The sequence below is a fragment of the Streptomyces manipurensis genome, assembly GCF_049570255.1.
In the GTDB taxonomy this organism is placed as follows: domain Bacteria; phylum Actinomycetota; class Actinomycetes; order Streptomycetales; family Streptomycetaceae; genus Streptomyces; species Streptomyces manipurensis.
Genome location: NZ_CP186950.1, coordinates 1 through 112,621 on the forward strand (window position 1 = coordinate 1; position 112,621 = coordinate 112,621).

A 112,621-nucleotide genomic window follows, 5' to 3' on the forward strand; every position below is an offset into this window, starting at 1 on the left:
TCGCCGGTCTTGGCGGCGGCGTCCTGGAGGAGTCCGAAGGCCATGGGGACGGCCTGGATGACGTCGACGTCGTGGCGCAGGACCAGGTCGCGCAGGTGGCGGCCGTGGGCGGCGAGGGCGGGGTCGACGAGGACGACGCGGGCGCCGCGGGCGAGGGAGGTCCACACGTCCAGGAGGCAGAGGTCGAAGTTGAGGGGTGCGTAGTTCAGGACGGTGCGGCCGGGTCCGATGGTGAAGGCGCCGGCGGCCCAGCGGGTGAAGCGGTCGACGGCGTCCAGGCCCAGGGGGACGATCTTGGGGAGGCTGGTGGACCCGGAGGTGGTGAGCATCAGGGCCGTGCGGGCCGCTTCGGCGGGCGGGAGGGGGCGGGCGGGGGTGTCGGGGTTGGGGGTGACGCGGGCCGCCTGGCCGCCGGGGGCCAGGACGTGGGTGCAGCCGGCCTGGGCGAAGAGGTCGGCCAGGAGGGTGTCGGCGAGGGCGGGTGAGGGCAGCAGCAGCGGCCGGTGGGACAGCAGGCAGGCCAGGACGAGGGCGACGGCGGCCGGGGACTTGTCGGCGAGGACGCCGACGGGGGTCGTGGGGTCGAGGTCGAGGCGGGCGAGGCGGTCGCGTTCGCGGCCGGCCTGCTCGTACAGCTCGCGGTAGGTGGTCTCCTGGCCGTTGAAGAGCAGGGCGGTGGCGTGGGGGCGGTCGCGGACCTGGGTGAGGAATCCGCCCAGGAGGCCGAGTTCGACGGTGGGGGCCGGGGTGTGGGGTGTGCTCATCGCGGGCCTGCCTCGCGGGGTCGGCGAGCTCGATCCAGCCGGACTTCACGGCGGTGCCGGCGGGGGTCTTGGCGGTGAAGCGGACGACGCGGGCGGTGGTGTCGGGCTGCAGGGCGATCTCGAGGGGGACGCCGGGGGGCACGGGGGCGGAGGACGGGCAGCCCAGGCCGCGGACGCGGGCGGAGTCGCCGGCGGCGAACCGGTCGACGCTCTCCTCCACGGCGAGGGCGACGACGCTCATGCCGTGGGCGATGACGGTGTCGAAGCCGGCGGCGCGGGCGGCGTCCTCGTCGAGGTGGATGGGGTTGAGGTCGCCGGAGGCGTGGGCGTAGGAGCTGATCCAGTCGGTGGTCAGGTGGTGTACGGCGCTCTGGGGGGTGCCGGCTCCCTGCGGGGCGGGGGCGGGCGGGGCGGCGGTGACGTCGCCGAAGGGTTCCAGGGTGCTCGCGCCGACCAGGAGGGCGGAGATGACCAGTTCGGCGAAGGGTGCCGGGCCGTCCTCGCCGGTGAGGCGGACGTGCAGGGCGATGCGGGCGCCGCGGGGCTCCTTGCGGATGCCGGCGACTTCGAGGGCGACGGTGACCTGTTCGCCGGGGCGGACCGGGCGCAGGGTGCGGATGTCCTGGCCGAGGTGGACGACGGAGACGGGTCCGGGTTCGGCGGCGGTCAGGGCGGCGACGGTCTGTTCGGCGACGGTGTGGGCGAGGACGAAGGTGTGGACGGGGGACGCCTGGCCGGGGCGGGCGGTGGGCAGGCCGGGGCGGGCGGCGCCTCGGTAGTCGGTGATCTCGGGTTCGGTGACGGTCAGGGTGCGGACCGGGCTGGGCAGCGACAGGAGGGTCATACCGGCGTCACCACCAGGGAGGAGTTGTGGCCGCCGAACCCGAAGGAGTTGGTGAGGGCGGGTCCCGGGCGTACGGGGCGGGGTGTGCCGTGGACGACGTCGATGTCCATTCCTGGCTCCTGCTGTTCGTGGTTGGCGGTGGGCGGGACCTCGCAGTGGCGCATGGCCTGCACGGTGGCGACGAGTTCGACGGCTCCGGCGGCGCCGATGAGGTGGCCGATGACCGACTTGGGTGCGGTGACGGGGGGTTGGGCGGTGCCGAAGACCTTGGTGAGGGCGGCGGCTTCGGAGCGGTCGTTGTAGGGGGTGGAGGTGCCGTGCGCGTTGACGTGGACGATGTCGGCGGGGGTGAGTCCGGCGTCGGCGATGGCGCCGGCCATGGCGGCGGCGGCTCCGGCGCCGTCGGGCAGCGGCATCGCGAGGTGGTGGGCGTCGGCGGTGGCGGCGTATCCGGCGACCAGGCCGTAGGTGGTGGCGCCGCGGGCGCGGGCGTCTTCGAGGCGTTCCAGGACGACGAATCCGGCTCCTTCGCCCATGACGAATCCGTCGCGGTCCTTGTCGAAGGGGCGTGAGGCGTGTTCGGGGTCGTCGTTGCGGAAGGAGACCGCGCTGAGGTTGCCGAATACGGCCAGGGTGACGGGGGTGAGGGTGTGTTCGGTGCCGCCGGCGATGACCAGGTCGGCGCGGCCGGTCTGCAGGAGCATCAGGGCGTGGCCGATGGCGTCGGCGCCGCTGGCGCAGGTGTGGGCGACGGTCAGGGCGGGTCCGCTCCAGCCGAGCCGGATGGCGATCTGGGCGGCGGCGGCGTTGGGCATGGTCATCAGCGGCATGAGCGGGTTGACGCGGGCCGGGCCGCCTTCGGTGAAGTGGGCGGACTCCAGGTCGCTGGTGGCGCGTCCGCCGACGGCGTTGCCGACGACGATCGCGGTGCGGCCGGGTTCGGCGGTGGGTGATCCGGCGTCGGCGTGGGCGGCGAGGGCGGCGGCGGTGCCGTAGTGGGCGAAGGGGTCCATCCGGCGGGCGTCCTTGGCCGGGACGAGTGCGGTGAGGGTCTCCAGGCCGCGGACGCGGCAGCCGATGCGGACCCGGTGGCGGCTGAGGTCGATGTGGGTGAGGGCGGCGGCGGTGGACCGGCCGGCCCGCAGCGTGTGCCACAGCTCGTCCGGGGTGCACCCGCCGGGGGTGACCACGCCCATGCCGGTGATGGCGACGGGCGGTTGGGTCGAGCTGCCCCTGGACGGTCCAGGCATGTCTGCTCCCTTGGGCGGACTGGGTGGTGCGGGGTCTGGGGGTGGTACGGCGTGCCGGGGGTGCGGGGTGCCGGGCGGGGGTCAGATGATGCGGCACTCGCGGGCGGAGTCGATGAGGGCCTCGGCGGCGAAGGTGATGTCGGAGGCGGTGTCGGCGGCGGTGGTGGCGATGCGCAGCCGGGCCAGGTCGTTGGGGACGGCCGGGGTGACCACGGGCAGTCCGATCGCACCGTTCTTGCGGTAGGTGGTGGCCAGGTCGTAGGCGGACTCGTCGGAGCCGGCGATGACGGGGACCACGGCGGTCTCGCTGTCGACGGTGCTGATGCCGGCGTCGTTGAGCAGGCCGCGGAAGCGGGCCGACTCGCGCTGGATGAAGTCCACGCGCTGGGGTTCGCGCTGCATGATGCGCAGGGACTCCAGGGCGGCGCCGGTCTGTGCTCCACCGAGGGCGGCGGAGAAGAGGAAGGGGCGGGCGGCGTAGCGCAGGTGGTGGATGAGTTCGGCGGATCCGGCGACCCAGCCGCCCATGGAGGGGATGGCCTTGGAGAAGGGTGCCGAGCTTGATGTCGACCTTGACCTCGTGGTGGAAGTGCTCCTCGATGCCCTTGCCGGTGGCGCCGATGACGCCGAGGGCGTGGGCCTCGTCGACCATGAGGAGGGCGTTGTGGGCGTCGCAGACCTTGCGCAGGTCGACCAGGGGGGCGATGTCGCCGTCCATGGAGTAGACGCTGTCGACGATGACGAGGCGGACGCCGGTGTCGGGGGCGGCGGCCAGGCGGCGCTCGAGGTGGGCGACGTCGTTGTGGCGGAAGCGGGTGACGGTGGCGCCGGAGAGCTTGCAGCCGTCGACGATGCTGGCGTGGTCGTACTTGTCGATGAAGACGGTGTCGCCGGGGCCGACGATGGCGCCGACGGTGCCGACGTTGGCGGCGTAGCCGGAGCCGAAGACCAGGGCGCGTTCGCGGCCGGCGACCTTGGCGACCTCGGCCTCCAGCTCCTCGTGCAGGGGGGTGGTGCCGGCCAGGGCGCGCACCCCGTGGTTGCCGGTGCCGTAGCGGTCGACGGCGGCCTTGGCGGCGGAGACGACCCGCTCGTCGCCGGCGAGGCCGAGGTAGGAGTAGCCGGACATCATCAGCAGGCGGCGGCCGTCCTGGTCGGCGTAGGCGGAGTCCCGCTCGGCGGTGTAGGCCACGAAGCTGTTCTTGCGGTTGGGCTCGTACTCCAGGGACCGGACGCGGTCGCGGAAGTAGGCCAGCTTCGGCTGGAGCCGCTCCCATGCTTCGGATGCGTTCACGTGTTTCTCCTCGTCGCGATCGTCCGGCGGAGACAGAACTTGCCGTCGGCGCCCCGTCGTTTCTCCGGCCGGGCTCTAGTGGAATTCCATTAAGGCTCGGGGGGCGCAATAGCGGCGCAAGAGCGCGGCCACAGGCGGGCTGGAGCGTGGCCGGAGCCGTCCTCGAATTGCGAAGGGGAATGCGTCGACCTGGGGTTTTGTGGGGTGGTGACGGTTCGTCGGCTGCTGTTGACATGCCGAGAAGTCCCGCCGGTATCCTTCGAATCGCACAAACTTCTGGGGGACACGGCCGGAAGCCGACCGTTTCGGAGAGTGCATAGTGCTGATCAGACTCATAGGTCTTGTCACGATCGAGCCGGACGGAGCACCGCCTCAACACCTCTCGAGCGCACAGGCGCAGGTCGCGTTCGCCCGGCTGCTCCTGGAGCGGGCCGGCGGTACCGACCGTGACCAGCTGGCCGAAACCGTCTGGCCCGAGGGCCTGCCGGACACCTGGGCGTCGGCGTTGCGGAGCCTGGTGAGCCGGGTGCGTACGTTCGTGACGACGCCTCAGGACCGGCCGGGGGTCACTCCCCTGGTCGCGCAGGGCGGCCGGTACATCCTGCGGGTGCCGCAGGACGCCGCGGTGGACGTGGAGGTCGCCGAGACCGCGGTGAGCGAGGCCGCGGAGGCGTACGCGGAGGGTGCCTTCGCGGTGGCGCAGCAGCTCGCGGCGGGTGCGGTGTCGAACCTGCGGGGTTCGTTCCTGCCCTCGCACGAGGGCGAGTGGGTCGACGCGGTGCGCGAGCAGCTGGAGGAGCTGCGTCTGAAGGCTCTGGAGACGGCGAGTCTTTCGTCGTCGGCGCTGGGTGACGAGCACCATGCGCTGCGGTACGCGGAGGAGGCGGTGCGCCGGGCTCCGTTCCGTGAGAGCGCTTACCGGTGCCGGATGGCCGCGCACACCAGGGCGGGCAACCGGGCGGAGGCGCTGCGCAGTTACCAGCAGTTGCGGGAGGTGCTGGCGGAGGAGCTGGGAATCGATCCGGCGCCGGAGACGGAGGCGGCGTCTCTGGAGTTGCTGCGCACTCCGGAGCCGCGGCCGGCGTCGCGTGCGGTGACGTGTCTGGATCCGGTGCTGATGGGGGTGTTCGAGATGGACCACCGGGTGCCGGTGCCGCGGCCGTGTTCGCTGACCGAGCACGGGTGTGTGACGCACCGGGTGGGCTCCTCCCCCGCTGCCTGATCCCGGTCCGGGAGGCGGGAAGCCGCCGTCGCGCTGGTGCGCGGCGGCGGCTGGTGTGCCCGGGCGCCCTGCCCCACCGCGGCCCTGTGCAGGCTTGCGGCCGGCGGGCCGTCAGGGGCGCCTGCGGGCGGGGCGGGCAGGTGTGCGGGGCGGGTACGGGTCGGCCCCGGCCTCCCTCGTGGGGGTGGGGGGCCGGGGCCGGGGAGGGTGCGGTGGGGCTCAGGTGATGGAGACTCCGCTGTCGATGGAGAGGACCTGGCCGGTCATGCAGTCCTGGTCGAGGAAGAGGCCGATGCTGCGGGCGACCTCTTCGACGGTGACGAAGCGCGGGATCGGCGCCTTGTCCTCCATGCCCTCGATCACCCGGTCGGGCAGGGTGTTGGTCATGCCGGTGATCATGAATCCGGGGGACAGTGCGTTGACGGTCACGCCGCGCCGGCCGCATTCGGCGGCGAGGGTGCGGGTGAAGCCGATCAGGCCCGCCTTGGACGCGGAGTAGGCGGTCTGGCCGGCGGTGGCGATGATCCCGGACGGCGAGACGACGTTGACCACCCTGCCCCACCTCCGGCGCAGCATGTGGGGCACGCTGGCGCGGGCGGTGTGGAAGGAGCCGATGAGGTTGGTCTGGATGACCTGTGCCCAGTCGGCGGGGTTCTGCATGGCCATGAGGCTGTCCTTGCGGATGGCCCCGTTGTTGACCAGGACGTCGACGGGTCCGAGTTCGGCGGTGATCTGCGCGTGGATGGCCTGGGTGGCCTCCCACGAGCCGACGTCGCCGGTGACCAGGACGGAGGGGTTGGTGAGTTTGTCCCGGACGGTTTCGGCGCCTTCGCGGGAGCTGTTGTAGTGCACCGCGACCCGGCAGCCGAGCGCGTCGAGTTCCAGCGCCAGGGCCTGGCCGAGGCCGCCGGAGGCGCCGGTGACCAGGGCGACCGGGGAGTCGGGCCGTACGCCCGCACCGTTCTTGCTCATGCCGCAGCACCCCACTCCATCAGGATGGAACCCCAGGTCATTCCGGCGCCGAAGCCTGCGAGCAGGACCTTGTCGCCGGTTTTGATGCGGCCCTCCTGGAGGGTTCGCGGGCGATCGGGATCGACGCCGAGGCGGTGTTGCCGTCCTTGTGGAGGTTGGTGATCAGTGCCTCCTGGCGCAGGCCGGTGTGCGAGAGGATCGAGTTGATGATCCGGATGTTGGCCTGGTGCGGGACGACGTGGTCGATGTCGGCGGCGTCGACCTTGGCGCTCTCGAGGGTCTCGCGGACGGTGCGCACGGTGTAGCGGACGGCGTTGAGGTAGATCTCGTTGCCGTTGATCTGTGCGTAGTGCAGGCCCGCGTCCAGGGTTTCCTGGGTGGTGGGCATGCGGCTGCCGCCGGCGAGGACCTTCAGGGAGCCGGTGCGGGAGCCGTCGGCGCCCAGGTTCCAGGCCTTGACCCGGTTCTCGGGGCCGGGCTGGATGACGATGGCTCCGGCGCCGTCCCCGACGAGGATGGACAGGTCCCGGTCGGCCGGGTTGGCCGTCAGGGTGTGGGTGTCGGAGCCGATGAGCAGGATCGGGCGCGGGTCGAGGGCGATCAGCGCCATGGCGGAGACGAGCCCGTAGACGAAGCCCGCGCACTCGGAGTTGACGTCGTGCGCGCTGCCGGCGATGCCGAGTTCGTGGTGGACGAACGCGGACGTCGCCGGGGAGGGCTGCTCGGGCGTGGCGGTCGCGACGATGAGGTGGGCGATGTCCGCGCCGGTCAGGCCCGCCTTGTCGAGCGCGCGCCGGCCGGCCTCGACGGCCAGGGAGGCGGTGGTCTGCCCCGGGTCGACCGCCCGCCGCTCGCGGATGCCGCAGCGGCTGACGACCCAGTGCTCGTCGACGCCGAAGCGTTCCGCGAGTTCGGAGCTGGTGACGATGCGTTCGGGTACGGACATGCCCCACCCGGTGATGTCGAAGCCGGTCACGTCACCCCCCGCTACGCCTGGGCCGGGACGAGGTCCACGATCTTCGCGTAGACGTCGCGGAGCGTGGTGGTGTCGTCGAGGTCGGCGAAGAGGGACTCGTCGGCCGGAATGTGCGGGTACTGGTTCTGGAATCCGTACAGCCACTCCATCAGGTCCAGCGAGTCGACGTCCGCGATGTGCTGGAGCGGGGCGTCGGGGCTGACCTCCGCGGCACCCGAGACGGCCTCGAGCTGGCTCGCCAGTTCTTCGATGGTGGGCAGCGACATGGGGTCGGTCCTCTCTCGGCAATGCAACTCGGCAGTGCGTGTCTGGTTTTCGAGAGTGATGAAATCCCCGGGGCCGCAAGGAACGCGCAACACGGGCGGGGCGGGTGTCCGGGGGGCGTCTTGCGCGGGCTTTGCGGGCGATCGGGTTTCCTCATCGCGAATTCGGAAAACGACGGCCCGCCGGACACGCAGGAAATGAGGATCAGGATGACAACGGTCGCGCCCAAGTCGGTGGACCCCGAGGTCGATGCGATCAGGCACCACTACGAGGTCAGCAACGATTTCTACCGGCTCCTGCTGGGCCCCACGATGATGTACTCCGGCGGTTACTGGGAGGACGGCGAGGATCTGGTCGCCACCCTGGACGAGGCGCAGGAGCGCAAGCTCGACAAGTTCGCCGAGCTCGCGGGTGTGGCCGCCGGCCGGACGCGCGGCGGGTGCTGGACATCGGCTGCGGGTGGGGGACGATGCTCAACCGTCTGACCACCGTGCACGGTGCGGAGCAGGCGGTGGGTCTGACCCTGTCGCGTACCCAGGAGGCGTTCATCGCCGGCCTGGACAACCCGCGGATCACGACGCTGGTGCAGAGCTGGGCGGACTACAAGGTCGCCGATGACAGCGAGAAGTACGATGCGGCGTTCTGCATCAACGCGCTGGAGCACTTCGTGTCCTCCAACCTGCCGCCGAAGGAGCGCACCAAGCGCTACCGGTACTTCTTCCAGCAGGTCGCGGGCGCGCTGAACCCGGGTGCGAAGTTCGTGCTGCACACGATGACGGCCGAGGCGCTGCCGATGAACCGGGGGCTGCTGGACGACCTGAAGTTCCTGCAGCGTTCGGAGTTCGAGGGCTGCCACATCCCGCACCTGAGCGAGCTGAGTGCGGCGGCGGAGGGTCTCTTCGAGATCGACGAGATCGTCAACGAGCGCGAGTCGTTCGCGATGGCCTGCCGGGCGTGGCTGGTGCTGCTGGCGGAGCGCCGGGACGAGGCGGTGGCGATGGAGGGCGAGGAGGTCGTCTCCCGTTTCGAGCGCTACCTGGACATCTTCGCGTACACGCTCGAGGACAAGTTCTTCAACAACTTCCGCGTCACCATCACGCGCCGCTAGGGAGGCCGACGTGACGAGCATTCTCGAGCCGGCCAAGGACGGCGGGGCACGTACGGGCGCCGAGGCGCGTTCCGGTGGTCAGGGCCCGACCCGGCATCTGCGGGTCGCGGTCATCGGCACCGGGTTCTCGGGGCTGGGGACCGCCGTGCGGCTGCTGCAGTCGGGCATCGACGACTTCCTGGTGTTCGAGCGGGCCGACGAGGTCGGCGGCACCTGGCGCGACAACAGCTATCCGGGTTGTGCGTGCGACGTCATGTCCCACCTGTACTCGTTCTCCTTCGCCCGGAACCCGAACTGGAAGTCGACGTTCGCCTCGCGGGACGAGCTGTATGCGTATCTGCGGGACACCGCGGACCGTTTCGGGGTGCGTCCGCACATCCGGTTCGGGCACGAGCTGGTGGCCGCGCGCTGGGACGAGGGCGAGCGGCACTGGAGGATCGAGACCTCCCAGGGTGAGTACACCGCGCAGTTCCTGGTGACGGGTACGGGCTACCTCAGTGAGGCGGCGGTGCCGGACGTCAAGGGGCTGGCGGACTTCGAGGGGAAGGTGTTCCACTCCTCGAACTGGGATCACGATCACGATCTGGCGGGCCGGCGGGTCGCGGTGATCGGTACGGGCGCCTCGGCGATCCAGTTCGTTCCCGCGATCCAGCCGGAGGTCGGGCATCTGGACCTCTACCAGCGCACTCCCCCGTGGGTGGGTCCCAAGCCGGACAAGGTCAACAGTGCGCTGCACACGTCGCTGTTGCGGTCGCTGCCGGGTTACCAGCAGTTCCAGCAGGGCTTCGACGTGTGGGGCCGGGAGATCCTGGCGTTCTTCTGGAAGCGGCCCAAGCTGGCCGAGAAGGTCCAGAAGATGGCCAGTGACCATCTGGAGAAGTCGGTCGCGGACGAGGCGCTGCGGGTTGCCGACGCCCGACTACCTGGTGGCGTGCAAGCGGCTGTTGTTCTCCAACACCTGGTACCCGGCGATCCAGCAGCCGAACGTGGAGATCGTCAGCGAGGGCATCGCCGAGGTGCGGGCGAAGTCGATCGTGGGTGCGGACGGGGTCGAGCGCGAGGTCGACACCATCATCCTGGGCACCGGTTTCCAGGCCACCGACCGTCCGGTGGCGCGGCGGATCTGGGGCCGTGGCGGTGTGCAGCTGCGGGGAGCATGAGAAGGCGGTCCACACACCGCGGACGACCGTCGCCGGGTTCCCGAACCTGTTCATGCTGCTGGGCCCGAACACCGCGCTGGGGCATTCCTCGCAGACGGTGATGATCGAGGCGCAGGTCCGCTATGTGGTGGACGCGCTGCGGCAGGCCGAGAAGCGGGGGCTGGCGAGCATCGAGGTGCGGCGTGAGGCGCAGGACGCCTACAACGACCGGCTCGACAAGCACCTGGAGGGCACGGTCTGGCTGTCGGGCGGCTGCCGCAGCTGGTACCTGGACGCCAACGGCCGCAACACCTCGGTGTTCCCGACGTACACCTGGCGCTTCCGCCGGGGCACCAAGCGCCTCGATCTGAGCGAGTACCAGCTCGCTTCCCAGGTGCGCAGCACCAAGCCGGTACCTCACCAGTAGGAGACGCAGTCAGATGAGCAACACCCACAGAACCGAGGCGGGCACTGCCGCCGAGCCGTCCCGTCGCCGGGTCCTGGGCGGGATGGCGGCCACGGCCGTCGCGGTCGTCGGCTGGAACACCGTGAGCCAGAGCTGGGCGACGGCCGCGGAGGCCGCCGGCAGCGCGAACGTCGTGCCGGTGCCGGGGCTGATCGGCACGCTGGAGACGACCCCGGGCGTGGTGGATTCGTTCGCCAACGACTTCGGGCATCTCTTCGACGGTGCTGCGAGCGAGCCCGTGGGCCGTGCTGCGGCCGGGCGGTGTCGAGGACATCGTCACGATCGTCAACTACGCCCGTGCCAACGGCATCAAGGTCGCGGTGAACGGGCAGGGCGGTACCGGCCAGGACATCGAGTCGCACTCGGTGTACGGGCAGGCGCGGGTGCCGGGCGGTATCTCCATCGATGCCAAGGGCATGTCGAGGATCCTGTCGATCGGTGGCGACCACGCGGTGGTCGAGGCCGGTGTGACCTGGGGTCAGCTGACGGACGAGGCGCTGAAGTCGGGCAAGACGCCGCCGGCGTTGCCGGACTACCTGTACATCTCGGTGGGCGGGACGATCAGCATCGGTGGTATCGGCGGGACCGTGCAGAAGTACGGTCTGCTGTGCGACACGGTGCAGTCGATCGACATCGTCACCGGGGACGGCAAGCTGGTCACGGCGAGTGCGCAGGTGCGTCCGGAGCTGTTCAACGCGGCGCTGTCGGGCGGCGGGCAGGTCGGGATCATCGTGCGGGTGAAGGTGCGGCTGGTGCCGGCGCCGAAGCGTTCGGTGATCTTCAGCCTGTTCTACTCCACGGTCGAGGCGTATCTGGCGGACTCGGAGAAGGTGCTGGCCGAGGGCCGGTTCCAGGTCCATGCCGGGGAGATGATGCAGAAGCCGGACGGGTCGGGCTGGCGGTACAAGCTGGAGGTCGGTGCGACGTACAACACGACGCCGCCGGACCGGGAGAAGCTGCTGTGCGGTCTGCAGGACGTGCGGGCGGACGCGGTCATCGAGGACGTGTCCTACCGGGACTACATGTTCCGTCTGGACGCCTACGAGGCGGTGCTGAAGGAGGGCGGTCACTGGTACACGCCCAAGCCGTGGCTGAGCATGTTCCTTCCGGCGTCGAAGACCAAGCAGTTCATGAAGCTGGTGGAGCGGGAGCTGGACGCGAGTTCGCTCGGTGGCGGGTTCCTGCTCTTCTACCCGTTCTTCTCCTCGAAGATCAAGCGGCCGCTGGCGGTGATGCCGAACGAGTCGGTGGTCTACCTCTTCGACCTGCTGCGTTTCCCCAACCCGGGTGAGCCCAACATCCAGGGGATGATCGACCAGAACCGGCGGCTGTACGACATCGCGGTGGAGCTGGGTGCCAAGCGGTACCTGGTGGGTTCGATCCCGATGTCGCCGGCGGGACTGGAAGAGGCACTTCGGGAACCGGTGGAGCGGGTTCTGAACGCGAAGAAGAAGTTCGACCCCCAGAACCTCTTCACTCCCCGGGCAGGGCTTCTTCGCCTGACGGCGGGGTGTGGGCGGTCGTGAAGTGCCGGCGGCGGGGGTGGGGGTCGGTGCCCCCTCCCCCCGCCGCTTGTCCCTTTTTCCAGTGACGAAAGGGGTTTTCCCGATGACCACGTACGACCTGATCGACGAGGCGGTGATCGACGCTCCGGCGGACGCCGTGTGGGAGGCGCTCGTCGCGGAGTTCCGCGGTGCCGGCCAGTGGTGGGTGCCGCACAACACCTTCACGGCCGTGTCCGGGGCGCCGGACACGGTGGGTGCCCGGGTGGGGGTGACGGTGCACACCAAGGGGGTGGACAAGGGCGGTCTGAAGCTGCGTTTCACCTCGCGGACGGTGGCGGTCGAGCCGGGCCGCCGGCTGGACATCGAGTACGTGGACGGGGTGTTCCGTGGTCCGTCGGCGTCGTTCCTGCTGGAGCCGTTGGAGGGGGGACGTACGCGGATCTCGATGCATTTCACGGGGCGGCCGCACGGCTGGCTGAAGGTGCTGGCGAAGGTGGCCGATCTGGGGGCGGAGCACTCCCGGGGCACTCTGGCGGCGTTCGAGTCGCTGAACCGGCAGCTGTCGGCGGTGGGGCGGTGACGACGGCCGGGGAGGTCACCCACGAGCTGAGGGTCCTGACCGACGACGGTGCGGAGCTGGCGGTGAGCGTGCTGGCTCCGCTGGCGGGCACGGCGGCGGCCGGGGACGTGGTCCTGGTGCACGGCTGGGCGCATTCGCGGCGGGCGTGGGGGACGGTCGCGGACCGGCTGATCCGGGCCGGGCACCGGGTGGTGCTCTACAACCAGCGCGGTCACGGCGCGTCCACGCTGGGGCGTGCTCCAGTGTCGGTGGAGCCGCTGGGTGCGGACCTGGCGGCGGTGCTGGGCGAGACCGGTGCGCGGGAGGCGGTGGTCGGTGGGGCATTCGGGCGGCGGGTTCGCCGCGTTGTCCTACGCCTCGACGTCGCCGTCGGCGGGCCGGCTGCGGGGTCTGGTGCTGCTGGGTACGGCGGCGCACGGGCAGGACACCCCGGACGGGGAGGTGAAGATGATGGGCAGTGCGGTGTTCTCGCGGGCGTTGCGGGTGCCGTGGCTGGGGCGCCGGCTGCTGGGGTCGACGACGGGTGCCGCGGTGGATGCGGTGGTGCGGGACGTGAACCGGCAGATGTTCGCCGCGGCGGCGCCCCGGGTGCGGGCGGAGTTCTTCCGCTGTACGCGGGGCTGGGACGTGCGCGGTGCGCTGGCGTCGGTCGTGGTGCCGGCGGTGGTGCTGCACGGTGAGGCCGACAAGGTGATCGATGTCGCGTTGGCGCGGGTGATGGCCGAGGCGTTGCCGCAGGCGCGTCTGGAGACGGTGCCGGGGGCGGGTCACATGCTGCCGCTGGAGCGTCCGCTGCTGGCGGTGGGTGCGGTGGCCGAACTCGCCGCGCGATGATCGAGGAGCTTCTCCCGCCGGGCGTCGCGTCGTCGGAGGCATTCGACGACGAGGCGCCCGCTGTGCTGTTCACGGCGGAGGCGGCGTTGATGGAGGGCCGCCGGGAGCACGCAGGCGGGCGCAGTTCGCGACGGCGCGGGCGTGTGCGCGGCGGGCGCTGGCGGGGCTGGGGCGGGAGCCGGTGGCGTTGCTTCCGGGGCCGGGGGGTGCGCCGCAGTGGCCGTCGGGGGTGGTGGGCAGCATCACGCACTGCGAGGGCTACCGTGCGGCGGTGGCGGCGCCGGCGGGGGTGGTGGCGGCGCTGGGCATCGACGCGGAGCCGGCCGGGGCCGTTGCCGCGGGGGGTGCTGGGGCTGATCGCCTCGGCGGGTGAGCGGGCCGCTCTGGCGTCCCTGGCCGCGGCGGACGGCTCGGTGCCGTGGGAGCGGATCTTCTTCTCCGCGAAGGAGGCGGTGTACAAGGCGTGGTATCCGGCGACGGGGATCTGGCTGGGGTTCCGGGACGCGGAGGTGGTGCTGTCGCCCGCGGGGACGTTCCGGGCGGTGCTGCGTCCGCCGGTGCCGGTGCCGGTGGATCCGGTGTACGAGGGGCGGTGGCTGGCGGGCGGTGGTCTGGTGCTGACCGCGGTGGCACGGACGGTGGCGGGCCGGGCCGCGGGCCCGGCCGCGGCGGAGGCCACGGCGGGGGCCACGGCGGGGTCCGCGGCGGGGTCCGCGGCCTGGTAACGGCCGGGTCCCTGCCGTGGCCTGCGCGGCGGGCGGGTGCGGCCGTGGCCCCCGTGACGACTGCGGCCCTGTAGCGGCCGTGGCCCCGTGACGGGCGGGTGTCCGGGGTCAGGCGGGCAGGACGACGGTGCAGGGGCCGGCGGGGGCCCTGGGGGGCGGTGGCGGGGGTGGTTCCGGTGCGGAATTCCTGGGGGCTGATGCCGCGGACCCGTTTGAAGGCGGTGGACAGGGCGAAGCCGGAGCTGTAGCCGACGCGGCGGGCGACGCCGGCGATGGTGGCGTCGGGTTCGCGCAGGAGGTCGGCGGCCAGGGCCAGGCGCCAGCCGGTGAGGTAGGCGACGGGGGGTTCGCCGACGACGTCGTTGAAGCGGCGGGCGAGGCAGGCGCGGGAGACGCCGACTTTGAGGGCGAGTTCCTCGATGGTCCAGCCGTGGGCGGGGTTTTCGTGCAGGAGGCGCAGTGCGGGGCCTGCGACGGCGTCGGACTGGGCGCGGTACCAGGCGGGGGCGCCGCTGGAGGGGGCGGCGAGCCAGGTGCGCAGGACGCCGATGAGGAGGAGGTCCAGGAGGCGGTCGAGGACGATTTCCTGGCCGGGTTCGTCTTTGGAGATCTCCGTGGTCAGGAGGGTGACCAGGGTGTTGTCGGCGGCTTCGGCGGGGCGGACCAGGAGGGTGGGCAGGGCGCCCAGGAGGCGGCGGCCGATTTCGCTGGGGGCCTGGTAGGTGCCGCTGAGCATGACGGCGGTGCCGGCGTCCTGGAAGGTGTCGCCCCAGGTGCGTACGCCCAGGGACATGGTGTCGGTGACGTCTTCGCCTTCGCGGGTGCTGCAGCGCTGTTCGGGGCCGACGGTGATCTGGACGGGGGTGTCGGGGGTGTCGGCGACGGTGTAGGGGTCGGGGCCGCGGACGACGGCGACGTCTCCGGGGCGGATGCGGACGGGGTCGGCGTGGTCGGGCAGGAGCCAGGCGTCGCCGTGGACCATGGTGACGACGGAGAGCGGGGCGCGGTCCTCGACGCGCAGGGACCAGGGTGGGTTGAAGACGGATTTGAGGAGGAACGCTCCGCGGGCTTTGGGGCCTTCGAGGAGGCCGGTGAGGGTGTCCATGGGGTGATCCTGTCGGACGGGCGGGGGTGGGCGCGGCGAAGCGCCCGCTCTCCCGCGGGGGACGGATGGAGAGCGGGCGCGGTTCGCGGGTGTGGGGGGGTGGGGGCGGGGTCAGGGGTGCTGGGGGCGGCCGTGGAGGGTGAGGGCGCGGCCGAGGGCGGCGAGGGCGGCGGTGCAGGCGGCGGTGCGGATGATGTTGCCGGTGGTCCAGCGGCCGGCGAAGCGGGTGCGGGCGGCGGTGGCGTCGGCTCCGGCGCGGGCGAGCTGGTTGTTGAGGGGGATGTTGACGATCGCGGTGACGGCGAGGGAGAGGCCGTAGAGGGCGAAGGCGAGCCAGCCCCAGCGTGCGGTGTCGCGGTGGCCGCCGCGTTGTGCCTGGCCGGCGGCGATGCCGGTGGCGAGGAACGCGCCGAGGAAGAGCAGTCCGAACAGGCCGTTGTCGATGGCGTCGTTGATGTTGCGCATGGCGGTGACGTAGGTGTGGTCGTCGCCGCGGCCGAGTCCGGGCATGACGGAGATGTCGAAGGCGAAGTAGAGGCCGGCCATGAGGCCGGTGCCCACGGTCGCGGCCACCAGGGTCACCGATTGTGTGGTCGTGGTGGTCACGTGAGGATTCCCTTCAGGGTGCGGGTGTAGCGGCGTTGCAGGACGGTGGCGCCCAGGAGGCGGACCGGTGGCGGGATGGTGGCGCGGACGTGGTGGAGGTCCTGGCGGGTGGCGCCGTCGAACATCCACGGTTGCAGGCGGGTCATCACGTGCATCGGTGCGCTGGCGACGACTTTGCGTTCCTCGGCGAGGTAGGCGCGTTCGCCGAGCCGGTCGAAGACGGGGAAGACGATGGTTTCCTCGTCGCGCAGGTGGTCGCGCAGGATGTCTTCGAAGGCGGCCGCGGCTTTGACGAGGCCTTCGCCGTGGTGGGTGATGGCGGTGGTGACGGCGTGCATGGCGGCGTCGAGTTCTTCGTGGTCGTCGTGGAGTTCGCGTGCCTGGGCGTCGAAGTCGCGGTCGCGGTGGCGCAGGGCGGGCCACAGGACGTCGTCCTCGCTGGTGTGGTGCCATTCGATGGTTTCGCGCAGGTGGTGCCACCACGGGGTTCCGGCGCCGTTCCAGCGGGGTGCGGCGGCGCGCAGGCGGGCTGCGTCGCGGCGCATCGCGATGTGCATCAGGGCGAATCCGTGGAAGTGCGGGGGCAGTGAGCGCAGTCCGTTTTCGCTGGAGTACGTCCTGTTCGCGGGCATGGGGTCCCTCCGGTGGCCCCGTGTACCGGGCGGCGGCCGTACCAGAGTCGCCGCCCGGTCAGGGGGTGTTGGGGTGGGTGCCGGTGTGGGTGCCGGTGGTGGGGTGTGCGGTGGTGGTCAGACGTTCCAGACGCCGGTGGCGGCGGCTTCGCGGGCGAAGTCGGCGAAGTCCTTGGGCTTGCGGCCCAGGGCTTCTTCGACGCCGTGCACGAGGTGGGCGTTGCGGCCGTCGAGGATCATGGTGAAGAGGTCGGCGAAGTCCTCGGGGAGGTTGTTCTCGCGCAGGACGGCGCGGTACTCCTCGTTGGTGACGGAGATGTACTTGATGTCGCGTCCGGTGGCCTTGGACAGTTCGGCGGCGACGTCGCTGTAGCTGAGCAGGCGGGGGCCGGAGAGTTCGTAGGTCTTGCCGATGTGCTTGTCGTCGGTGAGGGCGGCGACGACGACGTCGGCGATGTCGTCGGCGTCGACGAAGGCCTCGACGGCGTCGCCGGTGGGCAGGGCGATCTCGCCGGCCAGGACGGGCTCGAGGAAGAAGCTCTCGGAGAAGTTCTGGTTGAACCAGCTGGAGCGGACGATGGTCCAGTCGGCTCCGGAGGCCTTGAGGTTGTTCTCGCTGACCTCGGCGGCTTCCTCGCCGCGGCCGGAGAGCAGCACCAGGCGGCGGGCGCCGGCGGCGACGGCGGTCTTGGAGAATTCGGCGACCTGTTCGGCGGCGCCGGGGAAGGCGAGGTCGGGGTAGTAGGTGACGTATACGCGGTCGACGCCTTCGAGGGCGCTCTGCCAGGTGGCGGGCTCGTTCCAGTCGAAGGGGGGCTCGCCGGTGCGGGAGCCGATGCGGACCTGGCGTCCCTGGGCGGTGAGCTTCTCGGCGACGCGGCGGCCGGTCTTGCCGTTGCCGCCGATGACGAGGGTGATCTGGGTGTTCTGCGCGTTCTGAGTCATGAGTACAGTCAAGTCCAGTCTCGCGAGACGGGCCATAGCCACAAGGCTCACTTGTGTGTGCGTGCGTCTACGAGTGGTGGCTCGGAGCGCGGCGTGGAGCCGGGTGGCGTCGGCGTGAGTGCGGGAATCGTAGGCATGGGCCCGGGGGGCGGGCCAGGGCGTATGGAGCGGTCCTGGAGTGGTTGTGGACGGCTCTTCGAGCGTGTCTCGAGCGGGCGGGTGCGGGCGCCGGGTGTGCGGGGGCGGGACGCGCGGGGCGGGGTGCGGGGTGCAGGTGTGCGGGGTGGGCGGGGCGGGGTGTGCGGGGGCGGGGTGTGCGGGGGCGGGGTCGGGGTGCGGTGGGACTTGAGCGGTTCTCGTGCCGGGGGCGGGAGCATCGGCGGGACCCAGTTGGTGTCACGTCGCCGGGAGGCCGTATGAACGCCGTGCCGGATCGTCCGGAGCTCGATCAGTTGTCCGCCGACCTGGCGGGGCTGCTTTCGCGGATGGGGATCGACCCGTCCGGGGGGTGGCCGGTGCGTGGTGACCGGGTCGATGTCCGCTTCGCCGCCGCGGCCGCCCGGGGTGCGGGGCGGGTCGCGGCGAGGGACGCGGAGGGGGAGGTGACGTATCTGGAGCTGGAGTGGCTGGCGGACGACATCGCGCGGCGGTTGTCGGGGCGGGCCGGTGCGGGTGAGGCGGTCGCGGTGCGGGCGCGTCGGTCGGCCGCGGTGGCGGGTGCGGTGGTGGGGGTGCTGCGGGCGGGTGCGGCGGTGCTTCCGCTGGAGGAGGGCCACGAGGCGGGGCTGCAGGAGTTCTTGATGCGGGAGGCCGGCTGCGCGGTGGTGGTCTCCGACTGCGGGCTGCTGGCCGAGGAGATCCCGGTGGCGAAGGTGGGCCGGTTCGTGGTGGCGGTGCGGCCGGTGCCGCGGCGGGGCTGCGAGGTCCCGGAGGGCACGGCGTTCCTGGCGCTGCCGCGGGGCGGGGATCCGGGGCGGGCGCTGGGGGTGCGGCCGGTGGGTCACGCGGAGGTCCTGGGGTGGGTCGACGGCTGTGTGGGCTCCCTGGGGGCGGGCGTGGGTGATGTGTGGTCGTTCTTCCATTCGCTGAGCCTGGACGTGGGGATGCGGGAGTTGTGGGCTCCGCTGCTGTCGGGGGGCCGTGCGGTGGTGGTGGACCGGGAGACGGCCCGCGATGCGGGGGCCTTCGCGGGCCTGCTGGCGCGGGAGGGGGTGACGGTGGCCACGCAGCTGCCGTCGGCGTTCGCCCGCTGGTGCGCGGTGGGCGGTGGCGGGCGGCTGCCGGGGCTGCGGCACGTGCTGCTGTGGGGCGAGCCGGTCCGGGAGGCGCTCGCGGAGCGGTGGCGCGGTGCGGGCACGGGCGGCCGGGCGCTGGTGTGGCAGGTGTCGCAGGAGGGTTCGCTGTCGCTGGTGTGACCGCGTGACCGCCTGGCCGTGTGGCCGTGTGCGGGTCGTGCGGGTTGTGCGGGTGTGGCGAGGGTGGCCGAGGGCCCCGGACGGTGATCCGTCCGGGGCCCTCTTCGGTGTGGTGGGTCAGGAGTTGCCCAGTCCGCCGCAGACGTTGAGGGCCTGGGCGGTGATGGAGGCGGCGAGGTCGGTGGTGAGGTAGCCGACGAGGCCGGCGACTTCCTGGGGGGTGGAGTAGCGGCCGAGGGGGATCTTGGATTCGAGTTGTTCGCGGACGTAGTCCTCGGTGGTGTCCCACACCTGGGCGTAGCCGCTGCGGACGCGGGCGGCCATGGGGGTTTCGACGTAGCCGGGGCAGACGGCGTTGACGGTGGTGCCGGTGGGGGCGAGTTCTTTGCCGAGGGCTTTGGTGAAGCCGATGACGGCGTGTTTGGAGGCGGTGTAGGGGGCGCCGAGGAGGACGCCCTGTTTCCCGGCGGTGGAGGCGATGTTGATGATGCGGCCCCAGGGCTGGGTGGACAGGCCTCCGCTGGTGAGGACTTCGCGGGTGAGGAGGAAGACGCTGTTGAGGTTGGTGTCGATGACGTCGTGCCAGAGTTCGTCGGTGAGGGAGGCGGTGGCGCCGCCTCCGCTGCGGCCGGCGTTGTTGACCAGGATGCTGACGGGGTCGGTGTAGGTGGCGACGGCGGCGGCGACGAGGTCGTGCACGGCGGTGCGGTCGCGGACGTCGGCGGCGGTGCCTTCGACGGTGAGGCCTTCGGCCTGGAGGTCGGCGACGGTCTGCTTGACCTTGGTCTCGGTGCGGGCGCACAGGAACACGCGGTGGCCGCGGGCGCCCAGGTCGCGGGCTATGGCCAGTCCGATGCCGCTGGTGGCTCCGGTGACCAGGGCCACGGGCCGCTCGGGGGCCTTGTCCATCGCCTTCACCGTCATCGTCGTCCCTTCCGTCGCCCGTCGTGTGGTCCCCAGGGTGGGGCAGGCAACTCGTGGCGTGGCGGAAAGGTGATGGAGGCGGGCCCCCGGTGCGGGCGGGGTGGGGTGGGTTGGGGTCAGTGGGGGCGCCAGCTGCCGGGGCGGGGGCCCCGGGCGGGCGGGGTCCGGTCCCAGGTGGCCGGTGGTGGGGGCGGGGTGGCCGGTGGTGGGGCGGGGGCGGATTGCAGGAGGGCGGTCAGGACGGCGAGGACGGCTGCGGTCTCCTCCGCCTCCAGGCGGGGCCCGCGGATCCGGAAGGCCGCCGGCACGGGAGGTGTGGGGGGTGTGGGGGGCGTCGGGTGCGCCTGGGGGCTGCTCATACGGGCGGGTTGCCGTGCTTGCGGGACGGCAGGTCGGCGTATTTGGGGCGGAGCATGGCGAGGGCTGCCACGAGGGCCTCGCGGGTGCGGGCGGGGTCGATGACGTCGTCGACGAGGCCGCGTTCGGCCGCGTAGTAGGGGTGCATGAGTTCGGCGGTGTATTCCTTGATCTTCTGTGCGCGCATGGCGTCGGGGTCGGCGGCGGCGGCGATCTCGCGGCGGAAGACGACGTTCGCGGCGCCTTCGGCGCCCATGACGGCGATCTCGTTGGTGGGCCAGGCCAGTGCGAGGTCGGCGCCGATGGAGCGGGAGTCCATGACGATGTAGGCGCCGCCGTAGGCCTTGCGCAGGACCAGGGAGATCCGCGGGACGGTGGCGTTGCAGTAGGCGTAGAGGAGTTTGGCGCCGTGGCGGATGATGCCGCCGTGTTCCTGGTCGACGCCGGGCAGGAAGCCGGGGACGTCGACGAGGGTGACCAGGGGGATGTTGAAGGCGTCGCAGAACTGCACGAAGCGGGCGGCTTTTTCGCTGGCGTGGATGTCGAGGACGCCGGCGAGGTGGGCGGGCTGGTTGGCGACGAAGCCGGTGACGTGGCCGTCCATGCGGGCGAGTGTGCACACGACGTTGGCGGCCCAGGCGGGCTGGACCTCGAAGTGGTCGCCGTCGTCGACGATTTCCTCGATGACGTGGCGGATGTCGTAGGACTGCTGGGGGTTGGCGGGGACGATCGCGGACAGGGCGGGGGTGGGCCGGTCGGCGGGGTCGTCGGCCTGCTCGTGCGGGGGTGTCTGGCGGTTGTTGGCGGGGAGCAGGGACAGCAGGTGGCGTACGTCTTCCAGGCAGCCGGGTTCGTCCTCGTAGGCGAAGGCGGCGACTCCGGAGACGGTGGCGTGGACGTCGGCGCCGCCGAGGCCGTTGTGGGTGATCTCCTCGCCGGTGACGGCGCGGACGACGTCGGGTCCGGTGATGAACATCTGGGAGGTGTCGCGGACCATGAAGACGAAGTCGGTGAGGGCGGGTGAGTAGGCGGCGCCGCCGGCGCAGGGGCCGAGCATGACGGAGATCTGCGGGATGACGCCGGAGGCCTTGGTGTTGCGCTGGAAGATGCCGCCGTAGCCGGCGAGGGCGGAGACGCCTTCCTGGATGCGGGCGCCGGCGCCGTCGTTGAGGGAGACCAGCGGGGCTCCGGCGGCGAGGGCCATGTCCATCACCTTGTGGATCTTCTCGGCGTGGGCTTCGCCGAGGGCGCCGCCGAAGATGCGGAAGTCGTGGGCGAAGACGAACACGGTGCGGCCCTCGACGGTGCCCCAGCCGGTGACGACGCCGTCGGTGTAGGGCTTCTTGGTCTCCAGGCCGAAGCCGGTGGCGCGGTGGCGGCGCAGTGCTTCGATCTCCTGGAAGGATCCGGCGTCCAGGAGCAGGCCGATGCGTTCGCGGGCGGTGAGTTTGCCTCTGGCGTGCTGGCGTTCGGTGGCGCGTTCGTCGGGGCCGGCGATCGCGTGGGCCTTGAGGGCGGCCAGTTCCGCGGTGCGGTCCAGGGCGCGTACGGGTGGGGCGTCGCTGATGGTCATCGCTGTCCTCCTGGTGGTGGGTGGGGGGTGGTGTCGTGGTCGGCCCGGTGCAGGGTGAGGTGGCCGCGCCGTCCCGCGGTGCGGGTGCGGCGGGGGGCGGGTGCCGGGGTGCGGGGGCGGTGCCCGCCGCCGGAGGCCGTGGGGGTGGCCGGGGTGGGGGTGGCGAGGGCGGGGACCGCGGCGAGGGAGGGGGCGGTGCGGGTGCCGGGACCGGCGGAGCCGGGGTCGGCAGGGAAGGCGGGGAGGGCGGGGAGGGCGGGGAGGGCGGGGAGGGCTGCTGCGGGGGCGGGGACGCTGCGGAGCGCGGGGGTGCTGCGGAGCGCGGGGGTGGCGGTGGTGCGGGGGGTGGGGAGGGTGCGTACGGGGGCCGGGGTGGGGGTGGCGGGGCGGGCGGGTGGGGTGCGGGGGGTGGGGAGGGCGGGGGCGGTGGGTGGGGTGCGGGGGTGGGGGGTGGGGTGGGTGTGTGCGTGGAGTACCTCGGTCAGGGTGTGTGCCAGGCGGTCGATGTCGTGTGCGGTGGTGGCGGGGTGGAGGCTGGCGTGGAGGGCGGGTGCTCCGGTGCGGGAGGCCGGGTGCAGGGGGTGCTCGTGGGCGACGGTCTTGGACAGGAGCACCGCGCGGCGTGCCAGGGCGTGGCGCAGGGTGCCGGCGTCGAGGTGGTCGTGGCGGAAGGCGAGGATGCCGGCCTGGCGGGTTCCGGTGGGGAGCAGGGTGATGCCGGGGATGCGGGCGAGGGCGGCGCGCAGGCGGGGCAGGTGGTCGGTGTGGGGGTGGGTGGCGGCGGGGGTGTGGTGGGTGAGGGTGTCGGCCAGGGCGGTGACGGCGGTGGGGTGGGGTGCGGGGGGCGGGGTGCTGCCGGCGGGGGCGCCCGGTTGGGGGGTGGTGTAGGCGATTCCGGTGTCCGGGGGGCCGTTGAGGAAGCGGAAGGCGTCGGCGGTGAGGAGGTGGCAGCCGGTGGCGGCGGCGTCCAGGGGCAGCAGGCCGGCGGAGTGGGAGGCGTCGAGGGCGTAGCGGGCGCGGTGGGGGGCCAGGAGGCGGCCGATGGCGGTGACGGGGTTGACGGTTCCGCAGGCCGGTGAGAGGTGGGCGACGGAGACGAGGGCGACGTCGTCGTCGAGGTGGTGGCGCATCCAGTCCAGGTCGAGGTCGCCGTCGGGGCGCAGGGGGACGACTTCCAGGCGGCAGCGGGTGCGGTCGCGCAGGGTGTGCAGGGTGTGCAGGCGGGCGACGCTTTCGTGGGGTGTGGTCCAGATGCGGTCGCGGGGGGTGAGGGGGGTGTCGCGGACGAGGGTGTCGAAGGTGTCGTCCGCGCCGGTGGTGAGGTGGGTGTGGGTGGCGGGGACGCCCCAGAGGCGGCCGAGGTGGGTGCGGGCGCGGGTGTGCGGGTCCTCGTCTGCGGTGGGGTGGTGGGGTGTTGCGGTGCCGTGGTGGTGGTCGTGTGCGGTGGTGTGGTGGGCGGGCTCGGCTGCCGTGTGCGGTGTGGGGGCGGTGCGGGCGGTGTCGAGGCGGACCGTGGGTGGTGCGGTGCGGGCCGGTGCGGTGCGGGTGGGTGCGTCCATGGGTGGGGCCTCCCTCCGGGGGATGTCGGGGCGTGGGGTCCACGGCCGTTGGATTACCAGTGGTTGCCAATCGGCTTGGCAATACATTGCCGAGCATTTCCCGGTGTTGGCAATATCGGTGGGTGTCGGCTCAGGCGAGACTCGAGTTCCGTTCTCGTTGGCAACTCCCGGCAATGCCGTTTCGGGTTTCGTTCCGGTGGGATGCGGTGCAGGTCGGGGGTGTTGTCGCGGGTTTCTCCAGGCGTTTTCGAGTGGTTGACGAGCGGATCGCGAGCGGTCGGCGTCAGTCTTCTTGGCAGAGGACTTGCCAAGAACGAATCACAGGGTTGCCACGGAGGAGTCGTCATGAAGAACGTCGTTCGCGTTGTTGCCACTGCTGCTCTGGCCTGCGCTGCCGTGCTGGCCGCTGGGGGTGGCGCGCAGGCCGGTGAGCCCATCGACTGGCCTGTCGTGCCGCGGGCCGCGGCGGGGCCGGCCGTGGCCGACGGTGGGGCGGGCGGGGCGCAGGGAGCGCGGATCGACTGGCCGTGACCGAAGACGGCTCGAAATCCGGTAGAGGAAAGAGATGGAATACCTCCACCCCGGCTAGCGTGCGCGGCACGGGGGCATTTCCTTCGCCACCGGTGGCAGAAAATGCCGGGTGACCGGGTGAATCGACGAGTGCGGAGGGGAGACCGTGAGGATTCAGGTTCTGGGTCCGTTGAGTGCCGAGGTCAACGGGGGATCCATCGTTCCGACCGCGGGAAAGCCGAGACAGGTGCTGTCGCTGCTCTCGCTGTATCCCGGACGTGTCATACCCGTCCCCACCCTCATGGAGGAGATCTGGGGGACGCAGCCGCCGCAGAGCGCGCTGACCACGTTGCAGACCTACATCCTGCAGTTGCGGCGGCGGCTGGGCACCGCGATGGGGCCGGGCTCCCCCGGCGGTGCCAAGGAGGTGCTGGCCACCCGGCACGGCGGCTATCTGCTGCAGGTGCCCGAGGACAGTGTCGACGTGCACGACTACGAGCGTCTGGTGCGCGAGGGGCAGGCGGCTTTCGAGTCCGGTGACGACCAGGTGTGCGCGGGCCGGCTGCGGCAGGCGCTGGAGCTGTGGCGGGGGCCCGCGCTGGTCGACGTACGGGTGGGGCCGATCCTCGACATCGAGGTGATGCGGCTGGAGGAGAGCCGGCTGATGACGGTCGAGCGGCGCATCGACGCCGATCTGCGGCTGGGCCGGCACAGTGAGCTGATCGCGGAACTCACGGATCTGACCGCCCGTCATCCGCAGCACGAGGGGCTGCACTCCCAGGTGATGGTGGCTCTGTACCGTTCGGGGCGGCAGGCCACCGCGCTGGATGTGTACCGCAGGCTGCGGGCCCGTCTCATCGAGGACCTGGGGGTGGAGCCCTCGCCGCAGCTGCAGCGGCTGCATCAGGCGATGCTGGCGGTCGATCCGGCGCTGGACGTGCTCGCCGGGCCGCGGCACACCTCGACGTTCGACCTGTTCGCGGCCTGAGAGCGCTCCCGGCCGACACGGCCGGACGCCCCGGCCGCCCGCCCCCGCGCAGATGCGCGGGGTGAGGCGGCCGGGGCGTTCGCGTGTCCGGGGCGGGGTGGTGGTGGGGCGGCCTGCGTGGGGCTCCGCGGCAACGGCGCGGGGCGGGGCGGGCGTTCGCCGTCTGTGGTACGGGTGCCTGCCGGGGGCGGGGGCGGCGCGGGCGGGGCGGCGTCCGTACGGCGCACGGCCCCGGGCGCGACGCGGGCGCGGCCCGGCCCGGGAACGGGCGCTGCGGGGCGGGGCCGTGGGCCCGTCCGGCCGTCGGCTGCGGGAGGTCCCGTGCCGCCCGGGTGGTGTCTCCTGCGGGCGTGCGCGCCCGGGGCGGTCGCGGCGGGTGGGGAGCCAGGGTTGTACGGGGCCGTGGGAAGCCGGGGTTGTACGGGGCGGGCCGGGGGTGCGCGGGGGGTGAGGCCGTACGGGTTCGTCCGGGCGTGGGGTGGTGGGGGCGTGGGGCGTTGGGCGGGGCCCGTCGCGGGGTGGCGGGAGTGGTGGGGGTGGTGGGGGTGGTGACGGGGGGCTGTCGTCGGGGTCGGGCCGGATCCGGGGGTGGCGGGTGCGGTCGCGGGGCGGAGGAGGGTGTCGGCGGGCGGTGTCGGCGGGGGCCGGTGTGGTGGGGATGTGTGCCGGGCGGGTCTGGCCGGGGTGAGGGGGTGTCAGTGCAGGCGGCGTACGGCGGTGCGGGCTCGCCAGGTGGCCAGGCGCAGGGTGTCGGTGGTGGTGCGGCCGAGGCGGGTGCGCAGGTGGTGGCGGGTGCGGGCGAGTTCGGCGGTGGTGGCGGGGGTGTGCGGGTGGGTGGGGGTGGGGTGGTGGAGCAGGATCTGCTGGGCGCAGGTGACGGTGGTGCCGGTGGCGTGGGGGGTCAGGGACCATTCGCCGGTGTGTGCGGCGATGGGGGCGGGGGTGGTGAGTTCCTTGAAGACGATGCGGGTGGCGGCGGGGAAGCACAGCCGGACGGTGCGGGTGGTGGTGGGCAGGCCGTCGGGGCCGGTGGTCTCCAGGGTGGCGAGCTGGATGCCGGGGGTGTCCTCGGTGACGTCGGCGAGGTCGATGTGGGGGGTGCGGTCGGGCCAGTGCCGGATGTGGTGGAGGAAGTCGTAGACGACTTCTGCGGGGCCGTCGAGGTGGACGGTGTCGTGGAAGGAGAGCAGGAGTTCGTCGAGGTGGGGGTGGTGTTCGGCGAGCCGGGTGAGGCGGGCCAGGAGGCTGTCGGTGCCGGCGTCGGGGCCGGTTTCGGGGCCGGTTTCGGGGTGGGGTTCGGTGGGGTGTTGCTGGTGGAGGGTGAGGCGGGTGCGGCTGTCGCCGTCGGGGTGGACGGTCCAGGTGCCGGTGGTGGGTGTGCCGGGGCGGGTGGTGTCCTGGCGGGTGTGGGTGATGGTGCGGGTGCGGGGGTCCAGGGTGCGCTGGAGGCGGTGGGAGCGGATGTGTCCGCCGGGGGTGAGGTCCCAGGTGCGCAGGCGTTCGCGGGTGCCGTCGAAGTCGATGCGTTCGACGTGGACGGGGTCGGGCAGCAGCAGGGGCCAGCGTTCGGCGTCGGCGAGGAGGCGGTAGACCGTGTCGGCGGGGGCGGCGATGGACACGGTCCGCGTGCTGCTGCTGGTGCGGGTGCGCTGCGGGGGCACGGCGGGCACCTTCCCCTGGGTGTGTGGGTGGTGGCCCAGCCTGCACCAGGGGACTTGAGGCTGCCTCAACCCCCCAGGGCGGGGGCGGCGGGGGTGCGGGTGTGGCCGTTGCGGGCCGGGGCGGGGGTGGTGTGGGTGGCGGGGTCGGGGGCGGCCGGGAGGGCTGCCGGGTGGGCCGGGAGGGGTGCCGGGTGGGCCGGGTGGGGTGCCGGGTGGGCCGGGAGGGGTGCCGGGTGGGCCGGGTGGGGTGTGGGGTGGGGGTGGCCGGCTTCGGTGAGGGCGTCGGCCAGGACGCGCCAGATCTCGGCGGCGAGGTCGATGTTGGCGTCGGCGTGGGCTTGTTGGGCCAGGGTGCGCAGTCCCTGGATGCCGCTGGGGTCGCCGGCGAGGATGAGCAGCCGGTGGCGCAGGATCTCCAGGCGGACCTGGCCGCGGTAGGTCATGCGGGGCTGGTCGGCGGCGAGTTGGCCCAGGAGGGTGCGGGCGTCGTCGTAGCGGCCGGTGGCGTAGGCGAGGTCGGCTTTGAGGGCGGTGAGGTCCTGGCGCAGGGCGGGGGTGCCGGCGAAGGCGAGGGCGGCTTCGGCTTCTTCCGCGCGGTGCTGTGCCTGTGGGGGGTCGGCGGGGGTCTTTTGCAGGTGCAGGCGTCCGGCGGCCAGGCGCAGCCGGATCCACAGGGTGAGGTCTTCCTGGCTGCTGAAGCGGTCGAGGGCGTCGTCGAGGCAGGTCTGGGCTCCGTGGTGGTCGCCCTGGTGCATGCGGATGGCGGCGGCGGTCCACATGGCTTCGGCCCACAGGGCGTCGTGGCGGCCCTGGACGAGGGTGGTGAGTGCGTCGGCGTGGGTGCGGGCTTCGGCGGTGCGGCCGGCTTCGGCCTGTACGGATACCAGGGCGAGCAGGGCGGTGGCCCGGTCCTCGGTGCCGAGGTGGTCGTGGAGGGCGATGCGGTGGGCTTCGACGGCGGCGTCGAGGGCGGGGGTGATCTCGCCGACGGAGCGCAGGCAGCGGGCGAGGCGGGTGAGGCCGCGGACGCGGAGTTCGGGGACGCCGACTTCTTCGCCGAGGGCGACCAGGCGGGTGAGGTGGTCGCGTTCGAGGGTGTGGTCGCCCTGGGTGCGGGCGGCGCGGGCCAGGAGCCAGAGGGCCTGCCAGCGCAGGACGGGGCTTTCGTGGCCTTCGGCGGCCAGGGCCTGACCGAGGGCGTGGGCGGCGTCGGGTGATCCGGTGGAGGCGGCGAGGGTGAGGGCGTGGGCGAGGGAGCCGGTGGCGGGTTCGGCGAAGTCTGCGGGGGTGAGGCCGAGCCGGCCGGCGAGGTAGTCGACGGCGCGGTCGGTGGGCTGGCGGGCGCCGGATTCCAGGCGGGAGAGGTAGCCGGTGGACATGCCCTGGCCGGCCAGGGCCGTCTGGGACAGGTTCCGGGCCAGCCGGAGCTTTCTCAGGCGCTGTCCGAAGGCGGGCTGTCGCAGCATGAGGTTCCCCGGGGGTCGGCGGGCAAGGAATCTGTCGGGAGCGGGCACCGAGCGTAGGGTCGGGGGCAAGGGGCGGGCAAACCTTTGCCATGGTTTCCGGGGTGTCTCTCGTGCGTTCCTGGTGTGTTCCTCGTGCGGGGCTGAGGCGTGTCTCGTGCGGGTGTGGTGGGTTCTTCGAGTGGTTCTCGACCGTGGCGAGGCAGACTCTCCACCGTCCGTGGCCGGTGCCCGGCCGCGGGGTCCTGGCTCGTGACGTGTTCCCGGCGCCCCTTGGAGTCGACGATGAGGCCATCGGTGTGTGCATCCGGCGTGGTGAGCGCGGTGGGCGCGGCGGCGGCGGTTGCGCCGGGCAGGGCCCGGGGCGGGTGTCCGGCGGTGTGGCCGGGCGGGTTCCCGGGTGCGGTGACGGCGGCGCGGTCGGCGGTGCGGGGCGGGTGCGGGGTCGGGGTTGCGGCGGTGCTCCCGGACGACGACATCGGCTGGCCCTGACGCTCCGTCGCCCGGGGCCGGGAACCCGCGGCGTGCCCCCTGCGCCCTGTGTCCCGTGCCCTGCGGCGTGCGTCCTGCGTCCTGCGTCGGCAGTGACCGGGGCGGGGTGTGTCGGGCGGGCGAGCGCGGGCCGACGGCGGCGCGGCACTGGAGGCGCGGACGACGCCCGGGGTGCCCGGGCGGGAGCGCTGTGATCAGCCGGGGTACCGGGGCCGGGCCGCCCGGGATCGGGGGCGGGGCTGTGGCCCGGCCGCAGCATCGGGCTCCTCCCCCAGGGTGACGGTACGGCTGCTGCCCCGCTCAGCCGTGTCCCGGCGCCCGGGGCTGCCCTGCCGGAAGGCACGCGACCGCATCCGGGGGGGGTACGGGCCGAACACCACCGGCGTACGGGGAGCCGGTACTGGTCGGTCGCCCGCGGCGGCCACGGCGACTCCCCCGGCCGGGGCTCCGGCATGACCGGGCCTCAGGAAGAGCTGGTGGCCGGCGGCAGCCGCCGGCGCAGGCAGCCGGGAGCGGGTCTGTGAAAGGTGCGGGAGCCGGTCGGCGAGACAAGGGCGCGGTACGGGCGGGAGCGGGCCGGCGCGGCCGCGGGGAGCGGGGCGCGGTGACCGGCCATCGGGAGGGGAGGTGTCGGTGCGGGCGTCAGGACCGGCCGGGGACGGAAGCAGGGGGGGCTGGGGGTGTGGCAGGCCGGATCGTTCGTGAAGTACGGGCTGCACGGCCGGCAGGCACCCATCTCCGCATCCGCCGGGCCAGATCCGTCGAACACGGCAGCCCCCTCGACACTCCACCGGCCCCTCCCCCACCGGGCACGAGCCGGAGCCGCCCATGGGCGGGTGACCGGCCGACAGGCAAGGCGGGCAGGAGGCTCCGTCAGGTCCGGGGACGGGAGCAGGCCCGGCAGGGGCAGGGCGCAGTACGGGCTGGTGCGGACGGGGGCCGCAGGGCCCGGGTCGTACCGGTGGGGGGCTGCGCGCCAGGGCGTGGGGAGGCCCGGGCCGCGCGGTCGGGGAACCTGCGGCATGCCTCGTACGGATCCGTTGCGCCGGCGGGACGGGACCGGCTGCGGGCAGGCGGCCCGTTCCCGAGCGGGCGCAGGAGCCGAAAGGCGGCCGCGGGCGGGCGGCAGCGGGCGGCGGGGAGCGAGCCTGTGGCGGCCGGCCCGGCCTGGGCCGGGGCGGAGCGGGCCGGGGCGGAGCAGGGTGGGCCGGGGCGGGCCCGGAGCGGAGCGGAGCGGGCCGGGCCAGCCCGGGCGGAGCGGGGTGGCGTGCGTGCCGGGGGCTGGGTGAGTCCGGGGTGGCACGGTGGGAGTGCGTCCGGGTACGGGGGTCCGGGCAGCACGCGTGGGCACCGTGCCAGGGACGGCGGCAGGCGGCAGGCGGCAGGGGCCGGACGGCAGGCGAAGGGCCGCGGGCTGTCGGCCGTGGGCTGCCGGGCAACCCGGGTGCGGGCGGCGGCGGGGTGGCCCGGGCAAGTGGAGGGAATGCTTCGGGGCTGGTTGCCGGGCCGCCGAAGGCGGGCCGGGTCCGCAGGGGCGGCCGGGGCGGGGGTGGTGCCCCTCCCCGTGCGGCCCGGGGGCTCGTCCGGCCGGACGGGGAGGGAGTCGATGGCGGCGGCGGTGTCGGTGGCGGTGAGGGTGGTGCGGGTGTGTGGTGTGTGTCCGGGGGTTACCAGCCGATGCGTGCGGCTTCCGCCTCGATGAGTTCGGCGCCGGTGCGGTAGTGGTGTTCGCGTCCGGCGGGTACGAGGCCGGGCAGCAGCAGGGTCCACAGTGCCGCGACTTTCCTGCGCAGTTCGCCGTAGGACATGCCGGTTCCCGCCATGGTCTCGATGCCGCAGGCCGCTGCCTGGACCAGGGCCTGGGCGCTTTCCCAGGTGCGGCCGGAGGCGGGCAGTTCCCCGGCGTCGCGGGCCAGGCGCAGCAGGGTGCAGACGGCGGAGAGCCAGGCGGCGTGGAAGTCGACGACGACCGGCCGGGTGCCGGCGCAGGCGCGGGGCGGGGTGCCGGCGCCGGTGCCGCATTCCTTGGTGATGCGGAAGCTGGCGGGGATGGCCGGTTCCTCGTGGAGGTTCCAGGCGAGCCAGTGGGTGATGTCGATCAGGGCCTGCAGCGGGGAGAGTCCGTCCTCGCGCAGGGCGCGCACGGCGTCGTCCAGGAGGGCGCTGCCGCGTTGCTGGACGGCTTCGGCGAGTTCTTCCTTGGACGCGAAGTGGAAGTACAGCGCGCCTTTTGTCACTCCGGCCGCGGCGGCGATCTCGCCGAGGGTGGCGTGGGCGTATCCGTTGCGGTGGAACATTTCCGCTCCGGCCCACACCAGTCGCCTCCGGGTACGTTCGGACCTTTCCTGCACCGCGCCCTCTCCTCTCGCCACCGACTGGCTCCCCCGGATCGTCCCCCGGTTCGTCTCCCCCGGTTCGTCTCCCCGGGTTCGTCTCCTCCCGGCTGCCCGCCCGGGAGGCAACCGGGTGTTGGGCCCGGGGAGTTGGACGTGCCGTCGCGTTCTTCAGACGCGGACGAGGCGTTCGCCGCCGGGCTCGGCGTGGGTCTCGGCCGGGTTCTCGGGGCCGGCCATCAGGATGGAGCGCTGCAGGCGCCTGAGGGCCACGGAGGGTTCCAGGCCCAGTTCGCGCACGAGGGTGGCGCGCAGCCGCTGGTAGACGTCGAGTGCTTCGCCGCGGCGGCCGGAGCGGTGCAGGGCGAGCATGAACTGTCCGTGGAGGTTTTCGTGGGTGCGGTAGCGGGTGACCAGCACGGTGAGTTCGGCGAGGAGTTCGCGGTGGCGGCCCAGGCGCAGGTCGGCTTCGATGCGCTGGTCCAGGGCGCACAGCCGGGTTTCTTCCAGGCGGCGGGTTTCCATGTCGAGCTGGACGCCGCCGGGGACGTCGGCGAAGGCGGGGCCGGACCACAGGGCGAGGGCTTCGCGCAGCAGGCGGGCCGCGCCGGGGAAGTCGCCTGCGTCCATGGCGCGGTAGCCGGTCCCGGCGAGGCGGTCGAACTCGCGGACGTCGAGGGTTCCCCCGCCGCTGTTGAGGAGGTATCCGCCGGGGAGGGTGACCAGGATGTCCTTGGCCGTCCGCTGCCCCCCACCCCCGCTGCCCCCACTGCCGCTGCCGGTGTTGCCGCCGGCTCTGCGGTGGGCGGGGTGGCCGTAGCCCCCGGCAGCCGCGCGCAGGCCGTCGGTACGCATCACGTCCGTGCGGCCGGCGGCGGTGAGGGCGGTGACGCCGTCGCCCGTGAGGCCGTCGCCGTCCTCGACGGTGGGGCCGGCGGGGGTGCGGGCGGCCGCGGTCTCCAGGGCGGTCGCGATCAGTGCCCGTAACTGCAGGACGTAGGTCTGCAGGGTGGTACGGGCACTGCGCGGCGGTTCCCCCGCCCACAGCTCCTCTATCAGCGCCGACACGGGCACCACCTGGTCGGCGTGCAGCGCCAGGAGCGCCAGGACCTGCCGGGGCTTGGGGGCGGTCGGCGTGATGGAGACTCCGTTCTCCCGCACGGCCAACGCGCCCAGTACATCGATGTCCACGTTGTACTCCCCTGTCCTTGGATGAGTCGCACAGCCAGTAGAAAACAGGACCGACGGTTTGTCAATATCAAACCGGTCGCGCTGTTTTGGCGGTCGAAAGTGTCCGACAGGTCGTCACAATGCGGCTGTGAGCTGGGAGTTGTGGGCGCAGGTGAGGCAGCCCGGGGGCGCTGCGGGGGCTCGAGCGGGGCTTGACGCGGGCCGGAGCGGGGTGCGGAAGCCGGGTTTTCCCGCCGGAAAGAGACCGTTCAGTCTTCTCTGTGGGGGGTGCGGGGGATGCCGGCGGGGGGCGGGGTGCCGCCGGGCAGCAGGGCGTCCAGGACGGCGGGGGCGGCCAGGCGCGGCAGCAGCAGGGCCCAGATCCGGGTGAGGGTGCGGGGGTGGACCCATTCCGCGTCACCGGCGCCGAGGACCTCCAGCCCCACGGTGGCGGCCACCACCACCCGGGCGGCGTCCCGCGGCAGCAGGCCCTCGGCCAGACAGCCCTCACGGGCCGCGGCCGCCATGGTCTCCTCCACCCAGCGGCGCCACTGCCGGCGCAGGTCCACCCCGCCGCCGAACGCCGGGTCCGCGCACAGCCCGAAACCGGCCCGCACCACCACATCACCCGCCAGCAGGGCCGTCAGCGCATGCGTGGAATCCACCAGCACCTGCAGGGAGTTCACCCCCGCCGCGGCCGCCGCCCCTCCCGCGACCGCCGTCACCTGCCGCAGCACCTGCGCGGCCCGGTCCTGAACCGCCCCCGCCAGAACGGGCTTGCTCGCGAAATGGAAATGCAGCCCCCCGGCACTGATGCCCGCATGCCGGCTGACCGCCGCGATCGACGCGGTGACATACCCCTGCTCGGCGAACACCTCCGCCGCGGCACGCACCAGGGCTTCCCGCGTACGCTCACCGCGTTCCTGCTTGACCATGGACACTCCACAAACCGCCAACGCGGTTTGCACACAAGGGACTGAAGATCTTCGCGGTCCACGGTCGGCCGGTTCACCGGAGCCGCACTCGCGTCCCGCTGGAGCCACACCGGAAACCACCCCACACCACCCACCCCCTACCCGAACCCGACCCAGCCCCACCCCGACACCCCACCCCCCTGGCCCGGGAAGGCCTGGACTGGCGAGGCGAGGCAGAGCGCCTCCGCGCCCAGGACTGGACCGGGCAGGAAGAACGCCTCCCTGGCCGGGACGGGACCAGGCAGGCAGGCAGACGCACAGGCGCAGGCGCAGGCGCAGGCAGGGGTGCAGCCCCGGGCAGGCACGGCCTCGATCCTCCGGCACGGGCTGTCCCCGGCCCCCGGGCCCCGGGAGCGGGCCCCGGGCGCGGGCCGAAGGCCCCGCCGGACCTGGCCGCGCTCCGTGCCTTCCGGCGCGGGGCGGGGAGCTGCCCTGCACGGCATCTCGGCGCAGGCCTGCGCCGGTACGGACCGCCGTACGCGAGCGGCCACCCCACCGGGGCGCAGCCGGACCGAGCCGCGTACCGGCTCTCGCCACAGCCCGGGCACGGCTTCGGACACGGTCTCCACCAGCGCGAACTGCCGTACCGTGAGCCGCCCGTCCCACCGGGACCGCAGCCGGACCGGGCCCCGTACCGGGCCGTCCGCACATGCAGGGCGCGCAGCTCGGCCAGGTCCTCGGGACCGGCACCACCAGCACGGACTGCCGTACGGCCGTACTGCGGGCCGCACACCACACCCGGAGCACCGGCCGCCCGCCTCTCCCCCGCCCCCCTGTCGCCGTGGCGCGAAGCCCACGGCCCCCGCAGGCCCGGCGGCACGCCGCAAGCACCCTCCGCAGGCCACAGGCCCAGTGGCGGCAGGCACAGCGACCGCAGGCCCACCACCAGCCCGACGGCCACAACCCCGAGGCTCCGCCGGCTCGTTGACCTGTGTGAGAACCCGCTGCGGGCACGGGCGGCGGTGGCACGCGGCGCAGGGGGCAGGGGGCAGCGATTCGCAGCGCAGCGGTTCCGGGAGCCCGCACGGCGCCCGGAACCGCGCGGCCGCACAGGGAGCGGGGGATCCACACCCCTGCGGCCGCAGGACCGCACCGAACCGCGACGCACCGCACCGAACCGCGATGGACCGGGCCGCGCCGCGCCGGACCGCGCCGCGCCGGACCGGGGCGGGCCGGGCCGGGCCGGGCCGGATGCCACTGGGCCGGTCGGCCTTCCGGCCGAGAGGCCCGTCGGGCCGGCGCTGTGCGGCTGCTGCGCAGGTGAGCGGCCGGCAGACCCTCAGCGGTACGGGCGCCCGCCCCCGCACGCAACCCCCGTGCAGGAAGGCCTCGTCCGGGCGGCGGTCCCGGGGCTTCCGGGCCCGAAGACCCCGCGCGGGAACGAGGGCTTCCTGCAGGGGGGTTGACGGGCACCGGCCGGGGGCGGGGGAAGGCGGGCCAGGGGGTCAGGAGAGGGCGGGCTGGGGCTGCGGGGGCAGGGCGGCGCTGCCGGGCGTGAGGCCCATCTCGGCGCCGACCCGCTCACCGCGGTCGGCGGCCATGTCCAGGCGGGCCAGAACGGCCGGGGTGGCGATGCTGGGGCAGATGTGCTGGTAGACGGCGGAGACCCGCTCCTCGATGTCGGCCCGGTCGCTGAGGGTCTGGGAGTAGATCTGGGCGCCGGTCCAGCACGCGGACAGGATCCAGGCCGTCTCGGCCGGATCCACGTGCGGCAGGAGCTCGCCCTGCTCCTTGGCCTGCAGCAGCAGCGTCCGGGTGAACTCGATCCACCCCGGCACCGACCCCCCGCCGAAGATGTCACGCATCCCCGGCCCCAGCGAGAGCCGCGCCCCCGCACTCAGCATCGGATCGCGTTTCATCCGGAACGCCAGAACCATCGCCACATCGATGAGTTCCTGCAGCTTGCTCTCCCGGTGCGGGACCCCGCCCTCGGCGAACTGCTCGTCCAGCACACCCTGCGCCAGCTCCTGCTTGGAGGAGAAGTGAAAGTACAGGGCACCCTTGGTGACGCCCGCCCGGGAGAGGATGTCCGCGATCGTCGCAGCGTCATAGCCACGCTCGTCGAAAACCGCCGCCGCCGCTTCCAAGATCGCGCGTCGCGTACGTACCGCACGCTCCTGCCGTGCCACGGGTGCCTCCGTTGTCCATGGGCCGTTGCCTGCGGACCGGTTGCCGCCGATCCACACCCCCATTAAAACCAACCAGAAGGTCCGATTGTTTTCAAGCACGCCCGACACCACCCACACCCCACCCACACCCGACCCCCACCCGAGCCGTCAGCGACCACCACCGCCGGCCGGCACCCCGAGCACCACCGGCAGCCGCGCCAGCCCGTTGGAAATGAACGACTCCACCCGCGGCAACCCACCCACCACACCCTCCCCGGCCACACCGTCCGGGGGCGTCTCCTGGGCCAGGACCGCATCGGGGAACCGCTCGAAGAAACGCCGCAACGCGATCGCGCACTCCGCACGCGCCAGCGCCGCCCCCAGACAGTGATGCGTACCGAACCCGAACGACAGATGCTGCCCCCGCGTGGGACGCAGCACATCGAACCGGTCCGCATCCGCACCGTGCACCGCCGGATCCCGGCCCGCCGCACCGAAGGACACGATGATCGGATCACCCCGCCCGATCACCACCCCCTCCCCCATGTCGATGTCCTCCACCGCGAACCGCAGCAACCCGTAGAACGCCGGCGCATCCACCCGCAACGCCTCCTCCACCGCGTCCTCCCACGACGCATCCCCCCGCCGCACCGCCGCCAACTGCCCCGGATCCGCCAGCAACCGGTGCAACGCCGTACAGATCAAATTCGCCGACGTCTCATAACCCGCCGTGAACAACAAGATCAAATTGTCCAGCAACTCCTTCTCACTCATCCCCCGCCCCACACCGCCACCACCAGCAGCCACACCGCCACCACCACCGCCGCCGCCGACAGGACAGCCCCCCTGCCCCACCCCACCCCACCCCGCCGCCCCGCCACGGCCACCACCAGGACCCACCCCGCCACCCACACCCACGCCACTGCCGTCCCCGCCGAAGCCCCCGACGCCGCCCGGGCCCTGACCGCCCGCACCCGAACCCGAACCGCCGGCGGCGGTGGCGGTGGCGGTGGCGGCCCGACCGTCCCTGCCGGGGCCTTCCCCACCGCAACCGCCGTCCCCACCGGAGGCGTCGCCACCGGGGCCTTCCCCACCGCAACCGTCTCCGCCGGGGCCGTGTCCGCCGGGGCGGCCGTCCCCGTGGCCGTCGCGGGCCGCGATCAGCGCGCTGGTCAGGTCGTCCCCCGGATGCGCACGCCGGTAGGCCACCAGATCCGCCATCGTCACATCCAGGTCCGCGGCATTGCGCTGCGCGTCCTCGGCACTGATACCCGTGTCGAAGAACCCCTTGATGATCTTGTGGAGCGGGGCCCAGGACCGCTCCGGTATCCCGAACAGCTCGAACACCACCCGCGTCGGCAACTCGTGCGCCAGCCGCCCCCGCAGATCCACCACCTCACCCGGCCGAGCCGCCGCCAACGACTCCAGCAGCTCCCCGGTGATCTCCTCGATCCGCGGTCTCATCGACGCCACCCGACGCGTGGTGAACGCCCCCGCCACCGGCCTGCGCAACCGGGCATGCTCCGCACCGTACGCAGTGATCATGTTCTGCACCGACACCCAGATCGCCAGCGGCCACCGCTCACCGACCTCACCGTCGATCCACGCCGGCCAGTGACGGTAGGCATCCTTCGACACCCGCGGATCCGCAAGCAGCCTGCGGATCTCCGCATGACCGTTCACCGCCCACGCACCCACCCCACCCGGCAGCACCACCCGCACCGCAGGCCCCCGCCCACGGATCAAAGCAGCCTCGGCATGCACATCCGACCCCGCCGCATCGATCTCGACCGGGCACTGACGACGGTTCATCACAACAACACTCCACAAGGGCGGCGGACTCGGCAACAGGGCGCGACAACCCGTCCACACCCCGCATTTCAAAACCGCCCATCCGGTTCTTGATTCACCGGCGGCGGCCCCGAGTCTGGCACGACCCGCCCCGCATGCCAATGGTTTCCGGGACACCGGGCCCGCCACCCGCCCCCGACACCGCCCCCACACACCCCCACCCCGCCCGCCCACCTGAACACCAGACGGCAACGCCCTTGCGGACCAGGGCATTCAACCCGAAGAACCACCCACGAACACCAGCCACGAGCCGCCCGTCACACCGGCCACAACCCCGCCCGAATTCCCTGGTCCACGCCACGCACCCCCACCCCCGGCCCCCCGCCACCCCCGGGCAGGCCCGCCGGCACCCCACATCCCCACCCACCGAATCCCTTGCAAAAGAAACCGGAGAGTACGTATCTTGCGTCTCGCGAACGCAACCCGACCCATCCGTCGAACGGCTCTGCGGGAGAAGGTCCCATGACCATGCTGACGATTCGCCACAACACACCCGCCCCGCCCCTCACCCCCGCGGGCGAACCCTGGACACGGCACACCACCCCCCGCACCCTGACCACCACCGTCCCCAGGGAATACGTCCACCGACGCTCCCACGCCGAGGTCTTCCTCACCGGCTGCCACCGCACCGGCCCCCACACCTTCACCCTCACCGGCCAGTGGCCCCGCGCCCACACCTTCTTCACCAGCCCCGACGGCACCCGCCACGACCCCCTCCAAGTCGGCGAAACCATCCGCCAAAGCGGCCTCTACCTCTGCCACACCGCCTACGGCGTCCCCCTCGACCACCACATCCTCCTGTGGAGCCTGGACTTCACCACCCACCCCGACCAACTCCACATCGGCACCACCCCCACCGACCTCACCATCACCGCCACCTGCACCGACTTCACCCGCAAAGGCAACCGCCTCACCGGCACCCTCCACGCCACCCTCCACCGCGGCAACCACACCACCGGCCACGGCACAGCACACTTCACCACCATCCCCCCCACCACCTACAACCGCCTCCGCCGCCCCCACACCACCCCACCCACCCACACCCCCACCACCCCCAACCCCACCCGACACCACACCCCCCTACCCCCCCTCACCCCCACCACCACCGGACGACACCACCCCCACGACGTCATCCTCACCCCCACCCACAACCCCCACCAATTCACCCTCACCCCCGACCTCACCCACCCCATCCTCTTCGAACACACAAACGACCACCACCCCGGCATGGTCCTCATCGAAGCCGCCCGCCAAGCCACCCACCACCTCCACCACCCCCACCCCTACACCCCCACCACCATCACCACCCACTTCCACACCTACGCCGAACTCCACACCCCCACCACCCTCACCACCACCACCCACACCCCCACCCACACCACCATCACCGCCCACCAAAACAACAACCCCATCTACACCACCACCCTCACCACCAACCCCACCAACCCATAACCACCAAACAGTGGTCTCGCCCCTCACTGCCGCAACCACCCCACACACAGACCGGCACACGACCACACGCAACACGCCACCCACGCAGCGCCGTCCAAGACCTCATTTCGAGATCTGACATGTGACGACCGGCCGGTGACTGGACTCATAACCGTGACCGCTGCCTTGAGGAACTCGAGCACAACCGCCAGCCCACTCCACCCGGCAACGAAACCGGGCTAGGAAAACGCGCGTCAGCTCCGCACCGGGCTTACGGCAACCGGGCGCAAGCCGATCAGCGGCATGCCGGCCCAAAGACATGCCGCTGCCACACACGCACCACCTGAACCCCGCCCAACCCCCGCCACTGGCGTTGGAAGTACTTCGGGAGCCAAACCAGCGACGGACAGCGACACCCACCAGAACGACCCACCGGCCCGCCACACCCACCAGAAACACCCACACCCACAACCAACCGCCAAAACCCAAACAGGAGCGCCACTGCGAGAGCACTCCGAGGCAAATGGCGCCCTGCGCCACGCCGGCGGCGCCTGAACCTGGACCTGACCGCCTACCCGGACAGCATCGAGGTGGCCGTCCACGATCCGAGCCCGCAGGCGCCGCGTATGCGGACCCCCGACCTGAACCGCGGCACGGGCGGCTTCGGCTGGCCCATGGTCGACCGCCTCTCCCGCTCCACCCGTGCCACCGGGTCCCCCGCAGGCGGCAAGACCGTACGCGCCCTCCTGCCCCGATAGAGCCCGCCGCACCCGCCGCCTACACAGCGATGCTCCCCGGCGACCTCGTTGAAGCCCACGAGACGTTCCTCGAGCCGGCCCCGCCTCGGGCGGTCCCGGCTACCCCGAGGCCAAGGCCACCACCGCCTCCCTGCACCCGCCGAGCAGGCCCTTGGGGCGATGCACGCCCCAGAAGGATCGCGAAGGGTAACTTCCGGATACCTGGATGGCAGCGACCTGGCGAACGAACAGACACGGGTCGCGAAGAGAGGCCGAAGATCGGCCCGTCGCCTCTTGAATGATCGAGGCGGCGCCCTGCGGAGGCACCCCTCCTTGGCTATCCAGCCGTGCCCAGGAAACAGCCTGGCCGCCCAGCATGGCGGGTTTCCCAGAAGCGGAAGAATCGTTTTGATGAGGTGACGCCGATCATGGAAAGAGCAAGCCGAATTGGCCGCAGCAGAAAGGCCCCCTCGTGATCCACGCATCGCTGGTGTGCCAAGGCTGCTCCGGCACCCTCTACGCCGTCGCCACCAAAGACGGTGCCGCCTCCCTGCCCACCTGGAAGGTCGACCACGACCGCACCCCGCCTGCCTGCCCTCTGCGCCCTCTCCTCCCGCTGGAAGGGACAGCCGCCCACATTCAGGAACTGCCCCACGCCGACCATGTGCTGACGCAACCGGCCTGACACGGCCGGGCCGCCGGCCACGCGATGGCACCTGTTCGTCCAGGAAGGCGCCGAGCGGCCATACGCAGCGCTGCAACACCTTCTCCTGAGCAGGCAGTGATCAGCTCTGCCTGGTGGGCAGACGGCCGAGCCCAGAGCGAGCCGGCCAAGGGACATGCCCGCCGGGCCATGGAGAGATCAAGGGCACCTTCAAGCACTGAGGCTCCGCCTCAGGCGACGGGTCCGGGACCGCAGCAGCGGTCCCGGACCCGTTTTTCATGTACCGGGTGCCGGGGCACCGATCAGGCGGCGGGCTCGGGGCGGCGCAGCTGTGCCTGGCCGAAGAGGACGGCGTAGTCGTCGGGGAGCTGGCCGAGGATGCGGGCGAGGAGGTCGGGGCCCGTCAGTCGGGTGACGACGGCGAGTACGGCGCCGGTGTCCCAGCGGGCGACAGCCGGGCTCGGATCAGCCGGGCTGGGGATGGCCGAAGAGGAGGTCGTAGCCGGGCGGGAGCTGGAGAAGGACCTCGCGGATGAGGACGTCGCCCGCCGCGGCGGCCGCGGTGGACAGGACCGCTCCGATGTCCCACAGGGCGGTCTCCTCGGTGGCGCCTTCGATCCAGGCCGCGGTCGCGCGGACGAACCGTTCGGGGGAAAGCGGTTCGGCAGCCTGCAGTGGGTTGAGGAGGATCAGGGCGTAGGTCTCCGGGAGCCGGGCGGCGAGCTCGGCCCGGACCGTGCCGACCAGATGGGCGCCGAGCAGGGCCAGGACGACACGGGCGACGCGGTCGGCTTCCTCAGTGGTTTCGTACTCGCCGCGTTCCTGCACATGGGCCAGGAACGACTCCCTGCGCATCGACATCGACATCACCTCCGGGAAGAGGGGTGAAGCAGGTCAAAGAAGGGGGCGGAGGGCGGGTGCCGGAGGGGGATCGGCGCTTCCCCGCCCTCCGCTGGCTACGGGTGCGCGTCAGGCGGAGATCTGCTTGGGGCCGGCGTCGGCGCGGATGCTGATCTTGCGGGGCTTGGCGCGCTCGGCGATCGGGATCCGCAGGGTGAGGACACCCGCGTCGTAGTCCGCCTCGATGTGCTCGGTGTCCAGGGTGTCGGCCAGCATGATCTGACGGGAGAAGACACCCAGCGGCCGCTCGGCCAGTTCCATCTTCACGGAGTCGGCCTTCAGGACCGGGCGGCGCTCCGCCTTCACTGTCAGCATGTTCCGCTCGACGTCGATGTCGATCGCCTCGGTGTTCACACCCGGCAGGTCGAACGCGATCACGTACGCGTCTGCGTCGCGGTAGGCGTCCATCGGCATGACCGACGGCTTCGACCAGGTCCCCGACGTACCCGCCAGCTGCTGGAGGATCCGGTCCATCTCGCGGAACGGGTCGGTGCGCATCAACATCGCGAAACACCTCCAGTTGGTTCAGGCAGAGACTGCCAATGCGCTTCAACGTGCCACCGTTGTAACATGTCATCCAAGCGATGACAAGCGCAGAGTCATCTGGAGGATGACGCGTTACGGAGAGCTCCATGAACGAAGCCCTTGCACCGGCCGCGCCGGTCTCCTTTCTCGCCGCCGCCGCGGCGCTGGAAGCGATCAACCAGTCCTTGAAAGACGCACAGCGATCCGCCGCCCGGAACGCGGAGCCGCCCCCGGCTGACACGGGCCCGCGCCCTGCCCTGGCGGCCCTGCTGACGTTGCGCGAGGTCCGCGAACAGCTCGCCGGCTGGGAGAGCGGACTGATCGAAATCGCCCGCGGGCAGGGAGCCAGCTGGGCCGACCTCGCAGGCCCCCTTGGCGTCTCCAGCCGCCAGGCCGCCGAGCGCCGCTACCTGAGACTGCGCCCCGGCACGCCTGGCTCCACCGGTGAGGAGCGTGTCCAGGCCACCCGTAATTCACGTGCTGCGGACCGCACCGTCACCGCATGGGCCCGCGACAACGCAGCGGACCTGCGCCGCCTCGCCGGACAGATCACCGCCCTCACCGACCTGCCCGAGAATGCCCAAGACGCGGTCGGCGAGCTGAACCTGGCACTCGCCGATAACGACCCTGCCCGCCTCGTCCGCCCGCTGACCGCCACGCGCGCGTACCTACGGCCCGAAGACGCCGGCCTCGCCGAACGCATCGACACCCTCACGCGGCACACCGAACAGCTCCGCCAGGACACCCACGACCAACGCAGCACATGAGCCTGGGACGCCCACGAACCGTTGCGGACGCCGATCTCGCCAGCGCATGACGACCCGATGTGCACCCGCCCCGCCGTCCCATGATCCCGCCCAGAGCAGATGGCCTGGGCGGTTTCCTGAAGCGCGGGGACATGGTCCACCTTGCAGCGGTCACGGTCGCGCCGTCTGCTCCAGCGCTCCGAGCGGAAAGCCGGAACAGACGGTTCCTCTGTGCGGGGCTGCTTCTGTGGTTACAGGGTGCGGGTCAGGTGGTCAGTGAGGAGCCGGGTGAAGCGGGCCGGGTCGGGCAGGTCGCCTCCTTCGGCGAGCAGAGCGCTGCCGTAGATCAGCTCGGCGATCTCCGTCAGAGCGGGGGCCTCGGCGTCTGCGTGGTGTGCGGTGCGAAGTGCGGTGATCAGGGGGTGTGTGGGGTTGAGTTCCAGGATCCTTTTGACGGTGGGCATCTGCTGGCCCATGGCCCGGTACATCTTTTCCAGCGTGGGTGTGACGTCGTGGGCGTCGCCGACGATGCAGGCTGCCGAGGTTGTCAGGCGTGAGGACAGGCGTACCTGCTTGACGTGGTCGGACAGGGTGGTGGTCAGCCAGGGCAGCAGGGCGGCGAAGTCCTGCTCGCGCTGGGCCTTGTCGGCTTCGGTTTCCGTTCCGCCGTCGGCGGTGTCGTGGAGGTCGACCTGGCCCTTGGCGATGGACTGCAGGCGATGGCCGTCGAATGCGGGGACCTGGTCGACCCATACCTCGTCGATGGGGTCGGTGAGGATGAGCACCTCGTAGCCCTTGGCGGCGAAGGCTTCCATGTGGGGGGAGTTCTCGACCATGGCGCGGGTCTCGCCGGTCAGGTAGTAGATGGTGTCCTGACCTTCCTTCATGCGCTCGACGTACTCGCGCAGTGTGGTGGTCTTCTCCTGGTCGTGGGTGGAGGCGGCCGACACCAGCTCCAGCAGGGCCTCGGTGTTGTCGGTGTCCTCGAGCAGGCCCTCCTTCAGTGCTCGGCCGAACTGGGCCCAAACCTTCGTGTAGCGCTCGGCGTCCTTGGCCTGCATGTCCTTGAGTGCGCCGAGGACCTTCTTGACCAGGCGTCGGCGTACGCCTTGGATCTGGCGGTCGTGCTGCAGGAGCTCGCGGGAGACGTTCAGCGACAGGTCGTGGGCGTCCACGACGCCCTTCACGAAGCGCAGGTAGTGGGGCATGAGCGCTTCGCAGTCGTCCATGATGAACACCCGCTTGACGTACAGCTGCACGCCGGACTTGGACTCGCGGGAGTACAGGTCGAAGGGGGCCTGTTCGGGGATGAAGAGCAGCGCCTCGTATTCGAAGGTGCCTTCGGCGCGCATGTGGATCGTATCGGCCGGGGGCAGCCAGTCGTGGCTGATCTGCTGGTAGAACTCGTTGTACTCGTCCTCGGTCACCTCGCTTCGAGGCCGGGCCCACAGCGCCTTCATCGAGTTGAGCGTGTCGAGGGCGGAGGTGGCTTCGCCGTCGGCATCGGTCCGGTCGGTGGCCATGCGGATCGGCCAGCGGATGAAGTCCGAGTAGCGCTTGACGATCTGTCGGATCTTCGATTCGGAGAGGTAGTCGGCGAGTCCGTCCTCGCTGTCGGCGGGCTTGAGGTGCAGGGTGACCGAGGTGCCGACGGGGAGGTCGTCGGCGGCCTGAATGGTGTAGGAGCCCTCGCCGTCGGACTCCCACTGGGTACCGGAGTCGGTGCCGGCCCGCCGGGTGTGCACGGTGACCTTGTCGGCGACCATGAACGCCGAGTAGAAGCCGACGCCGAACTGCCCGATCAGACTCTCCGTGGTCGCGGCGTCCTTGGACTCCTTGATCTTCTCCAGGAGGGCGGCGGTGCCGGACTTGGCGATCGTGCCGATCAGCTCCACGAGATCATCTCGGGTCATGCCGATGCCGTTGTCCCGGACGGTCAGGGTGCGGGCGTCCCTGTCGACCTCCAGCGAGATGTGCAGGTCGGCGGTGCCGTTCTCGGTGAGGCTGGCATCGGTCAGTGATGCCAGCCGCAGTTTGTCCAGGGCGTCGGAGGCGTTCGAGATCAGCTCGCGCAGGAAGATGTCCTTGTTCGAGTAGATCGAGTGAATCACCAGCCGGAGCAACTGGCGGGTCTCGGCCTGGAATTCCAGCGTCTCGACGCTGCTGGGCATGCTGTGGGTCCTTTCAGCGGAAGGTCAGATGTACGGATGGGCCTCGGGCAGGGGCCTCGTCGGCGTGACGCGCAGGTGGTGCGCACCGCGGACGGAGGACGGCTCTGCGTGTGCGGGTCAGTCTTCGTCGGAGGCTGTCGTCGGGCGGTGGGCTTCGAGGACGTCCAGGGAGTCGACGAGAGCGGTGTGGCGGGCGTCGAGGTGGGGACGCATGCCGGCCAGGGGCGCGATGAGCTCAGCGGCGTCCGCGGCGCCGAGAGCGGTGTGCAGGGCGGCCTGTGCCGAGCGCGCTTCGGGCGTGAGGTGGGCGAGAGCGGTGATCTGTCCGGCGAGGCGACGCAGGTCGGCTGCGTTGGCTCGGGCCCAGGTGGCGGCGGTGCGGTCGGCGGCACGGCGTTCGCGGGTGGCCTGCACACGCTGCTCTCCGGTGGTACCGGGGGGGCCGGGCCGGCCGCGCAGGTAGCGGCGTTCAGCAGCTTGGCGGCTGGCGACACCGAGGGGATGGGCAAGCTCTGCCCAGCTGGCGCCTGCCTCGCGGGCGGTTTCGATCAGACCGGTCTCCCAGCCGGCGAGCTGCTCACGCACCTGCCGCAGCAACATGAGGGAGGCCAGAGCCTGCTCGGGGCCGGGCCCGAGGGCGTCGGAAATGTCGTTCTGGGCGTCGCGCAACGCGTCGTCCATGGCCACCAGGGCTGCCGCGGCAGCCACGAAGGACGCCGGACTGCGGGCCTCGCTACCGGGCGCGGGCGGCTGATGGGCTGCGGTCACGGGCGCCTCCTTCAGAGTGTCATCAGTTTGACGACGGCATGTTTGTCGTCCACTGGATGACATGCTACAACAGGGTCTGTGCAGCGCATTGGCAACAACCGTTCGAACCTGCTGGAGGTGTTTCACGATGTTGATGCGCACTGACCCCTTCCGTGAGCTGGACCGGATGGCGCAGCAGCTGGTGGGTCCGGGTACCTGGTCGAAGCCGTCGGTGATGCCGATGGACGCCTACCGCGAGGGTGACGAGTACGTGGTGGCCTTTGATGTCCCCGGCGTGACCGCGGACGCGATCGACATCGACGTCGAGCGGAACATGCTGACCGTCAAGGCCGAGCGACGGCCGACGGCCAAGGCCGACAACGTCAAGATGGAGCTGTCCGAGCGGCCGCTGGGCGTCTTCTCCCGCCAGATCATGCTCGCCGACACCCTCGACACCGAGCGCATCCAGGCCGACTACGAGGCCGGCGTTCTCACCCTGCGCATCCCGATCGCGGAGCGCGCCAAGCCCCGCAAGGTCTCCATCGGTGCCGGCTCCGGCCGCAAGGAGATCTCCGGCTGACCAGTCCGGAACCGGTGCGGAGGACGGCCCATCCGATCTCCCCCTCCCCGGCCTCCGCACCCCCTGTGGAACCGACAACACCAAGGGGTGGCGGCTGATGACCTTGCGACGGAAAGTGTTCCTCGACCGTGTGAAGGAACGCGGCGAGTACGACATCGCGGAGTAGGCCGAGCGTGCGGCGCGCGTCGTGCTCGCCCTGCTCAGCACCCACCTGATCGGCAAGGTCCGCGCCCAGCACGCGGCACGCCCTGCCGGAAGGCTTCAGCATGATCCTGCTCAACCCGCTGGAGAGCGCCGAGCCGTTTTTTCCCCCCCGAGCGATTCGTCCGCGCGACCGCCGCCTGGATCGAGGGCGCCACCGCGCAGACCGCGACGAGGGACGTCAGCGCCGTGCCGGCCACCGTCGCCGACACGGCAGGCGAAGACCTCACAAGGCAGATCCTGCCCCGGCTCCCCGTCGGCTACGACCTTCTCTTCGGCCGCCCCCGACCCATCTGACGAAGACCGGGAGTGCCACGTGCCCGGCGCTCCCACAGCTCCTGAAAGGCATGCACCGCAGTGATCACCGACGCGCGCGTACCGCTCACGCACCAGCAGCCGTGCTCGATGGCCTACGAGCAGATGCTGGAGAAGGTCCGATACGAAGGCGCCTACCCCACCCGTGAACGGGCCGAAGAAGCTGTCCGCGTAGTGCTCACCGGACTCGGACGTCAACTGACCGGTGACGAACGCGTCGACCTGGCCCGCTGCCTGCCCCTTGAGGCGGCACGCGTGCTGACCGCGCAGATCCCCGACACCCGGCCACTGACCGGCTGGGACTTCATCAAGGACCTCGCCACACGCTCCGGCGCCTCTCTGGCCACCACCCGCTGGGACACCGGCGCCGTCTTCACCGCCGTCACAGCCCACGCCGGCCCCGACCTGACCAGCCGCATCCTCCACCAGCTCCCCACCGACTGGGCTCTGCTGTTCGGCCAAGCAGAAATCACCCCCGCCACATAGCCACCGAGACGCCCGCCCAGAGGGCGCTTCGGTCAGCGACGGGAGATCAATACCGTGATTCTCCGCTTCGTGGAGACCTCGGGTGTGCTGGCGATGGAGCTGGAGGGGAACCTCACCCATGAGGAGCTGGTCTCGGCTCTGCCCGCAAACCAGGCGCGCCTGGGCGTCCACGAACTGTACTTCGCCCCTTCTGATGCCTCGGCGCCCTCAAGACGGTGGTCGATGCCCTGTGTACTCCGGCGACGGCTCCGAAAGGCTTCGGCTCCCGGCACGACCGGTGGGGAAATCCGTCGGGCGTCGTCATTGTGCAGGAAGCGTTCGCGAGGACTGTGATGCGGTCAGTACAGGCCCATGCGCCGGGCGGTCTCCTCCCCGTGTCGCAGCCGTTGGTGGGCGTCTTCTCCCAGTGCGGTGAGTACTCCGGCGACGACCGTCTCGATGACGGCGAGGGTGGGCACCAGGCTGTCGTAGGGGGATGGGGCCGCGACCTGGCTCGGAAGCACCACGTCTGCGTGGGTGGAGGCGGGCGACAGCCATGTGTCGGTGAAGAGGACGACCTTGCCTCCATTCGCCTGTGTCACTTCGGCCATGGTGACTTTGTCCTGCTCATAGCGCCGGTAGTCGAAGATGACGAGGACGTCGCGCCGGTTGAGGGCGGTGAACACTGCGGTGCGTTCGACATCCCGGTCGGGCAGAAACCTCACGTTGTCACGCATTTGCATGAGGTGCAGGCCGAGGTACTGGGCCAGGAGGTTCGTGAAGCGCCCGCCGGCCAGGGTGATGCGGCGTTTGCCGTCGGCCATCAGCCGGATCGCGTGGTCCAGATCGTGCGGGGGGAGTTCGGCGAGGGTCTGTGCGACGGCGCCGCTGAAGACCTTGCTGCCGCGCGTCAGGAGGGGAAGGCTTTCGTCCGGACCGCCCGTGCGGCCGTAGTCGGTGGCTTCGTAGAGGGAGAGCGGAGAGGCGTTGCGTTCGTCGAGTTCTGCTCGCAGGGCTGCCTGGAAGTCGGGGAAGCCCCGGTAGCCGAGGCGGTTGACCAGGCGCAGCACGGTCGGGGTGCTGACGGCTGCGCGTCTGGCGAGTACGGCCATGGTTTCGAAACCGGCTGCGGGGTAGCCGGCGAGGAGCACGCGGGCGACTTTGCGTTCGGCGGGGCTGACGTCGCCCAGCTTGAGGCGGATCTCGTCGGCGAGCGTGCCGGGGGCCATGCGCGGGGTCTCCCTCAGGATGTCGGGTCGTTCGGAGCGGTGAAGAGGTGGCGGGTCGAGCCTACTGCCGCTGGTGGCGGGGCAGGGCCGGCCGGATCGTGCTGAGGTCCGGCCGGCCCCGCTCGCCGGGTGCGAGGTCCGGGCGGCGTCACTCCGGGGCGACGGCTATCCGCAGGCCGGTGACGGTGTGTGCGGTGGCGCCGTCAGCGGTCCAGGCGGTGGATCCGGGTTGCTTGCTGAAGGTGACGGTGAACCGGGGGCCGCTCTCGAAGGTACGGGCGGTGGCGGTGCGCTGGGTGGCGGTGGCTGCGAGAGCGCGCGCGGTGCCCAGGAAGGAGTAGGGGGCGCCGGCGGGGTTGGCCGCGGAGTAGAACACGTCGGTGTTGGCGGGGACGGGTGAGGCGGGCGTCGGTACCAGTGGGTGCTTGTCGGGTGAGGGGTGGACGCTCCAGCGGCTCGGATCGTAGCGGTCTCCGTCGGTCAGGTAGGTGTAGCGGGCGCCGGTGAGGGACCACGCTCCGGAGTTCGTCTGGCGGGTCCGGGCGTTCCGGAGGTCGAGGATGGCGACGCCTTGCGGGCCGAGAACGCGCAGTTTCTCGCGCGGTGTGCGGGGGGCTTCGACGATGAGGGCGGTGTTCTCCTCCAGTGCGTACACGCGGTCGTGGCCGGTGTCGGCGGCGAGGCGCAGGGCCCTGCCTTCGCGGCCGTAGGCGCCGGTGTGGGTGTCGATCAGCCCGGAGTGCAGGAAGCCGAATCCGCCGGCGGGCAGGTGGGCGAGCCGGGTGGGATCGTCGAAGTAGCCCGGGCTGCTGCCGTCGCGCAGGCCCTGGTAGGAGTCGCCTCCGGTCACCATGTCGGTTCCGGCGGCGATCTGTGCTCCGGCGCTGGTGCCGGAGACGACCGCGCCGGCGGCGAGTTTGGTGCGGATCGCGGCGAGGACCTTGGAGTCGGTGTGGGCGGAGCCGTGGAGGAGGGTGGTGACGTAGCGGTACTGGTCGCCGCCTCCGAAGAAGAAGCCGGTCATGGAGTTGACCTGCCGGACGACCTCGTCGGAGTCGGCGTTGGCGATGTGGTCGAGGTCGACGGGGATCCACTGGGCGTCGGCGGCGCCGTGGCGCTCGAACAGGTCGGCGTAGTAGGCGCCGTTGCATGCGCTGTTGCTGCACTTGTCCGGGTCGGTGGCGTGCGGGTCCTGGCTGGCGGGGACGGAGGAGGCGGTGATCACCCCGATTCGCGCCGAGGCGCCGCCGGCCCGTTTGATGATCTCGCCGTAGACCTGGGTGTTGTCCGCCTTCAGTGCGCCGCCGACGAGGACGAGGGAGCCCCGGTCTGCGGGATGGTGGGGGGTGTGAGCGCTGGCCGACGGGGCGAGGGCCAGGGTGAGCAGAAGTGCGGTGGCGCCGGCCAGTGCGGTGCGGCGGGCTCCGTTCGGGATGCGCATGTGGTGGCTCCTGGGTGGGGGTCGGTGGTGGCCGGGACCGCGGCCGGGTGGGCCTGCCGCGGTCCCGGCGCGGGCCGGCAGCCGGGTGCGTGGTGGGCCGGGCTGCCGGGGCCGGGCCCCGTACCGGGCCGGGGATCGCCATCGAGCCGGTACGGGGCGGATGGGGGGTCAGCCTGTGCGGCTGTCGCCGAGTTCGGCGACGAGGGACGCGAGGAGGGCGACGCGGACGGGGACGGTGGAGGTGTCGAGCCATTCCTCGGGGGTGTGGTCGGCGCCGCCGACCGGGCCGAGCCCGTCGAGGGTGGGTACTCCGATGCCCGCGATGAAGTTGGCGTCGCCCACACCGCCCGTCGCGCAGCCGCCGAGTGGGACCCCGAGGTCCGCGGCGATCCTCCTGGCCCGGTCGAACATGCGGCGCGAGGCGGGTGTGTCCTCCATGGGGGGGCACAGGTCCAGTTGCTGAACCGTGGCGGTGGTGCCGGGTACGGCGGGCCGTGCGGCGGCGGCTTCGATCGCTGACCTGGCCGCTCCGATGCCGGCGGCGGTCGCCGAACGCACCTCGACCTGCAACTCGGCTTGCGGGCAGACGATGTTCGCCCGGGTCCCCGCGCGGACGACCCCGACGTTGACGGTGACGTCGTCCCAGTGGCCGTTGAGTGCCTGGAGGGCCACGACAAGGTGGGCGGCCGCCAGGGCGGCGTTCGCTCCGCGCTCGGGCTCGATGCCGGCATGGGCGGCCCGGCCGGTGACCGTCACCCGGAAGTCGGCGACGCCCTTGCGGGCGATGACGACGTCGCCGTTCTCCCGCGCGCATTCCAGGGCGAGGGCGAAGTGGGCTCCGCAGGCGGCCGCCTCCGTCGCCGGGCGGCTCGCGGGTGAGCCGATCTCCTCGTCCGGGGTGGCGAGGAAGACCAGTTCGGCATACTGGCGCAGCCCGGTCTGCTCGAGGACCTCCAGAGCGCTGAGTCCCGCGAGCAGTCCGCCCTTGTCGTCGCTGACGCCCGGCCCCCGGGCCATGCGGCCCTGCAGTGCGAAGGGTCGCATCGCGGCGGTGCCGTCCTCGAACACGGTGTCGAGGTGGGCGACGAGCAGGACTCGCCTGCCGCCTTCGGTGACGGGCAGGTCGCCTCGTTTGCGGGCGAGGACCACGTCGCCGACCGGATGGCCGTGGGTGGCGGCCGGAGCGATGCGCTCGACCTCGAATCCGAGGCCGTGCAGTCGTTGCTGGGTCCAGTCGGCCATCCGGTTGACGCCGGCGGGGCTGTAGGAGCCGGAGTCGATGGCGACCAGGTGCGCCAGGTCGGCGAGGTAGCCTTCCAGGCGCGCTTCGGCGTGCGGGAGCAGTGTGGTGGGACGGAGCTGCTCCCGTGAGGGGGAGGTCACAGGACCTTGGAGAGGAACGCGCGGGTGCGCTCCTGCTCTGGCTCGACGAGGACGCGGCGGGGATCTCCGGCTTCGACGACGACGCCGTCGTCCATGAACACGGCGGTGTCGGCCACTTCGCGGGCGAAGCCGATCTCGTGGGTCACCACGACCATCGTCATGCCGTCGGCGGCGAGCCGGCGCATCACGTCCAGGACGTCGCCGACGAGTTCGGGGTCGAGAGCCGAGGTGGGCTCGTCGAAGAGCATGAGCTTGGGCTCCATGGCCAGGGCCCGGGCGATGGCGACGCGCTGTTGCTGGCCGCCGGAGAGCTGCGCGGGGTAGTGGCCGGCCCGGTCGCCGAGACCCACCCGCTCCAGCAGGTCGTGGGCGGCGGCTCTGGCCTGCGTCCTGGTGACCCCGCGGACGTTGACCGGGGCCTCCATGACGTTGTCGAGGGCGGTCATGTGGGGGAAGAGGTTGAACCGTTGGAAGACCATGCCGATGTCGCGGCGTCTCTCGGCGACTTCCCTTTCCCGCAGCTCATGGAGCCGCAGCCCGCTCTGGCGGTAGCCGACCGGCTCTCCGTCGACGGCGAGCCTCCCGCCGTCGACCCGGTCGAGGTGGTTGATGCAGCGCAGGAGCGTGGATTTGCCGGAACCGGAGGGGCCCAGCAGGCAGCACACCTGGCCTCGTTCGACGGTCAGGTCGATGCCCTTGAGGACTTCGAGCTTCCCGAAGTGTTTGCGTACGCCCTGGGCGTGGACCATGGGGACGTTCACCGGGCCTCCTCCTTGCTGTTCTTCTGCACACGCTTCGCACGTGCGGGTCCCCCGCGGCTGAGGGATCCGGCGAACATGCGGCGCAGCGGCGAGAGGTGACCATCGCGCCCGCTGCCGCGGCCGTAGCGGCGCTCCAGCCATGTCTGGGGAATGCCGAGCAGCGTGACCAGGGCGAGGTACCAGAGGCTGGCGACCACGAGCATCGGGATGACCTGGTAGTTCTGCGCGTAGACGTCCTGAATGTTCGACATGAGGTCGTGCGCGGAGATGATCGACACCAAGGCGGTCATCTTGAGCATGTTGATCGTCTCGTTGCCCATCGGCGGGATGATGACGCGCATGGCTTGGGGGAGGACGATCCGGCGCATCGTCAGGGCCGGGCGCATGCCGAGGGAATGGGCGGCTTCGGTCTGGCCGGGGTCCACCGATTGGATGCCGGCCCGGACGATCTCCGAGGCGTAGGCGGCCTCGTTGAGTCCGAGTGCCAGCAGTGCGGCGACGGCCGGGGTGAGCAGGGTGTTCGTCTCGATCTGGAAGAAGGTGATGTCGGTGAAGGGGATTCCGATCATCACGTACTGGTAGAGGGCGGCCGCGTATCCCCAGAAGATGATCTGGACCAACAGAGGCGTGCCCCGGAAGAACCAGACGAAGAGGGAGGACATCCCGTACAGCACGGGGTTGGACGACAGGCGCATGACCGCGACCAGTGTGCCCAGGGCGAGCCCGAGGGCCATCGCCGCGACGGTGAGCCACAGGGTGGTGATCAGGCCCGAGAAGATCAGATCGGCGAAGAGATAGCGGCCGATGATCTCCCAGTGGAGATTGCCGTTCTTCGCCAGCGATCCGGCGACGCCGGCCAGGGCGGCGATGGCGGCCAGGGCCGCGATCCAGCGGCCGTAGTGGCGCAGCGGAACGATCGTGAGCTGCTCGGGCGCCGTGCGGTCGGTGTCCGCGGGAGCCGTTGTGGTGGTCATCTCTAGTCCACCGCCGCGTTCTTGGTGGCCTCCTTGACGGCGATGGAGGCGACACCGTACTTGTCGAAGATCTTGGTGGCGGTTCCGTCGTCGATCAGGGCCTGCAGGGCCTTCTGGATCGCGTCGCTGAGCTGCGGCAGCTTCTTGGAGACGGCGATTCCGTTGGGTGAGGCTCCGTAGCCGCCCGCGGCGGCCGGGTCGTCGACGACCTCGAAGGCGCTGCCGTTGTCGGCGGTCTTGGCGGTCCAGCCCGCGGCGGGCTTCGTCTGCACCTGGGCGACGACCTTGCCGGAGCGCAGGGCGAGCTGGGCGTCGGAGTCCTTGGGGAAGGTCTGGATGCCGATCTCCGCCTTGCCTGCGGCCTTGCATTGGGCCTGGTGCTCCTGGAGGAGTTCCAGCTGGTTGGTTGCCGCCTGGACGGCGGTCTTCTTGCCGCACAGGTCGTTCAGGGTCGTGATCTTCTCGGGGTTGCCCTTGACCACCATGATTCCGGAGCCGGAGACGGAGTAGTCGACGAAGTCGACGACCGCCTGCCGCTCCTTGTTGTCGGTCATGGCGGACATGGCCGCGTCGAACTTCCCGGCCTGGATGGCCGGAACGATGCCGTCGAACTTCTGGGGCGTGAAGGCGAACTTCACGCCCAGCTTCGCGCCCAGCGCCTGACCCAGGTCGTAGTCGAGACCGGTCAGTTCGGGCTTGCCTTCGGTCACGAACATCTCGAAGGGGGCGTACGGCACGTCGGTGGCCACGCGCACCACGCCCGCCGTGCGGATCTGCTCCGGCAGGGCGGCATGCAGTGCAGCGTCCCGGGTGATCGTGACGCCGGCGACCGAAGCGGCGGCGGGCGTCTCGGCGGCACCGTCAGAGGCGTCGTCCCCGCAGGCCGAGACCGTCAGGAGAAGCGCCACGGACAGGGCGGAGGCCGTCGACACGCGACGAAGGCACGGGGTTGGCATCACAGATGACCCTCTCGGAAGACCGGCCGGTGACAACGGGGCGCGTCACCGTCTGACACGCCAGAGAATTACATCTCCACCTCCATGTTGGCTAGATGTAACTCACGTTTCATTAGGGTAACGGGCCGAGAACTCGCGACGCCAGGAGGATCCGGGGGCCCTGTCCCAGGCAATTGGCGGACAGTCCCGTTCCGGCGGCTGGTTCTGCGTTACATCTATCGCGGGCAGCGCATCAGATGTACTTTCCGTTGCTGCACGCCGTAGTGCTGCTCCGCGGCGGCCGCTTCGCCGCTTCGCCGCTTCGCCGCTTCGCTGCGTACCCCTCACCGACTGCTCACGGAGGACCCATGAGTCCGCTCCCCCGCCGCTTCTCCCCCGCGCCCACCGCCGCCTCGCCGGGACGGCGCCAGTCCGCCCTCCGCAGGGCCGCCTGCCTCGCGGCCGCTGTGGCCGTCCTCGCCGGAGGGTTGATCCACGCCGGTCAGGCCGAGGCCGCAGCGAGCCGCATCCGGCTCGGCAGTTCCACGGACGCCGGTCGGGCCGCCTGGTCGGGTCCCGCCTTCACCATGAACGGGTCCGGCGGTATCGTCGCAGCCTCCATGACCAAGGCCGTCGACGCCATCCGCGGCGGAACCGGCTCGCTCGACGTCGTGGTGCTGGCGGCGTCGGCACCCTCGTCCGGCAGCAGAACGCCCGAGTGCGATGCGGTCATGCGGCTGAGCGGTGTCAACTCCTGCACCACGTGGACACTCACCAGGGCGAGCGACGGCAACAACACGCAGGCCAACACCGACATCCGCAACGCGGAATTCGTGTACTTCGCCGGCGGCGACCAGTGCGAGTACGCCGCCTGGAAATCCACGGCCCTGCGCGCCTCCGTCCAGTCGGTCGTCGCCAAGGGCGGCGGCTCCGGCGGAGGCAGCGCCGGCCACCACATCAACAGCTCCGTGGTCTACGACGCCTGCCGGGGCAGCATCACCTCCGCCGAGGCCCTGTCAGACCCCTACGACTCGTACGCGACGTTCACCACGGGCATCTTCGACTGGCCGAACTACGGCGGCACCATCAACGACTCGCACTTCGTGACCCGCGACCGCATGGGCCGCACCATGGCCTTCGTGGCACGCGCGCTCAGGGACGGCCTCACCCCCGGAGGGAAAGCCTGGGGAGTGGGCATCGAGGAAGGCGGCTCCCTCTTCATCGAAAAGAACGGCCAGGCCACCCTCTTCGGCGCCGACAGCTACATCGTCCTGGGAGACCACCAGCCCGAGAAGGCCGTCCCGGGCACACCCCTGACCTTCTCCAACTACAAGATCTGGCACCTGACTTCCGGACAGACCTTCGACTTCAAGAACCGCCCCACCTGCGGCTACTACCTCAGAAGCGTCACCAATGGCGTCACCGACGGCAACCTGTACAACGGGACACCCACCAGCTGCTAGAACGCTCCGAACAGTCGCGCACTGTGGTCATGCCGGCAGCCAGTCGTGACCGCCCACCCCAGCACGAAAGCGTGCGCCGTGATCGTCGGGCAGGTTGAGACAGGCGAGCGCGGTGCACCACGGGGCCGCGGCGGCGGGGTTCTTCAGGTTCAGCAGCGAGGCGTAGGCGAAGAGAATCCGGTGGGCGGGGCGGTTGCCGTTGCCTCCGAAGAGGAGGACGTCCTGGAAGGGTGGGGCTGGCGCACGATCAGGTCCCCACGTACGACCTGCCCGCCGCTGCGGGGAGGCCGGGGCCCCGTGCTGGGCCGCCATCGCCCACCGGTACGGACTCGACCTCCGAGCTCCGGCACCCGGCCCGCGCGGTCAACGCTCCCCACGCCGATCAGGCCGGTCATGAAGCGAACGATCCCCTCAGGCGCGGGGGCGACACGTCGCGATCGCCCTGCCGACCCTGAGCAGCCGCTGCCCGCCCTGCCGAACCACCTCACGCGCACCGGGCATGCGCGGGAGCAGCGGGCCGGCCGAAGCCCCAGCGCTCTCCAGGAGGCCCGGCGCGCCTTGCGGACGGAAGTTTGTTGCCGAGGTTGTGGAGCAGGTAGCTGGGGCTGAAGCCGCACACGGGCCCCTCGTGCAGTCCGGGGCTCGATGCCGGAAGGAGCACTCACCCGCCGATCCCACCAAGCCCGCTCGGTGCAGCCGAATTGCTCCAAGTGCGCGGCCCCAGCCCAGGACGGGGGCCCGCGTCAACACCGAGCCACCCTGTTCGTGACCGTCGGCACGATGCGGCGTTACACCTCTGCCGCACCGGCCACCTCCCCCCGTATCCCGTGTGGCGCTCTCCCGGCGATGGGGCCCTGCCCGGCCACCCCTCGCCGGGACATCCCGCCCCATCAGGCCGCCCCGCTGAGACCGGTGTTTCCGGGGGTGGCGACTGCCCGTGCACCTCGCCGGTTCCGCCATCGGCGGCCGAGGTCTCAGAGGCGGTTCGACAGGTTGCCCTAATAGCCGCCGACCTCACGGTGGTACTCCTCATTCCCGAGGTGCTTGTCCTTCCCGAACTCGGGAGCCGCCTTGATCTGCTCCTTCGTCCAGCCGACGTAGATCTTCTCCTCCTCCACGTCGACACGGTCGATCGTGCCCGCCGGCAGAAGGACCTCCTTGCCGAAGATCCACGGGCCGGTGTCGACCACGATGTACGAGGAACCGAACATGTCGGAGTGCTTGTCGACCTTTCCGATGGAGCCGTCGGCCGCCTCGACCCGGGTCTCCTCGCCGAGGTCGAAGTACTGGCTCATCACGGGCCCTTTCATCTGATCATGACTAGCCAGCCGCCTGGTCTAGGTTTGACCTGTGAACCAGCGCACTTCGTCGGCCGGGGCGACACGCGAGCCCGGCGTGCCGCCCTGCCAGGTCGTCCTGGCGGAGACCGACTGGGGTTCGCTCCGGACGGCCTTCGGGAACGGTGAGTGCCTTCCCGAAGTCCTGGCGCGGTTGCTGGAGCAGGACCCCAAGGTCCAGGTCACCGCCTTGGCGGAACTGAGCGAGCTCGTCGGCCATCAGCACACCGTCTACGAGGCCACCGCCCCCGTCGCCCGGTACGTCGCCGGGATCCTCACCCACCCGGCCGCCATGACCCTCCGGCCGTATCGCAGTGTCCCCCTGCGCGCGACGTTCCTGAACTGGTTGGCTTCCACGGCCTACGACGCCTCCGACGCGATGGTCGAGCGCACCGGGCAGTACGTCCCCGGCTTCCGCGCCGCCGGCACCGCGTCGGCGGCCTTCCGGGACCTGCGCCCGATGCTCTATCAAGCCGTCGCGCCGTTTCTGCGGGACGGTCACGAGGACGTGCGCGAAGCCGCCGGACCGGCCGCGCTCATCCTCGCCGAGCATCCCGCGCTTGCCCGGCACCGCGATCACCTCGCCGTGCACGCACGCCGCATCCTGGCCACCAGCGGCGACGACCACAACCGGCGCGTTGCCTGGACGGCCCTCACCGCATGGGGCCATGACGTCACCGACTTCGAGCCTGTGCCGGAAGAGCCCTGGGACTGCAGGCCACACAGCGACGGCCTCGGCGATCTCGAGCCTCCCTTCTGACCCATACGCGGCGAAGGGACCGTGCACCTCCTGGCGTTCGTCGGGCGGTTCGCCGGGGCGGAGCCGGCCCGGCCGTGCGCAGTCTCCGAAGGGCAGCCGTCATCCGGTGAGTTCGGCTCGGTACCAGTCCGCGTACGGGGAGAAGGCCGCGCTGAAGGCCGGGCCCGGCCGGCAGTTCAGGCCGTCCCACAAGCGGCTGCTGTCGTACCAGTGGTCCACCGCCAGCAGCGACAGTCGGCGGCGCAGCATCGCGTCGGGGCCGGCGCCGCCCTCCAGTAGGTCCAGGGCCCCGCGCATGTCCGTCTCCCCCTGCGGCAGCGGCAGGCCCAGGGCTTGCGTGACCGTGCACACCAAATCCCGCGCCGTCACGGGCTCCGGGTGCGCGGCATGCAGCACACCAGGGGCCTCCTGCGGGGAGAGGGCCAGCTCCGCCAGTGCCCCCGCCAGCGCGTCGACGGACAGCATCGAGATGCGGGCCCGCCCGCCGTCCACCCAGTGCGGCAACCGTGCCAGCAGCGACACCAGCGACGGGATCACCCAGCGGTCCCCTCGTCCGAACACCATGTGGGGGCGCACCACCGTCCCCCCGGCAGCCAGGACCAGGCGCTCCCCGGCGAGGCGGGTCGCGCTCGTCACCGAACCCGGCGCCTCCGCCAACCCGCCCTCGGCGGGCCCCCGGTGGGGGCCTTCGCCGTAGACGGCGGCCGTGCCCAACTGCACGAAGCGTCGTACGCCCGCGCGGTGGGCCTCCGCCACCAGCGCAGCGGTTCCCCCGGTGTTGACCGCCCGGCACTCCTGCTCCGTTCCGCCGATCCGGGAGGCCAGGTGCACCACGGCGTCCACCCCGCGGCACAATCCCGCCAGCGACCCAGGCCGTGCCAGGTCCGCGGGTACCGCCTCTGCGCCAGGTGCCACCTCCGCCCGGTGGACCACGGCCCGCACCCGGACTCCGTGCTCCAACAGGCGTGCCACGACGGGAGTTCCGACGAATCCCGCGGCACCGGTCAACAGTACGGTCTTGGTCTCTGTGTTCGCCATCAGGCCATTCCACCGTGTTACCGTCGCGCCGTGACGCCGGGAAGAAGTGAAACCTTACTCGCGGGCAAGTCAGCACTGATCACCGGCGCGAGCGCCGGCATCGGGGCGGCAGCAGCCCGCGTATTCTGCCGCGAGGGCGCATCGGTGACCCTCGTCGCTCGCCGCGAACACGAACTCGCCCAGCTGACGAAAGAGTTGCAGGCAGCGGGGCATCGCGCGCAGTACGTCGTGGCGGACGTGCGCCGCAGCGAGGACATGGCCCGCGCCGTCGACGCGGCCGTCCGCGCCTACGGACGGCTCGACGCGGCCTTCAACAACGCGGGCATCGGAACGACCCCCAAACCGCTGCACCTCCTCGACGAGGACGCCTACGACCAGGTCATGGACACCAACGTCCGCGGGGTCTGGAACGCCATGCGCCATGAGATCCCCGCCATGCTCACCGCGGGCGGCGGCGCCATCGTCAACAACAGCAGTACGGCCGGCCTGGTGGCCACGCCCGTCTCGGCCAGCTACATCGCCTCGAAGCACGCCGTGCTGGGCCTGACCAAAGCCGCAGCCTGCGAGTACGCCCCCCAGGGCATACGGGTCAACGCCATCGCGCCCGGCTCCACCCGCAGTGAAATGATCGACGCCTGGCTCCGGGAGAACCCGGAAATGGAGGAGGTCCTGCTGCGTTCGGCGCCCCTCCCCCGCATCGCCGCCCCCGACGAGATCGCCGAATCGGCGGCGTGGCTGTGCAGCGACCGTGCCTCGTTCGTCGTCGGTGCCACCGTCGCGGTCGACGGCGGCTGGACCACCCGTTGACACCGTCCCTGCCGTAACGGCCACCTCTGGCGTCGATGCCACCCTCCGGCATCGACGCCGCGTCGCTGCGGGCCGGACGGCGCAGCCGGGCCGGGACACGCCTCGCGCCTGCCGCCCGGCGGCGGTGACGGCTGGTGGAATGCCTTCCTCGGCAGACCAGCCGCGACGGCCGGTGGGTGACGTCCGGGCGGCAGGCGCGACAGGGAGGCAACGTGTCCGGGCAGGGCAGACCGCAGTGGCGCCTGCGTGCGGTGGAGGCCGCCCTCGACCACCTGGCGGCGGCCCGCGACGAGGCGGAGGTCTGCCGGGAACTGGCCGCCTTCCTCGTCCGGTCGGTGTGCGACGCGGCTGCGGTGGAACCGGTGGCCGCGGTGGAACCGGTGGGTGCGGGCGCCGAGCCCGGCGCGGCGCCCGCACCGGTGGCGACGGCGGTGGCCGGCGAGGCCCGCCTGCTGCGGGGTGCGGTGGCGGCGGACGACACCGGTACGCCGGTCCGGGCGCGGGACGGCGACCACCCCCTCCGGGTGTGGACCGCGGACACGGCTGACGGCCCGGTCCGGCTGGCCGAGGCCGCCCTGGTCGCGGGGGACGAGGTGTACGGCCGGGTCGTGGCCGCCCGGTCCCTCGCGCCGCACATCACCCCGCACGTCACCCCGCCCGCCACGCCGTCCCCCGCCCGCTCTGCGGAAGGGTTCGACGACGACGCTCTGGCGGTGCTGCACTTCGCGGTGCGGCTCGCCGGTGTGCAGCTCGGCTGGGCGCGCAGGCTGGCGGCCGTGGAGGGGTCCGCGGTCGAACTGCAGCGGGCGCTGGTGTCCGAGCCGGGGCGGCCGCACCCGAACCTGGAGGTCGCCAGCCGCTATCTGCCGCTGGGCGGCCGGGCCGTGGTGGGCGGGGACTGGTTCGAGACGGTACGCCTGCACTTCGGGCGGACCCTGCTGGTCGTCGGGGACGTCATGGGGCACGGACTGGACGCCGCCGTCGACATGAACGCCTACCGTGCCGTCCTGCGGGAGATCGCCTCCACCGACCTGGCGCCGCACCGGGTGCTGCGGCAGATGGACGCCCTGTCCGCGGCGGACGAGGGCCGACGGCCGGCGACCTGTCTCCTGGCCCGGATCGACCCGGCCCGCGGCACCGCGGTGTACGCCGGGGCCGGGCATCTGCCGCCCGTGCTGTTCGACGAGGACGGCACCGGCACCCTGCTCGACGTGCCCGTCGGTCCGCCGCTCGGCACCGGGCTGGGCGGCTACGAGGCGCTGGCCCGGCCGATCGGTCCCGGGCAGACCCTGCTGCTCTACACCGACGGCCTCGTGGAACGCCGCGGCGAGGACATCGACGTGTCGCTGGCCCGGCTGACCTCCTTGCGTGTCCCCGGCGGGCTTCCGCCGGCCGCCGTGGTGGACGCGGTGTGCGCGGGGCTCGACGCCCACCGTGCCGAGGACGACGTCGCGGTCGTCGCGGCCCGCCTCCGGCCCCGCCCCGCACACCCTGCGCCGGGAAGCCCCGCCGCACCCCAGTAGGCCCCGACGGGCCGGCGGGCCGGCCGACCGCGCGCCGTGCTTCGCCGCGCCTCGCCTCGCCGGTGTGCGCGACGCCCGTACGGACGTCCGGTCCGTGTGCGGCCCCGCAGCCGCGGCGGCAGCCCCACCGGCCCCGTCTCACGCCCCCTTTCACGACCTCGGCGAAACGGGCTGACAGCGCTGCTCCCGCGTGGCACGTTGTACGCCGTCAGCACGACGGAGGGGGACGCCCGTTCATGCCGAAGTACGCCGAGACCGACGAGGATGCCCACCAGAGCCTTCTGGAGTACTGCGAGTCCATCGGCTTCGACCCCGAGTGGATCGCGCCGGACACCTGGGCCACGACGATCAGGATCGCCCGGACCAAGGACAAGGGCTACGCCGAGGCCTACAAGTCCATCGACACCGACCGCACCGAGATGATCAAATCCGGGGCGCGGGAGGCCCGGAAGAAGAAGCTCGACGGCGACGCCGCCCATCTGCTGGGGAAGATCACGACGCACTACCTTCTCAAGGACTCGCTGGTCGTGACCGTGCTGAAGCAGTGCGCGGCGACCTACGTGGGAGGGGAACGCGTCAACCTGGGGCTGGGCGGGTCCCCGATGGACCCTGACGCCTACGAGGAGCTGCGTGTGGAGTGGGGCCAGGCGGCTCCGTTGGCCGCGGGCGGGGTGTTCACCGACTTCCACAGCTTCCCGCCGCAGGACAAGGCCGCGGCGGGCAAGGGGAACGTGGGCGGCACCCTGGCCAAGCGCAAGGTGCAGGGCAATCTGCTGGTGAAGGTCGCCGGCGTGCGGTTCAACATGCACATCGACATCGCGTCCTGAGCCGTCCCGCCCGCACGACGTCCCTGCCCGGCCCCGGAACCGTCCGGTGCCGGGCAGCGGCGCGCCTACGGGCCTTCGGGCCGTCCGGACGGGTGGGTGAGGGGCGGGGGCCGGTTGGCCCGCCGGCCGCGGCGGGCGGCGGGAGCGGGTGGTAGGCAGGGAGGAGCTTGCGGTGGCGGGCCGGGCCCGCGGCCGGGGCTGACGGTGGCGCCCTGCCCGTGTTCCGCAGCACCCGTGACGGAGGACCCGCATGCAGACCCGTACGGCCGAAGCCCCGCGCAGGCCGCTGGTACGGGGGATATCCCTCGCGCTGGCCCTGACCGCCGCCCTCCTGGCGGGCCCGCCCGCCTCCGCCGGGCCCCGGGCCGCCCGGCCGCCCGTACTGGTGTGGGGGCCCTGTCCCGACGGTGAGCCGGGCGACGGCTTCGAGTGCGCGACCGCCCGCGTGCCGCTGGACCACGCCCGGCCCGACGGGCCGTCGGTCGCGCTGGCGGTCACCCGTCGGCCGGCGACGGGCCGCGGCGGCCGCACCGGTGTGCTGTTGCTTCATCCCGGCGGGCCGGGCAGCTCCGGGGTGGACTTCGCGCGCAACAGCTACGACGCCCTGCCCGCCGTGCTGCGCGACGCCTTCGACGTCGTCGGGTTCGACATGCGCGGGGTGGCGCGCAGCGGGCAGGTCAGGTGCTGGGACGACCGCGCGTACGCGGCCGCGGTGGACGCCGCGCGCGGTGCGCCGGGGGCCGGCGCGGTACGGGAGGCCGTACGGCTGGCGGCCGACTTCGCCGCGGCCTGCCGTGAGCGGGCGGGCGCGCTGGTGCCGCATCTGGGCACGGGGGCGAACGCCGCCGACATCGACCTGCTGCGGCGGGCCCTGGGCGAGGAAACGCTGTCGTTCTACGGGCGTTCCTTCGGCTCGTACGTCGGGACCGTCTACGCCGCGCGGTTCCCGCGGCGGGTGCGGGCCATGGTCCTCGACGGGGCCTACGACCCGAGGACGTACGCCGAAGTGCCCTATGCCTACGATGCGGCGCAGTTCACGGCCCTGGACGCGGCCGTCGGGCGGTTCCTGGACTGGTGCGGGCAGGACCCGGCCGTCTGCGGGTTCGGGGAGGGGCGGCCTCGGGAGGCGTTCGGGGAGCTCGTGCGCGGGCTGGACGCCGACCCCGTCGTGGGGGCCGGCGGACGCCCGGCCACCGGCTTCACCCTGGCCTACCGGCTGATGTTCAACATCAACGCGGGGCGGGAGATCTGGCCCCGCCTGGGTGCGGCGCTGCGGGCGGCGCAGGAGCGCCGGGCGTCGTTCCTGCTGAGCCCGCTCTCGGCCGCCACGTTCGCCTTCCTCTCCACCAATGTGGTCGTCGAGTGCGCCGACCGCGTCTACCCGCCCGGGCTGCCGCTGCTGGAGCGTGCCGTGCGGACCGGTGCGGGGTCCGCGCCGCTGCTGGGGCCCGCGATCGGTTTCGGCCCGCCGACCTACGACCACAACCACGCCCCGGTCTGCGCCCAGTGGCAGGAGGCGCGGCCCAGCCGGTACGTGGGTTCCCACCGGGCGACCGACTCGGCCCCGATCCTGGTGCTGGGCACCACCGGGGATCCCGACACGCCGTACGGGGATGCCGTGGCACTGGCGGGGACCCTGGAGAACGCGCGGCTGGTGACGTTCGACGCCGAGGGGCACACCGCCTACCACCGCAGTGCGTGCGTGAGCGCCCTCGCGACGGCCTACCTCGCCACCCGGGCCCTGCCCGCGCCGGGCACCGTCTGCGCCGACGAACGCCCCGCGCAGCCTCCCGGCCGCAGCGCGCCGGTCCCGGAGGTCGACGAGACCCGTGAGGTGATCCCCCGGCTGCGCTGACCCGGCACCGCGGTACCGCCTCCCTTTCATCGTCTCCCCGCCGGTCGCCCGTGCGGACCGGCGGGGAGACGATGGAAGGGCGGCGGACCGGTACACGGCCGCCGCGCCGACCCGGCCCCGGTCCCCGTCGTTCCCGGAGCGTGAGCGGAGCGGGAGGTGCGGGTCGGCGGCCGGGCACGGCAGGCTGCCGCGGCCTCCCCGATCCCCGGGAAGGGGAACCATCATGAACCGGCGTGCACGCCTTTGCGTCCTGTGCTCCTTCGCCGCCGCGTCGCTGCTCGCGGCCCCGGCCGCCGTCGCCGCGACGACGGCGGTACCGTCCGCCACCTGCTCGGTCTCGGGTGTCCTGCCCAACGGCAAGGTGCACCTCTCCGGCGGCGGCTTCACCCAGGGTCCCGCCTACATCTACGGGTCGGCCGGGTTCGGCGGGACGGTCGAGATCGGGCAGAACGGCGGCTTCCAGGTCATGGACGTACCTCCGGCCCAGTACACCGTTCGCCAGGGCGGCGAAGTCACCGAGTGCAGCGGCTTCAACGGCTGACCGCCCGCACGGCGTGCCCGGCGACCGGCGGGGCCGCGGTGTTCACGGGGTGGTGCGTACGCCCCTGAGCCGGGCCGCGGCGCTGTCGAGGAGCATGTCCAGGGCGAGGGGGTAGGCGCTGTGGTTCATGCGGGCCGCCAGGAGCCGTGCGGTGGCGGCGATGTGGGGGTACTCGTGGGCGGGCAGGCGGGCGTACGTGGACTCCCACTGCCGTTCGTCGGAGGTGCGGGAGGTCTCCGCCAGGGCGAGGGCGCCCGCGTCGAGCGCGGCGAAGGCCAGGGACTGGTCGATGAACGCGTGGTAGATGCCGACGGCCTCGGCGTCGGGGAATCCGGCGGTCCGCAGGAGGCCCAGGACGGTCTCGTCGGCGGCGATCTCGCGGGGGCGCCCGGTGACGCGGCCGGCGGTCAGGACGGCGGCCTGGGGGTGGGAGAGGTAGGCCCCGTGGATCAGCAGGCCGAGTTCGCGCAGGTCGTGGCGCCAGTCGCCGGTGGCGGCGAAGGCGTCCAGGGCGCGGCCGATCAGTTCTTCGCCGATGGCGAGGGTGAGTCCGTCCATGCCGTCGAAGTAGCGGTAGAGGGTGCTGGGGTCGGCGCCCAGGGCGGCGCCGAGCCGACGGGCGGAGAGTCCGGCGCTGCCGTGCTCGCGGAGCATGCGCAGGGCGGTGTCGATGATGAGGCGCTCGGACAGGACGGTGCCCTGACGGGTGGGGCGGCGGCGTCTGCGCGCCGCCTCGGGGACCGCCTTCTTCGCCATCGCGGTTCCTCCGGTCCGATGCGTCCGTGCGGGTGTCCTTATGCCAACACCATTGACCTTATCCCGGGCGGGCGGCTTTCATCCCGTGGCACGGGGGCGCGGACGGTCGCGTCCCGCCCTGCCGAACCAGAGAGGCTTTCGTCATGCGTGTTCTGCTCGTGGGCGCCGGCGGCGTGGGGACCGCGATCACCCGGATCGCGGCCCGCCGGGACTTCTTCGACCGCTTCGTGGTCGCCGACTACGACCTCGCCCGTGCGGAGGCGGCCGTGGCCGCGCTCGGGGAGGCGGCCCGCGGGAGGTTCGCCGCGCGGCGGGTGGACGCCTCGGACGAGGCGGCGGTGGCCGCCCTGCTGGCGGCGGAGGGCTGTGACGTGCTGCTGAACGCCACCGATCCGCGGTTCGTGATGCCGTTGTTCGAGGCGGCGCTGACGGCCGGCAGCCACTACCTGGACATGGCGATGTCGCTGTCGCGGCCGCATCCGAGCCGCCCGTACGACGACTGCGGGGTCAAGCTCGGCGACGAGCAGTTCGCGCGTGCGCAGGAGTGGGAGAAGTCGGGGCGGCTGGCGCTGGTCGGCATGGGCGTGGAGCCGGGCCTGTCGGACGTCTTCGCGCGGTACGCGGCCGACGAACTCTTCGACGAGATCGAGGAGATCGGGATCCGGGACGGGGCGAACCTGACGGTGGAGGGGTACGAATTCGCGCCCTCGTTCAACATCTGGACGACGATCGAGGAGTGCCTGAACCCGCCGGTGGTCTACGAGCGCGAGCGGGGCTGGTTCACCACCGAACCGTTCAGCGAGCCGGAGGTGTTCGACTTCCCCGACGGCATCGGGCCCGTGGAGTGCGTCAACGTCGAGCACGAGGAGGTGCTGCTGGTGCCGCGCTGGGTGGACGCGCGGCGGGTCACCTTCAAGTACGGGCTGGGCGAGGACTTCATCGGCAAGCTGAAGACCCTGCGCGCGCTGGGTCTGGACTCCACGGAGCCGGTCGCGGTGCGCGGCGCGGACGGAGCGCCGGTGCGGGTGTCACCGCGGGACGTGGTCGCGGCCTGTCTGCCGGACCCGGCGACGCTGGGCGATCGGATGACGGGGAAGACCTGTGCCGGGACCTGGGTGAAGGGGAGCCGGGACGGCCGGCCGCGGGAGGTGTACCTCTACCACGTGGTGGACAACCAGTGGTCGATGCGGGAGTACGGCTCGCAGGCGGTGGTGTGGCAGACGGCGGTGAACCCGGTGGTGGCGCTGGAATTGATGGCGCAGGGGGTGTGGGCGCAGTCGGGTGTGCTGGGGCCGGAGGCGTTCGCGGCGCGCCCGTTCCTGGACCTGCTGACCGCCTACGGTTCGCCCTGGGGGATGCGCGAGCAGGGCTGACCCGCGGGCCGGGCCGGGGGCGGGGAACTCCCGCCGACGGGGCTCCCCGAGGGCCCGCGGGGCGGCGCCCGTACACCGGCGGGCGGACCCCCGATCCCGGTCCCGGCCCCCGGTGGGCCGGGACGACCGGGTCAGACGCTCAGGACGGAGACGCCCCAGACGACGACGGCGACGGGCACCACGGCGGCCACGGCGCCGAGAGCGATCGCGGCCCGTGCCCGCCCGCGCCCCGCCTCCGGCGCGCGGCGCGCGTCCCGGAGGGCACCGATGCCGGCGACCAGCGCGCAGATCCCCAGCGGCACGGTCAGATGGAGCGGGAAGAACCGGACGGCCGGCGGGAAGGCCTCCGGCAGCCACGGGCAGAGCCCCGAGACCACCGCGAGGACACCGAGGGACAGCGCGAACGCCCCCGTCCGCGGCGGCGGTCCGGGCAGCTCACCGGGATCCTGCCACCCCTGCGCGGGGCTCTCCCATTCCTCCTCGCTTCCCGTCCCGGACAGGGGTTCACGGTCGGCGGGCGGCACAGCAGCGTTCTTCATGTCCCCCACCCAACCCTGTCCGGGCCTTTGTCCGCATCCGTGTTCGTACTCGAGTACCTGCACCCACCCGGCCCGCCGTCAGGCCGTGCCCACCGCTCCACGCCGCTTCAGGCGTAGCGGTCGAAGAGGGCGGCCACGTACTCCTCCAGCCTCCGGGTCAGCACGGCGGAGGTCAGGTCGGTGCGGCCCAGTTCGCGCCAGGGCACGGCGACCTTCTCCGCGTCCGGGGCGAAGGCGAGCGCGTCCAGCAGCCGCCAGTACAGATGGTCGCCGTCGGCTGCGCTGAGGGCTCCTCCGGCGGCGACGTAGCGGTCGGCGAAGCGCATGCCCTCGGGGGCCCCGTGCAGGAGGGCGAGGGCCGTCGCGCAGTGCGCCACGTCGAGATCGGCCGGCCCCCAGGAGGTCTCCACCCAGTCGACGACCCCGCTGATCCGCAGTCCGCCGTCCGTGCCGGTGAAGAGCACGTTTCCGGGGTGGAAATCCCGGTGCAGGAAGCGTCCCCGATGGGCAGGCGGCTCGCGGCGCAGGACGTCGACGGCCCGCTGCCAGAGCTCGGGGCGCCGGGTGGCCGTCGGCGGGGTCACCCGCTCCGGAGAGGTCCAGGCCTGGTAGGTGCGCGGCCGCTGCCCCTCGCTCACCGGCAGCTCGTGGATGTCGGCCAGCTGCCGTGCCAGCAGGTCCGCACGGTGCTCGGCGTCCCGGTCGTCCAGCCGTACGGTGCCAGGCAGCAGGGACATCAGCAGGGACGGGTGATCACAGTGCTGGGCCGTCGCGTCGACCGCCAGCAGGGCGGGAGCGGGCACCTCCGTGTCACGGAGCAGGCTCAGGATGTCCGCCTCGCGAGTGAGCAGGCCCTCCGCGTGGCGGACGTAGAAGGGTTTGACGAACGAGCGGAGGACCAGCGAGCGGTGTCCGTCCGGGCTGTGGAGGTCGAGGCGGCGCATCCGCGAGGTCCATCCGCCGCGCAGCGGCACGACTCCTTCGATGCGCTCCGTCCCGGAGAGGTGCTGCTGCGCCCAGGAACGCGTGGCGCTCCAGGTTTCGGCCTCATGATCCGAACGATCCGATCCGGCGATCCCGGTCCCCGTGTCCATGGGGTGCAGCCCAACGCCGTCCCCGGGCGGGGTGGGAGCGGCGGTCGGGGGAGGTCAGCGGGGGCAAGTCCGTTTCCCGGCCGGGAACATCGTGCCCCTCTCCTGCGTTGATCACACGCCGGACGCTCCCCGGGGCCGCGGGTCCCTGTGCCCGGTGCCCCGCACCCCGGCAACCGCCCGTGCCCGCCCCCTGCCGCCGTCCCCCGCAAGCATCGTGATCCGAGGAGTGCCCTTGACCGAGACACCGACAACTGCCGTGCCCGCTCTGCCCTCCCTCGCCGCCCAGGCGGACCGCCTCGTCGACCTCGGGGTCCACCGGCTCGCGGGAGTGTCCGCGGCGGAGCTGCGGTCCTTCGCCGCGACCGCTGCGCAGGCCCGCACCGAACCGGCGGGCGGCGGCACGCTGCTGGCCGTGCACCCCGACCGCGTCCCGGCGTCCGCCCTGGCCCCGCTGCTGCGGCGGGACGACAAGCCCGGGTTCGTGGTCGTCGACATGACCGACGTGGACCGTTTCGCGCCCCACGGCGCAGCCCTGCCCGACTCCCCCTTCTACGTCCTCGACGGCCTGGACCGCGGCGACGACATGGCCAACTGGAGCCCTGAGGAGGCGCTGCCGGCGCTCACCGCCGCCGATCGCGCGCCCCTCGTCCTCACCGAGGGGATCCACTGGGTGCTCCAGCAGCCCGAGGTCCTGGACCGCAATCACTGCTTCATGACGATCGGCTCGCGGCTGCGGAAGGACAACGGCACGCTGGACGCCCGTACTCCGGCCATCTGGATCAGCAACGGGACCGGCCGGGACGGCCGGGAGCGCCGGAACGCGCCGAAGGTCGGCTGGTGCTGGTGGGGCAACCGCCACACGTGGCTCGGCTTCGCGTCCACCACCGGGCGCAGCCACCCCGCCGCACCCGCCTCCTGAGCCCGGGACCGGCCCGGGACCGGAAGCGGCCCGCGACTCGGGAGAGGCCCAAGACCCGCGAGCGGGCCGGGCCGTCCTCCCCGCGGGTCGGCCCGCCGCCCCGGCGGTCCTCGCCCGTCAGGGGGACTTTCGCCCTGTGTCCACCCGGCGGCGGGGGCCACCCGTCCGGCCCATGCGGCGCGGGCGCCCCCCGCACTCCCGGGTCGCCGCGGTTTCGCTTTCCGTCCCGGTTCCCGGACCGGAACGCGCCGCCCACCCTGCCGGTGGCCGCGGTCCCCGGCAGCGGGCTGGGGCTGGTCGGCCTGCGCGAGCGGGTCGCGCTCCTGGGCGGCAGCGTCACCACGGGCCCGGTGACGGAGGGTCCGGACCGCGGAGGATGGCAGGTACGGGCGGAGGTACCCCGATGAACGAGTCCACCGGAGCGGCGCGGCCCGTCCGGGTCGTGGTCGCCGACGACCAGGCCGCGGTGCGCGAACCCCTCGCGGCCGTCCTGGGCCTGCTGCCCGACCTGGAGGTCGTGGCGGCGGCGGCCGACGGGCACGCGGTGCTGGCGGCGGTCGCCGCCGGTCCCGTCGACGTGGTCCTGATGGACCTGCGGATGCCCGGCATGGACGGCACGGAGGCGACCCGGCGGCTCAGCGCGGACCATCCCGAGGTCGCCGTGGTCGTCCCCACCACCTTCGCGGACGACGAGTCCATCATGGCCGCCCTGAACGCGGGGGCCCGCGGCTACCTCACGAAGAACGCCGGCCGGCAGGACATCGCGCGGGCGATCCGCGCGGCGGCCGCCGGCCAGTCGGTGCTGGACCGCGAGGTCCAGGCACGGCTGCTGGCCGCGGCCCGCGTCCCGCGCGCCCCCGCCCCGCCCTCCCCCGCTGCCGGCTCCGGGCCGGCGGACCTCCCGGCCGACCTCACCCAGCGGGAGCGCGAGGTCCTCGCCCTCATCGGGCAGGGGCTCCCCAACCGGGCCATCGCGGAACGGCTGTTCATCAGCGAGTCCACCGTGAAGACGCACATCAACAACCTGTTCGGGAAGGCCGGCGTCCGCGACCGGGTGGAGGCCGCCCGTCTGGCCATCGCGGCGGGCCTGGCCTGACCGTCCGACCGACTCAGACCGCGTAGCGGCCGGGGGCGAACAGGGACGGATTCTCGGCGACCCATGCGGAGGTGCGGCGCAGTCCCTCCTCCAGGCCCACCCGCGGCCGCCAGCCGGCCCATTCGCGGGCCCGGGAGTTGTCCGACAGCAGGCGGTGGACCTCGCTGCCCGCGGGGCGCAGCCGCGCGGGGTCCACGACCACCTCGGCGTCGCGTCCGGATGCGGTGATCAGGGCGCGGGCCAGGTCGCCGACGGAGATCTCCTCGCCGGTGCCGAGGTTGACCACCTCGCCCAGCGCCCGGTCGCACTCCGCCACCGCGAGGAAGCCTTCCGCGGTGTCGGTCACGTACGTGAAGTCCCGGGTCGGGGTGAGGGAGCCGAGGCGGATCTCCCGTGATCCGGCGTGCAGTTGGGACAGGATCGTCGGGATGACCGCGCGTGCGGACTGCCGCGGCCCGTAGGTGTTGAAGGGGCGTACGACGGTCACCGGGAGGTCGAAGGCGTGGTGGAAGGACAGCGCCATCATGTCCGCGCCGATCTTCGACGCGGAGTACGGGGACTGGGGCTGGAGGGGGTGGCTCTCGGCGATCGGTGCGGTCAGCGCGGTCCCGTAGACCTCGCTGGTGGAGGTGTGCACGAGGCGTCGTACGCCGTGGCGCCGGCAGGCCTCCGCCACGTTCTGCGTCCCCGTGACGTTCGTCTGCACGTACGCGCCCGGGGAGTCGTAGCTGTAGGGGATCCCGATGAGCGCCGCCAGGTGGAGGACGGTGTCGCAGCCGGCGACGGCGTCGCTGACGCGGCCCGCGTCGCGTACGTCGCCCGCCCACATCTCCACCGGCCCGTGCGGGTCGGCGAGGTGGCGGGCCAGGTTCCCCTTCTCCGCGTACGGCTTGTAGTGGACGAAGGCGCGTACCCGTGCGCCCCGGGAGGCCAGCAGGTCCACCACCGTCGAGCCGATGAAGCCCTCCGCTCCGGTGACGAGGACGGTGCGGTCGGTCCAGTTGTTCATATGCGCTCCAGTCGGGGGGCGGCCGGGGTGGGACGGCCGGGGAGGAGGCCTGCGACGCGGAGGACCTCCGCGGCCAGGAGTTCCGCGGCCCGCGCGTGCGGGCCGGGGTGCGCGGCGCCGGCCATGGCAGGCAGCCGGGCGGGGTCGGCCAGCAGCGGGCCGACGAGGGCGGCGAGGCGCTCGCCGGTGGTTTCGGCGTCGGGCAGCAGGATTCCCGCCCCGGCGTCGGACAGGACGCGCGCGTTGTGGGTCTGGTGGTCGCCGGGGGCGTGCGGGTAGGGGACGAGGACCGCGGGCACGCCGGTCGCCGCCAGTTCGGCGACGGTCGCGGAGCCCGCCCGGCACACGACCAGGTCGGCGGCCGCGTAGACGAGGTCCATGCGGTCCAGGTAGGGGACGGCGCGCGCGATGCGGCCGCCGCCGGACGCGGCCAGGTCGGCCACGGTGTCGGGGAGCGCCGCCGGGCCGGTCTTGACCAGGAGCTGCACGTCGTCCCGGTGCTGCCACAGGCCGGCCAGGCCGGCCGCGGCCCGGGTGAGGCGTACGGCGCCCAGGCTGCCGCCGTTGAAGACGACGAGGCGGCGCCCGGCGGGCACCCCGAGGGCGCGCCGGGCGTCGGCGCGCAGCGCGGCCCGGGCCGGTCCGGGCAGCTCGGCGAGGGCGGCCAGGGCCGCGGAGATCGGCATGCCGGTGGTGAGCGCGCGGTCGCCGCCCACGAGGTGGGGGCGGCTGCGGTCGAAGGCCACCGCGACGTGCGCGGTGAGCCGGGCCGCGAACCGGTTGGCACGGCCGGGGACGGCGTTCGATTCGTGGATGACGGCGGGCACTCCGGCGAGCCGGGCGCCGAGCACGGCGGGCGCGCTCGGGTAGCCGCCCATGCCGACGACCACGTGGGCGCCCTGCGCCCGGATCACGGCCCGCGCCTGGTGGGCCGAGCGGAGCAGTGCCGCGGGCAGCAGGTAGCGCTTCGTGCCCAGTGCGGGGTCGAAGGGAATCATGTCGACGGTGTGCAGCCGGTGGCCGGCGCCGGGGATCAGCTCCGTCTCCAGGCCGCGTTCGGTCCCGATGAAGGAGACCACGGCGCCGGGCACGGCAGCCCGCAGGGCTTCCGCGAGGGCGAGTCCGGGATAGATGTGGCCGCCGGTGCCGCCCGCGCCGATCACGACGGAGAGCGCCGTCGGCGTGTGTGGTGTGGTGGAGGTCATGTGCGCACACTCCCGGTGCGCCCTAAGAACGTTCTAAGAGGTTCTCTCAGAAGGCTTTGGCAGGCTTTGCCCCATGAGTTCCATGGACAGCACGGGCGGTACGGGAAACACGGGCAGCGCAGGTGGTTCGGGCGGTACGGGAGGCCCCGGGCCGCAGCGGATCCTCGTCGTGGACGACGAGCCCGAGGTGCGGGCGGCCGTCGAGGACGGGCTCGCGGTCGAGGGGTACGAGGTGCGGGGCGCCGCGGACGGGCTGGCCGCCCTGTCCGAGGTGGCGCTCTGGGAGCCCGACGCGGTCGTCCTGGACGTGATGATGCCCGTGCTGGACGGGCTCGGGGTGTGCCGGCGGCTGCGGGCGCTGGGCGACCGCACACCGGTGCTGGTGCTGACCGCGCTCGGTTCGGTCAGCGAGCGCGTCGACGGCCTGGAGGCGGGCGCGGACGACTACCTCGTCAAGCCGTTCGCCCTGGACGAGCTGGTGGCGCGGGTCCGGGCGCTGCTGCGCAGGGCCGCGCCGGACCCCGGGGGCGCCGTCCCGCTGGGCTTCGCCGACCTCGTGCTGGATCCGGCGACCCGCACGGGGCGCCGGGGCGGGCGTCCGCTGGAGTTCAGCCGTACCGAGGCCGCCCTGCTGGAGCTGCTCCTGCGCCATCCCCGCCAGGTGCTGCCCCGCGAGCTCATCCTGGAGCTGGTGTGGGGTCGGGACTTCGGGCCGGACTCCAATTCCCTCGCCGTGTACGTCGGCTACCTGCGGCGCAAGCTGGAGGCCGCGGGCGAGCCCCGGCTGGTGCACACGGTGCACGGGGTCGGTTACCGGCTGGACGCGGCGTGAGCGGCGGCCGGCGCCGGTCGGGCCGGGTCTGGCGCAGACGCGGTCCGCTGCGGACCAGGCTCGCGCTGTCGGTGACGGCGGCCGTGGCGCTGGTGGCGCTCGGGGTGTGCGGGGCGGCGTACCTGGTGGTCCGGTCCGCGCTCTACGAGCAGCTCGACCTCAGCCTGACCCAGTCCGCGCGGCTCGCGGCCCAGCGCAATCCGGGGGCCGGGCCGGGCACCCTGGCGGGCGAATGCCGGTTCCTTGCCGCGCCCGCGTGCGCGGAGGTCGTGGCCGCCGACCCGGCGCAGGATCCCGCCGCGCCGGGGCTGCTGCCGGTGGCGCCGGCCGCGCGGGAGGTGGCCGCGGGGCGGCGGGCTCCGTACTACACGAACATCACGGTGGCCGGGCACCCGGCGCGGATGCTGACCACCGACTACGCCAGGGGCCGCGCGCTGCAGGTGGCGCTGCGGGCCGACACGGTGCAGGACGGGATCGAGGAGGCCACCTGGTGGCTGGCGCTGACGGCGGCGGCCGGTGTGCTGCTCGCGGCGCTCCTCGGGTACGGGGTCACCCGGACCGGGCTCGCGCCGGTCGCCCGCCTGACGGCGACGGCCGAGCGGATCGCGGCGACCCGCGACCCCCGGCACCGCATCGAACTGCCGCCGCCCGGGCGGGAGGACGAGATCACCCGGCTGGCGTCGAGCTTCAACACCATGCTGGGGGAGCTCGAACAGTCGGTCACCGCCCAGCGCCGCCTGGTCGCGGACGCCTCGCACGAGCTGCGCACCCCGCTGACGGCGCTGCGGACCAACGCCGAGCTCCTGGCGCGGGGCGACCGGCTGACCCCGGACCAGCGCGAGCGGGCGTCCGCCGCGCTGGGCCGGCAGCTGCGGGAGGTGACGGGGCTCGTCAACGACCTGATCGAGCTGGCTCGCGACGAGGAGCCTCAGCCGCTGGTGGAGCAGGTCCGGCTGGGCGCGCTGGCGCAGGCCTGCGTGCAGGCGGCGCGCGCCCACTGGCCGGCGGTCGCCTTCCACGTGCGGGTGCCGGACGCCCCCGTGGTGGTGGCGGGCGTACCGGCGCGGCTCAGCCGGCTGCTGGGGAACCTGCTGGACAACGCGGCGAAGTTCAGCCCGGCCGGGCTGCCCGTGGAGGTGGAGCTGGTGCCGGGGGCCGCCGGCCGGGGGCCGGAGCTGACCGTACGGGACCACGGGCCGGGCATCTCCGCGGAGGACCTGCCGTACGTCTTCGACCGCTTCTACCGGGCCGGGGCGGCCCGCCGCCTGCCGGGGTCGGGGCTGGGCCTGGCGATGGCGCGGCAGATCGCGCGGGCCCACTCGGCGGAGCTGACGGCGCAGGCGGCCCCCGGCGGCGGAGCGCTGTTCCGGCTGGCGTTCGGCGCGCCGGGGGCGGGCCGGGGCTAGGTACGGCAGACGGACTGCGGGGGGCGGGCCGGTGGTGCGCTCAGCCGTAGCGGTGGCGTTCGTGGAAGAAGCCGTCGATGACGTGCAGCTGCCCGGTGCGGGTGAGTTCGTCGTAGACGTGCTTGCCGAGGGCCAGGTCGAGGACGCCCAGCCCGAAGGGCGAGAAGACGACGGGCCGGTCGGCCGGCAGGACGGCGCGGCCGGTGGTGACGTCGTGCAGGGTGCCGGTGAGGAAGTCGCGGCTGCCGGTGAGCTGTTCGGCCAGGTGGGGTGAGGTGTCGGCCTTGAGGCAGTGCTCGACGTCGTCCACGACGTTGGCCGAGGCGAGCAGGATCTCGGGGGCGAGGTCGCGCAGCGACACGTGCAGGACGAGGGGGTTGTGGTCGAACCATTCGGGGGTGGTGACGTGCGGGCGGGGGGCGACGGTGGCGAAGACGACCAGGTCGCTGGAGCGGATCAGCTCTTCGGGGCTGTCGTGGACGGCGATCCTGGGGCCGGTGCCGGTGCCGGCGGCCCGCAGGTGGGCCCGGAACCCGGCGGCGCTGTCGGCGCTGGTGTCGTGCACTCCGACGGTGTCGAAGGTCCAGCCGGTCGCCGTGAGGAAGGTGTGCACGTAGCGGGCGATCAGACCGGTGCCGAAGAAGCCGACGCGGGTCGGACGGCTGCCGCGGGCCCGGCTGAGCGCGGCGGCGGCCGACGCGGCCATGGCGGCCGTCCGGGTGGCGCTGATGATGGAGCTCTCCAGGCAGGCGAGCGGGTAGCCGGTGTCGTGGTCGTTGAGGATCAGCACCGCCGAGGCCCTGGGGATCCCGGACCGGACGTTGTCGGGGAAGCTGGAGATCCACTTGATCCCGTCGACGCGGGCCCCGCCGCCGATCGACGCGGGCAGCGCGATGATGCGGGCGTTCGGGCGGTCGGGGAACCGCAGGAAGTACGACGGGGGGTTGACCGACTCCCCCTCGGAGTGCAGCCGGTAGGTGTCCTCGACGAGGCGTACGACGTCGGGTTCCCGGCCGCGGAGGGTGTGCTGGACCTGGGCGCCGGAGATCACCGCGAACGGGGGGACCGTGATCGCCGGGGGCGTGCCGTACTGCTCGGACATGGTGGGCTCCGTGGGCTTCGTGGGCTGGTCGGGGGTGGCGGGGCGCTCGGTCATCGGACGCCGTCCGCGGGGATCGGGGACCGGGCGGTCGGTGACAGGGGGGCCGGGGACAGCGGGGCCGGGGGCTGGGGCTCCGCCATGGCGACGAGCACCTCGCGCGGCGGCTCGTAGGCCTCCCTGGCGTGGGCCGTGCCGATGTTGTCGATCAGCATGAGGTCCCCGGACACCCACGGCTCGCGGACGGTGTGCTCGGTGTACACGCCGTTGACGAGCTCGACGACGTCCTGGCCGATCGGGTCGCCGCCCCCGAAGCGGGTGTCGAAGGGCAGGGCGTCGGGGCCGTGCACGTCGACGAGGTACTCCCGTACCTCGGGGTCGAGGGTCCACGCGTTGAGGAAGGCGATCTGGTTGAACCAGCAGCGCCGGCCGGTGACGGGATGGCGTACGACGGCGGGGCGGTGCTGGCGGGTCCGCAGACCGCCGTCGTCCTGCCAGGCGAACGCGATCGCGTGGGCGCGGCAGTAGGCCTCGACCCGCGCGGGGTCGTCGGTGCCGAAGGACTCGGCCCAGGTGGCGCCGATGTCCTCGCCGTAGGTGCGGGTGAGCAGCCAGCCCTCCCGTTCGAAGCGGGTGACGAGCTCCGGCGGCAGGGCGTCCAGGACGGCGGCGGCATCGGCGAGCGCGGTGGCTCCTCCGGTGGCGGGCGCCATCGGGCAGGCCAGGAGCAGCAGGCCGGGCGGGGTGTGGGTGTAGCTGAGTTCGTGGTGCATGCACATGGGCTGGCCGGCGGGCCACGCCGCGGAGGAGTGGATGCCGGGGGCGAGCACCCGGCGGGGCGCGAAGGCTTCCGTGTCGGCCGTAAGGGTGCCGGTCAGGCCGGTCAGGACGGCGGCGGCCCGGTCGGTGTCGAGCAGGTCCAGGCCTCGTACGAGGACGGCGCCGTGTTCGGTGGCGAGGCCGCGCAGGGTGTCGCGGTGTCCGGCGGCCCAGGCGGGCAGGTCCGCCGGGTCGGGGGTCGTGACGTGCAGTACCGCGGGGGTGCCGGGCCGCGGGTCCGGTCGGGGGGCGGACCCGGGTGCGGGGGCGTGCCGGCCGGGGGTGGTGATCGTGTCGGGGGTGGAGGTCGTGGAGGTCACGGTCCTGTCCTTTCCGGAGGTGGGGAGGGTTCGCGGGCGAGGGTGCGGTCAGCGGGCGGCGGCCCGGCCGGGTGCGGTGTCGAGGAAGCGGGCGAGGTCGGCGAGGACGGGGTGGCGGCTCACGTCGGCCGGGGTGACCGCGCGGTCCAGGGCGACGGCGAGCCGTACGGCCGACAGCGAGGTGCCTCCGCGGTCGAAGAAGTGCTCGCGCCGGTCGATCCGTTCGCGGGGGACGCCGAGCACCCGGGCCCAGGCGGTGGCCAGCCGCTGCTCGGAGTCGGTACGTGGCGGCTGTGCGTCGTCCTCGGGGTCGGGGAGCCGGGTGGCGAGGAGGGTGAGCGCCTTGCGGTCGATCTTGCTGTTGGGGGTCAGCGGGAGCGCTTCGCGCCAGTGCAGGGCCGAGGGGATCATGTAGGCGGGGAGTGCGGCTCCCAGCCGGTCCAGGAGGGTGCCGGTGTCCAGGGGCCGCGGGGCGCTGTAGAAGGCCACGAGGTGGGTGCTGTGGTCGGGCCGTTCGGCGACGACCACGGCGCTGTCGCGCACACCGGGTACGCGCAGGAGGGTGTTCTCGATCTCGCCGGTCTCGATCCGGAAGCCGCGGATCTTGACCTGGTGGTCGCGGCGGCCCAGGAACTCGAGCTTTCCGTCGGGCTGCCAGCGGCCCAGGTCGCCGCTGCGGTAGAGGCGGCTGCCCGCCCGGTGCGGGTCGGTGAGGTAGGTCGGCCGGGTGTGTTCGGGGTCGTTGACGTAGCCCCGGCCGACGCACACGCCGGAGAAGGCGATGACTCCGGGTGCGCCGAGCGGTACCGGGTCGAGGTTCTCGTCGACGACGTAGAGGTGGACGTTGTTGACGGGCCGGCCGAGCGGGACGCGGTCGGTGTCCGGGACGCGGTCCATGACCTCGTGGTTGGTGTCGTCGCTGGTCTCGGTCAGGCCGTAGGCGTTGACCAGCCGGACATGGGGCTGGGCGGTGAACCAGCGCTGGGCGAGCTCCTTCTTCAGCGGCTCGCCCGTGACCGATGCGTAGCGCAGGTCCGGCAGGGTGCGGGGGTGCCGTTCGAGGTGGGAGACGACCACGTCGAGGTAGGAGGGGACGACCTGGAGGACGGCGACGCGTTCGCGGGCGACGGTGTCGACGAACCGTGCGACGTCGAGGACGGTCTCCTGTTCGACCAGCAGGGTCCGGCCGCCGACGAGGAGCGCCGCGAGCAGCTGCCAGAGGGAGATGTCGAAGCACTGGGGGGCGGTCTGGGCGACCACCTGGCCCTCGCCGATCTCCAGGTCGTCGATCTTCGCGTAGAGGTGGTTGAGCATGCCCTGGTGCTCGCACATCGCGCCCTTGGGCTCCCCGGTCGATCCGGAGGTGAAGTAGATGTAGGCCAGCTGGTCGGGTGCCACGTCGATGCCGAGGTCGGTTCCGGGGTGTTCCTCGGCGTAGGCGGTGTCGACGTGCAGGATCCGGGGGGCGGAGGGGGCGTCGGGCGCGGAGCGGAGGTTCGCCGCGGAGGCCGGCCTGGTCAGCACGATGCCGCAGCCGGCGCGGTCGAGCATGGCCCGGACGCGTGCGGCGGGCAGGTGCGGCTCGACGGGCAGGTAGACGCCGCCGGCCTTGAGGACGGCGAGGACCGACGCCAGCCAGTCCAGGTCGCGTTCCATGGCCACCGCCACGACGCCTTCGGCGCGCAGTCCTCTGGCCCGCAGGGCGTGCGCCAGCCGGTTGGCACGGGAGTTGAGCTCCCCGTACGTCCACGTCCGGTCGCCGAGCTGCGCGGCGACGGCCTGGGGGTGCTGCCGTACGCGCTGCTCGAAGAGCTCGTGGAACCGGCGCTCCGGCAGGGCCCGGCTCGGTCCGGCGAGACCGTGGAGCTGGTAGTGGCGTTCCTCCTGCGACAACAGGGTCCCCGCGGTGTGGTCGGCGTCCGGGGCGGCGGCCATCAGGGCGAGTGCGGTGCGGTGGTACCCGGCGATGCGGGCGGCGCAGTCGGCGTCGAGGGCGTCGGTGCGGTAGCGCAGCCGGAGGGTCAGCCGGCCGTCGTCGTGGCCGGTGACGGTCAGGCGCAGGACGGTGTCCGCGCCCGGGAGGCCGTCGTGGCCGGCCGGCTCGCGCGGCGGGGCGGCAGGGCCGGTGAGGTGTGTGCGGCCGGTGAGGTCGGTGAGGTCGAGCACGGTCTCGAAGAGCGGTTCGGTCAGGCCGAGTTCGTGCCTGAGCACGTCCAGGGGGAAGTCCCGGTGCTCGTGCAGGTGCGCGACGGCGTGGGCGGTACGCCGCGCCAGTGTCGTCCAGGAGCAGGGGTCCGTCGCCAGCGTGAACGGGAGCGGCGGTCCCCCGGCGGCGGTGACGTAGCCGGTGGTCACCTCGCGCTCGCCGCTCAGCGCCGCCAGGACCTTCGCGTGCGCGGTCAGCACCAGGGCCTCCAGCGCGGTCGCCGTTCCCTCCGCGAGGCGGCGCAGCGCGGCCGTTTCGCCGGGCGGGAGCACGGTCTCGTGCTCGGCCGTGCCGTCGACCGGGGTGCGGGTCCAGCGCGGGAGGGGGGTGAAGCCGTTGCCGGCGGTCAGCGCCTCGTGCCAGAACTGTCTGCTCGGGGGCGTGTGGGGGGTCATGGGGTGTCTCCTGGGTGCGGTTCCGGTACGGACGGGCGTCAGCGGGGGAGGCGGTGTGCGGGCGGGTTCAGCCGGTGGTCAGCGGACGGGCGGGGTTTCCGGTCCACCGGGCCCCGGGCGGGACCTGCTCGCCCTTCATGAGGAAGGCGTCGCAGGCGAGTTGGGCGCCGTCGGCCAGGGTGACGCCGTAGTGGACGAACGCGCCGACGCCGAGGGTGCAGGCGTCGCCGATCACGGTGCGGTCGGACTTGAAGGCGCCGTCCTCCTGCGAGTGGCACTGGATGACCGTGCCCGCGTTGAGGGTGGAGTCGTCGCCGATCGCAAGGAGGGTCCGCTCGGGGAAGGCGCATCCGTCGTCGAAGACCCGCTTGCCGATTCGGGCGCCCTGCAACCGGCCGACCACGTTCTTGAAGGGCGTCCCGTCGAGGATGCGCATGTGGTGGAGCGACGCCATCTTCCAGAAGCGTTCGTGACGCCAGAAGGCCGGTTCGTAGATCGAGCAGTACAGGGGCCGTTGGGCCTTGAAGCCCGTACTGGCCCGCTCGACCAGGACGAACAGGACGACGGTGCAGGGCAGGGCGAGGACGGCGGCGAGGGCGATGGCCGACACGCCCAGGGTGGGGTGGAGGGCCTTCGCGCCGAGGGCGAGGAGGGTGAGGAGGAAGAGGTGCGTCCACCGTGCCGCCAGGTACAACCCCGCGGTGACCGCGTTGTGGCGGTTCTTGGCGGCCAGGCGCCGGGGCAGCTCGCCGGGGCCCTCCAGCTCCCGGAAGCGGGTGTCGCGCAGCACGGTGCGCGGGATGGCGAAGGGCGGCGAGCCCAGCAGGCCGGTGTTCTCCCTCAGTTCGCCGTCGACGGGGACCATCACCTTGGTCGCCAGCAGGCAGTTGTCGCCGGTGCGGGCGTGTGCGGGGTAGGCGATCCGGTTGCCGAGGAAGCTGTGCGCCCCGACCGCGACCCGGGTCAGCCGGAACGACGTGGCGGAGTACTCGGCGTTGAGGAGCGAGAGGCCGTCGGCGACCATCGTGCCGCTGCCCACCGAGCTGAGGAACGGGCTGTCGTGCTTGACCTCGGACCCGAAGTTGGATCCGGTCTGGGTGACGCGGCCCAGGTCGTAGCCGAGGTAGCGCAGGTAGGGGACGATCGCGGAGCTGTCCCCGAACAGGGTCGTGTAGAGCCTCCGGTTGGTCAGGAGGGTGACGGCCCGCTGGAGGGCGTGGTGGCGGCCGTGGAGCGGGTAGACCGTGTCCGGCTTCAGGCCCCGGCGGAGCAGGCGGGGCAGCAGGCCCTGGACCAGCAGTCCCGCGAGGGCGGAGCCGAAGAAGAGGACGAAGGAGGCGGCCAGCGCGCCCAGGTAGAAGGTGCCGCTGGTGAAGGCGGGCGCCGAGTCCGCTCCGAAGGGCGCGTGCAGGTGGGGCAGCGCGGCCACCAGGATGCCGAGGGCGCCGGTGGCGAGCGGCAGGGACACCAGAAGGAGGACGAGCAGCTGGCCGGTGGTGTAGCGGAGCTTCCGGGCCGTGGAGGACGCGGCGGGGCCGACCGTACGGAAGTCGGTGCCGGTGGGTTCGGCCGGGGATCCGTGCCGGCGCGCGTCGGCGGGGACGGTCTGGCCGGTGTGCAGGCTGGAGGCGTGCCCGAGCTGGGAGCCGTCGCCCATGGCGGTGTGGATGTCGAGGACGCTCTGTTCGCCGACGAGGACGTTCCGGCCGAGGGTGACGGGTCCGGTCTGGAGCAGTCCGTCGTGGGCGCGGTAGCAGGAGAAGCGGACGTCCTTGCGGATGACGGTGCCGTCACCGATGGTGAGCAGGTCGGTGCAGACGGGGATGTGGACGGAGAGGATCGCGACGTCGCGGCCGATCTTCGCGCCCAGTGCCCTGAGGTACGCCGGGTAGAGGGGCGACGCGACGAAGAGCCGGGCGGGGCCGGTGCGGATCAGCGTCCGGACCAGCCACCAGCGCACGTAGCGCAGGGTCCAGACGGGGAACTCCTCCGCAGTGAAACGACCGATCAAGGTCCACTTCGCCACGATGGGCGCCAGGCAGAGGCCGGCGAATCCCGCGGCGCCGACGAGGACGGCGCGCAGGTAGACGTCCAGCACTCCCGTGCCGGCGCCGGCCCACTCGTAGCCCTCGGCGGCCGCGAGGGCTGCGGCGTAGGTGGCGGCGAGGAAGGCGAGCAACTGCAGGGTCCCGCACAGCAGGTACCGGGCCGTGCCCGCGCGCACGGGCGCCCTGGGCGGCGACGGGTCCGTGTGCCGCTCCGCCGGGGGCGGAGCGACCGCCGGAAGGGGCGGCTGCGGGGACGTGGACGGGGGCGCGTCGCGGGTGAGCGCGGCGGCCAGGGAGTCGGCCGTGGGGTGGCGGTAGACGTCCTTCATCGACACGGGCGGGAGGTCCGGCCGCTTCCTGGCCCGGGCGCAGAACCGAGCCATGACCATGGAATCGGCGCCCAGATCGCGGAAGAAGTCGCTGTCGCCCGGGACGTGGTCCACTCCCACGACGTCGGCCAGCAATGCGGCCAGGGCCGTCGCGGTGTCGGCCGTACAGGATTCGGTCCGGGATTCGCTTCGTACGGGGTCGCCGGTCGGCACGTACATTTCCATCCACCTCTGACACGTGCGCTCCGCCGCCGGAATTCCTTCCGGGGCCGAGGGCGCTCTCGGGTTCTTCCCTCTCATTAGGGCCCGGGGCTTACGTACGCGTCACGCCACTCGATGTCGTGGCTTGACATCGCACAGCCACAGTGATCTGCACCAGAAAACCACAGTTCAGACCGGTTCTACGCAGGGCAGCGGGCCGAAGCGGAAGCGGGGTGCCGAATTGCGGGCGGATGTCAAGTCCCGAGATCGAGTGGCATGACGCGGCCGGGCTGCTCCCGCGTAATGGAGGAATTCACGGGACGACGACGGAGATCGTCGCCGCGAGCACACCAGGAGGTGGCCGTGAAGGTCATATCCACCCCCCAGGAATTCAATCAGGACGACCTGTACGTCGACCTCGGGGCGATCACCGGACAGCGGCTCTTCCTCAAATGCGAGGGGTTCAATTTCGCCGGTTCCGTCAAGCTCAAGGCCGCGGCCGCCATGGTCGAGGCCGCGGAGCGCGACGGTCTGCTGACGGCGGATTCCGTCCTGGTCGAGTCCTCCTCGGGCAACCTCGGCGTGGCCCTGAGCATGATCGCGGCCGCGAAGGGCCTCCGCTTCGTGTGCGTGACCGACTCCCGCTGCAACCTGCAGACGCGGCTCCTGATGGAGGCCCTCGGCAGTCAGGTGGTCGTCGTCACCGACCCCTCCCCCACCGGAGGTCTGCTCGGCGCGCGCATCGATCACGTCCGGGCCCTGTGCGCCTCGGACGACCGCTACGTATGGCTCAACCAGTACACCAACCCCAACAACCAGCTGGCCCACTACCGTTCGACGGCTCCGGCCATCGCCCGCGCCTTCCCCGACCTCGACGTCCTCTTCGTCGGGGCGGGCACCACCGGGACCCTCATGGGGTGTGCGCGGTTCTTCCGCGGCTGGCACCGCCCGGTCCGCGTCGTCGCCGTCGACACGGAGGGCTCCGCCACCTTCGGGCAGGCCCCCGGGCGGCGGATGATCCCCGGCCTCGGCGCCGCCATGCGCCCTCCGCTCCTGGACACCTCCTTCGTCGACGACGTGGTGCACGTCGGCGAGCGCGACACCATCCGCACCTGCCACCGGCTGGCCCGGCACGGCTTCGTGTTCGGCGGTTCCACCGGCACGGTGGTCAGCGGTGCCACCCGCTGGCTGGCCCGGCAGGAGCGGCCGCTGACCGCGGTGGCCATCGCCCCGGACCTCGGCGAGCGCTACCTCGAGACCGTCTACCAGACGAACTGGGTGCAGGACCTCTACGGGGACGACGTCCTCGAACCCCGCACGGCCGGGGTGACCAGTCCGTCCGCCTGACGGCGGGTGCACTCGAGGGGCTGCCGCGAGCGCCCGTTTCGGATCGGAGGTTTTCGGGGACGGTGTCCCAGCGTCACCGCATTCGTCCCCCGCGCCACGAGCGCCCCATGCGACATCCGAGGGAGACCATGGGCTGGAGAGGTACACGTCGGGCGGCCGCGCCGGCCGCACTCGCCGCCGTCGTCGCACTGGTCCTGGCGGCTCCGCCCCCGGCCGGCGCCACGCCGCGGACCGCGGCCGACACGCCGTCCGGCCAGGCGGCCGCCGCCGGACGGCAGTTCGCGCCCCCGACGCCGCCGGTGCCCCGCCTCCCCCGGGACTTCCGCGGCAAGGGCAAGTGGATCGTCCGGGACCTGGACATCACGGTGCCGTTCACCTGGGAAGGGCGGGACGGCGACAGTCAGATGACCGCGGGCGGCCCCCAGTACCCCATCTGGTTCACGAATCTGATCTACCGTGACACCCTCTACACGCTGACGTACAAGTGGCCCGGCCTGACCGAGCACGACTGCTCCCGCATCCCCGGTTTCGGCCTGGAGGACCTGAACAAGGCCTTCGAGGGTGCGCGGTTCGTCGGCCCGGAGACACTGCGGCGCACCCCGGAGCGCCGGGTGAACCACTGGAGGGTGGGCGTGGTCGTCCCCCAGCTGCCGCCCGGGAACTACCCGCGACTGCCGCTCGCCCTGGGCGACATCTACGTGGACGAGAAGGACCCTGGCACGTTCTGGCAGGTGCTCCAGTTCGGGGTGCAGAACCTCTACGACCCCGAGCTGGACGAATGGCTGGTCATGGACACCTTCGAGCACCGGCCGGGGACGGTGACCCTCCCCCGGCGGTGCGAGCCGCCCCGCTGAGCGGGCGCCGGGAGAGCGCCCGGGCGAGGTCCAGGGTGCTGAGGGAGAACATCACCACGCCCAGGGGCACGTGGAGCGCGGTCGCGTGGGCGATGCCGGAGACGACCTGCGCCGAGGCGAGCAGCAGGAACCCGGTGGCGTGCAGCACCGGGCGCGGTGATCCCCCGCCGGGACGCCAGGCGAGGACCGCGGCGAGCACGTACAGCATCGTCGCGCCGTACACGACCCGTGATCCGGCGTGGTGCACCTCCCCGGCGAGGGGTGAGGTGAGCAGCATGCCTGCGGTCACGGACTGGGCGAAGAGGGTCAGGGTCTGCAGGATCAGTGCGGCTCTGAGGAAGGTGCTCGGAGGGTTCGTGCCGCGGGCGGCCGTGGTGGTTACGGTCAAGGGTTCTCTCCCTGGTGCGTGCCGTGCCGTGTCGTACGGATGGACGGGCGGGCGGGGCGCGGGGCGTACGGGGCACCGTGGGGTCCGGGGTGCCCCGTAGCGGTTCAGGCGGCCGGGCGCAGGGTGATGTGGGGGGCGAGGGCGGCCAGGAAGTCGGGGGCGTCGAAGATCCGGCCGGCGGAGGCCGCGCCGACGGCGCGGACGCGTCCGGTGAGGACCCGGTCGAGGGCCTCGACGACCAGGGGTGCGGTCACGGCGTAGATGTCGCGGCCCTCGGCGGTCAGACGACGCTCCTCACCGCCGGAGCGGACGATGACGTCGACGAGGAAGGTCTGGTCCGAACGGCCGGAGTCGTCCGCCGCGGTCGGGGCGGGCGTCTCGGACGAGGCGATGTCCCGGGCGGCGTCGGCGGCCATGTGGGTGTGCACGTCACGGATGTCGAGATGGTCGGTGACGGTGACGACGTCGGCCATGGTGAACTCGGTGAGGACCTGGCGGGGCCCCATCGGCTCCGGAAAGTCCCAGCGGACCGTGGGTGCGGTGTCGGTGCGGCGCTCCCAGGCGCCCGCGCTGTAGCGCAGCCGGTGCGCGCCGCGCCGTTCGCGGGAGACGGCGCCGGACCGTCGGGTCCCTTCGGTGGGGTGCCAGTTGCTCAGGCCGTAGGCGATGTGGGCCTCGTCGGCGCGGGTCCAGTCGCCCATCGCGGCGGTGACCAGGAGGTCGCCCAGGCCGCCGAAGAAGGCCATCGCCGGGACGACGACCGCCTCGGCCTCCCGGGCCCGTTCGGCGTACTGGGCGAAGGTGTCGAGGTTGGCCTCCAGTTCCGCGGCCACGTCGAGGTACGGGATGCCGGCGCGCAGGGCCGCGTCGATCACGGGGGCCGTCGTCGCGGCGAAGGGGCCCGCGCAGTTGATCACCGCGGTGGTGCCGGCCAGGGCCCGGTCGAGTGCCTCGGGGTCGTCGGTCCCGGCGGGGCGGGCCTCGTGCCCGGTGGTGTCCGCCAGGGCGGTCAGCTTCGCGGTGTCGCGGCCGGACAGGACCGGCCGGTATCCGCGGGCGGCCAGTTCCGTGACCACGAATCTGCCGGTGTGCCCGTACGCGCCGTAGACCGCCACCGGCACCGCCGCCGTGTCGATGCCCGTCGCCGTACCGGCCATCGCCCCCGTGCCGTCCCCCGTGCCGTTCATGAAAGGCCCTCCCCTGCTTCGCACCCGATGTGCGCGGCCGGATCCCGCCTTCGGTGGCGGCGGTCCGGCGCGCTGTGACGGGTCCATCCTGGCCGGGGCCGGCACGGCGCCACCAGTGTCCGGAACGACGCCGTGCGTACAGTTACGGACATGCGGTGTGCGGCCCGCGTCGGCCGCCGGGCGGGGACGCCGGTCAGGATCCGGGTTGCAGGGTGCGGAGCCGTTCGGCGACGTCGTAGACGGTCAGACGCAGGGAGCGGATGTCGGTGATGAGGTCGCGCCAGGGCTCGAATTCCGTGGCGATGTCGGCGCCGGACGCCCTGATGTAGGAGACGGTGACCCCGTAGGCGAAGTACTCGTTCCGGGCGGGCAGCGGGCGTAGGAGGACGAGCTGCTCCAGGAGTGCGGCGGCCCGCCAGTACGCGTCGGGGGTGCCGTTCGTCAGCGCCGGGGTGTTCACCCGGTGCCGGGCGACGGCGGCGACCAGTCCGGAGTAGTCGGAGACGCCCAGGTCCCTGCCGAGGAGTTCTTCCTGCCGGTCGAGGAGCCAGCGGATGTCGATGTGCAGGTTCAACGTCAGGCCGCCCGGTGCGCGCCCGAGGACGCGGGGAGCCCGCCGAACTCACGGTCGAAGGCCTCGGCGATGCCGGGCTGTGCGACGGCTTCCCGGAATGCGGCGGTCGCGCGGCCGAGGGCGAGCTGGTTCTCCTCCTCGATGGCGAGCTCCGCCAGGTAGGCGCGCACGCTCTTGCCCTGGGCGGCGGCGAGGGTGGCGAAGCGGTCTCGGGTCTCGGAGTCGACCTTCACGGTGGTGTCTGCCATGCCTTCGAGTATGCACCGGTGCATACCTTTGTGAATACCCCTTCTCCGGGCCGGTGGCCGCCCCGCCTCAGGTGCCGTTCGCCAGGCCTCGGTCGGGTGCGCTCATGTCGCCGGTGGCGGGGGTGCCGCCGGAGCGCCCGTAGCGCAGATACACGGTCCCCTTCGGGCTCGCCTGCGGGGGTCCGAGGAGGGTCAGGTTCGTGGGTACCGCACCGTCGTCGAAGACCTTCTTGCCGACGCCGAGCACGATCGGGTGCAGCCACAGGTCGATGCGGTCGAAGAGCTCCTCGCGCAGCAGGCTCTGCACCAGGTTCAGGCTGCCGACGACCTTTACGTTCTCGTGCCGGTCCCGGACCTCCCGCACCGCCTGCGCGAGGTCGGGGCCGAGCTGTGTGGAGCCCGCCCACGGGAGCTCGGGCCTCCCGCGGGAGGCCACGTACTTCGGGACTCGGTTGAAGAGGGCGGCGATGCCGGCGTCCTCGCCGCCCTCCTGGTGCGGCCAGTAGGCGGCGAAGATGTCGTAGGTCCGCCGGCCGAGCAGGAGGGCGTCCGTGCCCTCGTACGCGGCGGCCACCTGGGCTCCGGCCGCCTCGTCCAGCAGCGGCGCCTGCCAGCCTCCGAACGGGAACCCCACCGGGTCCTCGTCGGGGCCTCCGGGCGCCTGCCCGACGAGGTCCAGGGTCGCGAACAGTTCGAGGTGGATGAGGCCCATGGCGTGCTCCCGGTGGATCGGTGGTGTCCGTCAGGGGACAGACCGTGGCGGCCCCGCGAACTCATCGGCGCGCCGGAAGGCCGGCGGCCGGCACCGGGGCCCGGACGAGCCCCGCGGGGCTCGTCCGGAGACCGTACGGAGGCCGTGTCGGCGGTGTCGGTGGGGCGTGCCAGGATCGGATCATGAACTTCGCCGTCCCTCTTCCGTCGGATCCCGGCCACTCCGAGGCCTACGCGGACTGGGCCCGTTCGCACGGACAGGGCGCGCGGGACGCCGCGCGCGACGTCCTCACCGACGTCCGCGAGCGGATCTCCCGCGCCCACCCGAAGGGCGGCCGCGCCCTGGACGACCTGGCCGGGCCCGCCCGCGGGCTCCCGGCGGCCCATCTGCCCTGGTACTGGGACACGGTGGCCCACCGGCTGCTCTCCTGGGACGCGCGTGCCGCAGGCAGGGCCTACACCCTGGCACGCACGGCGGAACGGGAGCACGCCCTGCCCGTGGATCCGGACTGGCGGCAGGGCAACCTCCTGCTCCTCGCCCGGGCCGGCGCCCTCCCGGTCAAGGAGCTCAGCGGACACCAGGCCTGGCTGGCCGAGCGGTTGGACCCGGCGGCCGCGCACGCCGAGTTCACCGCGGTGCTCGCGGTGTGGGCCGCCTCGCCCGGCGAGCTGCCCGCCGATCTCGCCCGCCGTGTCCGTGCCTCCGCGCGCGCCGCCGGGCTGGACGGCTCCGAGGAGGCCCGGGTGCTGGCCCGCACGGTCGGCGCCGCCCGGGGCAAGGCCGTCCCGGACCGGCTGCTGGACGCGGTCGCGGCCCTGCTCGCCGACCACCCGCAGGACGACGCCACCCTCGCCCCGCTGCTCGACGTGTTCCCCGAGTCGAAGAACGACGCGGCCGCCTGGCTGCGGGTGCTGCTGCGCTCGGGGGCCGCCGACGCGGTCGTGGCGGGGCGGATCACGCCGCAGGACGGGCCGGCCGGCTGGCTTGCCCGCTACACCCGCTCGTACGGGCACCGCCGGGTTCCGTACGGAGGGGTGGCCCGGCAGCCCGTGCCGGGCGAACTCTTGGAACTGGTCGGCCGGTTCGCGCCCCTGCTGCGCGCCGCCGGTACACCGGTCGTCCTGCACGAGGACCGCTGGAGCTGGCCCGGGCTCGACGCGGACCTGCTCGACCTGTGTCTCGCCGAGGGCATCGCCGTCGTCGATCCGGGCGAGGGCGTCCGGCTGAGCTTCTGGGGCGAGCGCTCGCGCCGCGACCTCAAGGCCCTCGCGGCGGACGCCGTGTTCGGGCCCCGGCTGGAGGGCACCGTGCACGCCGGGCTGCGCGGCGGCGGCACGGCCATCACCCGGCTCCCGGAGAACCCGGGCATCGCCGCCGAGGTGCACGGCCGCGTCGAGAGCCTGCTCGCGGCGTTGGCGGGCGGCGGCCTCGCCGCCGCCGACGAGGCCGTGGAGGAGCTGGCGGGCCTGCTGGACCGGCCCACGGCCACCGCCCTGGACGGCATCGACGAGGCCCTCGCCGCCCTCGACCCGGCCGGCCCCCTCACCCGTGCGCTGCGTTCCGGACTCCCCGAGGAGCTGGGCTGGCCCGCCCTGGAGGAGGCCCTCGCCTCGCTTGCGCCCGAGGAGGTGGCGGGGGTCACCTGCACCTGGCCCGTGCTGACCGTCTACGGCCGTTCGAAGGCGGTCGCCGTCGCGCCCGGCTCCGTCCGGGCCGCGGCCGGTTTCGTCCTCCCGCCGGACGCCGTGCACCACACCGTCCACTACGCGGGCGGGCAGTTCCTGGTCAGCTGGTCCACCGACCCCGACCACGCCTTCGGCACCCAGGCCTTCTGGTCCGGCCGCCCCGAGGAGGTCTTCACCCCCGCCCGGAGCTACGGCCTGCGTCCGTACGGGGGCAGCATCCAGGGCGGCCTCGGCTACCAGTTCGAGAGCGGGGACGGCGGCGGACGCCACGACGGGGAGCGTGTGCTGCGCCCCGGCGACCGGGACGGCATCGACGACCACGACCACCAGATGAACGACGGCGCCCGCTGGTGGAGTTCAAGGGTGTTCGGCAAGGTCGGGGGCTGGAAGCGCGTCGATCCCGGCACGGGTGAGCGCGCCGCCGACCACACGCTCCCCGAATTCCACGGCTCCGCCGGACTCCCGCCGGGCACCGCCCTGTTCGGGGACCTGCTGACCCTCGCCGCGCTCCCGCCGGACGCCCCCGCGTCCCCCCTCGGCCAGGACGGCGGCCTCACCGGCTGCCGGGTGCTGTACCGCACCCCGTACGCGGGCCCCTCCCCCACCGACTTCCTGCTCGAAGGCGTCGACGGGCGCAGCGCCCGCTACCGCAGCTCCCGCCCGGGCCGACGGCCCTGGGGCATCCTGCGCATGCCGGAGGGCGGCGAGGACGCCGTCCTGGCGGGCGGCGCGGCCGTCCGCTGCCACGCCACCGAGGACAACTCCCTGCTCTGGGAGGCCCGCGGCTTCCCCGGCCCGGACGGGGCGCGCCGGGCCCGGACCCCCGGGCACGCCGTGGGCCCCTTCCCGCCTCCCGCCTTCTGGCACTTCCTCGCACCGCGCGACCCCGCATCCTCCCGCGCGCTGCGCGCGGTCGCGGACGGCACGGTGCGGGCCCTCCTCGACGCCGCGGTGACCGCGGGCGGCCCGGACGGCGGGCACGCCGCGGTCCGGGACCGCGTCGCCCGGCTGCTGCCCGGGGTGACGGAGCCCGTGGTGGTGGACGGGGTCGTACGGGCGGCGCTGCACGCCGCCGACGTGCTGCGCCGCCGCGAGGAGCTCTCCCGCCGGGTCGGCATCATGCGCGCGGGCCCGGCGGTCGCGCTGCGGCACCCCGTCGCGGACGGCGTCCTCGCTCCCGCGCTCGGCGGGCTGCTGCCCGCGGTACGCCCGTACGGCGCCTCCGTGCCCGGCCCGCATCCGGCGACCCTGACCGCCGTCGCGGCCGCGGGGGCCCGGCTGCGCGGCGAGATCGACGAGGAGACCAGGCGGCTGGCCCTGCCGGCGGCACCCGCGCCGTGGACCGCGCTGCTGGGCTCCGTCGGGGCGGTGGCCTGGCGCGCCGTGGTCGCCACCACCCCGGAGGGGGACCGTACGGCCCTCCGCGCCCTGCTGGAGACCTGGGCGGAGCAGCCGTTCGCCGCCGCGGGCACCCGCTGGGCCACCGGCCCCGGACCCGACGGCCGCGCCGACGGCTCCGGGGTCCGGCCTGCCGGCGCGGACGAACCGGCGGGCGAGGCGGTCCGTGCCGTCGACCGGGACGACGCGCGGCGGCTTCCCCTCCTCCTGGAGCTGCTCGACGGGCGCGGGCCCCTCGCCCCGCCGCCGGAGGCCGTGGACGTCTTCGTGCGGCGCACCGGTGTCCGGCGGGTGATCGCGGCCTTGGTGCTCGGCGGACTGCCGCACCGCGACGACCGCGACGAGCACTTCAAGGTGCTGCGGGCGGCTCCGTACAAGGCGGACAAGCAGCGGGCCGGGGAGTACGACGGGCTGCGCCAACGCCTCGGCGACGCCGGCTGCCGGGCGGTGCTCGCCGCGGGCGTCCCGGACGACCCGGCCGATCTGTGGGAGCCGGGCGGGCTGACCGCGGCCGCCGGCCGGATGGCAGAGGTGTGGGCGGCGCTCCTCGGGTCGTGGGAGTACGTCGACGAGGAACTGGCCGCGGCGCTGGAGGCCGATCTCGGGCTGGGCGCCGGCTGGGCCCTGGCCCTCACCGGGGGCCCGGAAGCGGCCGGCCGGTACGTGCCGCCCGCGGGCGGCGTCCTGATCGGCGCGGCCAACGGCGGGATCGCCCTCCACCACGTGGAGGGCGACGGCGGCGCCGGCCGTCCGATGTTCGTCCGGCACCCCGTGCACGCGGCGCCGGCGACCGCGGTGGCCTGGGCCCTGACCGAACTGCCCGTCGGGGCTCCGGCCGTCGCCGGGGCGGCCTTGGTGCACGCCGCACTGCGGGCGCGGATGGACGACCCGCGGACCCTGATCCCGCTGGGCCGGCACCAGGCCCTGGGCCGGGCCGTGCCCGGGGACCCGGCCTTCGTCCCGTACGAGGGCGTCGTCCTGCCCTGTCCGCGGCCGCTGTACCGCGAGGACACGGTGGCCTCCACCGCGTACGACGACGGGCTGTTCGTGGTGTCGGTGCCCGGCCGCGACGTGTTCCTGAGGCCGGCCGCGCTGGCCGACCCCCAGCGGGTCGAGCGGATCGAGCGGCTGTGCGCGGAGCTGGAGCTGCCGGACCTGCTGGCGGCCGTCGGCCGGATCCGGGCGGTCCGCGGCGACGGTCCCGACCGGATGCTGGCCCGGGCGGCCGCCACTCCCGTCCCGCCCGGCGGATATGAACAGAACCCGGCGCTCGGCGTCCCGGAGCTGGTGGCGGAGGTTTCCGCCGCGCTGGGGGTGGGCGCCGACGCGGCGGCCCTGTACCTGCAGCTGCTGGCGCTGGCGCGGCCCACCGACCGGAACGTGCGCCGCTGGAACGGCTGGACCCCGGCCCGGCACAAGGCGGCGCAGGCCGCACTCGAAGCGGCGGGCGTGGTGGAGACGGGCCGTCGGGCCCGCGCGGGGCGGACGGCGTTCGTCCCCGGACCGTGGACGGAGCTGAAGGCCCCGCACCTGCCGCTGGAGACCGCGAAGCTCGCCGCGCACGGGGCCCGTACGGACGGTGCGGAGCCGGCCATGCCGTTCCTGCGGCTGTTGTCACCGGTCCCGGTGCACGAGCTGTTCGGGCGGGCCTGGAGGGAGGCGTCCCGGGCGCGATGACGCCGCTCGGGCCGTACGGCACGTGCGCCGTGCGACCCACGTCGGCTTGCCCAAGGCCCTGTTACGCTTCCCGTCCGCGATCCGCAGCCCTGCCCGGCACCGGGCACGGTGCAAGATCTCCGCTCACACCCAGGAAGGGTGGATCTTGCCGTGGACGCACACGCACCTGACACGAGGACGCCGTCGGCCGAAGGGCTCTGCCTGCTGACGGTCGTCGGCCCGCGCAAGGACGAGGGCAACAGCCCGACCGGAATCGTCGGCCGCTGCCTGGCCCGGCAACTGCGTTTCCTCGGACGGCCGGTACGGGTGCTCGCCGAGCCGAGCCAGTGCGCCGGCTGGCCCGACGGGGTCGAGGTGGTGGAGGGCTCCGTCACCCGGCCCGGGCCGTCCGCCGCGGCCTTCGACGGGGTCGGGGCCCTGTTCCTCGCCGGTGCCCGCCCCTCCACGGTGCAGGACGTCCTCCGGCTCGCCCGGGCCACGGCGGTCCGCAGGATCGTGCTGCTGTCCTCCCACGGGCCCGAGTACGAGGCGGCGAACCCGCCGGAGACCTGGTACTGGCTGGCCGTCGAGAAGGCGGTGGAGCGCTCGGGCATCCCCTGGACCCACATCCGCCCGTCGGCGGTGATGGGTTCCGTCGTGGAGGGCACCTATCCGGCCACCGGTGCGGACTGGGCCGCGGGCATCCGCAGCGCAGGGCTGGTCGCGGAGGCCTTCCTCGACGGGGGCCACTACCCGTTCGTCCACGAGGAGGACCTCGCCGCGGTGGCCGCCGCGGCCCTGACCGGCGACGGCCTCACCGGGAGGGTCGTCGAAGCGGTGGGACCACCCCTGAGCACGCGCTCCCGCGTCCGGAGCCTGGCCGCCGCGCTCGGCCGGGACATCCGCACGGCCGATCTCGCACCCGAGGAGAGCCGGGCCGTCTGGCGGGCTCTCGGCTGGCCCGACGGCGCGATCGACGTGACCCTGTACGCGCTGCGGGAGTACGGCGAGCGGCTGGAGGAGCTGCGGGCCTGGACGCTCGCACAGCGCCCGTCCGTAGCGGAGATCATCGGCCGCCCGCTGCGCTCGTACGACGAATGGGCGCGCGAGAACGCCGCCTTCTTCCGCTGACACCGATTTCTTAGCAACACAGGCCAACAATTCTCCCGGGCACCTCCGAACGGCCGAAAGTGGGTGCAGCGGGCGGGATACGGAACCCGCCGCGGACCGAGCGATGGCGAAGGTGGTGAGGTGCGTGCGCGAGCGCAGCAGGATCCGGGCGGCCGGGACCAGATTCCCTTCGGGGAATTCCCGCTGCGGGGCCCGACCCGTGAAAGGCGGGCGCCCGTGCTGATGCCGATCTTCTTCTGCCCGGCCGTCGCCTCGGCCGACGATTACCGGTCGCTGACCTCGACGATCCGATCGAAGGCGGAGGACGCCCAGGGATTCTTCGGAGGTGCCGGACGCAAGGAGGGGGAAATGCCCTTCCTTCCCCTCCACATCCAGTTGCGGGGACTGTTCGTGGAGCTCTACATCGAACTCCGCCCACGCAATACGAGCCTGCGCATCGCCGGATTCCGGAATGTCTTCGAGAACGGCCAGGCGCCTCCGGAGGCGTACGTCCGGCACGTCCGCGACGCCCCCGCGCCGCCGGGGGTCCGCCGGACCGAGGCCTTGCCGTTCGGCGGCTGCAGGGCCGATCTGGAAACGGCCGCCGCCGTCCGGCGGGCGGGAATCCAGCTCGGCCGGCGCCCCCTCAGCGCCGCCGTCGTCCGGCTGCACCAGAACCACAGTCCGCGGAGCACCGCCCACGGGATGCTCGTGCTGTCGGAGATGCTGTGCGAGGCCGCCCGCTACCCGGCGCTGGCCGACGCGATGTCCCGCATCTGGATGACGGGGGGACGGCTGTGATCCGTGGGAGGGACCCCGCGCACCCCCGGCCGGCGGTTCCGGTCCGCGTGCAGGTGCAGGAGAAGGGCGACGTGGCGCTACGCGGGGCGCAGCGCGGCGCGGGCGGCCCCGGGGGCGAACGGACAGAGGGCGCTCGCCGCGCGCCCGTGCTCGAGGTGTCGGCGCACGATCAGGATGGGTGCGGCCATGAGCACGACAATACGGGACCCGGAATCGGGTTTCCATGTACGGCGGATGACATGGCGGGCGGTCCGGAACGGCGCGGCAGCGGGGCCGCTCGCCGGAGCCGCCCGGCGCCTCCGCACGGGCGGCGGCGCCGGGCGGAGGCGGGCTCGGCGTCAGGGGGCGGGGTGCCGCTCCCGGCTCAACCCCGGCCCGGCGGCGCACGTCCTCCAGTCCGTGACCACCAGGGAGATCCACCGCGCAGAGCGCGGACCGTCCGAGCCCCGCCCGTCCGAGCCCCGCCCGTCCGAGAGCGTGCCACCCGCGCCGCCCGCCTGGCGGGCCCTGTACCGGCACTTCCGGCCGCACCGCCGTGCTGTCGCGCTGGGCGGTCTGCTCGCCCTGGTCGGGACCGCGACCGGTATCGCCCAGCCGCTGGCCGCCAAGGAGCTGGTCGAACGCCTCGGCCGCGAGGAGCCGTTCACGGCGGTCCTGGTGACCCTGACCGCGCTGGTGGTGGTCGGCACCGCCATCGAGGCCGTCGGCGCGTACGTGCTGGAGCGCACCGCGGAGTCCGTGGTGCTGGCGGCGCGCCGGTCCCTCATCGGAAGGCTGCTGTGGCTGCGGGTGCCCGAAATGGAACGCAACCAGCCCGGCGACCTCATGTCGCGGATCACCTCCGACACCACCCTGCTGCGCGCCGTCACCACCACCTCGATCGTCTCCGCAGTGGTGGGCGGACTCGGTTTCCTCGCCACGATCGTGATGATGGGACTGATGGACCCGGTGCTGCTCTGCGTCACCCTCGGCGTGATCGTCGTCATCGGTGCGTCGTTCGCGGCGGTGATGCCGAAGATCTCCCGGGCGACCACGCGTTCGCAGGAGGCCGTCGGGGAGATGTCGACCCGGCTGGAACGGGTCTTCGGGGCGTTCCGGACGGTCAAGGCCTCGGGCGCCGAGGCGCGGGAGGCCGCGGTCGTCGACGAGGCGGCCGTGCAGGCCTGGCGGCACGGGCTCACCTCGGCGAAATGGCAGTCGGTGGCCGGGTCTTCGGTGGGCCTGGCGATCCAGGTGTCGTTCCTGGCGGTCCTGGGCGCGGGCGGGGCGCGCGTCGCCTCGGGTGCGATCTCCGTGGCGACGCTGGTGGCCTTCCTGCTGTACCTCTTCTATCTGATCGAGCCGGTGGGCAAGCTCGTGGAGGCGGCGACGCAGTACCAGGTCGGGGCCGCGGCGGTCGCCCGGATCGAGGAGGCGGAACGGATGGAGACCGAGCCCCCGGTGCCCGGGCCCGTACCGCAGGGCAGCGGCGGCGACAGCGGGCCCGCGTCGGTGGCCTTCGAGGAGGTCACCTTCCGCTACCGCGAGGGGCTCCCGTACGTCCACCACGGGGTCTCCTTCGAGGTGCCCTCGCCGGGGACGACGGCGTTCGTCGGGCCGTCCGGTGCGGGCAAGACCACGGTGTTCGGGCTGATCGAGCGCTTCCACGAGGTGTCGGGCGGGCGGGTGCTGGTGGACGGCCGGGACGTACGGGACTGGCCGCTGGACCGGCTCCGCGCGTCGATCGGCTACGTGGAGCAGGACGCGCCGGTCCTGGCGGGCACCCTGCGCGAGAACCTGCTGTTCGCGGCGCCGGAGGCGACGGAACAACAGCTGCGCGAAGTCCTGGCCCAGGCTCGGCTGGACACGGTCGTGGACCGGCTGCCGCAGGGGCTCGACACGGTGGTCGGGCACCGGGGATCGCAGCTCTCGGGCGGCGAACGGCAGCGGGTGGCCATCGCGCGCGCCCTGCTGCGCCGGCCACGGCTGCTCCTCCTCGACGAGGCGACCTCGCAGCTGGACGCCGTCAACGAACTGGCGCTGCGGGACCTCGTGGCCGATGTGGCGCGGGAGATGACCGTCCTGGTGGTGGCGCACCGGCTCTCCACGGTGACCCTCGCGGACCGGATCGTGGTGATGGAGGCCGGCCGGGTCCGCGCCATGGGCACCCATGCCGAACTGGTGGCGGGCGACCCCCTTTACGGGGAGCTGGCCGCGACCCAGCTGCTGGCCACGGCCGACCGGGGCGGATCACCACAGGAGGGGCCGTGACGGGCCGGCCGCCGGCACCGGGCCGCGGATCAGTGGTGCGGTGAGGACGGGACGGGCCGCGTGCGGGTGGTGCGGACCGCCGGGGCCCGGGGGCTGCGGACCACGAGGCTCCGGCCGCGCGTGAGCACGGCGACGAGCCGGGGCAGGGCGCCGGTCACGGGGTCCGCTCCCCCGCCTCGTCCGAGCGGCCCGTTCCGTCGAGCCCGTCCGGGACGCCCGTACCGCCCGTACCGCCCGTACCGCCCGGCCCTCCCGCCCCTCCCGTCCCGCCCGCTCCGGGTGTGGCCAGGGCGCGGAAGCCGTCCCACTGCACCCTCGGCCGCCGCAGGCCCCGTCGCTCCAGGTAGCGGTCGGTGGAGCGCTTCGTGTGCCGCAGCACCCGGAGCGCGTCGGTGGGGCGTCCCGACCCCATCGGCTCCACCACGGCCGACGGAACGAGCATCCAGCCGGCCTCGGTCCGCCGCAGGTCTCCGCGGACGGACGCGTTGTACATGTGGTTCAGGGCCTCGTCGTGCCGGTGCACGAGCAGCGTGGCCGGACCCCGTTCCACGGCGCAGTCGGGCGGCACGTCCACCAGGTAGCCGGCCGGGACGGGGCGTGGTCGGGTCCGGGCGAGCAGCGGCGCCCCGGCGGCGTCCCTGGCGGCCAGCACGGCCGTGGGGAACCGGCCGAGCTGTGCGGCTCCCGCCAGCGCCTCCGTACCGGTCACGGCCCCGGACGAGCCCCCGGGCCACAGCTCGGCGAGCGGCTCCCGTACGACCACCCGCTCCGGTTCGACGGTGATCAGGAGGCGCAGGAAGTACCACTGCATCAGCGGCCGCATCGGCGCCGAGAGGTAGGCACGCCTGTGCGGCTGGCGCTCGAAGAGCATGCGCCAGTACTCCTCCGCTCCCTGCGGACCAGTCATGATCTCGTCCGGGCACCGGGCCCGCCCCGCGACGAAGACCTGCGGGACGGGGTCGAGGCCGCTGCCGGTGGGGTCCGAGAAGAGCAGGCCCACCCGGCCGTCACGCCGTACGTTCAGTGCCTTCTGCGCGAAGGCCAGGGAGGGGTGGACAGGACGAATCTGCCCCCGCCGCCTTGGCGTCCGCTTGCCGGAGCCGCCGTGCCCCGCTCCGTACCCTGCAAGTCCTCCGCAAGCCGCGTGCAAGGGTGCGACCGCGCCCCCGGTGCAGGCTCCGCTCAGTCTGCGTCCCGCACCGAGGTGGACGCCGGGGTGGGCTCCGAGGTGGACGCCGCGGTGGACGCCGTGTCCGCGGAAAGGGTGTCGCGCCAGGCGGCGATGCTGCCGAGGAAGACGACGGCGAGTCCCACCGCGGCCCCCCAGAACAGGAACCGCGGCCCCTGGGAGGCGATCAGGACGCCGCCGATGGCCAGTCCCAGCGGCTCCACGCCGAACGACAGCGTGCGGAAGGCACTGTTGACGCGGCCCTGGAGGTGGTCGGGGGTGGCGGAGAGGCGGTAGGTCACCAGGGACACGGCGAAGATCGGCCACAGCAGGTTGGTGATCAGCAGGCCGGTCGCAAGGAGGAGCAGTGACGGGGCCGCCGCCATCATGGCCGCCGCGACGGCCCACAGGGCGACGGAGCCGAGGGCCATGGTGCGCAGGCCGATCCGCTCGCGCAGCCAGGACGCGGCGAACGCGCTGACCACCGTACCGAGGCCCACGGCAGCGAGGATCAGGCCGATCAGACCGGCGTTGAGGCCGAGTTCGTCGGTGGCGAGGACGATCGTGGCCAGGTTGAGCGGCGCCTGCAGGAAGTTGATCAACGTGACCATGACCATCAGGAGGCGCAGCAGGCGCTGCCGCCACAGGAACGACATCCCCTCCTTCAGGTCCTCCTTCACCGACCGGGGCTCGGCGCCCGTCCGTTCCTCCTGGAACGACTTCCGTACGAAGAGGAGCGAGGCTCCCGACAGCAGGTACGTGACGGCGTCCACGGCGTAGCTGTAGACGGCGCCGAGCGTGGAGTTCCGGGCCAGGCCGATGAGGGCGCCGGAGATCGCGGAGCCGCCGACGCCGGCGGCGGAGTCGGCGACCTCGTTGAGGGCGTTGGCTGAGGCCAGTTGCTCCTCGGGTACCAGCTTCGACAGGGCGGAGAGGTGCGAGACCGCCGAGAAGACGTGCCCGACCCCTTCGATGAAGGCCACCACGGCGAGGTGCACGATCGTCAGGCTGTCGAGGGCGTAGGCGACCGGGATCGTCGCCAGGGCGGCGAACCGGCCCAGATCCGCGACGATCATGACGCGCCGCCGGTCCCAGCGGTCGATGAACACGCCTGCCAGGAGGTTGAGCAGGAGGTAGGGGGCGAGCCTGGCCGCTCCGACGAGGCCGGCCATGGTGGGCGATCCGGAGAGGCCGAGCGCAAGGATCGGGACGGCCAGGTTGGACAGCGCGGTGCCCACCGACGAGACGGTGAACCCGCCCCACACGATCATGAAGTCACGATTCGTCAGCAACCCCCGCCAGCGCCCCTGCGGCGGGGCCTTCGACGGCGCCTCCGGGATCGAGGTGGTCTCTTCTGCTGCCATGGGTTACATCCGCTCCTTGTTCTTCCGCGAAGTTCCGCTTGTTCCGCGCGTTCGGCGTTCGTCCGCGTTTCCGCCCCGGCTCCGTCCGTCCGGTGGCACGTCTCAGCAGTGGTCGGCGAGGAACGCCCGCAGCGCCTCGACCTGGGCCTCGAACACGGGCCGGTCGGTGGCGCAGGTGATCCGCAACCAGTGTGCGCCTGCCGGGCTCTTGGCCGCGGCGAGCTCCGTGTCACCGGTGAAGCAGGCCAGCGGGAAGCTGGAGACGCGCGCCTCGTCGTAGAGGCGCCGGCCGAAGTCGAGCGGGGCCGCGTCCGGTGCGGGGATGCAGGCGAGGTAGTTGAATCCGGCGTGCAGCGGTGTCGCGGCGAGCTGCCACGGCAGTCTCTCCTGTGCGAGGCGCCTGTTGTCGGCGATGGTCTGGTACATGTCCCGCAGCTCGAGGCGGTACTCCTCGATCTCGGAGGTGTCGCTCACCGCCAGCAGCTCGCGGGATTCGTCGTTGAGCCCCTTCAAGCGCTGCCAGAGGGTCTCCGAGACCCCGTCCGCCCCGAGCTGCTGCCGGCGCAGGTGCGCGGAGTACGCGAGGTCGCGTGCGATGCCCGACACGGCGACGAGGGGCGGGCAGCCGCCGAAGCGCTGGTTCTCGACGAACTCGACGAAGTCGGTCGGGCCCACGGCGTAGCCGAAGCGGAGGCCGCTGACCGCGCGCCGCTTCGCCAGTCCGTCGACCACGAGCGTCCGCTCCCAGTAGTCGTACCGGTCGAGTGCCGCACCGTAGTTCAGGACCCGGACGTCCGGGTGGGCGGGGAAGTCGGCGCTGACCTTGTCGAGGACGAGGTACACCCCCCGCTGCCGCAGGATGCCGACGATCTCGTCGAACTCCGCCTCCGAGTGCTGTTCGCCGGAGGGGTTGTTGGGTTCGGTGAGGAAGAGCACGGTGGCGCCCGAGGCCTCCAGCGCGTCCGCGATCTCCGCCGGGCTGGGGAGGAAGACCCCCTCACGGTCGGTGAAGACCTCCCGGAACGTCAGGCCGGCCGAGAGGACGGTCTGGTGGACGATGGAGTACTGGGGTCCGGCGACCAGCACCTTCTCGGCTCCGCGGACCCGGCGGAGGAAGTCGAAGGCGAGCCGGACCCCCTCGGCCGCGCCGACGGTCAGGGCCGCGTCGACGGGTGCGTCCAGGGGGGTGCCCTTGACGCTCTCCTCGTAGACGAGGGCCCCGCTGCGGAGGATGGACTCCCCGAGGGGGCCGCAGTAGCAGTTGATGTACTTCCAGTCCCGTGCGTCCTCGGCGATGCTCCGGAGGATCACCGACGGCGGGCGCAGGTAGTTCACCCCGGACGAGATCATGTGGACGGTGCCGCCCTGGTAGCTGGAGTAGTCCACGGTGTTGTGGTGGATCTCGAGCTGGTGGATGAGTGATGCGTTCCAGGAGATCCCGGTGATCTCCTGGCCGATCCGCACGGAACCGGTCGTCTGGTGGTTCGTGGTCATGCTCTTCGAAGCCTCTATCCCGTGTGTGTGCAGGCCGAGGGTCAGGGGCCGACCCTCCCCGTCGCGTCAGCGTGAGAGCAGGTCGGCCACGGCGGCGGCCGTGGCGGGCGCGAAGCGGTAGCCCGAGCCGCTCGAGGCGCCGGCGAAGACGATGCGTCGTTCGTGGTCCAGCGTCTCGACCAGGGGTGCGCCGTCCGGGCTGTAGGCGTCGCAGAAGACGCGCCCGGACACCGCGGCCGCGCGCAGGCCCGGTGCGTAGCGGTGGAGCAGCTCGCGGGCCTCGGCGACGTGCGCGCCGGTCAGGCTGGTGGAGATCGTGTCGGGGTCGACGTCCCATTCCTGGCAGGTGTAGCTGAAGAGCCAGTGGCCGCGCCGCACCATGGGGAGCAGGAAGGCGTCCTCGTCGTCGAAGACGACGACCGGATCGTCGTCCGTGGGCCGCTGCTCGACGTGCAGTGCGACGATCTTCTTCACGCGGGCTCCGAGCGGTGCCACCAGGTCCCGCCACGGGGCGGCGTGCAGCCAGGGTCCCGGAGCGAGGACGATCCGGTCGGCGTGGAGTGTGGCGCCCGTGCCGAGCACGAGGGTGCAGCCGTCGGTGTCGGACGACAGGCCGACGACCTCGACGCCCTCCCTGATCTCGACCTGTCCGCGCAGCTGTCGCGCGAGGAGTGCGGTGACCGCGGGGACGTCGGCGTAGTGACAGCCCGTGCCGTCCCAGACGGCGGTGCCGTCCGGCAGGCCGACGAGGGGAGGGGGCGTACTGCCGCGGACGAGGCGCGCCTGCCCCAGGTACTTCTCGGACAGTGCCCGGGCACGGCTCTCGTGGGCGACGACGGACACGTCGAGCGGGAAGAGCGGCCAGGACGGGTGATCCGCCAGCAGGCGCCGGTAGTAGTCGTGGCTGTACGCCGCGAAGGCGCGGGCGCGCGGGGTGGAGCCGCGGGGGAAGTGGAGCCCTGCGGAGCGCCGGCTCGCGCCGCCGGCCAGGTCTGCGGAATCGAGGACGACGATCTGTCGGCCGGGGTCACGGGTGGACAATTCGCGGGCCGTCAGAATCCCGGTGATTCCCGCACCGATGACGGCTACATCCACACGCTTCATGAGCAGGCGGGGGGTTTGGACTCCCCACCGTTGCCCCTGTGTCTGCGCCCGAGAATCACCGAGTGGGTGGCGGATTCGCGTCGTCCTGTTTTCCGGCGCGTCGGAACCTTCATCTTCTCCCCCTGTTTTCGGGCCCGTGGGCGCTGGTCCGCCGGGGCCCTGTCGCCGCCGCTGTAATCGGTTTTGCGATCGCGACGGGTTGATCTTGAAGCTTGTTACCGGTGATTCAACTACATGAATTCTGACGTTGTCAACGGAGATCGTTTGTGCCCGGCAGATGGCTGAAAAGGGGGCTCCAAAGTGCTTATTACCGCCACAAAACGGGGCATCACGCATGACGAAAACCAGGGGTTGACGAGAGGTGATCATCACGTAGTCTGTGGTCATCCGGACCTTCGCTATTCGGAATCGATAGCTCCGGATATTGCTGACTCACCGAGCAGCGTGACGACGTCGGGCCTCAGCCGCCCTGACTCTCACTCTTGGGTCCGCCGATCACTCGCGATCGGCCGGAAGGTGCTTCTGACACCGAGGGCCCGGCTGCGTTCCAAGAGGTTCAATTCGGCAATCGCCCGCTTTTCCACGCCCTCACGGGATCCAGAACCGACCGCTCTGGACGGGGCGTGCGACGGGGCTTTTGCGACAGGGAGGGAAGCGCAGTGCGCGGAACACTGATCAACCCGGCCATCGGCGACCGGAACGTCCATTGGATGGTGTGCGACTGGGATCTGGCAGAGCTGGACCAGGACCTCGTCTGGCAGGCCGGCCTGGCGGCCGCCCGGGCGAGGGCCTCCGGTGAGTTCACCGATGCCCTCAAGCTTCTCGTCGACGGCTCGTTCGTCCCGGACCCCGCGGCGTGGCCCGGAGGGTCCGGCGCCGCGGAGTCGCCCTGGCAGTGGCTCGACCGGACCGTGCGGTCCGTCGAAGGCGAGGCGGAAGCGGTCCTCTACTACGCCCGCGGCCTCCAGGAGTACCACCGGGGGCTCTTCGAGGTGCTGGTCGGCGGCCTCGCCCCGCTGCTCACCACCGTGGGCCTGCCGCGCGGGTACATCGAGTCGGAACTCTTCCTCGGACGCTACTCGGCCACGCCCGGCGGCATCCACCGTGAGGGGTGCACCAACCTCCACATGGTGCTGCAGGGCAAAAAGGTGATGCACCTCTGGAACACCAGTGACTGGATCCCCCGGGGCACCGACGTACGGGCCGACACCGACCCGCTGGGCAACGTCGAGGAGGAGTACCTGCCCGACCTCGCCGTGGCGGACGTCGAGCACCTGACCACCACGACCCTGCGTCCCGGTGCCGGGCAGGCCATGTTCTGGCGCAGCGGGATCTGGCACGTCGGGGACACGCCCGAGCCGTCGCTCTCCTTCAACGTGGCCATGTACACGGGCAGTTTCAACAACCCCCGCCCGTGGACCGAGGTGCCCGTCGGCCCCGACGGACAGCTCGGCAGGGAATGGCTGGCCGAGTACCGCGCCTTCGCCGGACTCGCCGAGGACGACGCCGCGGCACTGGCGCTCGTATCCGCCATCGGCATGCGCGGGATCGCCCCCCAGGATCCCGAGCCCGGCCTTCCCCCGGCCGCGATCCGGCGCCGGACGCCCGCCCCGCTGCTGTGGACGCCCGGCGACGACGGCTCCCTGCTGGTCGCCACGCACGGGGCCGTGCGCAGCTTCCCGGCCGGGACCCGGGACTGGGTCGCCGACCTTGCGGGCCGCTCCGTCGGTGACACCGTGCAGGTGCCGGCCGGGGCCGGCGACCTGGCCCGGTGGCTGGCCTGGCAGTCGTTCGCCGACGCTGCCTGACCTGACCCTGACCCGCCTCCCGGTGCCGTGCCCTGCGGTGGGCACCGCCGCACGACGCAGGACCCGGCCCACCCCCACAACGCAAAGGACGTGACATGACAGCCTCGGAAGAGGACTGGAACGAGCAGGACTCCCAGGACTTCATCAGGTACGGGGAGTACTTCGTGCCCGAGCGCGCCGCACAGGCGGCCGTCATCGCCTCGGCGATCCCGACGCCGCCGCCGGGCGCCCTCATCCTGGACCTGTGCTGCGGCCAGGGCAGGCTCAGCGCCGCGCTTCTGGAGGCCTTCCCCCAGGCGGAGGTCGTCGGACTCGACATCAGCACCACCATGCTCGAGACGGCCGGCCGCGAACTGGCCTCGTTCGGGGACCGCTTCCGCACCGAGCACTTCGATCTGGCCGCCTCCGCATGGCGGGTACGCGACCGGGCCCCCTGGGCCGTGGTGTCCTCCCTCGCCGTGCACCACCTGGACGGCGAAGGGAAGCAGCAGCTGTTCCGGGACGTGTACGCCATGCTCCGTCCCGGCGGTGCCTTCGTCCTCGCCGACCTGGTGGAGGCCACCGGTCCGCTCGGACACGAGCTGGCCCGCCGGATGTGGGACGAGGCCGTCCGCGAGCAGAGCGCGGAGGCGGGCGTCCCCGCCGCCTACGAGAAGTTCCACGAGCTGGAGTGGAGCCACTACCACTATCCGGACCCGCTCGACCGGCCGTCGCCCCTGGGCGACCAGCTCAACTGGCTGGCACGGACCGGCTTCGCCCACGTGGACGCCTACTGGATGAAGGCCGGTCACGCGGTCTTCGGAGGCGTCAAGCAGGAAGGACCCACCGCATGACCACGCGCGAACACCCCCGGATGTTCTTCGGGAACTTCGTCAACGAACTGATGGTCGCCACCCCGACGGCACGCCATGCCAAGGCCCTGGTCGCGGTGTCTCCGCGCAAGGTCTGGCTCACGCAGCCCGGCGACGTGGTCGTGCTCCCCACCGCGCCCTCCGAGCCGCTGTGGGAGTACGCCTGTGACCTGCTCGGGTTCGCCCGTTCCTCGGTCACGTCGGTGGCAGCCCCCTCCGAGGACCTGATCACCCTCACCGACGCCGTCCGCAAGAACGGCCTCACCGGTCACCTGCGCGCCCTGGCCGAAGCCGCCCCCGGACTCCGCTTCCAGCCCTTCGCGCTGGACCGCCCCGCCCTCGACCTCGCGGCCGAGCTCGGCCTTCCCGTCGACGGGTACGCCGACGGCCGGCCCTCCGACGCGGCCGTGGAGGCCGTCTACCGGATCAACACCAAGCCCGGGTTCCGCGACGTCGCCGCCGAACTGGGGATCCGTACGGCCGCGGGCCGCGTGGCGGCGGACCGCGGGGAACTCCTCACGGCCGTCCGGGACACCGTCGCCGCTCACGGCGGAGCGGTGGTCAAGCCGGTGCGCGGTTCCAACGGCTACGGCGTGCGGTTCCTGTCCGAGGAGGATCTGCCGGGCCTGGAGGCCCTGCTCGACTCCTACCTCGCCGACGTGTCCGACCAGCCCAGCGGCTGGGTCGTCGAACAGCGCCTGGACCTCGCCCGTGTGGTGACCGTCGAGATGGAGGTCACCGACGCCGGCCCGCAGGTGCTCCACGTCGGGGAGATGCGCACCCCCAACGGCAGCTTCAGCGGCCAGGTCACCCCCCTGGAGGAGAACTCTCCCGCCGTGGACCGGCTCACCGCCGACGGCCTCACCCTGGGCCGTCACCTGGACCGGATCGGCTACCGCGGCCCCTTCGACATCGACGGCGGCATCACCGGCGACGGACAGCTCTTCGCCACCGAGAGCAACCTGCGCCGCACCGGCGCGACCTACCTGGACCTCCTCGTGCGCCGGTTCCTCGGCACCGAGGGCGCCGCCCGGGCGGTCTGGCTCGCCGACTCCCGCCCCGGCGGCGTCACGCCCGACTTCGCCGCCGGCCTCGGCCTGGTCCGCGACGCCGGGCTGGCCTTCGAGCCCGGTGCGGCCGAGGGCGTGGTGCTCACCGCCGACACCCTGGCCTTCGACGGCAAGTGGCGCTACCTCGTCATGGGCACCAGCCACCGCCGGGTCGAGGAGATCGAGAAGCGCCTGGCCGACGTCCTGCGGCTGGCGTGACCCGGTGCTGACCTCCGGAATCGACATCCGGCCCAGCACGACGGACAACGTGGGCCTGTTCGCCACCGAGCCGATCCCGGCCGGCACCGTCGTCTGGCTGCCCTGCGTCAAGTGCCCCACCTGGACCGCGGCCGAGCTGGGCGCCGTCCCCGCGGAACGGTTCGGCCTGCTCGACAAGTACGGGCACCTGCTGGAGGACGGAAGCCTCCTGCTGCCCTGCATGGGAGCCTTCCTGATGAACCACTCCTGCGCGGCGAACGTCCTGGACACCGGTCTCGACTTCGGCGTGGCCGTCCGGGACATCGCCCCCGGCGAGGAGGTGACCTGCGACTACTCCACGTTCACGGCGGACGTCGGCTGGTCCATGGAGTGCAACTGCCGCGCACCGCAGTGCCGCGGCACCATCACCACGCAGGAGGGGGACGATCCCGCGCTCCGGGCACGGCTGACCGAGCGCCTCGACCTCGTCCTGCCGCGCGTCGCAGCGGTGGACCAGCCGTTGCACGACGTGGTGTCGGCCGTCAGCCCCGCGTACGCGCTCCTGCGTCAGGGTGCGGCGAGCGTCGCCGCCGCAGGCTCCGCGGCGACGGTCTGCGCACCGTCCTTCATGCCCCGCTGAGGCTCCATCAGCCCGCGGCGCTGCCTCCCCGGCAGCGCCGCGGACCACCCACGTGGCGGACCCCACGGGACCGCCCCACCGACCAGAGGACCGAAAGGAACGCCAGTGACGGGCAACATGCTGGTCACCGCCACGCCCCCGACCCCCAACGGGGAGCTCCACCTGGGACACCTGTCCGGCCCCTACCTCGCTGCGGACGTCTTCGCCCGCCACCAGCGGCGTACGGGCACCACCGTGGCCCATCTCTCCGGGATCGACGACCACCAGAGCTACACCGAGGCCCGCGCCGTCCGCGAGGGCACCACCGCCGAGAAGATCGCCGACCACTACGGCGAACGCATCGAACGGGCCTGGGCGGACAGCGGCATCCGGCTCGACGTCGTCGCGCACCCGCGCGACCTGCCGCTGCACGCCGGCCTGACCCGGGAGATCTTCGCCGCACTGTACGAGCGCGGTGACATCGTCGCCCGCAACAGGCCGCTGCCCTACTGCGTGCCCTGCGACCGGTGGGCGTACGAGGCCTACGTGACCGGGGGCTGCCCGCACTGCGGCAGCGCGTCCGGGGGGAACTCCTGCGAGTCGTGCGGCCGCTCGAACGACTGCGCCGACCTGGTCGACCCCCGTTGCACGATCTGCGCGACACCGTGCGAGATCCGCTCCTGTGAGCGCCTCTACATGCCCCTGGAACGCCACCGCAAGGCGCTGGAGGAGTTCTGGGGCGAGACCGCCATGAACGGCCACCTCGCGGCGCTGTGCCGGAGCCTCTCGGACGACGGACTGCCCGAGATCGCCGTCACCCACCCCGCCGACTGGGGCGTCCCGGCTCCCGTAGAGGGCTTCACCGAGCAGCGGATCTACGTCTGGTTCGAGATGGCCGCCGGTTACCTGGCCGGCGCCGGCGAGCTCGGCGACTGGCGCGCGTGGTGGACGGGCGACGCACAGGTCGTGCAGTTCTTCGGCTACGACAACGGCTTCTTCCACGCGGTGCTGTTCCCCGCGATCTTCTCGGCCTGGGACCCCGCGGTCGTCCTCCCCACGGCCCTGGTGTCCAACGAGTTCTACCGTCTCGACGGCCTGAAGTTCTCCACCAGCCGGCAGCACGCGATCTGGCTGCTCGAGGCACTGGAGCGGACTCCCGCCGACCATCTGCGGCTCTACCTGAGCTGGGACCGCCCGGCCGCCGCCCAGTCCAGCTTCACCCAGCGGGCTTTCGACGAGTTCCTCCACGGTGACCTGCTGCCGCGCTGGCACGGCTGGCTGGGGGACCTGGCCGTCCGGGCCCGGGCGGTCGCCCCCGCGGATCCGGACACCGCGCCCGAGCCGGTGGCCGCGCAGCAACTGCGCGCCCGCACCCGGCGTCTGCTGGACATGGTCGGGGACGCGTACTCCCTGCCCGGGTTCTCCCCGCGCTCCGCGATCACCCTGCTCGACCTCCTGGTCCGCGAGGCGGTGGAAGCCGGCCAGGACGGCGACCACCAGTCCGGGGTTCCCGGGCTCGCCGCGGCACACGCCCGGGGCGTCGCCGCACAGCTTTCGGCGGCCGCGGCCTTCGCCGTCGGGCTCTTCCCCGTCGCACCGGCGATGGCCCAGCAGCTGTGGACCGCGCTGAACCTGCCGGGCGAGATCGCCGACGTGCCCTGGGACCGGGCCCTGGACGGCATCCCGGTACCCGACGGCCCCGCCGACCTGAGCACCGCGTGTGCTCTCTTCGCACCGCACTGACGGTGCACACGAACCGCGAATTCCTAGGGGGTGGCATGCACGACGTGGAACACCACGATCTCGTGGGGATCGGGACCGGCCCGACGAACCTCAGCCTGGCCGCGTTGGCCGAGCCGGTACCGAACCTCTCCGTCCGGTTTCTCGACGCCCGGCCGGAGTTCCGCTGGCACCCGGGGATGATGGTGCCCGATGCCGAGCTCCAGGTGTCCTACCTGAAGGATCTCGTCACCACCGTCGACCCGACGAGTCGTTTCTCCTTCCTGAACTACCTCGCGGAGAGCGGGCGCCTCTTCCGGTCCCTGGTCGCCAACCGCGACCGCTGCACGCGGCAGGAGTTCGAGCAGTACTACCGCTGGGTCGCCCGTCAGCTGTCCAGCCTGCGGTGGAACCGGCCGGTGGAGGAGGTACGGCTGCGGCAGGACCGTCTCGAGGCGGTCTCGGGCGGCACCCGGTACTCCACCGGCTCGCTGGTCCTGGGCACGGGGCGGGCACCCGTACTGCCCGGCTTCGCCGAGGCGCTGCGGGGCCCGTCGGTGCTGCACGGCGCGGACCTCCTCCACGTCGCCCCGCAGGTCCGCGGCAAGGACGTCCTGGTGGTCGGCGGCGGCCAGAGCGGCGCGGAGGTGGTCCATCACTTCCTCCGCTCGGACACGGAACTGCCGCGCCGGCTCACCTGGATCTCCAGCCGGGCCGGGTTCCAGCCCCTGGACGACTCCCCGTTCACGAACGAATGGTTCGCCCCGGACTACGTGGACCACTTCCACCGGCTGCCCCGCGAGCGGCGCACGGAACTGCTGAGCCGTCAGCGCCTGGCCAGCGACGGCATCACCGAGTCCCTCCTCGAAGCCATCTACCGGCGCCTCTACCAGCTGGACTTCCTGGCCGGCGCGCCCGTGCAGCACCGCCTGCTGACCAACAGGCGGGTCGTCGGGCTGGACCGCGACGGGGACCGTGTCGTGGCGTCCGTGCACGACCGGGACCTCGACCGCGCGGAGGCGCACGTCGCCGACGTGGCCGTCTTCTGCACGGGCTACCGCAGCTCCCTGCCCGCGTGCATGGGCCCCCTCGCGGACCGCCTCCTCGACGCGCGCGGCGAACTGGAGGTCGAACGGGACTACTCGCTGCGCTGGGACGGGCCGGCCGACGCCCGCATCTACGTCCAGAACATGTCGGAGTCCACCCACGGCGTCGCCGACCCGAATCTCAGCCTGGCCGCGTGGCGCAGCGCGCAGATCCTGAACGCGGTGGCGGGCCGCAAGGTCTACCGCGTCGACCACGAGACGTCCACGACCACGTGGGGAAACCCCCTCGACCCTTCGGGCGCCGTGCCGTCCGAGCCGATGCCGATCCTGAGGAGCGTCTGATGCCGGGCCCCGTGAAGGTGGAGTTCGACCCTGCCCGGTACGTCCCCGGGATGGTCGTCGAGTACGCGGCCTCCGGTCCCGCCGGACCGGAGGGCCCGACCCCGTTCGAAGGCTCCCGGTTCCGCGTACCGCCCGGAGCCACCAGCGAACGGGACGAGCACGCGGTGGCCGAACTCTGGCTGGTCCGGTCCGGCACCGGGACGGTCGTCTCCGCGGACACCCGGACCGACATCGGACCCGGCGACGCCCTGTACTACCCGCCCTGGGTCCCCCACCAGGTCACCGCCACCGGCGAGGAGCCACTGGAGGTCTTCAGCCTCTGGTGGACCCCGCAGCCGCAGTGACGGACGGCACGTCAGGCCGTCCGAGAAAGGAGCACGCCGCGTGTCACTCGCACCGGCCCAGCCGTACACCTATCGAAGGAAGGAGCTGGTGGAACCCGACTGGACGCGTTTCCCGGGATGGCGCGCCACCACGCGCGCCGAGTGGGAGTCGCCCCAGTGGCAGCGTCTGCACTGCGTGCGCAACGAGAAGCAGTTGCGTGCGGTGCTGGGAGACCTCGTCGGCGACGCGTTCTACGCCGACCTGGAGCGGGACCGGGCGGAGCGGGCGACCATGTCCCTGCTGGTCCCGCCGCAGATGCTCAACACGATGGCGAGCGGGGTGACGGTCGCGGGGGCCGGCAGCCTGACCGAGGCCTTCTACGCCGACCCGGTACGCCGGTACATGCTGCCGGTCTTCTCCGACCGCCGTACCGACTGGCCCTCCCACCCCAGGGCGTCCCGGGACGCCCTGCACGAGCAGGAGATGTGGGCGGTGGAGGGCCTCACCCACCGCTATCCCACGAAGGTCCTCGCGGAGGTCGTGGCGACCTGCCCGCAGTACTGCGGGCACTGCACGCGCATGGACCTGGTCGGCCAGTCCACCCCGGTGGTGGCCAAGACCCGGTTCTCCGCGAAGCCGCAGGACCGGCTGGCCGCCATGACCGCGTACCTGCGGACCCAGCCCGGCGTGCGGGACGTCGTGGTGTCCGGGGGCGACGTCGCCAACGTCCCGTGGCCCCGGCTGGAGGCCTTCGTGTCGGAGCTGCTGGACATGGACAACATCCGGGACGTCCGGCTGGCGTCCAAGGCCCTCGTCACGCTGCCGCAGCACTGGCTGTCGGCGGAGGTCCTCTCCGGTCTGGAACGCCTGGCGAAGGTCGCTCGTGACCGGGACGTCCAGATCGCGGTGCACACCCACGCGAACGCAGCCTCCAGCGTCACCCCGCTGGCGGCGCGTGCCGCGCGTGCGGTCCTGGAGACCGGCATCCGTGACGTGCGCAACCAGGGTGTGCTGATGCACGGCGTCAACGACTCCCGCGAGCAGCTCCTCGACCTCTGCTTCGCCCTGCTCGACGGTGCGGGCATCCTCCCGTACTACTTCTACCTCTGCGACATGATCCCCTTCAGCGAGCACTGGCGGATTCCGCTGTCCCGGGCCCAGGAACTGCAGGACGGCATCATGGGCTACCTGCCCGGGTTCGCGACGCCCCGGATCGTGTGCGACGTGCCCTACGTCGGAAAGCGGTGGGTGCACCAGGTCGCCGAATACGACCGGACGCGCGGCATCTCGTACTGGACGAAGAGCTACCACCTGCAGCAGGAGGCGTCCGACGACGCGGCGCTGGTGCGGCGGCACGAGTACCTGGACCCGATCCACACCCTGCCGCAGGAGGGCCGCGACTGGTGGCGTGCGGCGGCCGACGGAGGCACCTCATGGAACTGACGACGCACCACGACCTCCGCGTCGCCGTGCTCGACGCCGCCGACGTGGCGGCCGGCGCCGCGCTCGCGGAGCACCCCGACGCCGACGTCCTGCGGATCGTCGCCCCCACACGCGAGCAGTACGACGAGCTGACCCCGCACGGGTTCCTCCTGAAGCCCCGATGGCTGTTCTGGACCCGCCCCGTCCACCCGACGCTCGACGCCTACGTGAACACCCTCCAGCCCCGGATGCGGAAGTCCACCCGGCACGCGGTGCGCCTGACCGAGCCCGGTCACCGGCTGGTGGTCGAGGAATCGGTGGACCCCTCCCGCCTGGACACCTGGTTCGCCCTCTACGAACGGCACATCGCCTCGCTGCCGCGCGGGACGCTGTACGCCGCGGAGGACCTGGAGTACTTCCGTGCCCACCCGGAGACGGTCGTGGGCATGTACCTCTACAACGCCGACCGCATGGTCGCCGGGCTCCTCTGCATGAAGGTGCCCGGGCACGGCATGCTCCGGATGACGTACTACGCCTGCGACCCGGACTACCCCGATCACGGCATCACCCGCTACATGTACGTCCAGGTCGGAGTCGTCGCGGCCGAGCTCGGCTACGAGGTGCTGTCGGCCGGCGCCGACCCCAACTTCTACGGACACGACATCGCCACGGGGCTGTACCTCCTGAAGCGTCGGCTGGGGTTCCGGGCCGACCCGCTGTGGCACTACGAGCCCGACGACCCGCCCGTCCTGGAGAAGGTCCTCTCCCTGGACCGCTGCGAGGACCCGTCCTTCTGCGTGGCGTACACGGACTTCGACGTCCGGCGGGCCGCACTCACCGGGCACGTCCTGTCCCGCACACCGGCCCCGGCGACGGAACCCTTCGACGCGCCCATGCTCGCCTCCGTGGTCCCGCACCACGTTTCCCACCGATGAGGGGACACCCCACCGTGCCCGCAGTTCTGATCCTGGACTGGGACCCGCGCTACCGCGCCTACGTCCTGGAGTCCTGCCTCTCCCTCGGCATCACGGCCCACCTGGTCATGCGCGAGGCGCCCGCCGAGCTTCCCGCCGTGGCCGAACGCGTCCACGTGCTGCCGGGCCTGTACGAGGACCCGCTCCAGTGGGTAGGCGAACTGGCCGACTACGCCCGCCGGCACGGGCTCGCGGGCGTCCTCACGCACGAGGACGAACTGGTCGAGCTGAGCGCCGCGCTGAGCGACGAGCTCGGCCTCCCCGGGGCCTCCCTGGAGGCGGTGCGCCTGTGCATGGACAAGTCCGCCACCCGCGACCGCTTCGCCTCGGCGGGCGTGCCCGGGCCTCGCCACCGCGTGGCCTCCTCGATCGACGAGGCGAGGAAGGCCCTGGAGGAGCTGACCCTTCCCGTCGTGCTGAAGCCCGTGGCCGCCTCGGGCGGCCAGGGAGTCACCCTCCTCGCCGACGCCGACGCGCTTCCGCAGGCCTGGGACTGGGCCGTGGAACCGTACGGCTACCTGCCGGCCGTCTACCACCGCGTCATCGTCGAGGAGTTCCTCGAGGGCCCCCTGGTGAGCCTGGAGGCGGCGGTGATCGACGGCGAGGTACGAGCCGTCACCGCGACGGACGGACTCCAGACCATCGAGCCGGTGGGGCCGACGCAGTCCCGGTTCGTCTACGACGCCCTGCTGGTTCCGACCCGCCTTCCGGCCGAGGACCACGCGGCGATGGTCCACTGGACGCGAGAGGCCGTGCGTGCCCTCGGAATCCGCACCGGAATCGTCCACACCGAGTTCAAGCGGACCCCGGACGGCGTGCGCATCGTGGAGGTGAACCCCCGCCTGCCCGGGGTCTACATCCCCGAACTGGTGCACCGGGCCCTCGGCGTCGACCTCGCCGGGGCGGCCCTGCAACTGGCCGTGGGCGAGGACCCCGACCTCGTGGTGAAGCGTGACGGGGCGGCCTGCGCACGGCTCCTGCTGGCCCGCGACGCCGGAGTGGTGACGGCCGTGGACGGCGTGGCCGAGGCGGACGCCGCGCCGCACGTCGTCCGGGCCTGCTCCTTCGTGGAGCCCGGCGACGCGGTGGCACCGCCGCACGAGGGGAACATCGAGGTCCGGCTGGGCTACGTGCTGACCGAGCACACCGATCCGCACGGCGCCCTGCGCGCCGCCGACGAGGCCCTCGCGCGGATGACCGTACGGATCTCCGGCCCCGACACCGCCAAGGCGGTCGGGTAGGTGCCGGTTCCCGAGGGAGAGGGAGGGGACGCGTCGATGACGCGCGACGTGTCCTGCCCCGACATCGAGGCCGAGCGGGCCCGCCACGGGATCCCGGGCATGGCCGTGGCCGTCGTGAACGCCGACGGCCTGGTGCACTCCCGCGGCTTCGGCCGTACGAGCTCACGGGAGGACGCCGACGAGGTCACGCCCGAGACCGTGTTCCGGCTCGGCTCGGTCACCAAGCCGCTGACCGCGACCACGCTGCTCCGCCTGCACGATCGCGGTGCGGTCGACCTCGACCGGCCCGTCGCCGACGTACTGCCGGCGCTCCTCGGCACCGGCTACCCGTCGGTCGGGCGGATCACCCCGCGCATGCTCCTGGGCCACACGGCGGGACTCCCCCACGACTTCTTCCCCACCGGCGGCAGTGATCCCGCGGACCTGCCCGACGCGGTGCTCCGGTCGTTGCGGGGCTACGGTCCGGTGGCGCCGCCGGGAACCGCGTACTCCTACAGCAATCCGGGCTACGACCTCGCCGGGGCGCTGGCCGCCGCGGCGGCGGGGACGCCTTTCCCCGAGCTGGTCGCCGAACTGGTCCTGCGGCCGCTGGGAATGACCTCGACGACGTTCGATCCGGCCGTGGCCGCGGCGCTCCCCCTGGCGTCGGGGCACCGGATCGACGCCGCGGGGAAGGCGGTGGAGGAGGGGACCGCCGACAACGTCGCCCACTACCCGTCCGGCTTCGCCCTGTCCACGGCCGTCGACATGGGCCGCTTCGCCGCCGAGCAGCTGGACGGCGGGGCCGGGCGACGGGACCGGCTGCTCAGCGTGCGGTCGCGGCACCTGGCGCACGCGGCGCACGCCTCCCTCTTCCTCCCGGACGGCAGCGCGAGCACACTCGGTTTCCACCGGTGGCAGTGGCAGGGGCGGACGGTCATCGGGCATGCCGGTGACATCTGCGGATACGGAGCCTGGCTGGGCCTGTTCCCCGAGGACGGCGTGGGAGCGGTGCTGCTGGCCAACGCGATCCCGCCCGGCTTCGACGGGAGGTCCCTGCTGCACCGGATCCTGCGGGCGCACTCCTCCGGAGCCGGC

Annotated in this window: 101 protein-coding genes and 7 pseudogenes (1 of these 108 cut by a window edge); 51 read left to right on the plus strand and 57 right to left on the minus strand. The window is 72.7% G+C overall.

The window, feature by feature from the left end; all coding sequences use genetic code 11:
* The 5 genes and pseudogenes from ACPU2J_RS00005 to ACPU2J_RS00025 form a co-directional block, all read right to left on the minus strand.
* On the minus strand, positions 1-764 hold a 764-nt coding region (locus tag ACPU2J_RS00005), incomplete at its 3' end, for an AMP-binding protein (RefSeq protein WP_423832381.1).
* A 121-nt stretch (positions 765-885) separates the two neighbouring features.
* Positions 886-1,608: pseudogene (locus tag ACPU2J_RS00010) on the minus strand (MaoC/PaaZ C-terminal domain-containing protein); the annotation flags it as partial.
* On the minus strand, positions 1,605-2,858 hold the full coding sequence (locus tag ACPU2J_RS00015) for a beta-ketoacyl-[acyl-carrier-protein] synthase family protein (RefSeq protein ID WP_423832383.1): 1,254 nt from the start codon (positions 2,856-2,858) through the stop codon (positions 1,605-1,607). The gene ACPU2J_RS00015 and the pseudogene ACPU2J_RS00010, both read right to left, overlap by 4 nt.
* Before the next feature lie 81 nt (positions 2,859-2,939).
* Complete coding sequence (locus ACPU2J_RS00020; protein ID WP_423832384.1) at positions 2,940-3,386, minus strand: aminotransferase class I/II-fold pyridoxal phosphate-dependent enzyme; 447 nt, start codon at positions 3,384-3,386, stop codon at positions 2,940-2,942.
* A gap of 142 nt (positions 3,387-3,528) precedes the next feature.
* A pseudogene (locus ACPU2J_RS00025) lies at positions 3,529-3,990 on the minus strand (aminotransferase class I/II-fold pyridoxal phosphate-dependent enzyme); the annotation flags it as partial.
* Positions 3,991-4,471: 481 nt separating this feature from the next.
* On the opposite strand from ACPU2J_RS00025, the gene ACPU2J_RS00030 reads away from it, so the two are divergent.
* Positions 4,472-5,374 carry an AfsR/SARP family transcriptional regulator gene (locus ACPU2J_RS00030; protein ID WP_423832385.1) on the plus strand — a complete coding sequence of 301 codons (903 nt, stop codon included), beginning with the start codon at positions 4,472-4,474 and terminating at the stop codon, positions 5,372-5,374.
* A 219-nt stretch (positions 5,375-5,593) separates the two neighbouring features.
* Here ACPU2J_RS00030 and ACPU2J_RS00035 read toward each other — a convergent pair whose 3' ends face one another.
* Genes ACPU2J_RS00035 through ACPU2J_RS00050 form a run of 4 tightly spaced genes read right to left on the minus strand, consistent with a single transcriptional unit; the run spans position 5,594 to position 7,588 of the window.
* A complete protein-coding gene (locus ACPU2J_RS00035; RefSeq protein WP_361601037.1) occupies positions 5,594-6,346 on the minus strand; it encodes an SDR family NAD(P)-dependent oxidoreductase in 753 nt (250 codons plus the stop codon).
* On the minus strand, positions 6,343-6,411 hold the full coding sequence (locus ACPU2J_RS00040; RefSeq protein WP_423834907.1) for a hypothetical protein: 69 nt from the start codon (positions 6,409-6,411) through the stop codon (positions 6,343-6,345). Before ACPU2J_RS00040 ends, ACPU2J_RS00035 begins: the two co-directional genes overlap by 4 nt.
* Positions 6,384-7,322, minus strand: coding sequence for a 3-oxoacyl-ACP synthase III family protein (locus tag ACPU2J_RS00045; RefSeq protein ID WP_423832386.1), 939 nt, complete (start codon positions 7,320-7,322; stop codon positions 6,384-6,386). The genes ACPU2J_RS00040 and ACPU2J_RS00045 overlap by 28 nt, the downstream gene beginning before the upstream one ends.
* An 11-nt stretch (positions 7,323-7,333) precedes the next feature.
* The gene (locus ACPU2J_RS00050) at positions 7,334-7,588 is read right to left on the minus strand and encodes a hypothetical protein (protein WP_030390264.1); all 255 of its coding nucleotides are present in this window, start codon (positions 7,586-7,588) and stop codon (positions 7,334-7,336) included.
* Positions 7,589-7,795: 207 nt separating this feature from the next.
* Here ACPU2J_RS00050 and ACPU2J_RS00055 point away from each other — a divergent pair, with 207 nt between their 5' ends.
* Genes ACPU2J_RS00055 through ACPU2J_RS00070 form a run of 4 tightly spaced genes read left to right on the plus strand, consistent with a single transcriptional unit; the run spans position 7,796 to position 10,260 of the window.
* Positions 7,796-8,071 (plus strand): class I SAM-dependent methyltransferase, encoded by a 276-nt coding sequence (locus tag ACPU2J_RS00055; RefSeq protein ID WP_423832387.1) that lies wholly within the window; start codon positions 7,796-7,798, stop codon positions 8,069-8,071.
* Positions 8,026-8,694, plus strand: coding sequence for a class I SAM-dependent methyltransferase (locus ACPU2J_RS00060; RefSeq protein ID WP_423832388.1), 669 nt, complete (start codon positions 8,026-8,028; stop codon positions 8,692-8,694). The genes ACPU2J_RS00055 and ACPU2J_RS00060 overlap by 46 nt, the downstream gene beginning before the upstream one ends.
* A 10-nt stretch (positions 8,695-8,704) precedes the next feature.
* Positions 8,705-9,955: a flavin-containing monooxygenase gene (locus ACPU2J_RS00065; protein ID WP_423832389.1), complete on the plus strand. Its 1,251-nt coding sequence runs from the start codon at positions 8,705-8,707 to the stop codon at positions 9,953-9,955.
* Entirely contained in the window at positions 9,907-10,260 is a 354-nt protein-coding gene (locus ACPU2J_RS00070; RefSeq protein ID WP_423832390.1) for a hypothetical protein, read from the plus strand. The genes ACPU2J_RS00065 and ACPU2J_RS00070 overlap by 49 nt, the downstream gene beginning before the upstream one ends.
* 9 nt (positions 10,261-10,269) lie before the next feature.
* Here ACPU2J_RS00070 and ACPU2J_RS00075 read toward each other — a convergent pair whose 3' ends face one another.
* Positions 10,270-10,497 (minus strand): hypothetical protein, encoded by a 228-nt coding sequence (locus ACPU2J_RS00075; RefSeq protein ID WP_423832391.1) that lies wholly within the window; start codon positions 10,495-10,497, stop codon positions 10,270-10,272.
* Positions 10,498-10,520: 23 nt separating this feature from the next.
* On the opposite strand from ACPU2J_RS00075, the gene ACPU2J_RS00080 reads away from it, so the two are divergent.
* The 6 genes and pseudogenes from ACPU2J_RS00080 to ACPU2J_RS00105 all read left to right on the plus strand — a co-directional run bounded on the left by ACPU2J_RS00080 (position 10,521) and on the right by ACPU2J_RS00105 (position 13,943).
* Positions 10,521-11,825, plus strand: a complete 1,305-nt coding sequence (locus ACPU2J_RS00080) for an FAD-binding protein (protein WP_423832392.1) — start codon at positions 10,521-10,523, stop codon at positions 11,823-11,825.
* Positions 11,826-11,907: 82 nt separating this feature from the next.
* On the plus strand, positions 11,908-12,384 hold the full coding sequence (locus tag ACPU2J_RS00085; protein WP_423832393.1) for an SRPBCC family protein: 477 nt from the start codon (positions 11,908-11,910) through the stop codon (positions 12,382-12,384).
* A 116-nt stretch (positions 12,385-12,500) separates the two neighbouring features.
* Positions 12,501-12,641: pseudogene (locus ACPU2J_RS00090) on the plus strand (alpha/beta fold hydrolase); the annotation flags it as partial.
* Between the two features lie 58 nt (positions 12,642-12,699).
* The gene (locus ACPU2J_RS00095) at positions 12,700-13,218 is read left to right on the plus strand and encodes an alpha/beta fold hydrolase (RefSeq protein ID WP_423832394.1); all 519 of its coding nucleotides are present in this window, start codon (positions 12,700-12,702) and stop codon (positions 13,216-13,218) included.
* Positions 13,190-13,591, plus strand: coding sequence for a hypothetical protein (locus tag ACPU2J_RS00100; RefSeq protein ID WP_423832395.1), 402 nt, complete (start codon positions 13,190-13,192; stop codon positions 13,589-13,591). Before ACPU2J_RS00095 ends, ACPU2J_RS00100 begins: the two co-directional genes overlap by 29 nt.
* Positions 13,563-13,943, plus strand: a complete 381-nt coding sequence (locus tag ACPU2J_RS00105; RefSeq protein WP_423834908.1) for a 4'-phosphopantetheinyl transferase superfamily protein — start codon at positions 13,563-13,565, stop codon at positions 13,941-13,943. The genes ACPU2J_RS00100 and ACPU2J_RS00105 overlap by 29 nt, the downstream gene beginning before the upstream one ends.
* Positions 13,944-14,109: 166 nt before the next feature.
* On the opposite strand, the pseudogene ACPU2J_RS00110 reads toward ACPU2J_RS00105, so the two are convergent.
* The 4 genes and pseudogenes from ACPU2J_RS00110 to ACPU2J_RS00125 form a co-directional block, all read right to left on the minus strand.
* Positions 14,110-15,048, minus strand: a pseudogene (locus ACPU2J_RS00110) (AraC family transcriptional regulator); the annotation flags it as partial.
* A gap of 111 nt (positions 15,049-15,159) precedes the next feature.
* Complete coding sequence (locus tag ACPU2J_RS00115) at positions 15,160-15,654, minus strand: DUF1772 domain-containing protein (RefSeq protein WP_361601010.1); 495 nt, start codon at positions 15,652-15,654, stop codon at positions 15,160-15,162.
* Complete coding sequence (locus ACPU2J_RS00120) at positions 15,651-16,286, minus strand: hemerythrin domain-containing protein (RefSeq protein ID WP_423832396.1); 636 nt, start codon at positions 16,284-16,286, stop codon at positions 15,651-15,653. Before ACPU2J_RS00120 ends, ACPU2J_RS00115 begins: the two co-directional genes overlap by 4 nt.
* A 117-nt stretch (positions 16,287-16,403) precedes the next feature.
* A complete protein-coding gene (locus ACPU2J_RS00125; protein ID WP_361601004.1) occupies positions 16,404-17,231 on the minus strand; it encodes an NAD(P)H-binding protein in 828 nt (275 codons plus the stop codon).
* Between the two features lie 416 nt (positions 17,232-17,647).
* Here ACPU2J_RS00125 and ACPU2J_RS00130 point away from each other — a divergent pair, with 416 nt between their 5' ends.
* Positions 17,648-18,646 carry an AMP-binding protein gene (locus ACPU2J_RS00130; protein WP_420078036.1) on the plus strand — a complete coding sequence of 333 codons (999 nt, stop codon included), beginning with the start codon at positions 17,648-17,650 and terminating at the stop codon, positions 18,644-18,646.
* 117 nt (positions 18,647-18,763) lie between these two features.
* On the opposite strand, the gene ACPU2J_RS00135 is transcribed toward ACPU2J_RS00130, so the two are convergent.
* The 4 genes from ACPU2J_RS00135 to ACPU2J_RS00150 form a co-directional block, all read right to left on the minus strand.
* Complete coding sequence (locus ACPU2J_RS00135) at positions 18,764-19,570, minus strand: SDR family NAD(P)-dependent oxidoreductase (protein ID WP_361600998.1); 807 nt, start codon at positions 19,568-19,570, stop codon at positions 18,764-18,766.
* 116 nt (positions 19,571-19,686) lie between these two features.
* Positions 19,687-19,929, minus strand: coding sequence for a hypothetical protein (locus ACPU2J_RS00140; RefSeq protein WP_423832397.1), 243 nt, complete (start codon positions 19,927-19,929; stop codon positions 19,687-19,689).
* The gene (locus ACPU2J_RS00145; protein ID WP_365081989.1) at positions 19,926-21,500 is read right to left on the minus strand and encodes an acyl-CoA carboxylase subunit beta; all 1,575 of its coding nucleotides are present in this window, start codon (positions 21,498-21,500) and stop codon (positions 19,926-19,928) included. The genes ACPU2J_RS00140 and ACPU2J_RS00145 overlap by 4 nt, the downstream gene beginning before the upstream one ends.
* Entirely contained in the window at positions 21,497-23,059 is a 1,563-nt protein-coding gene (locus ACPU2J_RS00150) for an aminotransferase class V-fold PLP-dependent enzyme (RefSeq protein WP_423832398.1), read from the minus strand. Before ACPU2J_RS00150 ends, ACPU2J_RS00145 begins: the two co-directional genes overlap by 4 nt.
* Before the next feature lie 345 nt (positions 23,060-23,404).
* On the opposite strand from ACPU2J_RS00150, the gene ACPU2J_RS00155 reads away from it, so the two are divergent.
* Both ACPU2J_RS00155 and ACPU2J_RS00160 read left to right on the plus strand, forming a co-directional pair.
* Complete coding sequence (locus ACPU2J_RS00155; protein ID WP_423832399.1) at positions 23,405-23,590, plus strand: hypothetical protein; 186 nt, start codon at positions 23,405-23,407, stop codon at positions 23,588-23,590.
* A 145-nt stretch (positions 23,591-23,735) separates the two neighbouring features.
* Complete coding sequence (locus tag ACPU2J_RS00160; protein ID WP_420078039.1) at positions 23,736-24,557, plus strand: AfsR/SARP family transcriptional regulator; 822 nt, start codon at positions 23,736-23,738, stop codon at positions 24,555-24,557.
* 695 nt (positions 24,558-25,252) lie between these two features.
* Here the strand turns inward: ACPU2J_RS00160 and ACPU2J_RS00165 are convergent.
* The 7 genes from ACPU2J_RS00165 to ACPU2J_RS00195 form a co-directional block, all read right to left on the minus strand.
* Positions 25,253-26,218 (minus strand): SRPBCC family protein, encoded by a 966-nt coding sequence (locus ACPU2J_RS00165; protein ID WP_420078040.1) that lies wholly within the window; start codon positions 26,216-26,218, stop codon positions 25,253-25,255.
* A gap of 65 nt (positions 26,219-26,283) precedes the next feature.
* Positions 26,284-27,684 (minus strand): helix-turn-helix domain-containing protein, encoded by a 1,401-nt coding sequence (locus ACPU2J_RS00170; RefSeq protein ID WP_423832400.1) that lies wholly within the window; start codon positions 27,682-27,684, stop codon positions 26,284-26,286.
* A 2,156-nt stretch (positions 27,685-29,840) separates the two neighbouring features.
* A complete protein-coding gene (locus tag ACPU2J_RS00175) occupies positions 29,841-30,545 on the minus strand; it encodes a ScbR family autoregulator-binding transcription factor (protein WP_420078042.1) in 705 nt (234 codons plus the stop codon).
* A gap of 132 nt (positions 30,546-30,677) precedes the next feature.
* The gene (locus tag ACPU2J_RS00180) at positions 30,678-31,697 is read right to left on the minus strand and encodes an AfsR/SARP family transcriptional regulator (RefSeq protein WP_420078043.1); all 1,020 of its coding nucleotides are present in this window, start codon (positions 31,695-31,697) and stop codon (positions 30,678-30,680) included.
* Positions 31,698-31,945: 248 nt separating this feature from the next.
* Positions 31,946-32,611 (minus strand): ScbR family autoregulator-binding transcription factor, encoded by a 666-nt coding sequence (locus ACPU2J_RS00185; RefSeq protein ID WP_423832401.1) that lies wholly within the window; start codon positions 32,609-32,611, stop codon positions 31,946-31,948.
* 1,484 nt (positions 32,612-34,095) lie between these two features.
* Positions 34,096-34,779 (minus strand): ScbR family autoregulator-binding transcription factor, encoded by a 684-nt coding sequence (locus tag ACPU2J_RS00190; RefSeq protein WP_420078045.1) that lies wholly within the window; start codon positions 34,777-34,779, stop codon positions 34,096-34,098.
* Between the two features lie 147 nt (positions 34,780-34,926).
* Complete coding sequence (locus ACPU2J_RS00195) at positions 34,927-36,570, minus strand: cytochrome P450 family protein (RefSeq protein WP_423832402.1); 1,644 nt, start codon at positions 36,568-36,570, stop codon at positions 34,927-34,929.
* A 501-nt stretch (positions 36,571-37,071) separates the two neighbouring features.
* Here ACPU2J_RS00195 and ACPU2J_RS00200 point away from each other — a divergent pair.
* The 3 genes and pseudogenes from ACPU2J_RS00200 (at position 37,072) to ACPU2J_RS00210 (ending at position 39,462) form a co-directional block, all read left to right on the plus strand.
* Positions 37,072-38,061, plus strand: coding sequence for a ScbA/BarX family gamma-butyrolactone biosynthesis protein (locus tag ACPU2J_RS00200; RefSeq protein WP_423832403.1), 990 nt, complete (start codon positions 37,072-37,074; stop codon positions 38,059-38,061).
* A 504-nt stretch (positions 38,062-38,565) separates the two neighbouring features.
* Positions 38,566-38,798: pseudogene (locus ACPU2J_RS00205) on the plus strand (ATP-binding protein); the annotation flags it as partial.
* A 451-nt stretch (positions 38,799-39,249) separates the two neighbouring features.
* Positions 39,250-39,462 carry a hypothetical protein gene (locus tag ACPU2J_RS00210; RefSeq protein ID WP_420077930.1) on the plus strand — a complete coding sequence of 71 codons (213 nt, stop codon included), beginning with the start codon at positions 39,250-39,252 and terminating at the stop codon, positions 39,460-39,462.
* 444 nt (positions 39,463-39,906) lie between these two features.
* Here the strand turns inward: ACPU2J_RS00210 and ACPU2J_RS00215 are convergent, their stop codons facing one another.
* A complete protein-coding gene (locus tag ACPU2J_RS00215; protein WP_420077929.1) occupies positions 39,907-40,302 on the minus strand; it encodes a DUF2267 domain-containing protein in 396 nt (131 codons plus the stop codon).
* A 108-nt stretch (positions 40,303-40,410) separates the two neighbouring features.
* Positions 40,411-40,845 carry an Hsp20/alpha crystallin family protein gene (locus ACPU2J_RS00220; RefSeq protein WP_420077928.1) on the minus strand — a complete coding sequence of 145 codons (435 nt, stop codon included), beginning with the start codon at positions 40,843-40,845 and terminating at the stop codon, positions 40,411-40,413.
* A 128-nt stretch (positions 40,846-40,973) separates the two neighbouring features.
* Here ACPU2J_RS00220 and ACPU2J_RS00225 point away from each other — a divergent pair, with 128 nt between their 5' ends.
* Positions 40,974-41,633: an HSP18 transcriptional regulator gene (locus ACPU2J_RS00225; RefSeq protein ID WP_420077927.1), complete on the plus strand. Its 660-nt coding sequence runs from the start codon at positions 40,974-40,976 to the stop codon at positions 41,631-41,633.
* A 230-nt stretch (positions 41,634-41,863) separates the two neighbouring features.
* Here ACPU2J_RS00225 and htpG read toward each other — a convergent pair whose 3' ends face one another.
* Entirely contained in the window at positions 41,864-43,783 is a 1,920-nt protein-coding gene (gene htpG / locus ACPU2J_RS00230; protein WP_420077926.1) for a molecular chaperone HtpG, read from the minus strand.
* A 117-nt stretch (positions 43,784-43,900) separates the two neighbouring features.
* Positions 43,901-44,551 (minus strand): type III effector protein, encoded by a 651-nt coding sequence (locus ACPU2J_RS00235; protein WP_420077925.1) that lies wholly within the window; start codon positions 44,549-44,551, stop codon positions 43,901-43,903.
* A gap of 127 nt (positions 44,552-44,678) precedes the next feature.
* On the opposite strand from ACPU2J_RS00235, the gene ACPU2J_RS00240 reads away from it, so the two are divergent.
* From ACPU2J_RS00240 to ACPU2J_RS00250, 3 genes and pseudogenes are all read left to right on the plus strand, one after another.
* Positions 44,679-45,110 (plus strand): Hsp20/alpha crystallin family protein, encoded by a 432-nt coding sequence (locus ACPU2J_RS00240; protein WP_053169201.1) that lies wholly within the window; start codon positions 44,679-44,681, stop codon positions 45,108-45,110.
* 97 nt (positions 45,111-45,207) lie between these two features.
* Positions 45,208-45,608, plus strand: a pseudogene (locus ACPU2J_RS00245) (DUF2267 domain-containing protein).
* Between the two features lie 60 nt (positions 45,609-45,668).
* On the plus strand, positions 45,669-46,112 hold the full coding sequence (locus tag ACPU2J_RS00250) for a DUF2267 domain-containing protein (protein ID WP_420077924.1): 444 nt from the start codon (positions 45,669-45,671) through the stop codon (positions 46,110-46,112).
* A 338-nt stretch (positions 46,113-46,450) separates the two neighbouring features.
* On the opposite strand, the gene ACPU2J_RS00255 is transcribed toward ACPU2J_RS00250, so the two are convergent.
* The 6 genes from ACPU2J_RS00255 to ACPU2J_RS00280 all read right to left on the minus strand — a co-directional run bounded on the left by ACPU2J_RS00255 (position 46,451) and on the right by ACPU2J_RS00280 (position 52,811).
* Positions 46,451-47,320 (minus strand): MurR/RpiR family transcriptional regulator, encoded by an 870-nt coding sequence (locus ACPU2J_RS00255; RefSeq protein ID WP_420077923.1) that lies wholly within the window; start codon positions 47,318-47,320, stop codon positions 46,451-46,453.
* 148 nt (positions 47,321-47,468) lie between these two features.
* Complete coding sequence (locus ACPU2J_RS00260) at positions 47,469-48,761, minus strand: cyanophycinase (RefSeq protein ID WP_423832404.1); 1,293 nt, start codon at positions 48,759-48,761, stop codon at positions 47,469-47,471.
* Between the two features lie 168 nt (positions 48,762-48,929).
* Positions 48,930-50,144 (minus strand): M20/M25/M40 family metallo-hydrolase, encoded by a 1,215-nt coding sequence (locus tag ACPU2J_RS00265; RefSeq protein ID WP_420077921.1) that lies wholly within the window; start codon positions 50,142-50,144, stop codon positions 48,930-48,932.
* Complete coding sequence (locus ACPU2J_RS00270) at positions 50,141-50,893, minus strand: amino acid ABC transporter ATP-binding protein (RefSeq protein WP_420082258.1); 753 nt, start codon at positions 50,891-50,893, stop codon at positions 50,141-50,143. Before ACPU2J_RS00270 ends, ACPU2J_RS00265 begins: the two co-directional genes overlap by 4 nt.
* An 8-nt stretch (positions 50,894-50,901) precedes the next feature.
* On the minus strand, positions 50,902-51,879 hold the full coding sequence (locus tag ACPU2J_RS00275; protein WP_423832405.1) for an amino acid ABC transporter permease: 978 nt from the start codon (positions 51,877-51,879) through the stop codon (positions 50,902-50,904).
* Positions 51,880-51,881: 2 nt separating this feature from the next.
* Positions 51,882-52,811, minus strand: coding sequence for an ABC transporter substrate-binding protein (locus ACPU2J_RS00280; RefSeq protein ID WP_423832406.1), 930 nt, complete (start codon positions 52,809-52,811; stop codon positions 51,882-51,884).
* Between the two features lie 371 nt (positions 52,812-53,182).
* On the opposite strand from ACPU2J_RS00280, the gene ACPU2J_RS00285 reads away from it, so the two are divergent.
* Positions 53,183-54,277: a hypothetical protein gene (locus ACPU2J_RS00285; RefSeq protein WP_423832407.1), complete on the plus strand. Its 1,095-nt coding sequence runs from the start codon at positions 53,183-53,185 to the stop codon at positions 54,275-54,277.
* Between the two features lie 27 nt (positions 54,278-54,304).
* Here the strand turns inward: ACPU2J_RS00285 and ACPU2J_RS00290 are convergent, their stop codons facing one another.
* Complete coding sequence (locus ACPU2J_RS00290) at positions 54,305-54,589, minus strand: hypothetical protein (protein ID WP_420077917.1); 285 nt, start codon at positions 54,587-54,589, stop codon at positions 54,305-54,307.
* A 686-nt stretch (positions 54,590-55,275) separates the two neighbouring features.
* Positions 55,276-55,572, minus strand: a complete 297-nt coding sequence (locus tag ACPU2J_RS00295) for a PRC-barrel domain containing protein (RefSeq protein WP_423832408.1) — start codon at positions 55,570-55,572, stop codon at positions 55,276-55,278.
* A 55-nt stretch (positions 55,573-55,627) separates the two neighbouring features.
* On the opposite strand from ACPU2J_RS00295, the gene ACPU2J_RS00300 reads away from it, so the two are divergent.
* Positions 55,628-56,374: a hypothetical protein gene (locus ACPU2J_RS00300; protein WP_423832409.1), complete on the plus strand. Its 747-nt coding sequence runs from the start codon at positions 55,628-55,630 to the stop codon at positions 56,372-56,374.
* A gap of 99 nt (positions 56,375-56,473) precedes the next feature.
* On the opposite strand, the gene ACPU2J_RS00305 is transcribed toward ACPU2J_RS00300, so the two are convergent.
* Complete coding sequence (locus tag ACPU2J_RS00305) at positions 56,474-57,412, minus strand: NAD-dependent epimerase/dehydratase family protein (protein ID WP_420077913.1); 939 nt, start codon at positions 57,410-57,412, stop codon at positions 56,474-56,476.
* A 30-nt stretch (positions 57,413-57,442) separates the two neighbouring features.
* Between ACPU2J_RS00305 and ACPU2J_RS00310 the strand changes: the two genes are divergently transcribed.
* The 5 genes from ACPU2J_RS00310 (at position 57,443) to ACPU2J_RS00330 (ending at position 62,965) form a co-directional block, all read left to right on the plus strand.
* The gene (locus ACPU2J_RS00310) at positions 57,443-58,219 is read left to right on the plus strand and encodes a glucose 1-dehydrogenase (protein ID WP_365072635.1); all 777 of its coding nucleotides are present in this window, start codon (positions 57,443-57,445) and stop codon (positions 58,217-58,219) included.
* A gap of 212 nt (positions 58,220-58,431) precedes the next feature.
* Complete coding sequence (locus tag ACPU2J_RS00315; RefSeq protein WP_423832410.1) at positions 58,432-59,742, plus strand: PP2C family protein-serine/threonine phosphatase; 1,311 nt, start codon at positions 58,432-58,434, stop codon at positions 59,740-59,742.
* Positions 59,743-59,978: 236 nt separating this feature from the next.
* The gene (locus tag ACPU2J_RS00320; RefSeq protein WP_423832411.1) at positions 59,979-60,569 is read left to right on the plus strand and encodes a hypothetical protein; all 591 of its coding nucleotides are present in this window, start codon (positions 59,979-59,981) and stop codon (positions 60,567-60,569) included.
* 250 nt (positions 60,570-60,819) lie between these two features.
* Complete coding sequence (locus tag ACPU2J_RS00325) at positions 60,820-62,424, plus strand: alpha/beta fold hydrolase (protein ID WP_420077910.1); 1,605 nt, start codon at positions 60,820-60,822, stop codon at positions 62,422-62,424.
* A gap of 223 nt (positions 62,425-62,647) precedes the next feature.
* On the plus strand, positions 62,648-62,965 hold the full coding sequence (locus ACPU2J_RS00330) for a hypothetical protein (RefSeq protein ID WP_420077909.1): 318 nt from the start codon (positions 62,648-62,650) through the stop codon (positions 62,963-62,965).
* Between the two features lie 42 nt (positions 62,966-63,007).
* Here the strand turns inward: ACPU2J_RS00330 and ACPU2J_RS00335 are convergent, their stop codons facing one another.
* The gene (locus ACPU2J_RS00335; protein WP_423832412.1) at positions 63,008-63,721 is read right to left on the minus strand and encodes a TetR/AcrR family transcriptional regulator; all 714 of its coding nucleotides are present in this window, start codon (positions 63,719-63,721) and stop codon (positions 63,008-63,010) included.
* Positions 63,722-63,864: 143 nt separating this feature from the next.
* Here ACPU2J_RS00335 and ACPU2J_RS00340 point away from each other — a divergent pair, with 143 nt between their 5' ends.
* Positions 63,865-65,094: a saccharopine dehydrogenase family protein gene (locus tag ACPU2J_RS00340; protein WP_420077907.1), complete on the plus strand. Its 1,230-nt coding sequence runs from the start codon at positions 63,865-63,867 to the stop codon at positions 65,092-65,094.
* 131 nt (positions 65,095-65,225) lie between these two features.
* Here ACPU2J_RS00340 and ACPU2J_RS00345 read toward each other — a convergent pair whose 3' ends face one another.
* Complete coding sequence (locus ACPU2J_RS00345; RefSeq protein WP_423832413.1) at positions 65,226-65,633, minus strand: DUF4190 domain-containing protein; 408 nt, start codon at positions 65,631-65,633, stop codon at positions 65,226-65,228.
* A 107-nt stretch (positions 65,634-65,740) separates the two neighbouring features.
* Positions 65,741-66,727: a phosphotransferase family protein gene (locus ACPU2J_RS00350; protein WP_423832414.1), complete on the minus strand. Its 987-nt coding sequence runs from the start codon at positions 66,725-66,727 to the stop codon at positions 65,741-65,743.
* Positions 66,728-66,959: 232 nt separating this feature from the next.
* Between ACPU2J_RS00350 and ACPU2J_RS00355 the strand changes: the two genes are divergently transcribed.
* The 3 genes and pseudogenes from ACPU2J_RS00355 (at position 66,960) to ACPU2J_RS00365 (ending at position 68,742) form a co-directional block, all read left to right on the plus strand.
* Positions 66,960-67,646, plus strand: coding sequence for a DUF5701 family protein (locus tag ACPU2J_RS00355; RefSeq protein WP_420077904.1), 687 nt, complete (start codon positions 66,960-66,962; stop codon positions 67,644-67,646).
* Positions 67,647-67,885: 239 nt separating this feature from the next.
* A pseudogene (locus ACPU2J_RS00360) lies at positions 67,886-68,053 on the plus strand (two-component sensor histidine kinase); the annotation flags it as partial.
* The gene (locus ACPU2J_RS00365; RefSeq protein ID WP_423832415.1) at positions 68,050-68,742 is read left to right on the plus strand and encodes a response regulator; all 693 of its coding nucleotides are present in this window, start codon (positions 68,050-68,052) and stop codon (positions 68,740-68,742) included. The pseudogene ACPU2J_RS00360 and the gene ACPU2J_RS00365, both read left to right, overlap by 4 nt.
* Before the next feature lie 13 nt (positions 68,743-68,755).
* Here ACPU2J_RS00365 and ACPU2J_RS00370 read toward each other — a convergent pair whose 3' ends face one another.
* Complete coding sequence (locus ACPU2J_RS00370; protein WP_420077902.1) at positions 68,756-69,751, minus strand: SDR family NAD(P)-dependent oxidoreductase; 996 nt, start codon at positions 69,749-69,751, stop codon at positions 68,756-68,758.
* A complete protein-coding gene (locus ACPU2J_RS00375; RefSeq protein WP_420077901.1) occupies positions 69,748-70,956 on the minus strand; it encodes a UDP-N-acetylglucosamine--N-acetylmuramyl-(pentapeptide) pyrophosphoryl-undecaprenol N-acetylglucosamine transferase in 1,209 nt (402 codons plus the stop codon). Before ACPU2J_RS00375 ends, ACPU2J_RS00370 begins: the two co-directional genes overlap by 4 nt.
* Positions 70,957-71,029: 73 nt before the next feature.
* Between ACPU2J_RS00375 and ACPU2J_RS00380 the strand changes: the two genes are divergently transcribed.
* A complete protein-coding gene (locus ACPU2J_RS00380; protein WP_365498598.1) occupies positions 71,030-71,788 on the plus strand; it encodes a response regulator transcription factor in 759 nt (252 codons plus the stop codon).
* Entirely contained in the window at positions 71,785-73,194 is a 1,410-nt protein-coding gene (locus ACPU2J_RS00385) for a sensor histidine kinase (protein ID WP_420077900.1), read from the plus strand. The genes ACPU2J_RS00380 and ACPU2J_RS00385 overlap by 4 nt, the downstream gene beginning before the upstream one ends.
* Positions 73,195-73,234: 40 nt before the next feature.
* Here ACPU2J_RS00385 and sbnB read toward each other — a convergent pair whose 3' ends face one another.
* From sbnB to ACPU2J_RS00405, 4 genes are all read right to left on the minus strand, one after another.
* Entirely contained in the window at positions 73,235-74,296 is a 1,062-nt protein-coding gene (gene sbnB / locus ACPU2J_RS00390) for a 2,3-diaminopropionate biosynthesis protein SbnB (protein WP_420082257.1), read from the minus strand.
* 50 nt (positions 74,297-74,346) lie between these two features.
* Complete coding sequence (locus ACPU2J_RS00395) at positions 74,347-75,402, minus strand: TauD/TfdA family dioxygenase (protein ID WP_420082256.1); 1,056 nt, start codon at positions 75,400-75,402, stop codon at positions 74,347-74,349.
* A gap of 78 nt (positions 75,403-75,480) precedes the next feature.
* Complete coding sequence (locus tag ACPU2J_RS00400; RefSeq protein ID WP_420077899.1) at positions 75,481-78,033, minus strand: non-ribosomal peptide synthetase; 2,553 nt, start codon at positions 78,031-78,033, stop codon at positions 75,481-75,483.
* Between the two features lie 67 nt (positions 78,034-78,100).
* The gene (locus ACPU2J_RS00405) at positions 78,101-80,629 is read right to left on the minus strand and encodes a Pls/PosA family non-ribosomal peptide synthetase (RefSeq protein ID WP_423832416.1); all 2,529 of its coding nucleotides are present in this window, start codon (positions 80,627-80,629) and stop codon (positions 78,101-78,103) included.
* Between the two features lie 345 nt (positions 80,630-80,974).
* On the opposite strand from ACPU2J_RS00405, the gene sbnA reads away from it, so the two are divergent.
* Together sbnA and ACPU2J_RS00415 are read left to right on the plus strand one after the other, a co-directional pair.
* On the plus strand, positions 80,975-81,958 hold the full coding sequence (sbnA, locus tag ACPU2J_RS00410) for a 2,3-diaminopropionate biosynthesis protein SbnA (protein WP_423832417.1): 984 nt from the start codon (positions 80,975-80,977) through the stop codon (positions 81,956-81,958).
* A gap of 107 nt (positions 81,959-82,065) precedes the next feature.
* Positions 82,066-82,812, plus strand: a complete 747-nt coding sequence (locus tag ACPU2J_RS00415; RefSeq protein ID WP_423832418.1) for a hypothetical protein — start codon at positions 82,066-82,068, stop codon at positions 82,810-82,812.
* On the opposite strand, the gene ACPU2J_RS00420 is transcribed toward ACPU2J_RS00415, so the two are convergent.
* The 5 genes from ACPU2J_RS00420 to ACPU2J_RS00440 form a co-directional block, all read right to left on the minus strand.
* Entirely contained in the window at positions 82,745-83,200 is a 456-nt protein-coding gene (locus ACPU2J_RS00420; protein WP_420077895.1) for a hypothetical protein, read from the minus strand. The genes ACPU2J_RS00415 and ACPU2J_RS00420 overlap by 68 nt on opposite strands.
* Positions 83,201-83,304: 104 nt before the next feature.
* Complete coding sequence (locus ACPU2J_RS00425; protein ID WP_423834909.1) at positions 83,305-84,357, minus strand: saccharopine dehydrogenase family protein; 1,053 nt, start codon at positions 84,355-84,357, stop codon at positions 83,305-83,307.
* A 223-nt stretch (positions 84,358-84,580) separates the two neighbouring features.
* Positions 84,581-84,961 carry a toxin Doc gene (locus tag ACPU2J_RS00430; RefSeq protein WP_420077894.1) on the minus strand — a complete coding sequence of 127 codons (381 nt, stop codon included), beginning with the start codon at positions 84,959-84,961 and terminating at the stop codon, positions 84,581-84,583.
* A 2-nt stretch (positions 84,962-84,963) separates the two neighbouring features.
* Entirely contained in the window at positions 84,964-85,209 is a 246-nt protein-coding gene (locus ACPU2J_RS00435; protein WP_361606648.1) for an antitoxin MazE7, read from the minus strand.
* Positions 85,210-85,276: 67 nt separating this feature from the next.
* Positions 85,277-85,921: a dihydrofolate reductase family protein gene (locus ACPU2J_RS00440; RefSeq protein WP_361606645.1), complete on the minus strand. Its 645-nt coding sequence runs from the start codon at positions 85,919-85,921 to the stop codon at positions 85,277-85,279.
* A 182-nt stretch (positions 85,922-86,103) separates the two neighbouring features.
* On the opposite strand from ACPU2J_RS00440, the gene ACPU2J_RS00445 reads away from it, so the two are divergent.
* From ACPU2J_RS00445 to ACPU2J_RS00460, 4 genes are all read left to right on the plus strand, one after another.
* Positions 86,104-90,681: a hypothetical protein gene (locus ACPU2J_RS00445; protein WP_423832419.1), complete on the plus strand. Its 4,578-nt coding sequence runs from the start codon at positions 86,104-86,106 to the stop codon at positions 90,679-90,681.
* A gap of 150 nt (positions 90,682-90,831) precedes the next feature.
* Positions 90,832-91,791: an SDR family oxidoreductase gene (locus ACPU2J_RS00450; RefSeq protein ID WP_420082253.1), complete on the plus strand. Its 960-nt coding sequence runs from the start codon at positions 90,832-90,834 to the stop codon at positions 91,789-91,791.
* A gap of 222 nt (positions 91,792-92,013) precedes the next feature.
* Positions 92,014-92,571, plus strand: a complete 558-nt coding sequence (locus tag ACPU2J_RS00455) for a ribosome-inactivating family protein (RefSeq protein ID WP_365072711.1) — start codon at positions 92,014-92,016, stop codon at positions 92,569-92,571.
* Between the two features lie 477 nt (positions 92,572-93,048).
* Positions 93,049-94,821 carry an ABC transporter ATP-binding protein gene (locus ACPU2J_RS00460; RefSeq protein ID WP_423834911.1) on the plus strand — a complete coding sequence of 591 codons (1,773 nt, stop codon included), beginning with the start codon at positions 93,049-93,051 and terminating at the stop codon, positions 94,819-94,821.
* 29 nt (positions 94,822-94,850) lie between these two features.
* Here ACPU2J_RS00460 and ACPU2J_RS00465 read toward each other — a convergent pair whose 3' ends face one another.
* The 5 genes from ACPU2J_RS00465 to ACPU2J_RS00485 all read right to left on the minus strand — a co-directional run bounded on the left by ACPU2J_RS00465 (position 94,851) and on the right by ACPU2J_RS00485 (position 99,951).
* Positions 94,851-94,979: a hypothetical protein gene (locus ACPU2J_RS00465; protein ID WP_423832420.1), complete on the minus strand. Its 129-nt coding sequence runs from the start codon at positions 94,977-94,979 to the stop codon at positions 94,851-94,853.
* A complete protein-coding gene (locus ACPU2J_RS00470; protein WP_423832421.1) occupies positions 94,976-95,821 on the minus strand; it encodes a pyridoxamine 5'-phosphate oxidase family protein in 846 nt (281 codons plus the stop codon). Before ACPU2J_RS00470 ends, ACPU2J_RS00465 begins: the two co-directional genes overlap by 4 nt.
* 182 nt (positions 95,822-96,003) lie before the next feature.
* Entirely contained in the window at positions 96,004-97,353 is a 1,350-nt protein-coding gene (locus tag ACPU2J_RS00475; RefSeq protein WP_420082251.1) for an MFS transporter, read from the minus strand.
* A gap of 102 nt (positions 97,354-97,455) precedes the next feature.
* The gene (locus tag ACPU2J_RS00480; RefSeq protein ID WP_423832422.1) at positions 97,456-98,847 is read right to left on the minus strand and encodes a pyridoxal phosphate-dependent aminotransferase; all 1,392 of its coding nucleotides are present in this window, start codon (positions 98,845-98,847) and stop codon (positions 97,456-97,458) included.
* 66 nt (positions 98,848-98,913) lie between these two features.
* A complete protein-coding gene (locus tag ACPU2J_RS00485; RefSeq protein ID WP_420082249.1) occupies positions 98,914-99,951 on the minus strand; it encodes an NAD(P)/FAD-dependent oxidoreductase in 1,038 nt (345 codons plus the stop codon).
* 659 nt (positions 99,952-100,610) lie between these two features.
* On the opposite strand from ACPU2J_RS00485, the gene ACPU2J_RS00490 reads away from it, so the two are divergent.
* The 11 genes from ACPU2J_RS00490 to ACPU2J_RS00540 all read left to right on the plus strand — a co-directional run.
* Positions 100,611-101,759: a hypothetical protein gene (locus ACPU2J_RS00490; RefSeq protein WP_423832423.1), complete on the plus strand. Its 1,149-nt coding sequence runs from the start codon at positions 100,611-100,613 to the stop codon at positions 101,757-101,759.
* 95 nt (positions 101,760-101,854) lie between these two features.
* Entirely contained in the window at positions 101,855-102,592 is a 738-nt protein-coding gene (locus ACPU2J_RS00495; RefSeq protein WP_420082247.1) for a class I SAM-dependent methyltransferase, read from the plus strand.
* Positions 102,589-103,878, plus strand: a complete 1,290-nt coding sequence (locus ACPU2J_RS00500) for a peptide ligase PGM1-related protein (RefSeq protein ID WP_420082246.1) — start codon at positions 102,589-102,591, stop codon at positions 103,876-103,878. Before ACPU2J_RS00495 ends, ACPU2J_RS00500 begins: the two co-directional genes overlap by 4 nt.
* Positions 103,879-103,882: 4 nt before the next feature.
* Positions 103,883-104,497 (plus strand): SET domain-containing protein, encoded by a 615-nt coding sequence (locus ACPU2J_RS00505; protein WP_420082245.1) that lies wholly within the window; start codon positions 103,883-103,885, stop codon positions 104,495-104,497.
* A 105-nt stretch (positions 104,498-104,602) separates the two neighbouring features.
* Entirely contained in the window at positions 104,603-106,219 is a 1,617-nt protein-coding gene (locus ACPU2J_RS00510; protein WP_423832424.1) for a class I tRNA ligase family protein, read from the plus strand.
* 35 nt (positions 106,220-106,254) lie between these two features.
* A complete protein-coding gene (locus tag ACPU2J_RS00515) occupies positions 106,255-107,583 on the plus strand; it encodes a lysine N(6)-hydroxylase/L-ornithine N(5)-oxygenase family protein (protein WP_423832425.1) in 1,329 nt (442 codons plus the stop codon).
* A complete protein-coding gene (locus tag ACPU2J_RS00520; protein ID WP_420082242.1) occupies positions 107,583-107,927 on the plus strand; it encodes a cupin domain-containing protein in 345 nt (114 codons plus the stop codon). The genes ACPU2J_RS00515 and ACPU2J_RS00520 overlap by 1 nt, the downstream gene beginning before the upstream one ends.
* A 40-nt stretch (positions 107,928-107,967) precedes the next feature.
* Positions 107,968-109,350, plus strand: coding sequence for a KamA family radical SAM protein (locus tag ACPU2J_RS00525; protein WP_420082241.1), 1,383 nt, complete (start codon positions 107,968-107,970; stop codon positions 109,348-109,350).
* The gene (locus ACPU2J_RS00530; RefSeq protein WP_423832426.1) at positions 109,341-110,264 is read left to right on the plus strand and encodes a hypothetical protein; all 924 of its coding nucleotides are present in this window, start codon (positions 109,341-109,343) and stop codon (positions 110,262-110,264) included. Before ACPU2J_RS00525 ends, ACPU2J_RS00530 begins: the two co-directional genes overlap by 10 nt.
* 14 nt (positions 110,265-110,278) lie before the next feature.
* Positions 110,279-111,544, plus strand: coding sequence for an ATP-grasp domain-containing protein (locus ACPU2J_RS00535; RefSeq protein WP_423832427.1), 1,266 nt, complete (start codon positions 110,279-110,281; stop codon positions 111,542-111,544).
* Positions 111,545-111,580: 36 nt separating this feature from the next.
* Positions 111,581-112,621: the 5' portion of a serine hydrolase domain-containing protein gene (locus ACPU2J_RS00540; RefSeq protein ID WP_423832428.1), read on the plus strand. The gene runs 615 nt beyond the window's last position; 1,041 of the gene's 1,656 nt are visible here — the first part of the coding sequence; its start codon is at positions 111,581-111,583; the stop codon falls past the right edge of the window.

Bases quoted from the DNA above. Each gene is read 5' to 3' on its own strand.
- ACPU2J_RS00015 (WP_423832383.1), bottom strand. From the start codon at position 2,858: ATGCCTGGACCGTCCAGGGGCAGCTCGACCCAACCGCCCGTCGCCATC.
- ACPU2J_RS00020 (WP_423832384.1), bottom strand. From the start codon at position 3,386: ATGGGCGGCTGGGTCGCCGGATCCGCCGAACTCATCCACCACCTGCGC.
- ACPU2J_RS00035 (WP_361601037.1), bottom strand. From the start codon at position 6,346: ATGAGCAAGAACGGTGCGGGCGTACGGCCCGACTCCCCGGTCGCCCTG.
- ACPU2J_RS00050 (WP_030390264.1), bottom strand. From the start codon at position 7,588: ATGTCGCTGCCCACCATCGAAGAACTGGCGAGCCAGCTCGAGGCCGTC.
- ACPU2J_RS00055 (WP_423832387.1), top strand. From the start codon at position 7,796: ATGACAACGGTCGCGCCCAAGTCGGTGGACCCCGAGGTCGATGCGATC.
- ACPU2J_RS00070 (WP_423832390.1), top strand. From the start codon at position 9,907: ATGCTGCTGGGCCCGAACACCGCGCTGGGGCATTCCTCGCAGACGGTG.
- ACPU2J_RS00085 (WP_423832393.1), top strand. From the start codon at position 11,908: ATGACCACGTACGACCTGATCGACGAGGCGGTGATCGACGCTCCGGCG.
- ACPU2J_RS00120 (WP_423832396.1), bottom strand. From the start codon at position 16,286: ATGCCCGCGAACAGGACGTACTCCAGCGAAAACGGACTGCGCTCACTG.
- ACPU2J_RS00125 (WP_361601004.1), bottom strand. From the start codon at position 17,231: ATGACTCAGAACGCGCAGAACACCCAGATCACCCTCGTCATCGGCGGC.
- ACPU2J_RS00130 (WP_420078036.1), top strand. From the start codon at position 17,648: ATGAACGCCGTGCCGGATCGTCCGGAGCTCGATCAGTTGTCCGCCGAC.
- ACPU2J_RS00135 (WP_361600998.1), bottom strand. From the start codon at position 19,570: ATGACGGTGAAGGCGATGGACAAGGCCCCCGAGCGGCCCGTGGCCCTG.
- ACPU2J_RS00140 (WP_423832397.1), bottom strand. From the start codon at position 19,929: ATGAGCAGCCCCCAGGCGCACCCGACGCCCCCCACACCCCCCACACCT.
- ACPU2J_RS00145 (WP_365081989.1), bottom strand. From the start codon at position 21,500: ATGACCATCAGCGACGCCCCACCCGTACGCGCCCTGGACCGCACCGCG.
- ACPU2J_RS00150 (WP_423832398.1), bottom strand. From the start codon at position 23,059: ATGGACGCACCCACCCGCACCGCACCGGCCCGCACCGCACCACCCACG.
- ACPU2J_RS00155 (WP_423832399.1), top strand. From the start codon at position 23,405: ATGAAGAACGTCGTTCGCGTTGTTGCCACTGCTGCTCTGGCCTGCGCT.
- ACPU2J_RS00170 (WP_423832400.1), bottom strand. From the start codon at position 27,684: ATGCTGCGACAGCCCGCCTTCGGACAGCGCCTGAGAAAGCTCCGGCTG.
- ACPU2J_RS00185 (WP_423832401.1), bottom strand. From the start codon at position 32,611: ATGGTCAAGCAGGAACGCGGTGAGCGTACGCGGGAAGCCCTGGTGCGT.
- ACPU2J_RS00195 (WP_423832402.1), bottom strand. From the start codon at position 36,570: ATGAACCGTCGTCAGTGCCCGGTCGAGATCGATGCGGCGGGGTCGGAT.
- ACPU2J_RS00200 (WP_423832403.1), top strand. From the start codon at position 37,072: ATGACCATGCTGACGATTCGCCACAACACACCCGCCCCGCCCCTCACC.
- ACPU2J_RS00215 (WP_420077929.1), bottom strand. From the start codon at position 40,302: ATGTCGATGCGCAGGGAGTCGTTCCTGGCCCATGTGCAGGAACGCGGC.
- ACPU2J_RS00220 (WP_420077928.1), bottom strand. From the start codon at position 40,845: ATGTTGATGCGCACCGACCCGTTCCGCGAGATGGACCGGATCCTCCAG.
- ACPU2J_RS00225 (WP_420077927.1), top strand. From the start codon at position 40,974: ATGAACGAAGCCCTTGCACCGGCCGCGCCGGTCTCCTTTCTCGCCGCC.
- htpG (WP_420077926.1), bottom strand. From the start codon at position 43,783: ATGCCCAGCAGCGTCGAGACGCTGGAATTCCAGGCCGAGACCCGCCAG.
- ACPU2J_RS00240 (WP_053169201.1), top strand. From the start codon at position 44,679: ATGTTGATGCGCACTGACCCCTTCCGTGAGCTGGACCGGATGGCGCAG.
- ACPU2J_RS00255 (WP_420077923.1), bottom strand. From the start codon at position 47,320: ATGGCCCCCGGCACGCTCGCCGACGAGATCCGCCTCAAGCTGGGCGAC.
- ACPU2J_RS00260 (WP_423832404.1), bottom strand. From the start codon at position 48,761: ATGCGCATCCCGAACGGAGCCCGCCGCACCGCACTGGCCGGCGCCACC.
- ACPU2J_RS00270 (WP_420082258.1), bottom strand. From the start codon at position 50,893: ATGGTCCACGCCCAGGGCGTACGCAAACACTTCGGGAAGCTCGAAGTC.
- ACPU2J_RS00275 (WP_423832405.1), bottom strand. From the start codon at position 51,879: ATGACCACCACAACGGCTCCCGCGGACACCGACCGCACGGCGCCCGAG.
- ACPU2J_RS00285 (WP_423832407.1), top strand. From the start codon at position 53,183: ATGAGTCCGCTCCCCCGCCGCTTCTCCCCCGCGCCCACCGCCGCCTCG.
- ACPU2J_RS00290 (WP_420077917.1), bottom strand. From the start codon at position 54,589: ATGGCGGCCCAGCACGGGGCCCCGGCCTCCCCGCAGCGGCGGGCAGGT.
- ACPU2J_RS00295 (WP_423832408.1), bottom strand. From the start codon at position 55,572: ATGAGCCAGTACTTCGACCTCGGCGAGGAGACCCGGGTCGAGGCGGCC.
- ACPU2J_RS00305 (WP_420077913.1), bottom strand. From the start codon at position 57,412: ATGGCGAACACAGAGACCAAGACCGTACTGTTGACCGGTGCCGCGGGA.
- ACPU2J_RS00320 (WP_423832411.1), top strand. From the start codon at position 59,979: ATGCCGAAGTACGCCGAGACCGACGAGGATGCCCACCAGAGCCTTCTG.
- ACPU2J_RS00325 (WP_420077910.1), top strand. From the start codon at position 60,820: ATGCAGACCCGTACGGCCGAAGCCCCGCGCAGGCCGCTGGTACGGGGG.
- ACPU2J_RS00330 (WP_420077909.1), top strand. From the start codon at position 62,648: ATGAACCGGCGTGCACGCCTTTGCGTCCTGTGCTCCTTCGCCGCCGCG.
- ACPU2J_RS00335 (WP_423832412.1), bottom strand. From the start codon at position 63,721: ATGGCGAAGAAGGCGGTCCCCGAGGCGGCGCGCAGACGCCGCCGCCCC.
- ACPU2J_RS00340 (WP_420077907.1), top strand. From the start codon at position 63,865: ATGCGTGTTCTGCTCGTGGGCGCCGGCGGCGTGGGGACCGCGATCACC.
- ACPU2J_RS00345 (WP_423832413.1), bottom strand. From the start codon at position 65,633: ATGAAGAACGCTGCTGTGCCGCCCGCCGACCGTGAACCCCTGTCCGGG.
- ACPU2J_RS00350 (WP_423832414.1), bottom strand. From the start codon at position 66,727: ATGGACACGGGGACCGGGATCGCCGGATCGGATCGTTCGGATCATGAG.
- ACPU2J_RS00365 (WP_423832415.1), top strand. From the start codon at position 68,050: ATGAACGAGTCCACCGGAGCGGCGCGGCCCGTCCGGGTCGTGGTCGCC.
- ACPU2J_RS00370 (WP_420077902.1), bottom strand. From the start codon at position 69,751: ATGAACAACTGGACCGACCGCACCGTCCTCGTCACCGGAGCGGAGGGC.
- ACPU2J_RS00375 (WP_420077901.1), bottom strand. From the start codon at position 70,956: ATGACCTCCACCACACCACACACGCCGACGGCGCTCTCCGTCGTGATC.
- ACPU2J_RS00380 (WP_365498598.1), top strand. From the start codon at position 71,030: ATGAGTTCCATGGACAGCACGGGCGGTACGGGAAACACGGGCAGCGCA.
- sbnB (WP_420082257.1), bottom strand. From the start codon at position 74,296: ATGTCCGAGCAGTACGGCACGCCCCCGGCGATCACGGTCCCCCCGTTC.
- ACPU2J_RS00400 (WP_420077899.1), bottom strand. From the start codon at position 78,033: ATGACCCCCCACACGCCCCCGAGCAGACAGTTCTGGCACGAGGCGCTG.
- ACPU2J_RS00405 (WP_423832416.1), bottom strand. From the start codon at position 80,629: ATGTACGTGCCGACCGGCGACCCCGTACGAAGCGAATCCCGGACCGAA.
- ACPU2J_RS00415 (WP_423832418.1), top strand. From the start codon at position 82,066: ATGCGACATCCGAGGGAGACCATGGGCTGGAGAGGTACACGTCGGGCG.
- ACPU2J_RS00425 (WP_423834909.1), bottom strand. From the start codon at position 84,357: ATGGCCGGTACGGCGACGGGCATCGACACGGCGGCGGTGCCGGTGGCG.
- ACPU2J_RS00435 (WP_361606648.1), bottom strand. From the start codon at position 85,209: ATGGCAGACACCACCGTGAAGGTCGACTCCGAGACCCGAGACCGCTTC.
- ACPU2J_RS00440 (WP_361606645.1), bottom strand. From the start codon at position 85,921: ATGGGCCTCATCCACCTCGAACTGTTCGCGACCCTGGACCTCGTCGGG.
- ACPU2J_RS00445 (WP_423832419.1), top strand. From the start codon at position 86,104: ATGAACTTCGCCGTCCCTCTTCCGTCGGATCCCGGCCACTCCGAGGCC.
- ACPU2J_RS00455 (WP_365072711.1), top strand. From the start codon at position 92,014: ATGCCGATCTTCTTCTGCCCGGCCGTCGCCTCGGCCGACGATTACCGG.
- ACPU2J_RS00475 (WP_420082251.1), bottom strand. From the start codon at position 97,353: ATGGCAGCAGAAGAGACCACCTCGATCCCGGAGGCGCCGTCGAAGGCC.
- ACPU2J_RS00480 (WP_423832422.1), bottom strand. From the start codon at position 98,847: ATGACCACGAACCACCAGACGACCGGTTCCGTGCGGATCGGCCAGGAG.
- ACPU2J_RS00485 (WP_420082249.1), bottom strand. From the start codon at position 99,951: ATGAAGCGTGTGGATGTAGCCGTCATCGGTGCGGGAATCACCGGGATT.
- ACPU2J_RS00495 (WP_420082247.1), top strand. From the start codon at position 101,855: ATGACAGCCTCGGAAGAGGACTGGAACGAGCAGGACTCCCAGGACTTC.
- ACPU2J_RS00500 (WP_420082246.1), top strand. From the start codon at position 102,589: ATGACCACGCGCGAACACCCCCGGATGTTCTTCGGGAACTTCGTCAAC.
- ACPU2J_RS00515 (WP_423832425.1), top strand. From the start codon at position 106,255: ATGCACGACGTGGAACACCACGATCTCGTGGGGATCGGGACCGGCCCG.
- ACPU2J_RS00520 (WP_420082242.1), top strand. From the start codon at position 107,583: ATGCCGGGCCCCGTGAAGGTGGAGTTCGACCCTGCCCGGTACGTCCCC.
- ACPU2J_RS00530 (WP_423832426.1), top strand. From the start codon at position 109,341: ATGGAACTGACGACGCACCACGACCTCCGCGTCGCCGTGCTCGACGCC.